General features: G+C 69.6%; 107 protein-coding genes and 1 pseudogene (1 of these 108 only partly in view). 43 read left to right on the forward strand and 65 right to left on the reverse strand.

The features are described from left to right. Positions 1-137 precede the first annotated feature (137 nt). Positions 138-932 (reverse strand): HTH domain-containing protein, encoded by a 795-nt coding sequence (locus tag NXI30_13795; GenBank protein MCR9095288.1) that lies wholly within the window; start codon positions 930-932, stop codon positions 138-140. A gap of 147 nt (positions 933-1,079) precedes the next feature. On the opposite strand from NXI30_13795, the gene NXI30_13800 reads away from it, so the two are divergent. Continuing rightward, the gene (locus NXI30_13800) at positions 1,080-1,454 is read left to right on the forward strand and encodes a nuclear transport factor 2 family protein (protein MCR9095289.1); all 375 of its coding nucleotides are present in this window, start codon (positions 1,080-1,082) and stop codon (positions 1,452-1,454) included. A 235-nt stretch (positions 1,455-1,689) separates the two neighbouring features. Here NXI30_13800 and NXI30_13805 read toward each other — a convergent pair whose 3' ends face one another. Next, positions 1,690-2,844: an OmpA family protein gene (locus NXI30_13805; GenBank protein MCR9095290.1), complete on the reverse strand. Its 1,155-nt coding sequence runs from the start codon at positions 2,842-2,844 to the stop codon at positions 1,690-1,692. Between the two features lie 548 nt (positions 2,845-3,392). Between NXI30_13805 and NXI30_13810 the strand changes: the two genes are divergently transcribed. From NXI30_13810 to NXI30_13820, 3 genes are all read left to right on the forward strand, one after another. Continuing rightward, a complete protein-coding gene (locus NXI30_13810) occupies positions 3,393-4,157 on the forward strand; it encodes a hypothetical protein (protein MCR9095291.1) in 765 nt (254 codons plus the stop codon). A 172-nt stretch (positions 4,158-4,329) separates the two neighbouring features. Further along, positions 4,330-5,451, forward strand: a complete 1,122-nt coding sequence (ald, locus tag NXI30_13815; GenBank protein MCR9095292.1) for an alanine dehydrogenase — start codon at positions 4,330-4,332, stop codon at positions 5,449-5,451. 73 nt (positions 5,452-5,524) lie between these two features. Continuing rightward, on the forward strand, positions 5,525-6,163 hold the full coding sequence (locus NXI30_13820; protein ID MCR9095293.1) for a hypothetical protein: 639 nt from the start codon (positions 5,525-5,527) through the stop codon (positions 6,161-6,163). 10 nt (positions 6,164-6,173) lie between these two features. On the opposite strand, the gene NXI30_13825 is transcribed toward NXI30_13820, so the two are convergent. Then, positions 6,174-7,004 (reverse strand): alpha/beta hydrolase, encoded by an 831-nt coding sequence (locus tag NXI30_13825; protein ID MCR9095294.1) that lies wholly within the window; start codon positions 7,002-7,004, stop codon positions 6,174-6,176. Positions 7,005-7,038: 34 nt separating this feature from the next. After that, the gene (locus NXI30_13830; protein MCR9095295.1) at positions 7,039-7,923 is read right to left on the reverse strand and encodes a 3-keto-5-aminohexanoate cleavage protein; all 885 of its coding nucleotides are present in this window, start codon (positions 7,921-7,923) and stop codon (positions 7,039-7,041) included. A 291-nt stretch (positions 7,924-8,214) separates the two neighbouring features. Between NXI30_13830 and NXI30_13835 the strand changes: the two genes are divergently transcribed. From NXI30_13835 to NXI30_13850, 4 genes are all read left to right on the forward strand, one after another. Next, on the forward strand, positions 8,215-9,432 hold the full coding sequence (locus NXI30_13835) for an amidohydrolase (protein MCR9095296.1): 1,218 nt from the start codon (positions 8,215-8,217) through the stop codon (positions 9,430-9,432). A gap of 126 nt (positions 9,433-9,558) precedes the next feature. Beyond that, a complete protein-coding gene (locus NXI30_13840) occupies positions 9,559-12,042 on the forward strand; it encodes a CoA transferase (protein ID MCR9095297.1) in 2,484 nt (827 codons plus the stop codon). Positions 12,043-12,064: 22 nt separating this feature from the next. After that, positions 12,065-12,460 carry a VOC family protein gene (locus tag NXI30_13845; GenBank protein ID MCR9095298.1) on the forward strand — a complete coding sequence of 132 codons (396 nt, stop codon included), beginning with the start codon at positions 12,065-12,067 and terminating at the stop codon, positions 12,458-12,460. Between the two features lie 33 nt (positions 12,461-12,493). Then, on the forward strand, positions 12,494-13,750 hold the full coding sequence (locus NXI30_13850) for a beta-lactamase family protein (GenBank protein MCR9095299.1): 1,257 nt from the start codon (positions 12,494-12,496) through the stop codon (positions 13,748-13,750). Positions 13,751-13,767: 17 nt separating this feature from the next. Here NXI30_13850 and NXI30_13855 read toward each other — a convergent pair whose 3' ends face one another. The 5 genes from NXI30_13855 to NXI30_13875 all read right to left on the reverse strand — a co-directional run bounded on the left by NXI30_13855 (position 13,768) and on the right by NXI30_13875 (position 18,445). Further along, positions 13,768-15,123, reverse strand: coding sequence for a hypothetical protein (locus NXI30_13855; protein ID MCR9095300.1), 1,356 nt, complete (start codon positions 15,121-15,123; stop codon positions 13,768-13,770). A 129-nt stretch (positions 15,124-15,252) separates the two neighbouring features. Continuing rightward, positions 15,253-16,023: an AAA family ATPase gene (locus tag NXI30_13860; GenBank protein MCR9095301.1), complete on the reverse strand. Its 771-nt coding sequence runs from the start codon at positions 16,021-16,023 to the stop codon at positions 15,253-15,255. A gap of 148 nt (positions 16,024-16,171) precedes the next feature. Further along, positions 16,172-16,936, reverse strand: a complete 765-nt coding sequence (locus NXI30_13865) for a hypothetical protein (protein MCR9095302.1) — start codon at positions 16,934-16,936, stop codon at positions 16,172-16,174. Between the two features lie 268 nt (positions 16,937-17,204). After that, positions 17,205-17,618, reverse strand: a complete 414-nt coding sequence (locus NXI30_13870) for an ester cyclase (GenBank protein MCR9095303.1) — start codon at positions 17,616-17,618, stop codon at positions 17,205-17,207. A gap of 17 nt (positions 17,619-17,635) precedes the next feature. Beyond that, the gene (locus tag NXI30_13875; GenBank protein ID MCR9095304.1) at positions 17,636-18,445 is read right to left on the reverse strand and encodes an enoyl-CoA hydratase-related protein; all 810 of its coding nucleotides are present in this window, start codon (positions 18,443-18,445) and stop codon (positions 17,636-17,638) included. Positions 18,446-18,548: 103 nt separating this feature from the next. Here NXI30_13875 and NXI30_13880 point away from each other — a divergent pair, with 103 nt between their 5' ends. Beyond that, the gene (locus tag NXI30_13880; protein MCR9095305.1) at positions 18,549-19,238 is read left to right on the forward strand and encodes a VIT family protein; all 690 of its coding nucleotides are present in this window, start codon (positions 18,549-18,551) and stop codon (positions 19,236-19,238) included. Between the two features lie 104 nt (positions 19,239-19,342). Here the strand turns inward: NXI30_13880 and NXI30_13885 are convergent, their stop codons facing one another. The 14 genes from NXI30_13885 to NXI30_13950 all read right to left on the reverse strand — a co-directional run bounded on the left by NXI30_13885 (position 19,343) and on the right by NXI30_13950 (position 31,072). After that, complete coding sequence (locus NXI30_13885; GenBank protein ID MCR9095306.1) at positions 19,343-21,052, reverse strand: Na(+)/H(+) antiporter subunit D; 1,710 nt, start codon at positions 21,050-21,052, stop codon at positions 19,343-19,345. Continuing rightward, the gene (locus NXI30_13890) at positions 21,045-21,371 is read right to left on the reverse strand and encodes a hypothetical protein (GenBank protein ID MCR9095307.1); all 327 of its coding nucleotides are present in this window, start codon (positions 21,369-21,371) and stop codon (positions 21,045-21,047) included. The genes NXI30_13885 and NXI30_13890 overlap by 8 nt, the downstream gene beginning before the upstream one ends. A 10-nt stretch (positions 21,372-21,381) precedes the next feature. Further along, positions 21,382-22,839: a monovalent cation/H+ antiporter subunit D family protein gene (locus NXI30_13895; protein ID MCR9095308.1), complete on the reverse strand. Its 1,458-nt coding sequence runs from the start codon at positions 22,837-22,839 to the stop codon at positions 21,382-21,384. 22 nt (positions 22,840-22,861) lie between these two features. Further along, positions 22,862-24,304: a monovalent cation/H+ antiporter subunit D family protein gene (locus NXI30_13900; protein MCR9095309.1), complete on the reverse strand. Its 1,443-nt coding sequence runs from the start codon at positions 24,302-24,304 to the stop codon at positions 22,862-22,864. 86 nt (positions 24,305-24,390) lie between these two features. Continuing rightward, positions 24,391-24,774 (reverse strand): cation:proton antiporter subunit C, encoded by a 384-nt coding sequence (locus NXI30_13905; GenBank protein ID MCR9095310.1) that lies wholly within the window; start codon positions 24,772-24,774, stop codon positions 24,391-24,393. 59 nt (positions 24,775-24,833) lie between these two features. Next, complete coding sequence (locus NXI30_13910; GenBank protein ID MCR9095311.1) at positions 24,834-25,256, reverse strand: Na(+)/H(+) antiporter subunit B; 423 nt, start codon at positions 25,254-25,256, stop codon at positions 24,834-24,836. A gap of 47 nt (positions 25,257-25,303) precedes the next feature. Then, positions 25,304-25,888, reverse strand: a complete 585-nt coding sequence (locus tag NXI30_13915; protein MCR9095312.1) for a DUF4040 domain-containing protein — start codon at positions 25,886-25,888, stop codon at positions 25,304-25,306. After that, positions 25,888-26,262 carry a monovalent cation/H(+) antiporter subunit G gene (gene mnhG / locus NXI30_13920; GenBank protein ID MCR9095313.1) on the reverse strand — a complete coding sequence of 125 codons (375 nt, stop codon included), beginning with the start codon at positions 26,260-26,262 and terminating at the stop codon, positions 25,888-25,890. Before mnhG ends, NXI30_13915 begins: the two co-directional genes overlap by 1 nt. Next, on the reverse strand, positions 26,262-26,519 hold the full coding sequence (locus NXI30_13925) for a monovalent cation/H+ antiporter complex subunit F (protein MCR9095314.1): 258 nt from the start codon (positions 26,517-26,519) through the stop codon (positions 26,262-26,264). Before NXI30_13925 ends, mnhG begins: the two co-directional genes overlap by 1 nt. A gap of 17 nt (positions 26,520-26,536) precedes the next feature. Beyond that, a complete protein-coding gene (locus NXI30_13930) occupies positions 26,537-27,043 on the reverse strand; it encodes a Na+/H+ antiporter subunit E (GenBank protein MCR9095315.1) in 507 nt (168 codons plus the stop codon). 361 nt (positions 27,044-27,404) lie between these two features. Continuing rightward, the gene (locus tag NXI30_13935) at positions 27,405-28,328 is read right to left on the reverse strand and encodes an LLM class F420-dependent oxidoreductase (protein MCR9095316.1); all 924 of its coding nucleotides are present in this window, start codon (positions 28,326-28,328) and stop codon (positions 27,405-27,407) included. Positions 28,329-28,433: 105 nt separating this feature from the next. Beyond that, positions 28,434-29,240 (reverse strand): TIGR03084 family metal-binding protein, encoded by an 807-nt coding sequence (locus tag NXI30_13940; GenBank protein ID MCR9095317.1) that lies wholly within the window; start codon positions 29,238-29,240, stop codon positions 28,434-28,436. Positions 29,241-29,254: 14 nt separating this feature from the next. Next, positions 29,255-30,268 carry an LLM class F420-dependent oxidoreductase gene (locus NXI30_13945; GenBank protein MCR9095318.1) on the reverse strand — a complete coding sequence of 338 codons (1,014 nt, stop codon included), beginning with the start codon at positions 30,266-30,268 and terminating at the stop codon, positions 29,255-29,257. A 3-nt stretch (positions 30,269-30,271) separates the two neighbouring features. Further along, entirely contained in the window at positions 30,272-31,072 is an 801-nt protein-coding gene (locus NXI30_13950) for an enoyl-CoA hydratase-related protein (protein MCR9095319.1), read from the reverse strand. A 153-nt stretch (positions 31,073-31,225) separates the two neighbouring features. On the opposite strand from NXI30_13950, the gene NXI30_13955 reads away from it, so the two are divergent. Next, positions 31,226-32,986: a DUF1446 domain-containing protein gene (locus NXI30_13955; protein ID MCR9095320.1), complete on the forward strand. Its 1,761-nt coding sequence runs from the start codon at positions 31,226-31,228 to the stop codon at positions 32,984-32,986. 123 nt (positions 32,987-33,109) lie between these two features. On the opposite strand, the gene NXI30_13960 is transcribed toward NXI30_13955, so the two are convergent. The 4 genes from NXI30_13960 to NXI30_13975 form a co-directional block, all read right to left on the reverse strand. Then, positions 33,110-33,694, reverse strand: a complete 585-nt coding sequence (locus tag NXI30_13960; GenBank protein ID MCR9095321.1) for a hypothetical protein — start codon at positions 33,692-33,694, stop codon at positions 33,110-33,112. A gap of 227 nt (positions 33,695-33,921) precedes the next feature. Then, positions 33,922-35,217, reverse strand: a complete 1,296-nt coding sequence (locus NXI30_13965) for a FecR family protein (GenBank protein ID MCR9095322.1) — start codon at positions 35,215-35,217, stop codon at positions 33,922-33,924. Positions 35,218-35,271: 54 nt separating this feature from the next. Next, positions 35,272-36,780 (reverse strand): tetratricopeptide repeat protein, encoded by a 1,509-nt coding sequence (locus NXI30_13970; GenBank protein ID MCR9095323.1) that lies wholly within the window; start codon positions 36,778-36,780, stop codon positions 35,272-35,274. Further along, complete coding sequence (locus NXI30_13975) at positions 36,777-39,008, reverse strand: CHASE2 domain-containing protein (GenBank protein MCR9095324.1); 2,232 nt, start codon at positions 39,006-39,008, stop codon at positions 36,777-36,779. Before NXI30_13975 ends, NXI30_13970 begins: the two co-directional genes overlap by 4 nt. Before the next feature lie 291 nt (positions 39,009-39,299). Here NXI30_13975 and NXI30_13980 point away from each other — a divergent pair, with 291 nt between their 5' ends. Further along, on the forward strand, positions 39,300-41,342 hold the full coding sequence (locus tag NXI30_13980) for a PTS sugar transporter subunit IIA (protein MCR9095325.1): 2,043 nt from the start codon (positions 39,300-39,302) through the stop codon (positions 41,340-41,342). 25 nt (positions 41,343-41,367) lie between these two features. On the opposite strand, the gene NXI30_13985 is transcribed toward NXI30_13980, so the two are convergent. Continuing rightward, positions 41,368-42,762: a UTP--glucose-1-phosphate uridylyltransferase gene (locus NXI30_13985; GenBank protein ID MCR9095326.1), complete on the reverse strand. Its 1,395-nt coding sequence runs from the start codon at positions 42,760-42,762 to the stop codon at positions 41,368-41,370. Positions 42,763-42,960: 198 nt separating this feature from the next. On the opposite strand from NXI30_13985, the gene NXI30_13990 reads away from it, so the two are divergent. Further along, entirely contained in the window at positions 42,961-44,223 is a 1,263-nt protein-coding gene (locus NXI30_13990; GenBank protein ID MCR9095327.1) for a sulfotransferase, read from the forward strand. An 80-nt stretch (positions 44,224-44,303) separates the two neighbouring features. Here NXI30_13990 and NXI30_13995 read toward each other — a convergent pair whose 3' ends face one another. Further along, positions 44,304-44,828, reverse strand: a complete 525-nt coding sequence (locus NXI30_13995) for a nuclear transport factor 2 family protein (GenBank protein ID MCR9095328.1) — start codon at positions 44,826-44,828, stop codon at positions 44,304-44,306. A 94-nt stretch (positions 44,829-44,922) separates the two neighbouring features. Between NXI30_13995 and NXI30_14000 the strand changes: the two genes are divergently transcribed. Further along, positions 44,923-47,001: a DUF3604 domain-containing protein gene (locus tag NXI30_14000; protein ID MCR9095329.1), complete on the forward strand. Its 2,079-nt coding sequence runs from the start codon at positions 44,923-44,925 to the stop codon at positions 46,999-47,001. Positions 47,002-47,031: 30 nt separating this feature from the next. Here the strand turns inward: NXI30_14000 and NXI30_14005 are convergent, their stop codons facing one another. Next, complete coding sequence (locus NXI30_14005; protein ID MCR9095330.1) at positions 47,032-48,312, reverse strand: MFS transporter; 1,281 nt, start codon at positions 48,310-48,312, stop codon at positions 47,032-47,034. 113 nt (positions 48,313-48,425) lie between these two features. Here NXI30_14005 and NXI30_14010 point away from each other — a divergent pair, with 113 nt between their 5' ends. Then, the gene (locus NXI30_14010) at positions 48,426-48,629 is read left to right on the forward strand and encodes a hypothetical protein (GenBank protein MCR9095331.1); all 204 of its coding nucleotides are present in this window, start codon (positions 48,426-48,428) and stop codon (positions 48,627-48,629) included. A 471-nt stretch (positions 48,630-49,100) separates the two neighbouring features. Here NXI30_14010 and NXI30_14015 read toward each other — a convergent pair whose 3' ends face one another. From NXI30_14015 to NXI30_14045, 7 genes and pseudogenes are all read right to left on the reverse strand, one after another. Beyond that, complete coding sequence (locus NXI30_14015; GenBank protein ID MCR9095332.1) at positions 49,101-49,481, reverse strand: DUF3127 domain-containing protein; 381 nt, start codon at positions 49,479-49,481, stop codon at positions 49,101-49,103. Positions 49,482-49,563: 82 nt separating this feature from the next. Then, positions 49,564-50,430 (reverse strand): hypothetical protein, encoded by an 867-nt coding sequence (locus NXI30_14020; GenBank protein ID MCR9095333.1) that lies wholly within the window; start codon positions 50,428-50,430, stop codon positions 49,564-49,566. A 296-nt stretch (positions 50,431-50,726) separates the two neighbouring features. Next, complete coding sequence (locus NXI30_14025) at positions 50,727-51,686, reverse strand: alpha/beta fold hydrolase (protein ID MCR9095334.1); 960 nt, start codon at positions 51,684-51,686, stop codon at positions 50,727-50,729. Positions 51,687-51,713: 27 nt separating this feature from the next. Then, complete coding sequence (locus tag NXI30_14030) at positions 51,714-53,135, reverse strand: wax ester/triacylglycerol synthase family O-acyltransferase (GenBank protein MCR9095335.1); 1,422 nt, start codon at positions 53,133-53,135, stop codon at positions 51,714-51,716. A 172-nt stretch (positions 53,136-53,307) separates the two neighbouring features. Continuing rightward, on the reverse strand, positions 53,308-53,922 hold the full coding sequence (locus NXI30_14035; GenBank protein ID MCR9095336.1) for an L-threonylcarbamoyladenylate synthase: 615 nt from the start codon (positions 53,920-53,922) through the stop codon (positions 53,308-53,310). 12 nt (positions 53,923-53,934) lie between these two features. Continuing rightward, positions 53,935-54,264 (reverse strand): annotated as a pseudogene (locus NXI30_14040) (redoxin domain-containing protein). Positions 54,265-54,279: 15 nt separating this feature from the next. Further along, positions 54,280-54,495: a hypothetical protein gene (locus tag NXI30_14045; protein MCR9095337.1), complete on the reverse strand. Its 216-nt coding sequence runs from the start codon at positions 54,493-54,495 to the stop codon at positions 54,280-54,282. A gap of 184 nt (positions 54,496-54,679) precedes the next feature. Here NXI30_14045 and NXI30_14050 point away from each other — a divergent pair, with 184 nt between their 5' ends. From NXI30_14050 to NXI30_14060, 3 genes are all read left to right on the forward strand, one after another. After that, positions 54,680-55,855 carry an acyl-CoA dehydrogenase gene (locus NXI30_14050; protein MCR9095338.1) on the forward strand — a complete coding sequence of 392 codons (1,176 nt, stop codon included), beginning with the start codon at positions 54,680-54,682 and terminating at the stop codon, positions 55,853-55,855. 234 nt (positions 55,856-56,089) lie between these two features. Next, positions 56,090-56,590 (forward strand): DUF3015 domain-containing protein, encoded by a 501-nt coding sequence (locus NXI30_14055; GenBank protein ID MCR9095339.1) that lies wholly within the window; start codon positions 56,090-56,092, stop codon positions 56,588-56,590. Between the two features lie 24 nt (positions 56,591-56,614). Further along, positions 56,615-58,555: a DUF4105 domain-containing protein gene (locus tag NXI30_14060; protein MCR9095340.1), complete on the forward strand. Its 1,941-nt coding sequence runs from the start codon at positions 56,615-56,617 to the stop codon at positions 58,553-58,555. 113 nt (positions 58,556-58,668) lie between these two features. Here the strand turns inward: NXI30_14060 and NXI30_14065 are convergent, their stop codons facing one another. Beyond that, a complete protein-coding gene (locus NXI30_14065) occupies positions 58,669-59,580 on the reverse strand; it encodes a 1,4-dihydroxy-2-naphthoyl-CoA synthase (GenBank protein MCR9095341.1) in 912 nt (303 codons plus the stop codon). Between the two features lie 158 nt (positions 59,581-59,738). Between NXI30_14065 and NXI30_14070 the strand changes: the two genes are divergently transcribed. The 4 genes from NXI30_14070 (at position 59,739) to NXI30_14085 (ending at position 64,533) form a co-directional block, all read left to right on the forward strand. Continuing rightward, positions 59,739-60,407: a nitroreductase family protein gene (locus NXI30_14070; GenBank protein MCR9095342.1), complete on the forward strand. Its 669-nt coding sequence runs from the start codon at positions 59,739-59,741 to the stop codon at positions 60,405-60,407. Then, complete coding sequence (locus NXI30_14075; protein MCR9095343.1) at positions 60,400-62,076, forward strand: sulfatase; 1,677 nt, start codon at positions 60,400-60,402, stop codon at positions 62,074-62,076. The genes NXI30_14070 and NXI30_14075 overlap by 8 nt, the downstream gene beginning before the upstream one ends. A gap of 199 nt (positions 62,077-62,275) precedes the next feature. Continuing rightward, on the forward strand, positions 62,276-63,454 hold the full coding sequence (locus NXI30_14080) for a steroid 3-ketoacyl-CoA thiolase (protein ID MCR9095344.1): 1,179 nt from the start codon (positions 62,276-62,278) through the stop codon (positions 63,452-63,454). 110 nt (positions 63,455-63,564) lie between these two features. After that, positions 63,565-64,533, forward strand: a complete 969-nt coding sequence (locus NXI30_14085) for an isopenicillin N synthase family oxygenase (protein MCR9095345.1) — start codon at positions 63,565-63,567, stop codon at positions 64,531-64,533. 73 nt (positions 64,534-64,606) lie between these two features. On the opposite strand, the gene NXI30_14090 is transcribed toward NXI30_14085, so the two are convergent. After that, positions 64,607-65,338 (reverse strand): SDR family NAD(P)-dependent oxidoreductase, encoded by a 732-nt coding sequence (locus tag NXI30_14090; protein MCR9095346.1) that lies wholly within the window; start codon positions 65,336-65,338, stop codon positions 64,607-64,609. A 34-nt stretch (positions 65,339-65,372) separates the two neighbouring features. After that, entirely contained in the window at positions 65,373-66,116 is a 744-nt protein-coding gene (locus NXI30_14095) for a VOC family protein (GenBank protein MCR9095347.1), read from the reverse strand. A gap of 79 nt (positions 66,117-66,195) precedes the next feature. On the opposite strand from NXI30_14095, the gene NXI30_14100 reads away from it, so the two are divergent. Both NXI30_14100 and NXI30_14105 read left to right on the forward strand, forming a co-directional pair. Further along, positions 66,196-66,990 (forward strand): enoyl-CoA hydratase, encoded by a 795-nt coding sequence (locus NXI30_14100; protein MCR9095348.1) that lies wholly within the window; start codon positions 66,196-66,198, stop codon positions 66,988-66,990. A 10-nt stretch (positions 66,991-67,000) separates the two neighbouring features. After that, the gene (locus NXI30_14105; protein ID MCR9095349.1) at positions 67,001-67,264 is read left to right on the forward strand and encodes a hypothetical protein; all 264 of its coding nucleotides are present in this window, start codon (positions 67,001-67,003) and stop codon (positions 67,262-67,264) included. A gap of 36 nt (positions 67,265-67,300) precedes the next feature. Here NXI30_14105 and NXI30_14110 read toward each other — a convergent pair whose 3' ends face one another. Further along, positions 67,301-68,422, reverse strand: coding sequence for a PEP-CTERM sorting domain-containing protein (locus tag NXI30_14110; protein ID MCR9095350.1), 1,122 nt, complete (start codon positions 68,420-68,422; stop codon positions 67,301-67,303). A 337-nt stretch (positions 68,423-68,759) separates the two neighbouring features. Further along, positions 68,760-69,215 (reverse strand): 2,4'-dihydroxyacetophenone dioxygenase family protein, encoded by a 456-nt coding sequence (locus tag NXI30_14115; GenBank protein MCR9095351.1) that lies wholly within the window; start codon positions 69,213-69,215, stop codon positions 68,760-68,762. Positions 69,216-69,328: 113 nt separating this feature from the next. On the opposite strand from NXI30_14115, the gene NXI30_14120 reads away from it, so the two are divergent. The 3 genes from NXI30_14120 to NXI30_14130 all read left to right on the forward strand — a co-directional run bounded on the left by NXI30_14120 (position 69,329) and on the right by NXI30_14130 (position 72,420). Further along, a complete protein-coding gene (locus tag NXI30_14120; protein ID MCR9095352.1) occupies positions 69,329-70,531 on the forward strand; it encodes a M20 family metallopeptidase in 1,203 nt (400 codons plus the stop codon). 167 nt (positions 70,532-70,698) lie between these two features. Continuing rightward, complete coding sequence (locus NXI30_14125; GenBank protein MCR9095353.1) at positions 70,699-71,526, forward strand: DUF5718 family protein; 828 nt, start codon at positions 70,699-70,701, stop codon at positions 71,524-71,526. A 75-nt stretch (positions 71,527-71,601) separates the two neighbouring features. Next, a complete protein-coding gene (locus NXI30_14130; protein ID MCR9095354.1) occupies positions 71,602-72,420 on the forward strand; it encodes a ZIP family metal transporter in 819 nt (272 codons plus the stop codon). Here NXI30_14130 and NXI30_14135 read toward each other — a convergent pair whose 3' ends face one another. Next, on the reverse strand, positions 72,421-73,041 hold the full coding sequence (locus NXI30_14135) for a class I SAM-dependent methyltransferase (protein MCR9095355.1): 621 nt from the start codon (positions 73,039-73,041) through the stop codon (positions 72,421-72,423). A 134-nt stretch (positions 73,042-73,175) separates the two neighbouring features. Between NXI30_14135 and NXI30_14140 the strand changes: the two genes are divergently transcribed. From NXI30_14140 to NXI30_14150, 3 genes are all read left to right on the forward strand, one after another. Next, complete coding sequence (locus tag NXI30_14140; protein MCR9095356.1) at positions 73,176-73,913, forward strand: methyltransferase domain-containing protein; 738 nt, start codon at positions 73,176-73,178, stop codon at positions 73,911-73,913. Positions 73,914-73,957: 44 nt separating this feature from the next. Further along, complete coding sequence (locus tag NXI30_14145; protein ID MCR9095357.1) at positions 73,958-74,758, forward strand: enoyl-CoA hydratase-related protein; 801 nt, start codon at positions 73,958-73,960, stop codon at positions 74,756-74,758. A gap of 232 nt (positions 74,759-74,990) precedes the next feature. After that, entirely contained in the window at positions 74,991-77,501 is a 2,511-nt protein-coding gene (locus NXI30_14150) for a TcfC E-set like domain-containing protein (protein MCR9095358.1), read from the forward strand. Here NXI30_14150 and NXI30_14155 read toward each other — a convergent pair. Together NXI30_14155 and NXI30_14160 are read right to left on the reverse strand one after the other, a co-directional pair. Beyond that, entirely contained in the window at positions 77,488-78,162 is a 675-nt protein-coding gene (locus NXI30_14155; protein ID MCR9095359.1) for a hypothetical protein, read from the reverse strand. The genes NXI30_14150 and NXI30_14155 overlap by 14 nt on opposite strands. Before the next feature lie 186 nt (positions 78,163-78,348). Then, positions 78,349-78,888, reverse strand: coding sequence for a hypothetical protein (locus NXI30_14160; protein ID MCR9095360.1), 540 nt, complete (start codon positions 78,886-78,888; stop codon positions 78,349-78,351). Between the two features lie 358 nt (positions 78,889-79,246). On the opposite strand from NXI30_14160, the gene NXI30_14165 reads away from it, so the two are divergent. The 4 genes from NXI30_14165 to NXI30_14180 all read left to right on the forward strand — a co-directional run bounded on the left by NXI30_14165 (position 79,247) and on the right by NXI30_14180 (position 82,465). Next, positions 79,247-80,092: a substrate-binding domain-containing protein gene (locus NXI30_14165; protein MCR9095361.1), complete on the forward strand. Its 846-nt coding sequence runs from the start codon at positions 79,247-79,249 to the stop codon at positions 80,090-80,092. A gap of 9 nt (positions 80,093-80,101) precedes the next feature. After that, positions 80,102-80,764, forward strand: a complete 663-nt coding sequence (locus NXI30_14170; protein MCR9095362.1) for an ABC transporter permease — start codon at positions 80,102-80,104, stop codon at positions 80,762-80,764. Next, positions 80,761-81,813 carry an ABC transporter ATP-binding protein gene (locus NXI30_14175; GenBank protein ID MCR9095363.1) on the forward strand — a complete coding sequence of 351 codons (1,053 nt, stop codon included), beginning with the start codon at positions 80,761-80,763 and terminating at the stop codon, positions 81,811-81,813. The genes NXI30_14170 and NXI30_14175 overlap by 4 nt, the downstream gene beginning before the upstream one ends. A gap of 274 nt (positions 81,814-82,087) precedes the next feature. Then, positions 82,088-82,465: a hypothetical protein gene (locus NXI30_14180; protein MCR9095364.1), complete on the forward strand. Its 378-nt coding sequence runs from the start codon at positions 82,088-82,090 to the stop codon at positions 82,463-82,465. A 44-nt stretch (positions 82,466-82,509) separates the two neighbouring features. Here the strand turns inward: NXI30_14180 and NXI30_14185 are convergent, their stop codons facing one another. From NXI30_14185 to NXI30_14195, 3 genes are all read right to left on the reverse strand, one after another. Beyond that, positions 82,510-83,559 carry a ParB/RepB/Spo0J family partition protein gene (locus NXI30_14185; GenBank protein ID MCR9095365.1) on the reverse strand — a complete coding sequence of 350 codons (1,050 nt, stop codon included), beginning with the start codon at positions 83,557-83,559 and terminating at the stop codon, positions 82,510-82,512. 55 nt (positions 83,560-83,614) lie between these two features. Further along, a complete protein-coding gene (locus NXI30_14190; GenBank protein ID MCR9095366.1) occupies positions 83,615-84,676 on the reverse strand; it encodes a transporter in 1,062 nt (353 codons plus the stop codon). A gap of 141 nt (positions 84,677-84,817) precedes the next feature. Further along, positions 84,818-85,399, reverse strand: coding sequence for a hypothetical protein (locus tag NXI30_14195; GenBank protein ID MCR9095367.1), 582 nt, complete (start codon positions 85,397-85,399; stop codon positions 84,818-84,820). A 155-nt stretch (positions 85,400-85,554) separates the two neighbouring features. Between NXI30_14195 and fghA the strand changes: the two genes are divergently transcribed. After that, complete coding sequence (gene fghA, locus NXI30_14200) at positions 85,555-86,400, forward strand: S-formylglutathione hydrolase (GenBank protein ID MCR9095368.1); 846 nt, start codon at positions 85,555-85,557, stop codon at positions 86,398-86,400. 24 nt (positions 86,401-86,424) lie between these two features. On the opposite strand, the gene NXI30_14205 is transcribed toward fghA, so the two are convergent. Beyond that, on the reverse strand, positions 86,425-87,381 hold the full coding sequence (locus tag NXI30_14205; GenBank protein ID MCR9095369.1) for an HDOD domain-containing protein: 957 nt from the start codon (positions 87,379-87,381) through the stop codon (positions 86,425-86,427). A 219-nt stretch (positions 87,382-87,600) separates the two neighbouring features. Here NXI30_14205 and NXI30_14210 point away from each other — a divergent pair, with 219 nt between their 5' ends. Further along, the gene (locus NXI30_14210; protein ID MCR9095370.1) at positions 87,601-89,304 is read left to right on the forward strand and encodes a S8 family serine peptidase; all 1,704 of its coding nucleotides are present in this window, start codon (positions 87,601-87,603) and stop codon (positions 89,302-89,304) included. Here the strand turns inward: NXI30_14210 and NXI30_14215 are convergent. Continuing rightward, positions 89,301-90,740: an aldehyde dehydrogenase family protein gene (locus NXI30_14215; protein MCR9095371.1), complete on the reverse strand. Its 1,440-nt coding sequence runs from the start codon at positions 90,738-90,740 to the stop codon at positions 89,301-89,303. The genes NXI30_14210 and NXI30_14215 overlap by 4 nt on opposite strands. A gap of 154 nt (positions 90,741-90,894) precedes the next feature. Here NXI30_14215 and NXI30_14220 point away from each other — a divergent pair, with 154 nt between their 5' ends. The 3 genes from NXI30_14220 to NXI30_14230 all read left to right on the forward strand — a co-directional run bounded on the left by NXI30_14220 (position 90,895) and on the right by NXI30_14230 (position 93,148). After that, positions 90,895-91,470: a hypothetical protein gene (locus tag NXI30_14220; protein MCR9095372.1), complete on the forward strand. Its 576-nt coding sequence runs from the start codon at positions 90,895-90,897 to the stop codon at positions 91,468-91,470. A gap of 38 nt (positions 91,471-91,508) precedes the next feature. Then, the gene (locus NXI30_14225; GenBank protein ID MCR9095373.1) at positions 91,509-91,775 is read left to right on the forward strand and encodes a hypothetical protein; all 267 of its coding nucleotides are present in this window, start codon (positions 91,509-91,511) and stop codon (positions 91,773-91,775) included. A 110-nt stretch (positions 91,776-91,885) separates the two neighbouring features. Beyond that, positions 91,886-93,148, forward strand: coding sequence for a trypsin-like peptidase domain-containing protein (locus NXI30_14230; protein MCR9095374.1), 1,263 nt, complete (start codon positions 91,886-91,888; stop codon positions 93,146-93,148). Here the strand turns inward: NXI30_14230 and NXI30_14235 are convergent. From NXI30_14235 to NXI30_14245, 3 genes are read right to left on the reverse strand one after another with little or no spacing between them, the layout of a single operon-like run. Next, complete coding sequence (locus NXI30_14235) at positions 93,124-93,945, reverse strand: NYN domain-containing protein (GenBank protein MCR9095375.1); 822 nt, start codon at positions 93,943-93,945, stop codon at positions 93,124-93,126. The genes NXI30_14230 and NXI30_14235 overlap by 25 nt on opposite strands. 51 nt (positions 93,946-93,996) lie before the next feature. Further along, positions 93,997-94,314: a hypothetical protein gene (locus NXI30_14240; protein MCR9095376.1), complete on the reverse strand. Its 318-nt coding sequence runs from the start codon at positions 94,312-94,314 to the stop codon at positions 93,997-93,999. A 22-nt stretch (positions 94,315-94,336) separates the two neighbouring features. Then, positions 94,337-95,128: an SDR family oxidoreductase gene (locus tag NXI30_14245; GenBank protein ID MCR9095377.1), complete on the reverse strand. Its 792-nt coding sequence runs from the start codon at positions 95,126-95,128 to the stop codon at positions 94,337-94,339. Between the two features lie 165 nt (positions 95,129-95,293). Here NXI30_14245 and NXI30_14250 point away from each other — a divergent pair, with 165 nt between their 5' ends. Together NXI30_14250 and NXI30_14255 are read left to right on the forward strand one after the other, a co-directional pair. Further along, complete coding sequence (locus NXI30_14250; protein MCR9095378.1) at positions 95,294-96,487, forward strand: aldo/keto reductase; 1,194 nt, start codon at positions 95,294-95,296, stop codon at positions 96,485-96,487. A 68-nt stretch (positions 96,488-96,555) separates the two neighbouring features. Then, positions 96,556-97,122: an ECF-type sigma factor gene (locus tag NXI30_14255; GenBank protein MCR9095379.1), complete on the forward strand. Its 567-nt coding sequence runs from the start codon at positions 96,556-96,558 to the stop codon at positions 97,120-97,122. A 79-nt stretch (positions 97,123-97,201) separates the two neighbouring features. Here the strand turns inward: NXI30_14255 and NXI30_14260 are convergent, their stop codons facing one another. Beyond that, entirely contained in the window at positions 97,202-97,882 is a 681-nt protein-coding gene (locus tag NXI30_14260) for an RNA polymerase sigma factor (GenBank protein MCR9095380.1), read from the reverse strand. 262 nt (positions 97,883-98,144) lie between these two features. On the opposite strand from NXI30_14260, the gene NXI30_14265 reads away from it, so the two are divergent. Both NXI30_14265 and egtD read left to right on the forward strand, forming a co-directional pair. Beyond that, on the forward strand, positions 98,145-98,684 hold the full coding sequence (locus NXI30_14265) for an SHOCT domain-containing protein (GenBank protein MCR9095381.1): 540 nt from the start codon (positions 98,145-98,147) through the stop codon (positions 98,682-98,684). 70 nt (positions 98,685-98,754) lie between these two features. Then, the gene (gene egtD, locus NXI30_14270; protein MCR9095382.1) at positions 98,755-99,759 is read left to right on the forward strand and encodes an L-histidine N(alpha)-methyltransferase; all 1,005 of its coding nucleotides are present in this window, start codon (positions 98,755-98,757) and stop codon (positions 99,757-99,759) included. A 495-nt stretch (positions 99,760-100,254) separates the two neighbouring features. On the opposite strand, the gene polA is transcribed toward egtD, so the two are convergent. From polA to NXI30_14310, 8 genes are all read right to left on the reverse strand, one after another. Continuing rightward, positions 100,255-102,954 carry a DNA polymerase I gene (gene polA, locus NXI30_14275; GenBank protein MCR9095383.1) on the reverse strand — a complete coding sequence of 900 codons (2,700 nt, stop codon included), beginning with the start codon at positions 102,952-102,954 and terminating at the stop codon, positions 100,255-100,257. Between the two features lie 45 nt (positions 102,955-102,999). Continuing rightward, positions 103,000-103,680, reverse strand: a complete 681-nt coding sequence (locus NXI30_14280; protein ID MCR9095384.1) for a TetR/AcrR family transcriptional regulator — start codon at positions 103,678-103,680, stop codon at positions 103,000-103,002. Positions 103,681-103,801: 121 nt separating this feature from the next. After that, positions 103,802-104,377, reverse strand: a complete 576-nt coding sequence (locus NXI30_14285) for a gamma carbonic anhydrase family protein (GenBank protein ID MCR9095385.1) — start codon at positions 104,375-104,377, stop codon at positions 103,802-103,804. Further along, positions 104,374-105,330 (reverse strand): cysteine synthase A, encoded by a 957-nt coding sequence (gene cysK, locus NXI30_14290; protein ID MCR9095386.1) that lies wholly within the window; start codon positions 105,328-105,330, stop codon positions 104,374-104,376. Before cysK ends, NXI30_14285 begins: the two co-directional genes overlap by 4 nt. Positions 105,331-105,426: 96 nt before the next feature. Further along, entirely contained in the window at positions 105,427-106,461 is a 1,035-nt protein-coding gene (locus NXI30_14295) for a tRNA pseudouridine(13) synthase TruD (protein ID MCR9095387.1), read from the reverse strand. After that, the gene (locus NXI30_14300; GenBank protein ID MCR9095388.1) at positions 106,458-107,288 is read right to left on the reverse strand and encodes a ribonuclease HII; all 831 of its coding nucleotides are present in this window, start codon (positions 107,286-107,288) and stop codon (positions 106,458-106,460) included. The genes NXI30_14295 and NXI30_14300 overlap by 4 nt, the downstream gene beginning before the upstream one ends. Before the next feature lie 97 nt (positions 107,289-107,385). After that, positions 107,386-108,420, reverse strand: coding sequence for a UDP-3-O-(3-hydroxymyristoyl)glucosamine N-acyltransferase (gene lpxD, locus NXI30_14305; GenBank protein MCR9095389.1), 1,035 nt, complete (start codon positions 108,418-108,420; stop codon positions 107,386-107,388). 9 nt (positions 108,421-108,429) lie between these two features. Then, positions 108,430-109,251: a universal stress protein gene (locus NXI30_14310; GenBank protein ID MCR9095390.1), complete on the reverse strand. Its 822-nt coding sequence runs from the start codon at positions 109,249-109,251 to the stop codon at positions 108,430-108,432. Between the two features lie 270 nt (positions 109,252-109,521). Between NXI30_14310 and NXI30_14315 the strand changes: the two genes are divergently transcribed. Beyond that, the gene (locus NXI30_14315) at positions 109,522-110,538 is read left to right on the forward strand and encodes an LLM class flavin-dependent oxidoreductase (protein MCR9095391.1); all 1,017 of its coding nucleotides are present in this window, start codon (positions 109,522-109,524) and stop codon (positions 110,536-110,538) included. A gap of 44 nt (positions 110,539-110,582) precedes the next feature. On the opposite strand, the gene NXI30_14320 is transcribed toward NXI30_14315, so the two are convergent. The 3 genes from NXI30_14320 to cobA form a co-directional block, all read right to left on the reverse strand. Further along, entirely contained in the window at positions 110,583-110,732 is a 150-nt protein-coding gene (locus NXI30_14320) for a DUF4177 domain-containing protein (GenBank protein MCR9095392.1), read from the reverse strand. Positions 110,733-110,815: 83 nt separating this feature from the next. After that, complete coding sequence (gene hemB / locus NXI30_14325) at positions 110,816-111,784, reverse strand: porphobilinogen synthase (GenBank protein ID MCR9095393.1); 969 nt, start codon at positions 111,782-111,784, stop codon at positions 110,816-110,818. A gap of 71 nt (positions 111,785-111,855) precedes the next feature. Next, positions 111,856-112,854, reverse strand: partial view of a uroporphyrinogen-III C-methyltransferase gene (gene cobA / locus NXI30_14330; protein ID MCR9095394.1) — the 3' portion only. The gene runs 558 nt beyond the window's last position; 999 of the gene's 1,557 nt are visible here — the last part of the coding sequence; its start codon lies beyond the right edge, outside the window; its stop codon occupies positions 111,856-111,858.

The raw sequence follows: 112,854 nt of genomic DNA on the forward strand, positions 1-112,854 counted from the left end.
GAAGCCGCGTCTTCGGCGTCAGCTTCGCGTTAGGATGGAGTTGCACCTGAGATCTCCCTTCGGTGGAGGTGGTTGGTCTGCAACCCCATTTCCTCCGAAGGAATCTCAGGTGTCAACAAGCCCTTTGGGCCCCAGAACTAGATCCAGGCGTCGCCCGAGGCGACGGCGAAATAGGGCTCGTCCTCGAGCATCTCGTCCACGATCTCGATCGAGGGTGTGAAGCGGCGCGAGATCACGCGCGGATTCGCGATCCGGTCCATGCGGAACTGGCGCCGGACTTCCTCGGCACCCGCTTCGGGATCGGCGTCCACCCGGTCGATGTCCACGGCGAGGATGTACCAGAACGGGGCGCGCACGAAGATGCCGTGGGGCTCGACCCGGCGCTGGGTGACGGCACCGAGGCGGTCGGTGTAGCGGAAGCGCATGCAGACGCTCTCGCGAAAGCAGCGTTCGAAGGTGTCGAGCAGGGTCGGTGACATTTCGCCGAAGGACTCGCGCATCGCCTCGGAGGCCCGAGTCCCGATGACGATCCGACGACAGAGCTGTCGAAGCTGCACCCGCCGCTCCGGCGGGAGCGACGCGAGGACCTTGTTCATCGCGCTCTGGTTGCCGCGACTGAAGGGCAGACCGGAGACGCGCCGGGCGATCTCGACGGAGAGCCAGAGACCGACGGCCTGCTGCGCGTCGAGCTGAAGCGGCGGCAGCGGTGCGAAGCGAGCGAAACGGATCCCACCGCCGCGTCCCCGGTCCCCCTCGATGTCGAGCCCCCGCGCGCGAAGCAGCGCCACGTCGCGCCGCACCGTCCGCACGCTCACGGCGAGCTCCTCCGCGAGCTCGCCCATCGAAACGCCTTCGCGCGCACGAATCGCGGCGACCAGCGCTTCCAGCCGGTCGCCGCGCTTGAGCTCGTCACCGCGACTCCGCTTCGGCATCGCCCGAGGATGCCACACAAATAGGTCAATTTCTGACCTATTCGAGTCTAGAGTGCTCCGTGTTCGAAGCCCGGCCGAGATCGGACCGGGCGAGACGCCGAGACCCGAAGAAACAACGATCGCAGGAACCCAGGAAAGGATCCCACCATGAACACCGTCGAAATCGGAAAGCAACTCGTCGCCTTCTGCCAGGACCGCAAGGGACTCGACGCTGTCGACGCCCTCTACGACGACAAGATCGTCTCGATCGAGGCCCAGGGTTCGGAAGAGCTCCCGGCCCGGATGGAGGGGATCGAGGCCGTCCGGGGCAAGAACGCCTGGTGGTACGACAACCACGAGATCCACGCCGAGAGCGCGACCGGCCCCTACTGCGGCCAGCGCGAAGATCAGTTCGCGGTCCGCTTCACGATGGACGTGACCTTCAAGCCGACCGGCGAACGCCAGAGTCTCGACGAGATCGCGCTCTACACCGTCGCCGACGGCAAGATCGTCGAAGAGCAGTTTCTTTACTTCGCCGGCTGACGCTTTGCGCCGGCTGACGCCGGACGGCGCTGCGCGCCTCTCGACGGGTCCCTTGTGGGGACCCGTCTTGCGCTGAGGGCTCGGGCGCAGGCGCCGCTTCGCGGCGTCGCTGGGGCTGAATCCGTCGCCGTCACTCGTGGGCGCGCTGGGGCGGTGAACGGAGAAGGGCCCGGGGCCCCGCCGTCATGGGCGGGGGTCCCGGGCCCTTCGTGTGTCGGCCGGCTCGTGGAGCGGATCAGTCGAGGATCGTGAGCTCCACGCGGCGGTTCTCGCGCTTGTTGGCCTTCGTGTCGTTCGGGACGATCGGGTTCGACTCACCGAAGCCCTTCACTTCGAGGCGGTCGGCGTCGATGCCCGCCGAGACGAGGCGCGCCTTGACCGCGCTGGCGCGGCGCTCGGACAGATCCTGGTTGTAGGCCGCCGCCCCGTCGGAGTCGGTGTGGCCATCGACGCGGATGCGGACGCCCGGGTTCGCCTTCAAGACCGCGATGTCGGCCGCGAGGGTCTCGTCGAAGTCGATCTCGATCGCCGCGCCGTTGACGGCGAAGCGGAGGTCGTTCAACTGCCAGCAGCCGCGGTCGTCGACGGGCGCCTCGCGCAGGGTGCCGGGGCACTCGTCGCGCGGGTCGATCACGCCGTCGCGGTCCGTGTCCGGCGGCGCCGCCGCGACGTTCACGACCGGCGCCGGGGCCGGCTCGTTGCCGAGATACACGGCGCGGGAGAACTGCTGGAGCGCCGCGGAAGAACCGAGCGCCGTCGTCGTCGTGAAGCTGCCGCAGCTCGTGACGTCCGCGATCGAGCGAAGGGCCGTGGCCCCGGCCGGATCGTTGCCAGCCTGCACCGTGTGGAAGCAGACCTCGCCCGCACGGCTCTCGGCGAGCGCCTTCGCCGACGCGATCGCGCGGCCCGCGTCGTCGCGGCCGGCGTAGTCCGTGGCAAGACCGTCCGAGATGATGACGACCGCGGCGCGGCCGTCGCCGGCGCCGATCGCGTCGGTCACCTCATTGTCGAGGACCGAGTAGAGCGGCGTCGAGCCCTGGAGGAACGTCGCGCCCTTGGCGGCCGCGGCGAGGGTCGAGCGATCGAAGCTGCCGCCACCGGCGGTCTCACGCTGGCCGCCGCCGAAGCTCAGCTGGCTGGCCTCGTAGCTCCCGCCGGGCATCGCGGCGACGAGGGACTCGAGGGTCGCCTTCGAGCCGGGGAAGCCGGTTTCCTTCGAGCCGGAGGCGTCGAGGATCGTGACGGCCTGGGTGACGGCGACCGTGCCCGAGGGCGGCGTGACCGCGACGGGCTCCTGGTACGGGAGGGGCTTTGCGCAAGCGCCGAGCATCGCGGCGACGGCGAGGCCACCGGCCACGCCAAAGGACTGGGAGGCGAGAGACTTCTTCATGTGCGGATTCTCCTGTCGATCGATTCCACTCCCGGCCACGGGTTCGTGGACGGGAGACGTTGATCCCCGCGATTCGATTGGAACGAGCAGGGAAGGAAGACACTCGACCTCCACCCGTCGCCCCCGAAGTGCGGCAACACTAGCTATCCGAGTCGCCGTCGCGCCGTAGTTGTGGCCGCCAGCTCCTCTATTTTGCATCCGACCCGCCGGTCACTCGTTCCGATCCGCGCAACCACGATTCCTGTGATGGACGTGCTCGCACCGGAAGCGACCGGACCCGGTCTTCGGAGAATTGAATGCGAAGGGGCACCGAACCGCCACACCGAACGCACGTCTCCATCGCGAAAAATCCGTACGCCGAGCTGCGAAATCCTGACCGCGCCGGTGGAAGCACACCGGCAACCGACGGGCAGCCCCGGCGCAATGTGGCCGAGACGCCGCCGAGCCCCGCCTCCCACCGGTCACCGTCGCCGGGGCCCCGGCACTCACTCGACGGAAGCGCGTTCCGACCAGGGGGGCGCCCGTGCACCCGTGGGAACCCGGAGACCATGAAGCACCCCGCACTGATCAAGCGAGTTCGGACCCACTACGAAGGCCGCGCATTTTCGCCCCGGCTGGTCGATGCGCTGTGTGACGAGATCGCGCGGCGAACGAGCCACGAAGGCGTCGAGATCGCCAAGGGCTGGAAGATCCCCGTCGAGCAGGTGACCCGCGCCTTCGAGCCGATCGAACAGACGCCCCGCCCGGCCATCCTCCACCCGGCCCCGGCCGCGATCCTCGGCCTCTCCTTCGGCTACCGCCTCGATTCGCCCTTCGCGCGCCGCCCGGAGGATCGCCAACCGGGGCCGAACAACGCCGCCCTCGCCGACGCCCTCGTTCGCTGCCACCGGCTCTTCCCCGAGGCCTGGATCGGCGTCCAGCACGAAGTCGGTCTCGCGCTCTCCGAGCGGGACGACGCGCCCTCCCCGGCGCTCGTGACGCCGCCGCGGGACTGGAACACGGGCCAGGTGATCCGGCATTTCGTCGACCAGCTGCCTCGCTACGCGTTCGCCGGAAAGCGCTGCGTGATCGTCGTGAGCCACCTCCACCACTACGGTCGCTGCGAGTTCCTGCTCGCCCGCGAGGGCCTCGAGGCGTTTCCGGCACCGAAGGAAGTCGCGGCCTACGCGGACTACGACCCGGGTGAGGCCCAGCCTCGCTTCCGGTCGCCGTGGGACTATCTCGTGAACGACTTCCTCGCGCTCTGCAAGGCGTCCTCCGCCCCGCGGACGCAGGTCTTCGACCCGACCCGGGGGCTCGGCTCGTCCCGCTGACGGATGATCCGAGCGCGCCGACGATCCCGGAGGTCACCCGGGGAACTGCCGGCGGGTTGCCTCCGTCATTCCGGTGAGCATGCTCGAAGGCGTAGAGCCGGCGCGCCCGCACACCCTCGAGTACAGCCGATGCGGCGACGCGTCGATGGTCCGGGGGACGGAGGCGTTCGCGATGCGGATCGGGGTTCCCAGGGAGATCAAGAACGAGGAGCGGCGGGTCGGCCTGACGCCGGCGAGCGTTCGCGAGCTCGCGGGTGACGGTCATGCGATCTTCGTGGAGACCGGCGCGGGTGTCGGCATCGACGCATCGGACGAAGACTACGCGCGCGCGGGCGCCGAGATCGTTCCGACGCCCGGCGACGTCTTCGAGGCGGCCGAGCTGATCGTGAAGGTGAAGGAGCCGCAGGCGGAAGAGCGAGCGCGGCTCCGGCCGGACCACACGCTCTTCACCTATCTCCACCTCGCCCCCGATGCGGACCAGACCAAGGATCTCGTCACGAGCGGCGCCACCTGCATCGCGTACGAGACCGTGACCGACGACCGCGGCGGACTGCCGCTGCTGACCCCCATGTCCCAGGTCGCCGGGCGCATGTCCATCCAGGCCGGCGCGGCGAGCCTGGAAGCGAGTCGAGGCGGGGCGGGGCTGCTCCTCGGTGGCGTGCCCGGCGTGGCACCGGCGAAGGTGGTCGTCCTCGGCGGCGGCGTGGTCGGTGCGAACGCCCTGCAGATGGCGCTCGGACTCGGCGCCGACGTCACCGTCCTCGATCGTGACACGCGTGTCCTCGAGGCCCTCGCCGCCCGCTTCGGCGCGGCGCTCCGGACCGTCTACTCGACCGGCGAGGCGATCGAGCGCCACGTCCTCGACGCCGATCTGGTCGTCGGGGCCGTGCTCGTCCGCGGCGCGGCCGCGCCCCACCTCGTCACCCGTGAACACGTCACGGCCATGCGACGGGGATCGGTCCTCGTCGACGTCGCGATCGACCAGGGCGGCTGCTTCGAGACCTCACGACCGACCACCCACGCCGAGCCCACCTTCCTGGTCGACGACGTCGTCCACTACTGCGTCGCGAACATGCCGGGCGCCGTCCCGAAGACGTCGACCTACGCCTTGAACCACGCGACGCTGCCCTTCGTCCGGCGGCTCGCCGACCGCGGCGCTCGGACCGCGCTCAAGACCGATCTCGGTCTGATGAACGGCCTCAACGTGTGCGCGGGCCACGTCACCGAGCCGCAGGTCGCGCAGGCCCTCGGCTACGACTACGTCGAGCCGATCCTGGCGCTCGAGTCGCGCTAGCCACGGCGACGGACGCGCGTCGGCCCCGATCGCGACCTACCCTCCTCGACCGAACCCGGCCGAGGAGAGCCCTGTGACCCCTTCGCGCATCATCCTGCTCCTGAGCGCCCTGCTCTACCTCGCCTTCCTCCTCTGGTACGGCGGCTCCGGCACGCCGCTCACGCCCGAGGAGACCGAGGCGGTGCTCGCGCGGATCGAGGCCAATCAGTCGGCGCATTCCGCCCATGACGGCGATCTCCTCGAATCGTTCCGCGTGCTCGCGAGCCAGGACGATGGCGACGAGTTCTACATGCTGAACCTGATGCGGTACCGCCAGAAGGCGCTCTATCCGCCGGGCGCCCCCTACGACGACGATGCGCAGGCGGCGGCGGATCGGTACGGCCGCGCCGTCCTTCCGGCCCTGCTCGCACGCGGCTCCCATCCGATCCTGATGGCGCACTACGCCGGTCCCTTCATCCCTCCGGATGCGTCGAAGGGGACCTGGGACCAGGTCGGCATCGTCCGCTACCGCAGCCGTCGGGACATGCTCGACATGGCGCTCGATCTCTCCGCTTCAGGGGGCGGCGAGCACAAGTGGGCCTCGATCGAGGAGACGATCGTGATGCCCGTCGCGCCGATCTTCGACTTCGTCTTCGTCCGCGGATTCATGGCGGTCGTCTTCGGCGTGGTGGGCGGGGGCCTCGCGTTCGGGCTGCGACGGCGCCCGGCCTGAGCGCACGGCGTCAGTCCGTCGTCAGGAACGCGATGATCCGCGGGAACGCGCTCCGGTCCTCGAGCAGGAAGCCGTGCCCGCCCTCGAACCAGGCGAGCTCCGAATCGGGGATGCGCGCGGCGAGGTTCTCCATGTTCTCCGGTCGCGCGATCCCGTCGTAGCGCCCGCCGCAGAGCAGCGTCCGGGCGCGGATCCCGTCGAGGCGATCCCAGGTGTCGTGAGCGAACCGCGCTTCGAGCTGGCGCGCGGCGCCCCGTGCCTTCCGCTCGGGGTCCTCGTCGTCGTCGGGAATCTGCGTGCGCTTCTTCATGAACTCGAAGACCTTCGCGAAGCGGGACGGATCGCGACCGCCCTCTCCGCTGGACCAGCGCGTATCGCTGATCGCGAGGACCCGGTTCATGTACTCGTCGGGACCGAGCACGGCGAGCTCGTGGAGCGGATAGGAAGCGCCGCCTTCGCCGCCGCTCGACGTGCAGCAAAGCACGAGCCGATCGATCCGATCCGGGTGCCGAAGCGCGAGCTCCTGGGAGACCATGCCACCGAACGAGACGCCGAGGACGTGCGCACGGTCCCAACCCAGGTGGTCGAGGAGCGCCGCGGCGTCGTCCGCGTAGTCGGCCATCGTGTAGGGCCCGTCGGGCTTCGCCGTCTGCCCGAGCCCGCGCTGATCGTGGGCCGCGATCTCGAACGCCTCCGCGAGCGGACCGTCGATCAGTCGAGGTTGCTGGCGCAGGTCGCCCCCGGTCCCGTTGACGAAGAGCAGCTTCGGCCGGCCTTCACCCGCTCCCGTGTGCTCGTAGTAGAAGTCGAGTCCCCGAAGCGTCGCGCGCAAACCCTGCATCGTTCTCCTCGCGTTCCGGCCGCAGCCGCTCGCTTCAGCGCCCCGCGAGCCGCGCGCGGGTCTCGGCCGGGGTCGCGATCTCGCGGCCGTGGCGCCGCGCGATCTCGACGACCGCCGCGACGACCTCGGCGTTGGTCGCCGGTTCGTCGCCGAGCTCGAGATAGGGATGGTCTCCGAGACCGATGGCGACGTGGCCGCCCTGCGCGATCGCCTGCTCGGCGAGCGGCAGCGCGTTCGCGCCGTAGCAGGCCGCTGCCCAGAGACAGTCGACGCTCGGCGGCACGAAGTCGATCAGCGCCTGGAGCCCCGCCTCTGTCCCCGGATGCCCGGAGATCAGCCCGCCCTCGGTCGTGAAGAGCTCCGCGAAGATCGTGCCGGGCAGGACTCCGGTGGTGCAGAACGCTTCGAGCAGACGCAGCGACCCGACGTTCCAGATCGCCGCCATCGGAAGTGCGCCCGCCGCCCGTGCGCGAGCGGCCAGCGCCTTCAGCGTCCCGATCGGGTTGTAGTAGACGAGGTCGTCGCCCCGGACCTCGTCCATGCCCTCGCGCCACATCCCGAGGGAGAGGCTCGCTAGATCCAGGGGAACGAGGTCGGCCCGGGTCGCGTCGTCCTTCGCCATCGCTTCGATGTGCCCGATCCGTTCGTCGAGGTCCGTGACCGTGTTCGCGCCGAGGGTCGGCATGACGAGCGCATCGCAACGCCCGCGGATCGCCCGCGCGGTCTCGGCATAGAGCGCGGTGTCGTTCGAGGGCGCTCCGGTCTCGGGCTCCCGCGCGTGGTAGTGGACGATCGAGGCTCCGGCGGCGACACAGGCCTCCGCGTCGGAGGCGATCTCCTCCGGCGAGTACGGCACGTTCGGGTTGGGCTCGCGGAACGTGTACTCGTTCAGCCGGGCATCGATGATCAGCTTGTCCAAGGAACCCCCTCCCCCTCGCCCGGGCGCTCCGCCTCGAGACGAGCCCGCGCTGCGGGGGCGAGGATCGCGCGCCCGGGGGCGTCCCGAAAGCGCCTCAGGGCCGTCCCGACGGGTGAATTCGCCACCGACTTGCCTCTTCCCGATGTGTCGCCGCCCCTCGCGAGTCGGCTAGACTCTGAGGGCCTGAACGATCGTTCGGAACCCGCCCCGAGCCGCAAGCGCGTGCGCTGTGGACCCAGGCGCGGCGGGCGTCCCCGACGCGATCCCAGCCCACCACAGGAGTTCCCGACCATGGCCTTCTCCACGGACAATCCCGTCGCCCAGGACCTCGGCTACCTCCCCTTCGACTGCGACAACCACTACTACGAGGCCCTCGACGCCTTCACCCGCCACGTGCCGAAGGAATGGCACGCGCGCTGCGTCCAGTGGGCGGAGATCGAGGGACGCAAGCACCACGTCGTGGGCGGCAAGCTCGCGCACGCGGTGAAGAACCCGACCTGGGATCCGATCGCCATGCCCGGCGCGATCTCCGACTTCCTGCGCGGCAACCCGGACGGCACGTCCATGATGAAGGCGCTCCGCGAGCGCGAGCCGCTGCCGGACTACTACATGAACCCCGACGCCCGCCTCGACAAGATGGACGAGCAGGGCATCGAGGCGATGTGGCTCTTCCCGACGCTCGGCGTCCTCTACGAGGAGCTGATCAAGGAAGACACGGAGGCGGTCAAGGTCCTCTTTCACGGCTTCAACCGCTGGCTCCACGAGGACTGGGGCGTCGCCTACCAGAACCGGATCTTCGGTGCCCCCTACATCACGCTGACCGACGTCGACTTCGCCGTCAGCGAGCTCGAATGGGCGCTCAAGGAAGGCGCGCGCGTCGTCTGCATGCGCCCGGCCGCCGTGCACACCCGCGAGGGCACGTTCTCGCCGAGCCACCCGCGCCACGATCCCTTCTGGGCGCGCGTCTCCGAATCCGGCATCACCGTCGTGATCCACGCCGCGGACTCCGGCTACACGACCCACGGCTACGTGCAGGACGGGTTCACCGCAGACGCCGTGGGCGCCGCGATCTCACCCAACATCAAGCACTTCAACATCGAGCGCGCGGCATACGACTTCCTGATCACCTGCGCCTTCGAGAAGCTCTTCGAGCGCCATCCCGGCGTCCGGATCGCTTCGATCGAGAACGGCGCCGAGTTCCTCCCGGATCTCTACCGGAAGCTCAACCAGTCGGCGAACCGTCTCTCGATCGCCAACTACTATGGGGAGCACCCGGCGGAGAGCTTCCGCCAGCACGTCTGGATCAACCCCTTCTGGGAGGATGACGTGAACGAGGTCGCCCACCACATGGGCGCGAATCGCGTGATCTTCGGCTCCGACTGGCCGCACATCGAGGGCATGCCGACGCCCCTCGACTACGTCAAGGAGCTCGAGCAGTTCGACGACACCCAGACGCTCCAGATCCTCCGCGACAACACGCGGGAGCTCAACGAACTCCGCCCCGCGTAGGGCCTCGTCCCCGATCGAAGAACGCCCGCGCCGCCCGGTTGACCCGGAGCAGCGCGGGCGTTTCCATTTGTGGACCCCGTCCGCCGCCGGGCGGCCCCGACCGACCTCGACCCGAAGGAACCTCCCATGCCCTGTCGCGCCCTCGAAGGAATCCGTGTCCTCGACCTGACCACGCCCCTCGGCGAAGCCACCGGCCGCATCCTCGCGGACCTCGGCGCCGAGGTGATCAAGGTCGAGCCGCCGGGGGGCTGCGAAGCGCGCTTCGCCCCGCCCTTCGCGACGCCGCCGAGCGCCAACGCCCCGCGCCCGGAGCGCGGGAGCGGAGATCCGGAGCAGTCGCTCTTCTGGCGAGCCTGGGGGCTCGGCAAACGGAGCGTCGTCCTCGACCTCGACGACGCGGCCGACCGGAAGAAATTCCTCGCCCTCGCGCAGACGGCGGACATGCTGCTCGAGTCCTCGACGCCGGGAGACATGGCCGCGAAGGGGCTCGGCTACACCGACCTCGAAGCGCTGAATCCCGGGCTCATCTACGTCTCGGTCTCGCCCTTCGGTCAGGACGGCCCCTATGCGACGCAGCCGGCGACGGATCTCACGCTCTCGGCGGCGGGCGGTCTGCTGAACTCGACCGGCGACGGCGATCGCGTCCCGCTGCCGATCGGCTTCCCCGAGACGGCGCACCTCGGCGCGACCCAGGCCGCGGCGGACGCGCTGATGGCGCTCTACTCGCGCAACCGCTCCGGCGAGGGACAGCATCTCGATTCGTCGGTGCAGACGGCGGTGCTCTGGAGCCTGATGAACCAGACGAGCTTCAGCGCCGTCGACCAGGAGATGCCGAACTTCGGTGAGGACCGCGCCGGGCGGACCGGGACGATGGCCGTCTTCGAAGGGCTCGACCTGCCCGTCATGGAGCCGTGCAAGGACGGCTTCGTCGTGATCGTCCTCGTCCTCGGGGCCCAGGGCGCCTTCGGCTTCGACGCCTGCATGAAGTGGATCGGCGAACAGGGCGGCCTCGACGACGACCTCCTGGAAGTCCAGTGGATGACCTGGATCCAGGACCTCCAGGAGGGGAAGCTCGAGCTCGCGACGGCGCTTCGCGGCGTCGAGCAGTTCAAGGCCTTCCTCAAGACGATGACGAAGGCGGAGATCCAGGAGCAGGCGGTCAAGGGCAAGTGGCTGATCGCGCCGGTGAACACGGCGCCGGATCTCCTCGCGGATCCACAGCTCCTCGACCGCGACTTCTGGATCGAGCTCGACGGCGACAAGGTCCCCGGCCCTTTCGCGCGTCTCGGCCAGACCCCGATCGAGTACGACCGTCCCGCGCCCACCCTCGGTCAGGACCAGGCCCTCGTCGACGACGTCGGCCGGAAGCCCCTCGGACCGACCGTCGCGAATCCGGCGCCGCGCACGCAGGCCTTCGAAGGGCTCAAGGTCGCGGACTTCTCGTGGATCGCGGCCGGACCGCTGATCGGAAAGGACCTCGCCAACCTCGGCGCGACGGTCCTTCGCGTCGAGACGGAGTCCCGCGTCGACACCCTGCGGTTCATCCCGCCGTGGCTCGGCGACCCGGGCACGACGACCGGCCACATGGCCGCGAACTTCAACCAGAGCAAGAAGGGCATCGCGATCGACTTCACGAAGCCCGAAGGCCTCGCCGTCGCCCACCGGATGGTCGAGTGGGCCGACGTGGTCGTCGAGAACTTCACGCCGGGTACCGCCGAGCGGATCGGCCTCGGCTACGACCAGCTCCGCGAGATCAAGCCCGACATCGTGATGCTCTACAGCTGCATGCGCGGCCAGACGGGCCCCGAGCGCAAGCACACGGGCTTCGGGATCCACGGGGCCGCCCTCGGCGGTTTCACCGGGATCACCGGCTGGCCCGACCGGAAGCCGGTCTCGCCCTGGGGCGCGTACACCGACTTCATCTCGCCCCGCTATGCCCTCTCGGCCCTCGTCGCCGCCCTGCACCATCGCGACCGGACCGGCGAGGGCCAGCTGATCGACGTGTCGCAGATCGAGGCCTCCATCCACCACCTGGCGCCGACGATCCTCGACTCGCAGCGGACCGGCCGCGTCGTCGCCCAGCCCGGTCTGGACTCCGAGTGGGGCTGCCCGCACGGCGTCTACCGGACGAGCGAGACCGAGCGGTTCGTGGCGATCGAGACGCGGACGGCGGCCCAATGGCGCGCGCTCTGCGGCCTGATCCCGGAGCTCGCCGACCTCGGCGGGGACGAGCTCGACGGGATCGACGCCCGGCTGGCCCGCCGCGACGAGATCGACGGGATCCTCGAACGCTGGGCCGCCTCCGAGAAATGCTTCGAGGTCGCGGACCGGCTGCGCGAGGCGGGCGTGCCGGCCTACGTGCCGCTCCGGGCCCGGGACTACCGGCACGATCCGCAGCTCGCTGCGCGCGACTTCTGGATCGATCTCGACCACGCGGGCTTCGGCCGCCAGAGCTTCGACGGCCCGGTGACGAAGTTTTCGAAGACGCCGTCGGCGCCCACCCACGCGGGCCCGCTGATCGGCGAGCACACGTTCGAGGTGATGAAGGAGATCCTCGGCTACGACGACGAAGAGATCTCCGCGATCGCGGCGGCGGGCGCCCTCAGCTGAGACGGGCCTGGAGGCGCTCCGGATGTCGAATCCGTCGGTCTATCCCTTGATCTGGTCGAACGACGTCGCAGCGATCCTCGACTGGGCGGCGACGGCCCTCGGCCTCGAAGAGATCTGGCGCGACCCGTCGGACGGCGCCCCCGTCGAGCACGGCGAGCTCGAATGGCACGGGGGGCGCATCAGCGTCAACGTCCGGCCACCGCCCTGGGCCGAAGCGGGCCCGAGCGGAATCGCGCTCCATTTGACGACGCGGGCGCAGGTGGACCAGGTCCACGCGCGGGCCGTCGACGCTGGCGCGCAGATCATTCAGGGTCCGGAAGAGAGCTTCGTCGCCTACGGCTTCACGGCTCTCGACCCGGATGGAAACCAGTGGTGGATCCATTCGGAGACCGGAAACCTCGACGCGCTTCGGAACTAGACGACCCGTCGCCCCGTCAGGAGGCCAGATCTCATGCGCGCATGCATCGCAGGCAGCTTTCTCGCGCTCTTCCTCGTCGGCTGCGGCAGCGACACCCCGCTGCCGGACCTGCCCCCCGCCCGGGCCGACCTCCCGGAGGCGGAGCCGCTCTCCTGGTTCGAAGACGCGGCGATCGAGGCGGCGATCCGCGGGCGCGTCGCGATGGGCGCGCGCTCGGGCTTCGTGGTCCTGGTCGCGCGCGACGGACGGGTCGTCCACGCGACGACGACGGGCGACCAGGACGTCGAGGCGGGGATCCCGATGTCCCTCGACACGCGCTTCCAGATCGCGTCGATGACGAAGCCGGTGATCGGGACGGCGGCGATGATCCTCGTGGACGAGGGGCGTCTCGGACTCGACGAGCCCGTCTCGAGCTACCTGCCCTCCTTCACGGATCTCCGGGTCGCGATCACCGACGAAGCCGGCACCGTGACGGGGACGAAGCCGATGGCTTCGCCGCTCCTCGTCCGACACGTGCTCGCCTTCGCGTCGGGTATGGGGCCCGGCTTCGCCCCGGGCCCGCTGCGCGACCGCTGGCTCGCCGAGGGGACCTATGCCGGGTCGGGGCCGCTCTCGACGCGGATCGAGCGGATCCCGCCGCTCCCCTTCTTCGAGGAGCCGGGGACGCGCTGGCGCTACGGCGCAGCGTACGACGTGCTTGCGCGCCTGATCGAGGTGGCGAGCGGCGAGCCCGTCGACCGCTTCCTCGAGCGCCGGATCTTCGCGCCCCTCGGCATGACCCGGACGACCTACCTGAAGGACGTGCCGGCCGACGCGCCGCTGGCGGTCATGTACCAGCTCGGCGAGGACGGCCTCGTCCGGGCGGTCCAGGAGAACCGCCCGGACGATTGGACGCCCGGTGGAACCGGGCTCGTATCGACCGCCGCCGACTACATGCGCTTCGCGCTGATGCTCTGGAACGAGGGCGAGTACGACGGCGTGCGGATCCTGGAGACGGCGACCGCCCGGCGCATGCGCGAGCCGGAGATCGGCGGCGTGCTCGCCGGCGAGATGGGGATCGAAGGGCTCTCCTTCGGCCTCGGCGTCTCGGTCATGACGGACGCCGAGGCCTCGCTCCTGCCCGGGCACGACGGCGACTTCTGGTGGAGCGGCGCCTACGGCACCCACCTCTGGATCAGTCCGGCCACCGGCACGGTCCTCGTCGTCATGCAGCAACAGCAGCGCGACCCCACCGGCGGCGACGATCCGATCGTGCCCTTCCTCCTCCAGGCGATCGTCGTCGGCGGCTGACGCGACCCGCCGCAGGCTCACCGCGACGCCGCGCCGAGGGCCTCGAGCGCCGCGTCCGCGTCCTCGACCCGCGTGATCCGACCGCGTCGCGCGACGGCCATGCAGCGATCGCGGAGGTGGGGGCAGCTGTTGTCTCCCACGTCCGTCACGCCGCCATCCGACACCCAGTAGCGCGGCTCCGGCTGGCGCGAGAGCCACTGGAGCGCCGGGAGATCGACGATGTTGCCGGAACCGACCGGGGCGAGGTCGGTCTCCTCGACCCGCCAACCGCGCTCGGCCACGATCCGCAGCTCGCCTTCCTCGCCCGAGCCCGAGTAGGTCGCGACCGTCGCTGCGCCCCCGGCCGCGTGCACGATCGCCTCGACCTGGTCGACGTCGAGCGACATGCTCCCGCTCACGTCGACCAGGAGGGTCCCGCCGGCGGCCCGCCCGCGGCGTGCGAAGATCGCCCGGTCGATCAACAGCCGGTCCGGCCGACGGATCTGCGCGCCCTCCGTGGCCGACCGGAGCGCGCCGAAGCGGGGCGGACCGAGCTTCCGCAGGCGCACGCGCAGCGGCGGCCGCGCGATCGTCATGACACCGGGCTCGACGCCGCCGTCTTCCGCGTCTTCGCCGAGCCCGAGGCGTCGCCCGATCATCCGCCGCGCCCGCTCCCCGAGCCCGAGGGCCCCGCCGACCTCGACGCCCTCGGCGACGTAGCAGCAGGTCATGCCCTTGACCTTCAGGTCGTCTTCGAGGAGCCCGTAGCGCCGAAGCGCCGCGGCGAGCTCCTCGGCCACGGCCTCCGCGGTCTCGAAGGGCGCAACCGGCCCGCCAGCGGCCGCGCAGTCCGCGTGGAGGCGCGCCTCGACGCGCTCGAGCCACTCGAGCGCGAGCGCTCGCGCGCGAGGCGTGAGCGCCTCGATCTCGCCGCGCGTCACCGGCTCGGCGCTCGTCCCGATCGAAGCGATCGCCCGGAGCAGGACCGCCGCCACCCGCCCGTTCTTGCCGTCGCGGGCGCTCAGGTGGGCGATGTGCGCGAGGGACGCTCGATCGGGCTCGACCCGGAGGCCGACCCGCGCGAGCCCCTGGTTGATGCGCGCGTCCTCGACCGCCTGGAGCAGGATGAGCGGATAGTCGACCTCCGGGAAGCGGTCCGGCGACCAGGCGACGTGGGCGAGCTCGTGCATCGAGACCGGCTCGCCCCCCTCTTCGAGGGGGACGAAGAGCATGCGATCGACCTTGATCGTCGCCCCGTTGCTCGGGAGCCAGTCATGGCGACGGCTGTCGAGCACCTTCCAGCGACCGGCGGGGCGACCGGGTTCGACGAGCTCGGGATAGGGAGCGTGGGCGGAGTCGGGGGTTTCGAAGGAACGGCGTTCGGGAACACGCATGGAAAGACCTCCTGGAACCGGGCGCCGCAGGGACGACCCGGCCCGGACCGGGCGCGGAAGGGGGAGAAGGCATCGGCGCAGGGGGCGCGCCCGGCCCCCTGCGCGACGCTCGGCGGCGGCGCCGGTCGACTACGCGGCCGCCAGACGCAGCGCCTTGTAGACCTGCTCACCGCGCTCGCGACCGAACACGACCTGACAGGCCTGCTCGGCGCCGAGCTCCGACTCGAAGTCCTGGACCGCCAGCCAGCCACGGATGCTGATCGCGCGTTCGGGCTCGAGGTCGTAGGTCCGGAGCGCGGCTTCCCGCAGCTCGGGCCGGAGGCGCGCGAGCGCGTCGGGGTGGGGCCCCTCGACCTTGAGCACGCTGCGGAAGCGATCCTGGAGGGCCTCCGGGAGCTGATCGAGCGAGCAGTTGTCGGTCCCGACGACCTGGAAGCCCGGCGCGGGGACGACCGACTCCCCGCTCGGGAGCGTGAGCCGGGCCGTCTCGGGCGACTCGAGGACCGGGTGCAGGAACGCGAGCACGTCCGACGAGGCGTAGGAGACTTCGTTCAGGACGACGCGGCCGCCCTCGCGCATGGCCGTGACCACCGGGCCGTCGCGCCACTCGAATCCCGACCCCTTCGGCATCCACCCTCCGCGGATTTCCGCGCTGGGCGTTTCAGGGGTCAAGGTGATCGCCGCGACGGAGCGACCGGCCAGCCCCTCGCGGGTCGCCACGAACGACTTGCCGACGCCGGGCGGCCCCCAGAGATAGAGCGTCCGCGCGTGCGCGCTCGCGAGGACGCGATCGACGAGGGACCAGGGCGTGGTTTCGGGGGACAGGTCGAGCTTCTGCTGCTTCGCTCGGGACGTTTCGTGGCTCTTGTCTCGGGACTTCTCTCGCATCTTCCTGGGCATCCGGATCTCCATGACTCCGCCGGGTGCGTTCGCCCGGACGGAGCGGTTCAAGTGGGAATCCGAATCGTGCGGGAATCCTCGTGAACTCCGATCGCGGCCCAGGATTTTCGGCGCGCCCCCCGCGACGATCGCGATCGACGCCCCGCCCCTACTGCGGAAGCTCGCCCGCCGTCTGGAAGAGCGGCGTCGCCCGCCAGTCGAGGGTCCACTCGAAGGTCGTCGGGTGCGCCGGCAGCGGCGCCGGATCGAGCTCGACGGCGGTGAGCCCGCGATGGTGGAGGAGATGCGGGTAGCGGTGACGAACCAGATGGCACCAGGCGAGGGTCGCGGTCGCGTTCATGCCCCAGGCGCAGACGAGGCCCGGACCGTTCGGCCAGAGCTCGTCGAGTCGCAGCAGCGCCGCGAGGGTCCGCTGACCGAACGGGCTCCGGATCCGCGCGCCGTCCGCCCCGGGCTCCTTGAGGTGCTGGTAGCGGCAACCCTGCTGGAAGAACGTGATCTCGGCGCGGTTCCGCATCTCGTCGGGCAGGAAGGCGGCCGCAGCGTCGGACCACACGAGGTGGGCGCGGGAGAGCTTGCGGACGTAGCGCCCCCAGAAGTGGAAGATCCGGCGCTCCAGATCGGTGTTCCCCGGCTCCACGCACTTGTTGTCGCCGCTCATCCCGTCGGAGAGCGGAGGCCGGGTGGTGCAGACGATCACATCGTGGTCGCGGACGAAGGGGAGCGGGACGTGCCGCAGGTCGGCTTCCGGCAGCAGCTGGTAGCTCGTGCGCGGGGTCGCCGGGAAGTTCAGAATCGACGTGCCGAAACCGAAATTCTCCTGCTCGGCCAGGGCACAGGCGATCTCGTAGTTGGCATCACGGTCGCGGGTGGCGTGGAAGTGAACGCCGCGCGTGGAGTCGCGGCGGGGCATTGCGTAGAACAGCGGGTGGACGAGACGCATCGGGACGGCGGGACCTCTCCTCGGAAAGGGACGACTTCGCGCGAACGCGTCGTCGTCGGATGGAGCCGAGGAGAAAAAGCACAGCTTTCGAGATGCACAAGTCCCGGCGCGCGAGACCGCATTGCAGCGGACTCTCGCGGCACGAATCCGCCGCGCACGAACCGAGGTGTGCAACGCGACTTCCCGAAGGACACGCACCCGAGCGGCGCACGTCGACGCGACGCGCGCGCGCCGACCGTCAATCCCGAGCGGGCATGGCGCCGAGTTGCGTCATCAGCCCCATCGTGTCGGAGTAGCGGAAGGTCTCCTTCACCTTGCCGTCGACCACGCGCAGGAGCGTGCAGTTCTCGACGTGGAAACGGTTCCCACTCGCCGGCATCCCGAAGAGGTCGCCGTCGTTCGTCCCGGTCAGGGTGTAGCGGAGTGTCACGAGTCCGTCGGTCTCGCCGATCTCGAGGATCTCCAGGTGGACGTCGCTCGCCGCCTTCCACCAGGACTCGAGGGCCGCGACCTCGACGTCGGCCCCGCGGTTCTGCTCCTTGCCGTGGACGTAGGACAGGTAGTCGTCGTGCAGGATCGCGCGGTAGCCCGCCGCGTCCCGGGCGTTGTCACACTCGACCACCCGCTTCACCACCTCGATCGGACTCGTCATCGCTCGTCTCCCTCCGCTCAGCGCCCGGTCCAGACCGGATCGCGCTTCTCCATGAACGCCCGCGGCCCCTCCCGGGCGTCTTCCGACGACGTCACCCGCGCCGAGACCTGGTTCTCGATGGCGAAGGCCTCCTCGAGGGGGAGCCCGCTCGTCCGGAGCGCGGCCTCCTTCACCGCTGCGACGGCGAGGGGCGCGTTCCGCTTCAGTCGATCCGCGAACTCGAGGGCCCTGGGCATGAGCGCCTCGGGCTCGACCACGTCGTTCACGAAGCCCATCGCCAGAGCGTCCTCCGCGGAGACCGGGTCCCCGGTCATCAGGATCTCCATCGCCTTCGCCCAGGGCACCTGGCGCGGCAGACGCACCATCGACCCGGCCCCGGGGACCAGCCCCCGCTGCGGCTCGGAGAGGCCGAACGAGGCGTTCGTGGAGGCAATCCGGATGTCGGTCGCCTGCAGGAGCTCCGATCCACCGGCCAGGGCGAAACCGTTGATCGCGGCGACGATCGGCTTGTAGAGCTCGAAGGGCCGCAGGAGGGCCGTCGACATGTACTCCGCGACGTTGCCCATCAGACGTTCGCCCCACTCGTCCTCGGGCTGCTTGGCGCCGGTGAAGAGCGGCAGCAGGCTCCCGAGGTCGCCACCGGCGCAGAAGGCCTTGTCGCCGGCGCCCGTCAGGATGGCGACGCGCAGGTCGTCGTCGTCGCGGTAGTCGATCCAGGCTTCCGCGAGCCGGATGATCGACTCGGGGCTGAACGCGTTGCGACGCTCGGGGCGGTTGAGCGTGATCGTCGCGATCCCGTCGTTCTTCTCGTAGATCACATCGGGCATCGAAAGCGGGGCTCCTCGCGAAGTTCGGTCCGACCCATGAGACCCGATCGAGCGCGGCGGCGCTAGGGGCGGGCTATCCTGGCCGTCGCGCGACGGGGGGCGCATGCACACCGACGAAATCCATCGAAGCCGTCACCTCGGCTGGCTCCGGGCCGCCGTGCTCGGCGCGAACGACGGCATCGTCTCGACCGCGAGCCTCGTGCTCGGGGTCGCCGCCGCCGAAGCGAGCCGCGGCGGGGTCCTCACGGCGGGGGTCGCGGGGCTGGTGGCCGGCGCGATGTCGATGGCCGCCGGCGAGTACGTCTCGGTCCACTCCCAGAAGGACGCCGAGGAGGCCGACCTCCGCCGGGAGCGCCAGGAACTCGAAGACGATCCCGAGTTCGAGCTCGAGGAGCTGACCCAGATCTACGTCGCGCGTGGAGTCGACCTGGCGACCGCGGAGCGGGTCGCCGAACAGCTGATGGCCCACGACGCGCTCGATGCCCACGCCCGGGAGGAGCTCGGGATCCTCGAGCACGCCACGGCGCGCCCGGTCCAGGCTGCGCTCGCTTCGGGAACGACCTTCGCCGTGGGCGCCGCGGTCCCGCTGCTCGCCCTCGCCGTGCTGCCGATCGAGCGTGCGGTACCCGGGGTCGGCGGCCTCTCCCTCGTCGCCCTCGCCGGGCTCGGCGCCCTCGGCGCGAACGCCGGCGGCGCGCCCATGGCCCGGGGCGCCGCGCGGGTCACGCTCTGGGGCGCCGCGGCGATGTTTCTGACCACCGTCGTCGGCCAACTCTTCGGCGCCGCGCTCTAGACCGCACCCCCACCGAGCACCCGAAAGCGGCGGACTCCCCGCCGAGCGCCCGCAGGCGGCGGTTGAGACGGCGAACTCCCCGCCGAGCGCCCGCAGGCGGAGGACTAGTACGACAGGAACAGGTACGCGAGCAGCAGCGCCGCCGCCCACATCGCGGTCGCGCCGGTCGGCCAGGGCTCACCGAAGCGGGACCAGGGCGAGAGGGACGCGGAGGCCAGGTCGAGCACGCGGAGCCGGACGGCGTCCGCGATCAGCAGGAAGGTCTCCTGGGCGTCCTTCCAGACGCTGACGAGGCCACGCCAGACGGCCGGGAACGCACGCCGCCAGACCCAATCGACGTCGAGGACGGTCGAGCGGAGCTCCGGCGGGTACCAGCCCATCTTCCAGAGGAAGACGAAGCCCAGGGCCGCGAAGATCAGCAGCTGGAGCACGGTGAAGACGTGGGTCCACGTGTAGGGCGCGTAGTCGACCGGGTACGGCAGGATCGCGTAGAGCGGGGCCGGGTAGACGCCGACGCCGATGCAGAGGAACGCGGCGATGGCCATCGCGGCGAGCATGTTCTTCGGCGCTTCCTCGACGCGCTTGCCGGAGTCGTGGGCGAAGAAGGAGAAGAACGGGATCTTGATGCCCGAGTGGTCGAGGACGCCGGCGCTCGCGAAGAGGAGGACCAACGAGGCGAGGAGCAGGTGCTCGGCATTCGCCGCCGAGAGCACCATCGACTTCGACACGAAGCCCGAGGTGAGCGGGAAGCCGGAGATCGAGATGGAGCCGATGATGCAGAACGCCGCGGTCCAGGGCATCGACTTGTAGAGCCCACCGAGCTCCGACGCCTTGATCGTCCCGACCCGGAAGAGGACGGCGCCCATCGCCATGAAGAGCAGCGCCTTGTAGATCACGTGGGCGAAGACGTGGGCGACGGTGCCGTTCAGGGCGAGCTCGGTGCCGATCCCGATGCCGACGACCATGAAGCCGAGCTGGTTGTTCAGGCTGTACGAAAGGACGCGACGCAGATCGTTCTCGATCACGGCGAAGAAGATCGGGAACGCCGTCATGGCGGCGCCGATCGGGATCAGGATCTCGGTCCCGGCGTAGCCGCGCGCCAGGGCGTAGATCGCGAGCTTCGTCGTGAAGCCGGAGAGGAAGACCGTGCCGGTCACCGTCGCTTCGGGATAGGCGTCCTTCATCCAGCCGTGGAGCAGCGGGAAGCAGGCCTTGATCCCGAAGGCGAGGAAGACCAGCAGGCCGCCGCGAGAGCCGAGGCCGATGTGCTCGAAGGTGAGCGAGCCGGACTCCGCGTAGAGATCGATCGCGCCGGCCAGGAGCAGCAGGCCGGACAGGACCTGGATCACGAGGTACCGCTGCCCCGCGCGCAGGGCGCGCTCGTTGCGGCTCGCCCAGATCAGGAAGACCGACGAGACGGCGGTCAGCTCCCACCAGACGAAGAGCGTGAGCAGGTCACCTGCGAAGACGGCAGCGATCGCCGCGCCGGCGTAGATCAGCGAGGCGCCGGCCTGGAGCGGATCGCGCTGGTGGGCCGCGTAGAGGACGCCGATGAACGCGGCGATGTGGAAGACGATTCCGAAGACCCGGGAGAGCGGATCGATCCGCGTGATCTCGAGGGTGTAGTCGAAGACCTGGAGCGTCTGCGAGAACTCCGCAGGCATCTGGAAGAGCTGCCAGAGCCCGATCACAGGCAGGACCAGCATCGCCGGCTGGGACAGGCGCTGGGGCAGGAGGGCGACGGGGATCGCCGCGAGGACGAGCAGGAGGCCGGGCGGCGAGCCCTGCAGGATGGCACCGAGGAGATCAGTCATGAGACGTCTCCTCGCGCACAGCTGCGGCCTCGACCGTGGCGTCCTCGTAGTAGTCCTCGTCGCGCATCACCAGCTTGCGCAGGAGCTTCGCCGAGTTCACGAGCCCGACGTACGCCGCGAACCCGAAGACCGCGTCGAACGCGAACCACTCCTGGAAGCCGAAGTGGCCGTGCTTGTGATAGAAGAGATCCGCCAGGACGACCCCGATCGCGGCCGCGATCAGGATCTTGATCAGCAGGTTCACGTTCTCCGGCTGATCGAGCCAGTACGAGCGTTCGCCCTCGGGAGCGGAGCCGTGCGCGTGATTCTCGTCGGACATCTCCCCTCCCCTATTCCAGCCCGAACGCCGGGGCGAGCAGGTCGTAGACCGCATCGGTGTAGAAGAACGCGACGAAGCAGAGGAGCGCCGTCGTGCAGATCGGGAGCAGCATGAGCAGCGGCGCGTCGGCGACGCCGCCCTCCTCACCTTCGGGCAGCGGCCGGAAGAAGGCGCGCACGACGATGGGCATCAGATAGCCGATCGAGAGCAGCGAGCTCACCATGAAGACCATGCCGAGCCAGAACTGGTCGGCCTCGAAGGCGCCGGTCACGAGGAACCACTTGCTCCAGGCGCCGCCGAAGGGCGGCAGCCCGATGATCGAAAAGCTGGCCACGCAGAAGGCGCCGAAGGTGAAGGGCATCTTGCGGCCGAGGCCGTCGAGCTGACTGACCTTGTCCTTGTGGGCCACGACGTAGACGGCGCCGGCGACGAAGAAGAGCGTGATCTTGCCGATGGCGTGCATCAGGATGTGGAGACCCGCGCCCATGGCCGCCGTTCCCGTCGCGAGCATGGCCCCGAGCACGATGTAGGAGAGCTGGCTGATCGTGGAGTAGGCGAGTCGCGGCTTGAACCCGTCGAGGGAGAGCGCCCGGACCGACGCGGCGAGGATCGTGATCGCCGCGATCCAGGCGACGAGATCCGAAAGCCCGCCGGTCGACAGCATGTCGAATCCGAACACGTAGACCGCGATCTTGAGCACGGAGAAGACACCGGCCTTCACGACGGCGACGGCGTGGAGGAGCGCCGAGACGGGCGTGGGTGCGACCATCGCGGCCGGCAGCCAGCGATGGAAGGGCATGAGCGCCGCCTTCCCGATCCCGTAGGAGAAGAGCAGCAGAAGGAGCGTGGCCTGCGTGCCTTCGATCCTGCCTTCGAGGATGCCACCGGGGCGGAAGCCGAGATCGTCCGCGAGGGTCGACGTCCAGAGGATCGCGAGGAGCAGGAAGAGGACCGAGGTCGAGACCAGGATCCCCAGGTAGAGCCGCCCCGCCTTGACCGCCGCCTCCGTCCCGGCGTGGGTCACGAGCGGGAAGGTCGAGAAGGTCAGGATCTCGTAGAAGAGGAAGAGCGTGACGAGGTCGCCGGCGAAGGCGATGCCCAGGGCGGCGGAGATCGCGAGGGCGAAGCAGGTGAAGAACCGCGTCTGGTTCTTCTCGTGGTGGCCTCGCATGTACCCGAAGCCGTAGAGCGAGGTCAGGATCCACAGCCCCGACGCCACGAGGCCGAAGAGCAGCCCCAGCGGCTCGACCTCGAAGCCGAGGCCCAGGCCCGGCATCCAGTCCGGCAGGCCGATGCTCGGGCGCGCCCCGTCCAGCACGGGTTCGACGAGCCGGAGCACCTGGGAGAAGGTCGCGATCCCGATCAGGACCGTCCACGCGTCCCGGGCGTTGTCCGAGACGAAGCGCCCGAGGATCTGCACACCCGCCGCGCCGAGGAGCGGCAGACAGAGGGCAGCGACGATCGCCATGTTCGCAGTCTCGGCGTTCACGCTAGACGCCCCCACCGAGCCCGAGGAAGAGCTGTCTGGCCGCGGCTTCGGCGACGTCGACCGAGAAGTCCGAGAAGAGCCCGAACCAGATCGTCATGCCCGCCAGGATCCAGGTCGGGATCAGCAGGCGGAGCGGCGCCTCGCGTCGCTCGACCTCGCCATCGGGCTCCGCGAAGTAGGCGACCTCGACGAGCCGCCAGATGTAGACGACCGCGAGCACCGAGCTGGCCATGATCAGGAAGGCCAGGAAGAGCTGGTCCTGCTCGAGCGCCGCCGAGACCAGCGCCCACTTGCTCACGAAGCCCGCCGTCCCCGGCACGCCGACCAATGCGAGCCCCGATGCGACGAGCGCCGCCATCGTGAGGGGCATCCGCTGCCCCAGACCACGCATCATCGCGATCTTCGTCGCGCCCATCCGCCAGGTCACACAGGCGGCGACGAGAAAGAGCGCGCCCTTCATGAGCGCGTGGTTGAACAGGTGGATGAGGCCGGCCGCGACGCCCGCTTCCGTGGCGAGGGAGAGGCCGAGGGTCATGTACCCGATCTGCGCGATCGACGAGTAGGCCAGCAGCCGCTTGAAGTCGGTCTGGTAGATCGCGGCGATCGACCCGACGAACATCGCGAGGACCGAAAGCGGCATGAGCAACGTGTCGATCCCGATCCGATCGAAGACCAGGGCAGCACCGAAGAGGCCCAACGAGAACCGGATCAAGAGGTAGTAGGCGACCTTGGTCGCCGTCGCCGCCAGGAACGCGGAGACGATCGGCGGCGCCTCGCTGTAGGCGTTGGGCAGCCACTGATGGAGCGGGAAGACGGCGAGCTTCGTGCTGATCCCGACGACGACGAAGGCGACGGCGACCAGGACCGTCCGGGTCTCGCTCACCGCCTGGAGGCGCACGGCCATGTCGACCATGTTGAGCGTCCCCGTCATCTGGTACATCAGCCCGATGCCGATCAGGAGGAAGGTCGCGCCGATCGTCCCCATCACGAGGTACGAGAAGGCCGCCATCAGCGCGCGGCGCTCCCGGCCGAGGGCGATCAGGATGTAGGAGGAGAGCGACGAGATCTCCATGAAGACGAAGACGTTGAAGACGTCGCCGGTGATCGTCACGCCGAGCAGGCCGGTCAGGCAGAGCAACGCGGCCGAGTAGAAGAGGTACTCGCGACCGACCGGGATCGCGCGGCGCGCCTGGCCGGGGCCCGCCGCGAAGACGACCGCCGCGACGAGGGAGACCACGACCAGCACGAACGCGTTCGTGATGTCGATCCGGTACTCGATCCCGAAGGGCCGGGGCCAGCCACCGAACTCGTAGACGAGAATCTGTCCGTCCATCGTCTGCTCGAGGAGGCCGAAGGAGATCCCCAGGCAGGCGAAGCTGATCGCGACCGTGAAGGCCGAGGCCAGGGCCTCCTTCCGCAGCAGGAAGCAGAGCGGCGCCCCCATCAGGGGCAAGAGCACCTGGAGCGCCGGGAGATGATCCGCGAACGAGAGCGCCTCGGTCGCGACGTGGTGGGTAGCGGCGCCGTCGGTCACGCGACGCCTCCCTCTGAGGCGGCCTTGCCCGCTTCTTCCCGGGCTTCCGTCGCGAGGTCCTTCGCGTCCTCGGCGCGGTCGAGGGCCACGATCTCGTCCTCCTCGACGGTCTCGTAGGCCTCCTTGATCCGCACGACGAGAGCGAGACCCAGGGCGGTGCTCGCCACGCCGACGACGATCGCCGTCAGCATGAGCACGTGCGGCACCGGGTTGGAGTAGACGATCTCGGAACGTCCATCGATCAGGATCGGCGCGGTTCCGCCGGCCACCTTCCCCATCGAAACGTAGAGCAGGATCACGCTCGCCTGGAAGATGTTGATTCCCATGATCTTCTTGACGAGGTTGCCGCGGGAGATCGCGATGTAGAGACCGATCATCATCAACGTGATGCAGCCGAGGTAGTTCCAGTGGGTCAGGAAGTGGTTCCAGAGATCGACGATCACTGTCGCGACCTCCCGGCGAACGCGTAGAAGATCGCGACCATCACGAAGGTCACCGTGATCCCCACGCCGAGCTCGACGAGCAGGATCCCCAGGTGCTGGCCGTGGGCCATGTCGTGGGTGTCGAGCATCCCGTAGTGGAGGAACTCGCCGCCCATCAGCATGGACACGACGCCGACGCCCGCATAGAGGAGTGCGCCGAGGGCGATCCCGACCTCGACCACGATCGGCGGCACCTTCTCGCGCAGCGAATCGAGACCGAAGATCAACGCGTGGAGGATCAGCCCCGCGGCGAAGATCACGCCCGCCTGGAAGCCGCCCCCCGGCCCGTAGTCACCGTGGAACTGGACGTAGAGGGCGAAGAGCAGGATGAAGGGAACGAGCGCCTTGCCGACGATCCGCAGGATGATCGTCTCGCGCACGCGCATCTTGATCGGCGTGCGCTCGCCCAAGTCGTCGAGGCGATCGCTCATGCGCCCTCCCCGTCGCCGTCTCGACGATCCGGGTCTCCGCTCCGCGTCACGAATCCGCCGAGGAGGAGGATCGCGCCCACGGCCGCCGTGAGGACCACGGTCGTCTCTCCGTACGTGTCGTAGCCGCGATAGCTGGCCAGGACCGACGTCACGACGTTCGGAATCCCGATCTCGGCACTCGAATCGACCAGGTAGTGCGGCGCGACGTGCCGATGGATCGGTGCATTCGGATCGCCGTAGGCCGGCATGTCGAGGGTGCCGTAGGCGAGCAGGAGCCCGGTGGCGGTCACGACGGCGAGTCCGATCACGCGGTGGTGGAGCGGGCGCGTCTCATTCGAGGTCGTGAGCCCGAGGGCGCCCAGGAAGAGGACGGTCGAGATCCCGGCGCCGACCGCCGCCTCGGTGAAGGCGACGTCGACCGCGTCCATCATGGTCTGCATGCCCGCCGCGAGGAGCGAGAAGATGCCGAAGAGCATCGCCGCCGCGAAGAGGCTGCGCAGCCGCGCGATCACGACCGCGAGGACGATCATCAGGAGGAAGAGGCTCGCCTCGATGGCCGCGCCCATGGCCTGCTCGCCCATCAGGTGCCCTCCCCGCGCCGCGCGGCCTCGAGCGCCTCGTTCCGGATCGCTTCCGCGGCCCCGGTCGCTTCCTGGACGTCCGGCGCCTCGAGTCCCTTCGAGTAGGCCGCCTTCACGAGGGCGTGGGCGGCGGTCGGGCTCGTCAGGAAGAGAAAGAGGAAGATGATCACGAGCTTGACCGTGACGAGGTCGATCCCGTTGTGGATCGCGAGCCCCAGCAGGATCAGCGTCGCGCCCATCGTGTCCGTGAGGCTCGCCGCATGGGTCCGCGTGTAGAAGTCGGGCATCCGCAGCAGGCCGATGCCCCCGATCACGGAGAAGAGGCCCCCGCCCACGAGGCAGGCCCAGACGAGGATGTCGCGCAGACCGTCCATTACTTGAGCTGCTCGTCGCTCGCGAGATTCGCGAACTTGCTGAAGCGGAGGAGCGCGATCATCCCGGTGAAGTTCATGAGCGCGTAGAGGATCGCGAGATCGAGCCACTCGGGGCGACCGGTGAGGAAGCCCCCGACGGCGATCAGGAGCACGGTCTTCGTGCCGACCATGTTCGCGGCGAGCACGCGATCGAAGACCGTCGGGCCGAGGAACGCCCGGATCACCGCGAGGAGCATCGTCGCCAGCACGGCGACCATGGCGACGACGAATACGTTCACGCGTCGCTCCCGGCCGCCGTCTCGCGCGCGGTCGCGCCTTCGAGAGCCGCGACGCGGCGGTCCATCTCGCCGCTCAGGAGCCCCTCCGCGGAGTCGCTCGTCAGCGCGTGGACGAGGAGCTTTCCGTCGCGCACGTCGAGGGTCACCGTCCCCGGCGTCAGAGTGATCGAGTTCGCGTAGATCACCTGCGCGACGTCGGATGCCTGGCTGGCCTCGACCTGCAGGATGCGCGGACGGATCGGCAGCGAGGGCGACAGGATCACGCGCGCCACCGACAGGTTCGACAGCACGATCTCCTTGGCGAGCCACGGCAGGTAGAACACGTGACCCGGGCCGAGTTGGGTCGGCACCGCTTCGTCGTCGACGATCCCGAGATGCATCACGATCGCGACGACCGCCGCGCACGACAGTGCGCCGTAGATCATCAGGGTGGCGGTGTAGTGTCCCGAGAGCAGGAGCCAGGTGCCGTAGAGGGCGGCGAAGAGCACGATCGCTCGCTTCATCGGATCCTCTCTCCCGGCGGCGCACCCGTCGCCGCTCCCATCCCCGATCCCCAGCGTCGGATTTGGGACGCGTCGACGATATCACTCGATCGCGCGCTTGAAACTCCCATTCGGCTGCGCGACACGAGACCTGAACTCGCCAAGCACTTGATCTCGCTCTCGTTTTCACTCGCCGAGCGGAATTCATGCGAACGCCCGAGAGCTTCCGGATTCGACCCCGTCCGCCTTCCGGCGTTCGCACCAGGGTGCACGCCGCGATGTCCCGAGGTCGGCGCCGGGGTCGCGTTCGCGCGGGGCTTTCCCTTCGGACGGCGGAGCACGCCCGACCCGGGCCCTCGTGCGCGCGCGTCGCTGCCCGCGCCTAGCTCTGCGACGCGAAGACCTCGCCGAAGCGCGCCACGTGGTCGAGGTACTCGGCGCGATCGCCGGGCGGGAAGCCGAGGGTGACCCAGGTGACGCCGGCGTCCTCGAGCGCCCCGAACTGCTCGCGGATCGCGTCGTCGTCGGGCAGCTTGCGCGTGTTCATGTGCAGCCCGAAGGGGACGAAGTTGACGTCGATCGGCTCGGTTCGACCCTGCTTCGCCGCGTACTCGTTCATCTTCCCGATCGCCTGGGCGAGATCGTCGACGTTCTCGATGGCGCTCGTCCGGGTCCGCTGGGTGCCCGCCGCGGGCAGCGGCATCGGGCTCCACCCCTGCGCGAAGTCGACCACGCGTCGCCGGGCGCGCGGGCTGTTCCCGCCGATCCAGATCGGCGGATGCGGCTGCTGGACCGGCGGCGGCTGCATCGTATTGCCCGTGGCCTCGAAGCCCGCGCCCTTCATCGCCACCGAGTCCCCCGTCCAGGCCGCCTTCATGGCGACGATCGCGTCGTCGGTCACGTCGTTGCGGTTCGCGAAGTCGGCGCCGAGGGCCGCGAACTCGCCTTCGAGGTAGCCCGCGCCGACGCCCATGATCACCCGGCCGCCCGAGGCGGCATCCAGGCTCGCGATCGCCTTCGCGGTCAAGAAAGGGTTGCGATACGAGAGAACGAGCAGATTCGTGTGGAGCCGCAGGGTCGAGGTCGCCCCCGCCGCGATCGCGAGCGAAACGAAGGGGTCGAGAGCGTGGTGCCCGCCCGAGCCGAGCCATTCGTCGCTCGGAAAGGGATGTTCCGTGACGAAGGCCGCATCGAAGCCCGCGCGCTCGATCGCCTGCGCGATCTCCGCGATGGCATCGGCCGTCCCGAACTGGTCGACGGCGTCGACACGGTCGGTGGGGAGCTGGATCGAGAACTTGAGGGCCATGTCTGAGTCTCCGGGGGCCGTCCCGCCGGGCTGGCCAGGAGGCGAGCCCCCAGGATTGCAGACTCGCGGCCCGCGCGCGCAAGAATTCGGCTTCGCCCGCGATCGCTAGCCGGAGACCCGGTGGCCCGGCGGCGGCGGATCGACGGGCGGACCGGCGAAGCACTGCGCGATCTCCATCCACGCGTTCGCCACGTCGCCCTGCACGTCGAGGGCGGTGTCCTTCACGTTCCGGACCTGGGTCACGGTGAGACAGAAGTCGAGGGCGGTTCCTTCGATCGTCTCCCCGGGGCTCGCCTCGGCGGGGTCTCCATACTCCCAGAGCGCACCGGAAGGCGCGGTCAGCCGCAGGAGCGGCGGCGAACCCGGCGGATCCAGCTTCCGATTGACGAACGTCCAACCGAAGGTGCGGTAGCCGATCGCGACGATGTTCCGGATCCGATCCGTGTGGGTCCGTTCGGCGCCGACGAGGTCGTAGATCGCCTGGGCGTGGGCCCAGGTCTCCATGAAGCGCGCGGTCGTGAACATCGAGGCGCCCATGTCGGGGCCGAACCAGGGGAGCCTCGCCTTCGGGTCGAGCTCCCCGAGCTCGTCGGCGAGGGCGAAAGCGGTCTCCCGCCACTTCGCGAGCAGCGCGTCGGCGGAGAGATGCCCGAGGGCTTCGCGCTGGAGCTCCTTCATCGACTTGCCCGAGCCCATCATGCCGTTCAGCTCCTTGCGCTTCGGAGCGAAGCCCTCCTCGCCGTGTGTGCAATGGAGCGACACGTCGTCGAAGAAGTGGAGATGAGCCACGACGTCCCAGGGTGTCCAGTCCATGAAGCGCGTCTCGCGCTCCCAGTCGGCGGCCTCGATCGTCGAATAGAAGGCATGGAGGTCCGCGACCTCGTCCCGAAAGTCCTGCGCGATGGGCAACATGGTCTGCGTCCCCGTTAGGCCGAGCGCAGCTCTTCGAGGTATCCGGCGCGCTCCTCTTCGGCCACGAAGTCGAAGCTGCAGAGCACGCGATCCACGAGTCCGCCCCAGCGGGCCTTGATTGCCCCGGCCACCTGGGACGGCTCCGCGACGACGGCGAAGGCCTCGAGGATCTCGTCGGTGATCTCCTCGCCCATCGCGTCCCATTCGCCCCGCTTGGACAGGCGATTGAGATCGCCCTGGAGATCCCCCCACCCATGGGCATCGAGGACGGGCTTGTAGGCCGGCGTCGATCCGTAGAAGGCGATCTGCTTGGCGGTCGCGGTTCGCGCCTCCTGCCACTTCTGCTCGTCCTGGCCGGTCACCACGAAGGACGGCAGGCAGAGCTCGAGATCCGAGCGGGCGCGACCGCTCTTCGCGAGCCCCGCTTCGAGCGACGGAAGCGTCACCTCCCGAACGTACTTCTCGGTCGTGAACGCGTGGACGAGCATGCCGTCCGCGACCTCGCCGCAGACCCGGGTCATGAGCGGACCGACTGCGGCGACCACGACCTTCGGCGGTCCGTAGGCGTTGTTGGTCGGCGTGAACATCGGCGTCATCAGCGTGTGCCTGTAGAACTCGCCGCGGAAGTCGAGCTTCTCCCCCTCGTACCAGCAGTCCCAGATCGCGCGCATCGCGAGCACGAGCTCGCGCATCCGCGCCGCCGGCTTCGACCATTCCATCGAGAAGCGCTTCGTGATGTGCGGCTTGATCTGGGACCCGAGTCCCAGGATGAAGCGCCCCTTGGAGAACGCCTGCAGGTCGTTGCCGATGTTCGCCAGGGTCATCGGGTTGCGCGCGAATGCGACCGCGATCGAGGTCATCAGCTGAATGCGCTCGGTGTGCTCCGCGGCCAGGGCGAGCGGCAGAAAGGGGTCGTTCGCGATCTCCGCGGTCACCATCCCGTCGTAGCCCTGCTCTTCGAGTCGCCGGGCCGCGGCGGGCACGTTCGCGAGGTCCGCGATCCCCATCAGTCCCGAATCGATCTTCATCGTCTACTCCTGTTCGTCCTGGATCCAGTCCGGATCCCGCTTCTCGAGGAAGGCCTGCATGCCCTCCCGCGCTTCTTCGCTCGCGAAACACTCGGCGGAGAGATCGGCGGCCCACGCCATCGCCTCTTCCGGTCGTTTGAGCGGCGCCTCGTAGACCAGCCGCTTCGCAATCCCGAGCGCCTTGGGCCCACCCTTCCGGAAGTCCGCCAGGACCTCCTCGACCGCCCCGTCGAGCTCGCCTCCCGAAACCGCCCGGGAGATCAGTCCGTACTCCGCGGCCTTCGCCCCGGAGAACCGGTTGCCGCGCAGGAAGGCCTCCATCGCCTCGCCGCGCCGCATCTTGGGCAGACACACCACCGAGATGATCGCGGGCGTGACCCCGAGCCGGACCTCCGAGAAGCCGAACTTCACGTCTTCCCGCGCGATCGCGACGTCGCAGGCCGCCGCCAGTCCGTTGCCCCCGCCGAGGGCATGCCCATCGATCCGACCGACGATCGGCGTCGGCGATGCGAGCATGTCTTCGAGCAGGGCCGGGAACTGATCGATTCTCGTCGACCCGCCCGCTTCGTTGCGCGCGGACTGCTCCTTCAGGTTGGCCCCGGCGCACCAGGTCGTGCCCTCGTTGGTCAGCACGAAGGCGCGGATCCGGTCGTCGGCGTTCGCGCGCGCCAGGGCGTCGCGCACGCGACCGACCAGGTCCGACCCGAGCGCGTTCCGGTTCGGTTGGTCCGCGAGGGTCACGGTCATGACCTCGCGTTCGATTTCGACCCGAACGATGTCTTCGGAACCCGCTTCGCTCGGCACTTCGCTCCCTCCGTCCCCCGCGTGCGCGGCACTCCCTCGGTCGAGCAGGAGGGAACGGGCGAAGGGGGAATCGGTCGATCCGGTAGTATCAGAGCCGCCCCACGCCCGCCAACTCGCACACGAGAAGCGGAGTCTCACGAGGAATCCCCATCCATGGCCGACCCCATCCGCATCGCGAACTGCTCCGGTTATTTCGGGGACCGCCCGAGCGGTGCGCGCGAGATGGTCGAGGGCGGACCGATCGACGTCCTGACCGGCGACTGGCTCGCCGAGCTCACGATGCTGATCCTGTCGAAGATCCAGGCGAAGCGTCCCGGCGAGGGCTACGCGCGGACGTTCGTGCAGTCGATGGAAGAGGTGATGGGCACCTGCCTGGACCGCGGGATCCGCGTCGTCTCGAACGCCGGCGGCCTCGACCCGGAGGGCTGCGCCGAAGCCGTCCACGAGATCGCCACACGCCTCGGTCTCTCTCCGAAGATCGCTTTCGTCCGCGGGGACGACCTGATGCCGCAAATCGACGAGCTGATTTCCGCCGACCAGCTCCATCACTTCGAGACCGGCGAGCCCATCGAGGATCCCGCTCGCTTCATGACCGCGAACGCCTATCTGGGCTGCTGGGGAATCGTCGACGCCCTCTCCCGCGACGCCGACATCGTGATCACCGGTCGCGCGACCGACGCCGCGATCGTCTGTGGTCCCGCGGCGTGGCATCACGGCTGGAGGCGAACCGACTTCGACGCGCTCGCCGGCGCCGTGGTCGCCGGCCACCTGATCGAGTGCAGTAGCCAGGTCACCGGCGGCAACTACTCCTTCTTCCAGGAGGTGCCGAACATCCAGCACCTCGGCTTCCCTTTCGCCGAGATCGCGGAGGACGGGAGCGCCGTCATCGGCAAGCACGACGACGGAACCGGCGGCCTCGTCTCGATCGGGACCGTCACCTCCCAGGCCCTCTACGAGATCAGCGGCAGCCACTACTACGGCCCCGACGTCACGAGCCGCTTCGACACGATCCGGCTCGAGGAGATCGGCGAGAACCGGGTGCGCGTCTCCGGCGTGAAGGGCGAAGCGCCGCCGGACACGCTCAAGGTCTGCATGAACCGCAACGGCGGCTACCGCAACGACATGCGCGTCGCCCTCCCCGGTCTCGACACGGAGGCCAAGGCCGAGGTGGTCGAGTCCGCGTTCTGGCGCGCCTGCCCCTTCGAGCCCTCCGACTACGAGCAGGTCACCACGCGGCTGCTCCGAACGGACAAGGAGGATCCCGCGTCGAACGAAGAAGCCGTCGCCGTCTGGCACATCGCGGTCAAGGACCCCGACGAGCGGAAGGTCGGCCGTGCGTTCTCGAACGCCGTCGCCGAGCTCGCGCTCTCGTCGACGCCCGGCTGGTTCACCCTCGGCGGCGGCCCCGGGCCGGCGCGCGCGTTCGGCGTCTACGAGCCGGCGAACGTGCCGGCGAATGCGGTCCCCCAGGAAGTCACGATCCTGGGCGGCGAGACGCGGCGGATCGACTCGGTGATTCCCCACGTCGAGACGAACGTCGCGCCGCTCCCCGGACCCGACCAGCCCGCGCCCGGCGGGCCGACCCGTACTCTTCCGATCGGCCGGCTGGTGGGCGCACGATCCGGCGACAAGGGCGGCAACGCGAATCTAGGCGTCTTCGTCCGCGACGACGCGGCCTGGGCGTGGCTCGACGCCTTGCTCACGACCGACCGACTGCGCGAGCTCCTGCCGGAGACGGCGGATTTCGAGATCGATCGCCACCGCTTCCCGAACCTGCGCGCCCTGAACTTCGTCGTACACGGCCTCCTCGAGGAGGGCGTGGCGGCCGCGACGCGTCAGGACGGCCAGGCGAAGAGCCTCGGCGAGTGGCTGCGCGCCCGGGTCGTGGAGATCCCGGAGGCGCTGCTCGACTAGCGGACGCGCCAGGGGGAAGCGGACGTCGCGGTCCGCCAGGCAACCGACCCTTCGCAGCGCCGAAACGCGTTCGGACGACCACGGAGCGCGCGATGACCCGCGTCAGCGGAACGGGCAGCGTCCCTAGCGCCGCTTCGGGGCACGGGGTCGCGCCGAGCCGCCGCGGGTCAGCTCGAGGGCTTTCTCGGCGACGGCCCGCGTGGCTTCCTCGATCGTGGCGAAGCCCGTCTGATCGAGCTCCCGCTTGGCCCGCTGGAAGTCCGGGGGGCGGAAGCCGGTATTCACGCGCGGTCGCAGGGAGAAGACATGGCCGAGCGTCACGGTCGCCGCCGAGACCGACCCGCCGGCGGGCGGCGGCGCGGTCTCTTCCTTGGGAGGCTCGGGCGTCACCTGCTTCGTGGCGGACCTCTGCGTCTCGCGAGAGGATGCCTCCGCCTTCGCGGCCGGCCGCCTGGTCGCCGCCTTCTTCTTGCCAGCGCCGGCCTTCTTCTTCGGCGACGCCTTCTGCTTTTTCGGCGACGTCTTCTGCTTGGCGGCCGCCTTCTTCGCAGCGCCCTTCTTCTTGGCCGCCGCCTTCTTCTTCGCAGCGCCCTTCTTGGCGGCCGCCTTCTTCTTCGCAGCGCCCTTCTTCTTCGCAGCCTTTCGGCCGGTCGCCGCCTTCTTCCCGACGCCGGACTTCGCCGGCTTTGCCTTCTTTCGAGCTGCCATGATCAGAGGGTATCGACACGACGTGACCACGGAACGTGTCCGGGGACACACACTCGCCCCCGGACTCGCTCCTGCAGGCGCCTGACGAGGCCGGGAACGAGCCGAGGCGAGGGAGAGACCGGACGAGAGCGGGGCTGTGGACCGACGCCCACGGCACGCCGCGCGGAGCACGGCCGAGCGCGTTCGAGGCGCGCGGCCGTGCTCTTCGCCCGGATCGTCTCCGACGGCTAGTTGCCGTCCAGCTGGTTCACGATGGCACTGGCCGCGCCGCCGTCGTAGCCGCGGTCGATCAGGGCCTGCTCCATCGCATCCCGGAATTCGCCGGGCGTCCAGGGCGTCGTTCCCCCTGTCGCATCGAAGAAGTCGCCCCAGACCGTGTCGCGGGCCTGGAGGACGTCGAGCAGGACCTGCCCCTGCAGCGCCTGGACGGCCTCGGGCGTCATCGCCGTGTCACCGTTCACGAGCGGCAGCCCCCCTAGCAGTGGATCGCCGGTGGACGGGTCGGTGGCCCTCATCATCGCTTCCATGATCGCCTCGTTCTGCAGGCGCTGCTGGACGGCGTCCCGCTGCTTGTCGCGCATCGCGTCCTGCATCGTGTCGCCGGGCAACATCTCGCGCATCATCTTCCGCTTGCGCTCGTCGCCTCGATCACCCGCTTCGGGGAGCATCGGCGCCGCCGGCACGGGCTTCATCGAGCCGTCACCCGCTGCTCCCGCGTCGAGTCCCTTCGCGCGCGCACCGTTCGCCCGTTCCTGCTGGAGACGGCGCAGCCGCTCCGCGACCTCGGGCTTGCGCTCGGCCGCGCGTCGGATCACGTCCTCGTTCGTCGCCCGATGCATCAGTCCGCGGGCGCGGTCGACGTCGGACCTGGCGGCGGGCGCCGCGGGTCGCTCGTCCACCTCGCGACGGAAGTCCTGCCAGCTGACCCACGGGTCGCCGCCGGGCGCGACGTCGAGCTCGATCATGCGACCGATCCCGCCGGTCGCCAGGAAGCCTTCGCGTACGAGGGTCTCGATCGCCGCGTCCGCACCGACCTCGCGCACGCCGACGACCCCGTGGTAGACCGCGACCTGACCGATCCCATCCGAGGCGTCCACGCCGAAGCGGGTGCCCTTTACGCTGACCACGACGGTGGGCGTGTGGACCTCGAAGCGGCGTCCGCCGCGACGCAGGACGTCGAAGAGCGAATTGCCGCGCTCGAGGTCCACGCGGTCGGCCGCGCTCGTCGGCGGCGGCAGCCGCAGCATGGAGTTCTCGTGCACGCGAAGCGTACCGGCATCCATCACGATCTCGACCCGGCCGTCCGCTCCCGTTCGGATGCGTTCGTTCGGCGCGAGCGTGTCGCCTTCCGAGAGGGCGCGCCACATGGGCGGCTCCCCCGAGCCGATCTCGACCGCGCCCGAGACCTGGCGCGCAACCGCGTCGGCCATCGCCGTGCCGCCCGAAAGGACAAGGGCGAGCAGGACCAGGACGATCGTCCCGGTTCGGCTCGCGTGCTTCGTCACGTTGCTTCGTTTCTGCATCGGTCTTCCTCCGATGATGAGAGCCCCCCGGCCCTCGAGATGAATGGAATCTGTCTAGTCCGTCGACACGCGGATGACCGCGCCGGCGAGTTGCTTGTCGTAGTCGAAGACGTCGACGTTCGAGACGCGGCGCGTGCCGCGCCAGTAGAGCTCGAGGGCGACGTGCGGAACGATCTCGCGCCTCACCGCGATCCGACCGCTCACGATGTCGTCGCGTCGCTTGCGGTCTCCGCCGGTGCCGAGGAAGTACGTGAAGTTGTCGTTGTGATACCGGTCGTGCGTGTAGGCCGCCTCGAGCCGCAGCTGGAGTTCGCACGGCAGGCGGAACGTGCCGAACGCGCGCGCGCGCCAGCTGTCGAAATCGAAGTCCCCGTCGAAACCGTCCGGCGTGCCGAAGGTCTTCGCCTGGGTCAGGCTGCGGGACCAGGAGCCCGAGAAGGAGAGCCAGGACTGCTCGATCCTGAGCGGCAGGAAGTACTCGACGCCCAGGCTGTAGGTCATCGCGTCGCGTTCCCACGGCGTGAAGGGGGCGTCATCGTGGTACTCGGCCACGTCGACATGAGCGAAGGTCCGAAGGGCCCCCCAGGCCGGTCCGAACGATCGGATCAGGCTCGGTCGGATCGAGCCGATCGTCGCCTCGTTGTCGAGATCCTGGAGCGTGCTCGCCGCGATGGCGTCGAGTCGCACCAGATACTTCTCGTCGAGGCTCCAGGCGCCGCTCGCGAAGAAGGTATTCCCGACCACGTCGAAGTCGGTCAGGTCGTGGTGGCGCGTCTGGTCGAAGCGATAGCCGAGCGTGAGCGCACCCCGCTCCGAGGCCCACGGTCGCCCGGAGGCGCCCACGCCCCAGACGCCGCGGAAGTCGTCGCTGCCGCTTGCGCCCGTCTGGCTCTCGGTGCTCTCGAGGGTGACGTTGTCGTCGTACTCGACGCCGGCGTAGCCATCGAGCCGGAAGCGATCTTCGAGCGAGAGCGCTTCGCGCTCGCGCAGCAGCAGGCGCGCACGCACCGCAGTGTCCCCCGTCGGGTCCTGCTCGAGGATCTCGCGCAGGAGCGCCACCGCCTCGTCTTCCCGACCGAGGTCGAAGAGTCCGAGCGCCTGCCCGAGCAACGCCTCGGAGAGCAGCGCCGGCTCGAGCTCCGCCGCGGCCCGGAACGCCCGATTCGCTTCGGGCACGAGTTGCTGGGCCCGATAGGCGACGGCGCGATAGAAGTGGGCGAGCGCGCTGTGCGGCCGCTCGTCGATCTCCTCGTCGAGGAGCGCGAGCGCCTGACCGTTGGCCCCGATGTCGAGGAGGCTGCGCGCGATCTCGACGCGTGCGCCGGGGCGACGGTCCGGCCAGCGATCGAGGTAGTCCCGGGTCGCGGCGACCGCGGCGGTCGAGTCGCCGGCGTTCGCGAGCTTGCGCGCGAGCGCCCAGTGCAGGTCCGGATCGGATGGATGGGCCTCGATCGCCCGACGCAGGCGGTCGACGACGGACGTCGACGGAGTCTCGGCGTGGGCGAATCCGATCGGCCCCCCGAATGCGAGCAGGACGATGAGAAGGAGGACGCGACGACTCATTGGTGCGGCACCCCGTGGCCACTCGTCCGGGCGATCAGCTCGAGCATCTCGTCGCCCTGCTCGTGCAGGACCTCGAAGAAGAGATCGACCAGCTCCGGATCGAACTGCCGGCCGCGGCCCTTCACGAGGAGATCTCGGACCTCCGTCTGGCTGAAGGCCGGCTTGTAGGGGCGGGCCGTGGAGAGCGCGTCCCAGACGTCGACGATCGTGACGATGCGCGCCGCGAGCGGGATCTCTTCCCCTTCGAGGCCGTCGGGGTAGCCGCCGCCGTCCCATCGCTCGTGGTGGTGCATCACGCAGTGGAGCGTGGTCTCCTCGAGACCGACGACCGGCGCGACGATGCCGGCCCCGATCTCGGGATGGCGCTCCATCTCGCGGCGCTCCTCGCCGTCGAGTCGTCCGGGTTTGTTGAGCACCGCATCGCGGATGCCGATCTTGCCGACGTCGTGGAGCAGCGCGCCGAGCTCCATGGCTCGGATCTCGTCCTCCGGCATTCCGAGGCGCGCGCCCATCAGCGACGAGAACGCGGCGAGCCGGCGGCAATGCTGGTCCGTGTAGCCGTCGCGCGCCTCGACGGCGCTCGCGACCGCGGCGATCGACGACTCGAAGGTCTCGCGCAGGCGCTCGATGAGCCGCAGGTTCTGGGCGGTGAGTGCGAGCTGGGCGCTCACCGTCGCGATCGTGCGCGAATGGATCGCGTCGACGGCCTGGCCCGCGCGGCCGAACACGACGAGCACGCCGACGGACTCCGGACCCGCAACGAGCGGCGCGTAGACCACGCGGGCGCTCGGGAGGGTCGGCTCGGGCGTCTCGATCGTGCGCTGCTCCTCGAGCGCACACGCCGCTTCCGCCTCGTCGAAGCGGAGCACCTCGTCGCTCCCGCCGTGGGGGCGCCACTCGAGATGCTCCCTCGTGAGCGAACCGTCCGGAAGGGCGCGGATCAGCACGATGCCGCGGGCGCCCACGACGTCGCCGAGCAGCTCGAGGGCGAGCTCGAGGCCGGTCTGCGGCCCGTCGTCAGTGGAGCCCTTGCGGGTCGCTTCGCCGATCCGCTCGAGGGCCACGAGCGACGACTCGTGCGCCTGGGCCCGCAGATGGAAGTGGCGCTGGAGACGCTCGATGCCGAGCGCATAGCGCGCGGCCAGGAAGGCGAGGGGAACGATCACGGGCATCGCCCAGCCCGCGAACCAGAGCGCCGCCCAGCCCGAGAGCGCGACCGCGCCGGCGAGACCGAGGAAGAGCGCCAGGCGCGTGACCGTACGCTCGCCCGAGCGCCCTCGGGTCAGCACGGCGAGCACGCAGAGCAGCGCGGCGGCGAGGAGACGCGGAGCGGACCGCTGGATCGCTTCGTCCATCGCCTCGGCGGCGGCCGTGCGGTAGGCGATCGCCTGGATCATCACGCCGGGCAGCGCCGGCGAGGGCGGCGTGGGCCACAGGTCCTGGAACTCGGCCGCCGTGGCGCCGATGAACACTGCGCGTCCCTCGACCTCCTTCGGGTCGAAGCTTCCCTCGATCAGATCGATGTACGAGATCGTCTGGATCTCGGGCCAGTGGCGTCGATAGTCGACGCGGGTCGCGTCGTGGGCGTCGAGCGCATGCTCGATTCGTGCGCGCAGCGTCTCGGGTGCCGCGACGGCGAGCGCAGCGCGCGCGAGCGACGGAATCCGCTCGCCGGAGATCGCGCTCGCGCGCGGTGCGTGGCGGACGACGCCGTCGGGGTCGATCGGAACGAGCACGCTGCCGAGCGACGCCGCGGCACGCTCGAGCGACGGGATCGGACGGTTGACGATCTCGAGCTCGGCGCCGCTCTCGAGCCGCTGGATCTGCGAGAAGGTCGCGAGCACGCCGCGCCCGCTCGCCCGCAGGCTCTCCGCCAGACGCGCGTCGTCCTCGGGCGTGGAGGCGGACGAGAAGTCGATGTCGAAGGCGATGGCCCGCGCGCCCGCCGCGGTGAGCGCGTCAACCGCGCGCGCGTGGGTGCTCCGCCGCCAGGGCCACGGCTCGCTGGCGCGCAGACTGCGCGGGTCGATGGTGACGACCGCGACGTCCGGCAGTGCGAGCGTCGGCTTCGGCCCCGCCGTCGGCGCGAGCCGCACGAATGCGTCATGGACGCGTCGATCGACGGACTGGCCGACGTCGAGCGACAGCGCGCCGACCGCGATCGTCAGGACGCACGCCACCGGGATGACACTGAGCCATCGCGGGTCTTTCCATGCACTCGCCTTCATGCGAAACCTTGAATCGGCTTGCAAATTCAGGCACTTGAGTCGATCTGCGGAGGTGAACGCAGCGCGGATGCACCTCCGCCGAATGCGACGCGCGGCACGGCAGGGTCGACGCATGCCGCGCGCAGATCGGCGGCAGCTGCGATCGTTCGACGGGCCCCGCCTCCAGCTCGACGGTCCCCCTCGGACCCGGCGTACGATGGGGATTTCGGGTCGGGGGCGCGTCGGAGGCCTCACTCGACGAGCGACCCCGGCGTCGGTCGTGCCGCAAGCGCTAGTCTCGTTGGAGCGATCATGCCCACGCGCCTAAGACACCTTCTCGACGCAGCGCCCATCGCGCTCGACGTCGCCGCCGACTCAGTCGACGAGGCGGTCGAGGCGCTCGTCGACGTACTGATCGAATCCGGTGCGCTGTCGGCCGAGCGCCGAGAGCGGGTCCTGCGCGAGATCCTCGATCGCGAGCAGGAGCAGTCGACGGCACTCGGCCAGGGCGTCGCCGTGCCCCATGGCTTCCTCGACGAGCTCGACGCTCCGCTCGTCGCGCTGGCGCGCCTGCGCGATCCGCTCGACGCCGCCGCGCCGGACGGCGAGCCCGTCGAGCTCGTCTACCTCATCACCGGCGGGCGGGCGGACGCGGGGCTCCACCTCGAGCTCCTGATGTCGATCGCCCGCCTGCAGTCCGATCCCCAGTTCCGTCGGGACGTCGATGCGGCGACGATGCCCGGTCAGATCCTCGACGCCGTCGATGCGTTCCTGGCGCGAAGCGAAGCGCCGGTCGTCGCGCCGGGTCGTCCGGACGGCCTCGACGTCCGGGGGTTCGCACGGGGTGTGCTGGAAGACATCCGGCGTCGCCTCCCGCTCTACGCGAGCGACTTCGCGGACGGTCTCCATCCGAAGTCCGTCGCCGCGATCCTCTTTCTCTTCTTCGCGTGCGTCGCGCCCGCCGTCGCGTTCGGCGGATTGATGGCCGCGTTGACGGGTGGCGAGATCGGCGCGATGGAGATGATCGTCGCGACGGCCATCGGCGGAACGCTCTACGCCCTCTTCTCGGGCCAGCCACTCACGATCCTCGGCGGAACGGGGCCGATGCTCGTCTTCACCGGCATGCTCTACGAGTTGTGCGGACTGCTCGAGCTGCCCTTCCTGCCCGCCTACGCCTGGGTCGGGCTCTGGACGGCCGCGTTCACCATCCTCTGCGCGGTGACCGGGGCGAGCTCGCTGATCCGATACTGCACGCGATTCACGGACGAAGTCTTCGCGCTCCTCATCAGCCTGATCTTCATCAACGAGGCCGTGGCGAACCTCGCCGACACCTTCTCCGATCCGAGGATCGATGACTACCGCGCCCTGCTCTCCCTCGTGCTGGCGGTCGCGACCTTCTGGATCGCCATCACGCTCCGCAACTCACGGCGCAGTCGCTACCTGCGTTGGTGGATGCGGCAGTTCATGGCCGACTTCGGTTCCGTCATCGCGATCGCGACGGCCACCGGCGTCGCGATCTGGCTCGGGGTCCAGGGACTCCCGACGCTCGCCGTCCCGGATCACTTCGCGACGACCTCCGGTCGTCCCTGGCTCGTCGACCTCTGGGGCCTGCCGGCATGGGCGATCTTCGGTGCGTCGATCCCTGCGCTCCTCTGCACCGTGCTCGTCTTCCTCGACCACAACATCACGAATCGGCTCGTCAACCAGACCGACCACAGCCTTCAGAAGAGCCCCGCGTACCACCTCGACCTCCTCGTCGTCGGCGTGCTCACGGCGGGGCTGTCGCTCTTCGCCCTGCCCTGGCTCGTCGCGGCGACGATTCGTTCGCTGAACCACGTTCGCGCCCTCGCGAGCGTCGAAGAGATCGTGCGCCGCGACGGCAGCACCGAAGAGCGCATCGTCGCCGTCCGCGAACAACGTGTGACGGCGCTTGCGATCCATCTGCTGATCGGTTTCTCGGTCTTCGCCCTTCCGTGGCTCCAGACCCGCGGCATCGAGATCCCGATGGCCGTGCTCTACGGGCTCTTCTTCTTCATGGGCGTCACGTCGCTCGCGGGCAACCAGTTCTTCGAGCGCCTTCGGCTCTGGGTCATGGATCCGAGCCACTACCCGCGCACGCACTACGTGCGCCAGGTCCCTCTCCGCCAGATCCATCTCTTCACCGCGATCCAGCTCGCGGGTCTGGTCGTCCTGTGGGCGGTCAAGGTGAGCCCGCTCGCGCTGATCTTCCCGCTCTTCATCGTGATGCTCGTCCCTCTGCGCATCGTCCTCGATCGATTCTTCGAGGAGCGGCACCTCGAGTCCCTCGACAGCGACGTCGAGGAGGAGGAACCGAGCGGCGAGGCAGCGGGCTGACGCCCCGGGGCGCGGAGCCCCGAGCCTACCCGTCGAGCTGCGTACCGTGGGCGACCTCGACGGTCGCCCCCGACTCCGATTCGAGCCGGACGTCGCCTCGAACGACGACGTCGCGACCGAAGCGGTGGTCCCCTTCGACCGAGAAGTGCCGGGCCTTCGCCAGCGAGGGCGCGCCGTGCGGGAAGCGCGCGTCGAGATCGCCGACGTTCTTGTAGAAGCGAGCGTCGAGCTCGATCACGCGGCGCCGCGTCGCTTCGGGATCGACCGCGACGAGGCGGGCATCCTCTCGCAGCTCGTAGGCATCCGATCGGACCGCCAGCAGATCCGCCGTCGTCTTGACCGGCGCGAAGCGTTCGCGCGAGACGCAGATCGCCTCCGCCCCGTCGAAGCACTCGATCGCCGCGCCCATCGCGGTTTCGAGCTGCAGACACGGCGGCGTGTCCGGATCGCTCGCGACGATCGTCTTGGCGTTCGTCATGACCGGGAGCGGCAGGCCGTCGGGGGACGCTTCGAGCGCGCCGGCGATCGCGTCGAGATCGAGCCAGAGATTGTTCGTGTTGAAGTAGCGGTGGCGCGCGATGTCCTGGAAGGAAGCCTTGTCTTCGGGAGCGCACTGCGCCGACTCGCGCAGGACGAGCCGGCCGCCGCGGCGTGCGAGGTGGCCGCCCTTGCGGTCGGCGGCCGTCCGCTCGGCGACCTCCATCGCGAAGGGGAGCCCTTCGCGAGCGAACCAGCCCAGGATCGACAGATCGAGCACGCCGCCCAGGTTGTCCGCGTTGGAGACGAAGGCGTAGCGGATGCCCTCCTCGCGAAGGCGAGCGAGGACACCCGAGGAGGAGATCGCCGCGTAGAGATCCCCGTGGCCGGGCGGGCACCAGGCGAGCTCCGGGTCGTCGGGCCAGTCGACGGGGGCAAAGCTCTCGGGGTCGATTCGAGGCACCCGGTGCTGCAGGAAGTCGAGGGGAAGCTCGCCGGCGAGCCCGTCGTAGCGGGCGAGCCGAGCGAGGGAGGGCTCGCGCGTTCGGAAGCTGTTCATCAGGAGGAGCGGAAGTCGCGCGCCCTCGCGCGCCCGCAGATGCAGGATCTGTCGGGCGATCAGGTCGAGGAAGGTCGCGTCTTCGCGGACCGGAAGCAGGCTCTTCGGTCCCGCGAGGCCCATGCCCGTCCCGAGGCCGCCGTTCAGCTTGATGACGACGGCGCGATCGAGCGCCTCGCGCCCCGCGTCCTCGCAGTCGCGGAGATCGTCCGCCCGAGGCAGCTGATCGACCGGATCGAGGGTGGCCTCCGGGAGGGTCGTCGTGCCGCCGTCGCGCACGAAGTGCAACGCACGCAGGAAGCCTCGAATCGCGATCTCGGGCATCGCCTCCGCCTGCATGCGCTCGCGGTGGATGCGATCGAGGGAATCGTCCGGGGCCGTCACGTGGTTGTCCTCCTGATCGGGGATCGGGTCCCCGCCGCCTCCGTGTGAGTGACCGGTTCGTCGATCCGGTGCCCTGGGATCGGATCCCGATCGCCCTTTTGCGGCTCGGATGCGCGTCCGGCGCCGAAGAGGCTAGCCTCGTTCTGCCCCTGCCGGAGTGCGCCCCTCGCGGCGCACCCGCGTCGCATCGAGGACACCGTGGCTGGCGAGAAGATCCGCATCGAAGACCTGGCGAACCCGGTTCTCACGCCGCCCCAGAAGGCTGCCCTCGACTATGCGGAGACGCAGACGATCGACCTGTCGATTCCCGCGGTCGTGAACGCGGCGGAAGAGGCGACGGGCCTCTCCTGCTGGGGTCCCGACGACTGGAAGGAGCGGCTCGGCGTCTGGTTCGACGAGATGAACGCCGACGACAACCGGACGGCGCTCGGCCGAATGATCCTCTTCGGCGACTGCGTGCGGTACGCGACGACGAGACTCCGGATCAACGACCTGCTCGATCGCCACCCCGAGATCCACGACGTGAAGATCGAGCGGCCGATCATCGTGGTCGGTCTGCCCCGCTCCGGGACGACCCACCTCGTCAACCTGATCGCTGCGGACCAGCGGCTGCGCTCGATGCCGCTGTGGGAAGGCCAGGAGCCGGTCCCGGATTCGAACGAGAAGCCCGGCGAGGATGGGATCGACCCACGCTGGCACCGCTGCAATGCGATCTGGGAGCGCATGCAGGCGACGTCGCCGCTGATCTCGGCGATGCACCCGATGGAGCCCGACCACATCCACGAAGAGCTCGAGTTCATGCTGCCGGACTTCACGAGCTACAACCTCGAGTGGATCGCGCGGGCCCCGAAGTGGCGCGACTACTACCTGGCCCACGACCAGACGCCCCACTATCAGGGCGCGCTCCTCACCGGGCTCAAGATCCTCCAGTGGATGAAGCCGCGGGAGCGCTGGATCCTGAAGTGTCCCCAGCATCTCGAGCAGATCGGCCCGCTGATGGCGACCTTCCCGGACGCCACGATCGTCGTGACCCACCGGGACCCGATCTCGGTGATCCAGTCGGCCGCGACGATGAACGCGTACGCCTCCCGGCAGAACTACCATCACACCGATCCCCAGTGGTACCTCGACTACTGGCACGACCGGATCGTTCGCCTCCTCCGCGCCTCCGTCCGCGACCGCGACCAGCTCCCCTCGGATCGGACCTACGACGTTCTCTTTCACGACTTCATGGCCGACGACGTCGGGACGGTCGAGAAGATCTACGAGGTCGCCGGGCTCGAGATGACCGCCGACGCGCGGGGACAGATCCAGGCGTACATGGATGCCCACCCCCGCGGCAAGGACGGGCAGGTCGTGTACGACGTGCGCAAGGACTTCGGCGCGGACCCCGCCGAGCTGCGGAAGGCCTTCGACTTCTACTTCGAGGCGTTTCCCGGCGTGAAGGTCCAGGTCAAGTAGGCACGCCGCCGGGCGCTCTGCCGCGGGAGGCGCTCAGGCGCGTCGCGACTCTTCACTCGCCAGGCGCGTCGCCTCACCCGTTAGGCGCGGCGCCATTTCGCGATGTAGCCGAAGCTCGGATCCTTCTCGTCGCGACGGCTCTCTTCGGGGACCTCGGCCCGCGTGAGCGGGTTCGAGCTCGACATGTCGAGCACGTGGACCCGGTGTGCGATCGCCCAGCGCCCGTCCCGCTTCTCCCAGCGGTCGAGGTAGCGCCCCCGTCCCACCAGCTCGAGCTGCTCGCCCTTCCCGTCGGGCAGCGTCCAGAGCACGACGGTCACGTAGGACTCGCTCGTCGCGCTCGCGCCGTCGGCGCCGACCTCGACCAACACGTTCGTGATCTGATGGGAGTGGCGCTCCATGGACGCGTGCGCCTCCCAGACCCACTCGATGAATCCATGGCCCGTCCCCTCGAATATGCCGAGATAGTCGGCGGTCCCGTCCGCGTGCCAGACGTCCTCGGCCATCTCGCGATCCATGCGATCGAGGCCGCGGCAATAGCGCGAGAGCGCGTCCCGGATCGCTTGTTTGGCGATCAGCGTTTCGAGGGTTTCGGAATCGGACATCACGGGCCTCCTGCGTTCACGGCCAATCTAGTCCAGCCGCGCTGCTGGGCTAGCCTCGATCGTGCGCCCCGTTCCGGGGCATCGGAGGGATCCCATGCGTCCCAAGCGTCCGTCCCGACAGGCCCTGCTCCTCTTCCTCGCTCTGCAGGTGGTCACGCTCGCGGCGTGCCCGTCCGACCCGCCGACCGACGAAGCGGCCACGGCGGCGGAGGAGACCGCCGCGGAGCGAGGCCTCGCCCCTTCCGGTCGACCCTACAGCGAGGACCGCGCCCCCTGCACGGATCGCGACCCGCTTCGACAGGCGCTCTGGGGCGAGCTCCACGTCCATTCGACGCTCTCGATGGATGCCTGGCTGTGGGACGTGCGGAGTACCCCCGATGACGTATTCCGCTTTGCCAAGGGCGAGGAGATCCTGCTCGCCCCTCTCGATGAAGACGGTGTCCCGACGCGACCCGCGAAGCTCGAACGACCGATCGACTTCGCCTCGCTCACGGACCACGCGAGCTTCCAGGGCGAGGTCGCGCTCTGCACGCGCGCCGGCTCCCCTCAGTACGACACCCACGCGTGTCGCTTCTTCCGCGGCGAGGTCCCGATCGAGCCGAATCCGGCGGGCGACTTCGCGACGCGCATGGCGGGCATCTCGGCGGCGCTCCAGACCGACGGATCGGCCCCCGCGCGCCGCGGCGACCTCTGCGGCGAGGAGGGCGCCGACTGCATCGACGTCATGCAGTCGGTCTGGGAAGAGCAGCAGGCCGCAGCCGAGCGGCACTACGACCGTTCCGAGAATTGCCGCTTCACGTCCCTTCATGGCTACGAGTACACGGCGACGCCGGACCTCGCGAAGATCCACCACAACGTGATCTTCCGGAACGCCGTGGTCCCCGAGAAGCCGATCGCCTGGATCGACGAGCCGGACGTCTACGGCCTCTGGGAGAAGCTCCGGGACCAGTGTTCCGACGCGGGGACGGGCTGCGACGTCGTGACCCTGCCCCACAACTCGAACCTCTCCAACGGCAACATGTTCGCCACCGGCGGGCGGGATCTCCCCCTCGAAGCCCAGCGCGACCGCGCCCGCCTCCGCGCGGACATCGAACGCCTCGTCGAGATCAACCAGATCAAGGGCGACAGCGAGTGCCGGAACGGGTTCGCGGGCGTCCTCGGCGGACGCGACGAGTTCTGCGAGTTCGAAGAGTGGCGCGGCCCCGAGGTCCCCGAGTGCGGTCCGGACGAAGTCAGCGCCGGCGCCCTCGTCGGACAGGGCTGCGTCTCGCGTCGCGACTACGTCCGCTACGCGCTCGTCGAAGGCTTCCGCGAGCAGGCGCGAATCGGCGTGAACCCCTTCAAGATCGGGATCGTCGCCGCGACCGACGCCCACAACGGCAACCCCGGCGACGTCGAGGAGTACTCCTACCAGGGCTGGGCCGGGATCTCGGACGGATCCCGGGAAGCCCGGATCGCCAAGAGCGGGAGCCCGATGCAGGCGACCAACTCCCTGCTCGCGAATCCCGGCGGACTCGCCGGCGTCTGGGCGGAAGAGAACTCCCGGGACGCGATCTTCGACGCCATGAAGCGACGCGAGACCTTCGGGACGAGCGGCCCCCGGATCACCGCGCGCTTCTTCGGCGGCTGGCAGTACCCGGCGGATCTGTGCGGTGATCGCGACCTCGTCTCGAAGGGCTACTCGGGGGGCGTGCCGATGGGCGGCGATCTTCCCGCGGCACCGAGCGCCGATGCGGCGCCCGTCTTCGTCGTCTCCGCGATGCGCGACGTCGGGATCCCCGAGCACCCCGGCGGCCTGCTCCAACGCGCGCAGGTCGTGAAGGGCTGGATGGACGCGGACGGCACCTTCCATCAGAAGGTGATCGACGTCGCCGGCGGTGAGAACGACGCGACCGTCGACGAGGCGACCTGCCAGCCCCGCGGCGATGGACACAACAGCCTCTGCTCGGTCTGGACCGACCCGGACTTCGACGCGGAACAGAATGCGGTCTACTACGTGCGCGTGCTGGAGAATCCGAGCTGTCGCTGGTCCGCGCGGCAGTGTCTCGAAGAAGCCACCGACCCGACCTCGAGTGGCCGCAGCACCGGCTGCGACGACCCGTCGACGCCGAAGACGATCCAGGAACGACTCTGGACTTCGCCGATCTGGTACGACGCGACGGCGGAGGGCTGAGCCTGGAAGCCGCGAGCGCCGGGGAGAGCGCTAACGCGCCTCTTCCGGCGGCGGTACGTTCAGGAAGGCGAGGAGCGCCCCGCCCACGAGGACGAGGACCATCTGCACCGTGCAGACGAGCGGGTACGAGCCCGTCGCCGCGAGCAGCCCCTGGGAGCCGAAGCTCGCGAGCACGATCAGGCTGACGCCCACGATCCCGCCGAGGCCGCTCGCCGTCCCGAAGTCGATCCGCCCGAAGAGTCGGCCGATCAACACGCCGTGGAGCGGCGCCATCCCGCCGATGCCGAGGCCGTAGATCGCTCCGATCACCATCAGCGTGTCGTAGTCCGGCTCCTGGCGGAGCATCCACCACACGATCGCGTTCACCACGACCATGAGCGCGATCCCGGGCTTGAGCGGCGTCACGTCCGCCAGGCCTCCGATCACGAGTTTGCCCGCGAGCGAGAACGGAATCATCCAGAGAAAGAAGTCCGCCGCCTCGTCGCGCGTCAGGCCCAGCGCTTCACCGAAGGGCACGAGGAGCGCGATGATCACGACGGGGGAGGTCAGGACGAGGCCGAATCCGATCGCCTGGATCCAGAGAGCCGGGATCTTCGCGAGCTCGGCGGCGCTCCGCGCGCGCGGCCCCGCTTCTTCGGCGCCCTCCGACTCCTCCGGCACCACCTCCCCGTCGGGCCGCAGTCCCATCTCTTCAGGACGCGAGACGATGAACCCGCCGAAGAGCGGAAGCGAGATCGCGGCGGTGAACGCACCGAAGGTCGCGAGCGCGGTCCGCCAGCCGTAGTCGGCGACGATCTCCTCGAAGAGATTCGGGCCGACGCCGCTCGCGAGCGTCGCTCCAGCGACGGCGATTCCCAGCACGAGGCCGCGACGTCGCACGAACCAGTTCGCGACGAGCGCCATCACCGGCAGCGTCCCGTAGAGCGCGTACCCGGGCGCGCAGAGAAGGACGAAGGCCAGGGCGACCTGCCAGAAGCTCGAGGCGTACGCGATCGCCACGAGGCCGACGCCGGAGAGCAGGCCCCCCGTCACCATCACGCGGCGAACGTGCCCCGCGTCGATCGCGCGACCGATGAAGGGACCGAGGATCCCCATCACGAGGATCGCCATGCCCGGGGCGATGCCGACCAGGGTCGGCGCCACGCCGAACTCCGTGGAGATCGGCGTGACGAGGTTGCCGATGATCGAAAGCCCGGCGGCGGTGAAGACGAACTGGGCGGCGAACGCGATCATGGCGATCACCCAGCCGTAGAACAGTCTCGAGGGAAGGATCGCGGCGAGCCCCCGGACCTGTTGTGCTTCGCTCGACATCGCCCCTCCGCGCCCGCCGGGGCGTCGAGCGAGTCTAGGCCAACGGTCGCGCGGGTGGGCTACGCTTTTCGCCGCGATCGATCCCACCCGAGAAGGGATCCGGAGGACGCCCGATGAGTGCAGAAGAGATCCAGAAGCCGAGCCCGGCGGCGAACGCCTGGGAAGGCGGCGCGCTGAACATGACGGAAGAGCTGCCCGATCTCTTCGAGCGCTTCTTCGCCTTCTTCCGGCCCGCGCACACCGAGGGCATCGCTCCCGCGAGAGTGAAGGAGCTCGCACGGCTCAAGATCGCCGCCATGAACGAGTGCGACACCTGACTCTTCGCACGGTATGCGCAGGCTGCGCATCAGGGACTCGACGAAGAGACCATCGCCCAGATCCATCTCCCGGAAGCGGAGCGAAGACTCAAGCCACGTGACGCCCTCGCCGTCCGCTTCGCCGAGAAGCTCGCCACCGACTTCCGAAGCGTCGACGAAGCCTTCATCCGCGAGCTCCGCGAACACTTCAGCAACGCCGAGATCGCCGAGCTCGGCCTGATGATCGGCCAGTACATGGCCCTCGGCCGCATGCTCGTCATCAGCGGCGGCCACCACGCCGCCTGCGAGATCTACACGCCGCCCGGCTGATCCATCGGCGCTGCGCGCCTCTCGACGCACCGCATCGCGGCGGCGCGTCTCGCGCTGAAGGCTCGAAGCGCGCGCAGCGGGGCCCAGGCCCACTTCCGGAGCCTTCAGCGCAAGAAAGGACTCATGAAGGGGTCTTTCGAGAGCCGCAGAGCGGCGCCAAGGTCAAAAGGGAATGTCGTCGTCGTCCGTCGGCGGCGGCGGGTCGTCGGCGAACATGCCGGCATCGCCAGCATCGTCGGCACCGACGGGTGCAGCGTCACCGACGCGATCGATGGACCAGGTCTCGAGACTGGTGAAGTAGCGGACGTCGCCCTTGGGGCTGGTCCACTCGCGGCCCCGGAGGCTGAACTCGACCTTCACCTCTTCGCCGTTCGAGAAGCCGTCGAGCATCTCGCAGCGATCACCGGTGAACTGGAACATGACGTACTGGGGATAACGCGACTCGCCCTCCAGCTCGAGCACGAACTCGCGCTTCCGGAAGCGCTGCGTGACCTGCTCGGCATCGAACGCCGCGTGGATCTTGCCCTGGACCTGCATGTTCATCGGATCGACCGCCTTTCGTGGACGCGCACGTTAGCGCGTCGCGAAGGCAGGCGGGACCGAGGCGGGGCCCGTCGGAGCGGTGCTATCCGCGCTGCTTGCGGCCGTAGGAAGCGAGGCCCATCAGGCCGAGGGCTGCGAGCAGTCCGGGGCCAGGCTCCGGGACCAGACTCGTCGTCGGATCCTCGAGCGCCGAGTTGCTGCCGAACTGGACGAGGAAGTCGCGGCTCGAGCCGACGCCGATCGTGCGGGTCCACTGGAAGGCGCCGGTGAAGTCCGCACCACCCCCGGCGGCAAAGGGCAGGCCCGTGTCGTCGAGGTCGTCGACGTTGCCGTCGGTGAGGTCGCGCAGCAGCGAGCGCCAGGTCGTGACCTGGTAGTGGTCCGCGCCGTAGCCGATCAAGGGCGCGGTCGCGGTCGCATCCGCGAGGCTCATCTCGATGGCGCTCGGGTTGGCAACCAGGATCGCCTGGTCGTCCCCGAACGAGCCGCCGAGGTCGAGGTCGGTGTAGTGGAAGATGTCGATCGTGAGATCGGAGAGACCGGTGTTCATGATCTCGAGGTTCTGGAAGACGACGCCCTGACCGGCGCCCGTCTCCCGCACCTCGAACTGGAGCTGGGCGTCGAAGAGCCCGGTCCCGCTCGGGTCGAACCAGTCGAGCTGGCCCACGCGTCCCGAGAAGAGGGAATAGTCCTCGAGGTCGGGCGTCCCGAACGCGAACTCCCGTCCGTCGCCCTGCAGCCGGAAGAACCACCAGGATTCGAAGAGCTGGTCGCCGGCTGCCGCACCGGTGAAGTCGGTGTTCACCGTGTTGCCGTTCGACGTGTTGAAGTTCTGCGTGTAGCCGAACGTGACGCCCCCGTCCGTCACCGTGCCGATCGCGAGCGCGGGCAACGGGCAGGCGACCAACAGGGCCAGGGCGAGTGCTTTCAAGCCGGGGATCGTGTTCATGGGGGGCTCCGGACGTCCGGGCGCAGGACGTGATGAACCGTCCTCGGCGCCTGGAGCCTTTGCCTGAAGCGCGACCCCGGGTCTTCCCCCTACGTTGCGCGGAAGTTGCGTACGCGCGGACACGCCACGCCGCTCGGCGTTCACCGCGTTGCGCGGGTCCTGCCGACCGGGGCGGTCCGATCTTCCGCCTCTTACCTTCCGACTCTGACCTTGACCTTACGCCTCTGACCTTGACCTTCCGCCTCCGTTCTTCCGTGGAAGACGGACCTGTCCGTCGGAGACGTACGCTGACGCGATCAGCCGGCCCGGCAGCGCCCCTCCAGCCAGTCGACCAGCCGTGTGGCCAGCTCGATCCGGAGCCCTGAGAAGGCGTGATCACCGAGGGGCATCACGTGCGCCGTGACGTCTTCCGCCCCGGCCGCCTCCAGTGCTTCGACGAGGGGCGTGTGATGGACCGTGACGGTCGTCACCTGATCACGCCCTCCCGCGAGCAGCAGGATCGACTTGCCGGCGAGTCGCGTGGCATGCCCCGTCGTCTCGAAGCGCTCGGCATTCGCCGCGACTTCGGCGACGAGCTCGGTCCCGCTCGGCCCGACGATCGGTCCCGACCAGGAATCGAGACTCGCTGCCATCTGCTCGGCGCCGCCCGACGCGTCGGACGCGGCGCGCGCGAAGCCACCCAGGTTGGCTCCGGCGAGCGACGCCACGCAGTCGACGCGATCGTTCTCCGCGCCGGCGACGAGGGCCGCGAAGCCCCCCATGCTGTGCCCGACCAGCGCGATCCGGTTCGGATCGAGCCGATGCGTCGAAGCGAAGTCCGGCTGGGCGATCGCTTCCACCACCGCGTGGACGTCCTCGATCACGTTCACGAAGGAGAACTCGCCGCCGCTGCCCCAGGCGCCGCGGTAGTGGAAGAACACGACGGTCCAGCCGGCGCGCCGCGCCGCCTGGGCCAGATCGAGGTTGCGTTCGAAGCCCGGGAAGCCGTGGAGCAGGACGAGGGCGGGATGCGGCCCGGGACCCTGGGCCTCGTAGACGACCGCGTTCAGCGCAGCGCCTTCGACCTCGAAAGCGGTCTCGACCATTCTCGGCGGCGCGTCGAGGTCGAAGATCAGCGGATCCTGCGTCGCCGGTGACCACGGAACCCGCGCGATCGCCACGACCGTGGGCGATTCCGGCGCCGGGGTGACGCACGCGACGGACGCGAGGAGAAGCAGGGAGGCGGGAACGATGGAACGCGAGGTGGGGCTCTTCATGGTCCCAGGATAGGGACTTCGCCTGCGCTACTCGACCGAGGCCTCGCGCAGCTCGCGGAACGACTCCTCGAGGCACTGGGCGTAGAAGCTCGGGTCCGGCATCTGCTCGCGACAGGCGGTCACCGAAACGGTGATCATGCCGTTGTAGGAGAGGACGGCATGGAAGAGGCCGATGCCTTCCATCGGGAGGCCGAGTCCGAACGAGCCGACCATCTTGGCGCCGGTGAAGTAGAGCGGAATCTGCGGCCCCGGCACGTTGGTCACGACGCAGTGCGCGACCGGCGTGAGCCGACTCATGAGACCCGTTCGCGCCACGAGACGACCGGCGATCCCCGCGAGCGCGCCCGGCATCGTCTGGGTCACGTCGGTCATCGTCCGCGCACCCACGGCCTCGGTCATCTGCTTCGAACTCTGCGTCGAACGGAAGACCTTCTCGAGACGACGCACCGGCTCGACCTCGTCGGTGTGGATCGCGACGAACATGCCGGACACCTGGTTGCCCGCCGTGCCCGCCTGGTCGGCGGTCCGCGTCGAGATCGGCGCGAAGGCCGACAGGGTCTCGAGGGGCAGCTCCATGTGGTGCTCGAGATACTTCCGGAGCGCACCGCCCACCGTCGCCAGGATGACGTCGTTGACGGTGCAGCCCTCGACGCGCTTGCGGATCTGCTTCACGTCGGAGAGGTCGAAGCTCGCCGCCTCGAACACGCGATGGGGCGAGACCTTCCCGTTGAATCGCGTGCGCGGGACCTCCGCCGGCGCATCCTCGTCGTCTTCGCGCGCCGCGGCCGCTTCGAAGTAGCCGCGGATCGCCGGGGGCGCCGCCTCGCTGAGGATCTGCGCGAAGCGGAAGGGCTGGCGAATGTTGTTGACCGTCGCGCGGATCCCGAGCTCGAGCACCGAAGGCTCGGACTCGGCGACCCAGGGCATGGTCGGCGGCTCGGGCTTCCCATCGACCTCGAGGTCGTGGATCGCGGCGGTCATCTCGACGCCCGAGACACCGTCGATCGCGGCGTGGTGGATCTTCGTGAGCACGGCGAAACAGCCGGGCGGCAGGCCCTCGACCTCGTCGAGGCCTTCGATCACGTACATCTCCCAGAGCGGCTTGCCGAGGTCGAGGGGGCGCGCGTGCAGACGGGCCACCTGGATGCAGAGCTGACGCCAGTCGCCGGGCTTGGGAAGCGCGATGTGCCGGACGTGGAACTCGAGATCGAAGTCCGGGTCCTCGATCCAGTACGGGTGATCGAAGCCGAGAGGCGCGCGCACGATCTTCTGCCGGAAGCAGCGGGCGAGATGGAGACGCGACTCGAGATTCGCGAGGATGCTCTTGAACGTGACGAGCCCACCCGGCGCCGTCGCCTGGTCGTAGATGGCCAGGCCGCCGATGTGGGTCGGCGCGTTGCGCGTCTCCATGTTGATGAAGGTCGCGTCGAGTGCGCTGAGCTGTTCCATGGTCGGGGGGCCTCGGGTGCGGGACGTACCAGAGGAAGATCCCACAATTGGCCTTCGCGGGTCAACCAATCCGGGGGCGGGCCCCGGACGCCCCTACAGCGCAGCGTGTCATTCCCCGTCCGCGTCGGCGCGCCGCGTCATCGCCTAGCAGCTGAGCGTCCGCAGCGCCTGCTCAGCCCGGAAGCGGGCCCTTGCCCTCCCGCGTGACCTCGAGCTCACCGCCCGCCGCCCGCAGCATCGTCGACGGCTCGGGCCACATGGGTCCGCCGTCGATCAGCACGTCCACGCGCCCTCGGAAGATCCGCTCGAGCTCGTCCGGATCCTCGAGGGCCGGCTCGTCGTCGCCGGAGGTGAGCGAGCCCGTCACGATCGGCTCTCCCAGGTCGTCGACCAACATCCGACACAGCGCCGAGTCGGGCATGCGCAGTCCGATCTCGCCGAAGCGGTTGCGCATGTCGCGGGGCACGTCGGTGCTCGCCTCGAGCACGATCGTGTAGGCGCCCGGGAGGATGCGGCGGACGGTGCGGAACACACCCGTCTCCATGATCGCGTAGTGGCCGAAGTCCGAGAGCTCGTTCACGAGCATCGAGAGCGGCTTCTTCGACCGTTCGTCGTGCCCCTTGAGAGTCCGGATCGTGCCGATCGCCTTGCGGCTCGAGAGCGCACAGCCGAACGCGTATCCCGTATCGGAGGGATACAGCACGACGCGGTCGCGACCGAGCGCATCGATCGCGGGTTTCAGCTTGCGCGGGGCCGGGCGCTCGGGATCGACACGGAGGCGTTCCATTCCCGCCTCGGCTCAGGGCGCGACCGAGGAGGACAGCTTCGGGAAGCCGAGGGCTTCGAGCGTCTCGACGATGTCCTGCCCGGCGGTCGCCGGATTCACGTTCTTGTCGATCTTGCGGAGGACGCCGTCGCCGTCGATGTAGAAGGTCCAGCGCCTGGCATAGAGCCCGCCGAACCCGATCACACCGAAGCGCTGCGCGGTCTCGCCGTCGGGATCCGACAGCACCAGCGTCTTCGTCTTCATCGCCTCCGCGAACTCCGCGTTCTTCTCTGCCGTGTCGAGAGAGACATAGAGCACCTCGACGTCGAACTCTGCGAGTCGTTCGGCACTGTCACGCAGCGCCGCGAGTTCGGTCGTTCAACCCGGGGTGAACGCCTTGGGGAACCAGGCCACCACGACGCCCTTCTTGCGTGCGGTCTCGCCGACGTAGTCGGTGGAGGCGAAGGATCGACCTTCGCCCTCGAAGCGGAATTCCGGCGCCGGCTCCCCGACCTTCGGTGCGCCGAAGGCGGATTGGGTCGCCAGGACGAGGAGGAGGGCCAACGACCCGCCGAGGAGTGTTCGAAAACGCATGGTCAGTACCTTCGCCTCTCCCGCGCGGGGCGGCAACACCGCGGTCGTGCTAACGAAATGGCGCCCCTCGCGTCCGGGTCCCCGTGGGCTCGAAGCCCCCGCCCGCGCGATCGCGCGCGTCGCCGGCGCTCTGCTCGATCTCTCCGGCGCCCTCTCTCCCCTCTCCACACAGGAGTCCCTCCCCATGGCCAAGCCTGCCTTCGACTGGACCGACCCGCTGCTGCTCGAGGACGAGCTGACCGACGAGGAGCGCCTGATCCGCGACACCGCCCGCGAGTACGCGCAGGACAAGCTCATGCCTCGCGTGCTGACGGCGAATCGCGAGGAGCGCTTCGACCGGGAGATCATGAACGAGATGGGGGCGCTGGGCCTGCTCGGCTCGACGCTGCCCGCGAAGTACGGCGGCTCCGAGGTCTCGCACGTGGCGTACGGTCTCATCGCCCGCGAGGTCGAACGCGTCGACTCCGGCTACCGCTCGGCCATGAGCGTGCAGTCGTCCCTCGTGATGCACCCGATCTTCACCTACGGAACCGAGGAGCAGAAGACGAAGTGGCTGCCCGGGCTCGCGACCGGCGAGCTCGTCGGCTGCTTCGGTCTGACGGAGCCCGACCACGGCTCCGACCCGGGCAGCATGCGCACGCGCGCCGACAAGACCGACGGCGGCTATCTGCTGACGGGCAGCAAGACCTGGATCACGAACAGCCCGATCGCCCACGTCGGCGTCGTCTGGGCCAAGCTCGACGGCGAAATCCGTGGCTTCCTCGTCGAAGACGGCATGGAGGGTCTCACCTTTCCCAAGATCGAGGGGAAGATGTCGCTCCGCCCGTCGGTCACCGGCGAGATCGTGATGGACAACGTCTTCGTGCCGGAAGAGAACCTCTTCCCCGAGATCAAGGGCCTGGGCGGACCCTTCGGTTGCCTCAACAAGGCGCGTTACGGCATCGCGTGGGGCTCGATGGGGGCCGCCGAGTTCTGCTGGCACGCCGCCCGGAAATACACCCTCGACCGCGAGCAGTTCGGCCGCCCCCTCGCGGCCAACCAGCTCATCCAGCTGAAGCTGGCGGACATGCAAACGGAGATCACGCTCGGTCTGCACGGCTGCCTGCGAGCCGGACGCCTCCTGGACGAGGGGCGCCTCGCCCCGGAGAACATCTCGCTTCTCAAGCGAAACAACTGTGGGAAGGCACTGAAAATCGCCCGCAAGGCGCGCGACATGCACGGCGGAAACGGCATCTCGGACGAGTTCCACGTCATCCGTCACCTCGTGAACCTCGAGACGGTGAATACCTACGAGGGTACCCACGACATCCACGCGCTGATCCTCGGGCGCGCGCAGACCGGGATCCCGGCGTTTTCGTAGGTCGCGCTGCGCGCGCCCGCTCGGCGCGGGGCGCGTCTTGCGGTGAAGGCTCCAGGGATGTTTCGCGGCGATGCTTGTGCCCGGCTTCGGGCTGCGTTGTACTTGGTCCCGATCCGGAACGGATCCGTGTCGCTGGGGGGCGACGCTTCCCCGACACGTTCATCTGGCCGCCGTTGTTTGCGGCCCGGACGGACGACGTGGTGCACCACGTCTCCGATCCAAGAGGGGAAGACCATGACCAAGTTCACGAAAGCGATCCTGCTCGCCGCGGCGCTGATCTTTGCGCCGCTGTCCGCCGCCCAGGCCGATAACGACATCGGCTGCGGCCTCGGAACCGAAATCTTCAAGGGACAGACGGGTCCGGTCCAGAAGATCGTCGCGTCGACGACCAACGGCATGTTCGGGTTCCAGTCGATCTCGATCACCTTCGGTCTCCTGAACTGCGGCTCCTGGAACGACACGATCACGGCGAACGCCCAGACCCGTCACTTCGCGGCGGCGAACATCGACGCGCTCGCTCGCGACGCGGCGATGGGTCGAGGCGAGAGCCTCGACACGCTCGCGGCGCTCCTCGAGGTCGAGGACACGGTCGCGTTCGGCGAGTTCGCGCAGACGAACTACGACGCGCTCTTCCCGACCGCAACGGTCACCTCCGAAGAGCTGCTCGTCTCGCTCGATCGCCTGATGGCAGCCGACGAGCGCTTTGCGGCGGCCGCGCCCTCGGCGCAGCTCTAGCCTGCTCGGGCCCGGGGATCCTCCATGGGGCTCCCCGGGCCCGTGATGCGCCGCCTCCATCCCGCGGCGCTCCTTCTCGCGCTCGCCGTGGCGTTCGGAGCCATCTCTCCTGCGAGCGTCCTCGCTTCGACCGGCGACCGCATCGCAGCATCGGCCCGCGACCCGCACTGGCTCGCGCTGCTCCACCAGGCGCGCCACCGTCCGAGCCGCGCGGCCCGTAAGAGCCTGACCGAGAGCGGCTTCTACCTCCATCCGGAGGGCGCGCGCGACCCCGCGAGCGAGCTCGCGGCGACCCTCGCTGCGATGACGTCGTCGGACGCGAAGGCCGCACAGACGGCCCGCTGCCGCCTGCCCGCGCGCCATGCGTTCCTCGCCGAGCAGGGTCTCGTCGACGCCGAACGCGGAGCCTGCCCCCGGTTCGACGAGTGGCGCACCGCGATCGGGACGGTCCGCGCGACGATCGTCTTTCCCGAGGCCTTCCTCGGGAATCCGTCTTCGATGTTCGGCCACACCCTGCTGCGCTTCGACCCCGTCGACGCGGAGGGCGGAGCGCGGACGCCGCTGCTCGGCTGGACCCTCGACTACATGGCCCACCCGGGCGAAGACCGAGGCCCGCTCTTTCTCGTCCGCGGACTCGTGGGTGGGTATCTCGGCCGCTTCGGAATCGCGCCCTACTACGCGAAGACGCGCTTCTACGGGGACTGGCAGGACCGGGACATTTGGGAGTACCCGCTCGCCCTCGAGACGGAGGAGGTCGACCGCATCCTCCTCCACGTCTGGGAGCTCGAGACGGTCGCCCTCCCCTACGTCTTCTTCACGCGCAACTGCTCCGAGTACCTGCTCGACGTACTCGAGATCGCGTGGCCGGGCCTCGACCGGGCGGGAGGCTTTCCACCGGCGGTCACGCCGATCGATACGCTGCGCGCCATGGAGGCCCGCGCCCCCGGCTCCGTCGGGACCCCGTATCTCCGAGCTTCCCCGGCGACGAAGCTGCAGGCCGCCCTCGCGAACCTCGCGCCCGAAGACGGCGCCCTCGTCGAAGCGCTGGCGACCGGATCGGTCCCGCCCGACGATCCTCGCGTCACTGCTCGGCCGGAATCCCTCCGTGGACGCATCCTCGCCATCGCCTACGACCTCGCCTACCACCGAACGACCGCGCGAAACCAACCGTCGATGGCGGAACGCGAACGCCTGGCCGATCTGCTTCGAGCCCGTAGCCGACTCGGGGCGAGGCCCAACGAGCAGGAGCGGATCGAGACCCGGGACCGCGTCGACCCGCTCGGGGGCCACGGAACCGCGCGAACCGAGATCGCCGCAGGCGTCGACGAGGGGGAAGCCTTCGTCGAGTGGCGTCTCCAACCTGCCTATCACGAGGCCATCGACGCCCCGGACGGCTTCGCGGAAGGCGGCGAGATCCGCTTCCTCGATACGCGCCTCCGCTACTACCCCGAACACGAGCGGGTCCGCCTCCAGGAGTTCACCGTCGTCGACGTCTCGACCGCGAGCCCGTGGCGCGCGCCCTTCCGGCCCCTCGCCTGGCACGCCGGCCTCGGACTGCAGACGCGACGCCTCTCCGACGACGACGGCAGCGGACTCGAACCCGAGAGCCTCTTCCGATTCCAGGGCGGCGTCGGCGCGGCCGCCGCCCCGCTCGAGCGACTCCACCTCTACGCCTTCGGCGAGGTCGTCGTCGAGGCCGGCCGCGGCCTCGAGGGCAACGGTGCCGCCGGACCGGTCGCCCGTCTCGGCGGGTCGTGGACCTCGCGCGGAGGCGGGACGACCCTCCGCGCCGAAGCGATCGCAGGGGGACTCTTCGGCAGGGATGCGAGCGAGTGGCTCCGCATCGAGGTCGAGCAGCGCGTCACGCTCACCGACGAGTGGTCGGTCACCTGGGGCGGCCACTTCGACCGCGCCTACGGCGTCGGCGCCTACGAAGGGCGAGCGTCCTTCATCCGCTACTTCTGAGCGCGCAGCTCACGAAGCACCAGGCCTCTGCCCGTTCGCGCAGCCCGCGAAGCGAAACGCCCCGTGCCCGCGCTACGTGCCGGCCCTGTCCGCGCGGCCAGAGGCCGCGCAAGCTAGAAGTGCCACGGGAACTTCGAGAAGTCCCGATCCCGCTTCTCGAGGAAGGCGTCCCGCCCCTCTTCCGCCTCATCGGTCATGTAGGCGAGACGCGTCGCCTCACCGGCGAAGACCTGCTGCCCGACCAGGCCGTCGTCGACGAGATTCATCGCGAACTTCGCCATCCGCTGGGCCGTCGGGCTCTTCGTGTTGATCTCGGCCGCCCACTCGAGGGCCACGTTCTCGAGCTCCGCGTGGGGCACGACGGCGTTGACCATGCCCATGTGGTGCGCCTGTTCCGCGGAGTAGCTCTTGCCGAGGAAGAAGATCTCCCGCGCGAACTTCTGACCGATCTGCTTGGCCAGGTAGGCCGAGCCGTAGCCACCGTCGAAGCTCGCCACGTCCGTATCCGTCTGCTTGAAGACCGCGTGCTCCTCGGAGGCGAGGGTCAGGTCGCAGGTCACGTGGAGACTGTGTCCGCCGCCGACCGCGAAACCCGGAACGACCGCGATCACGACCTTCGGCATGAAGCGAATCAGGCGCTGCACCTCGAGGATGTGCAGCCGGCCCGCGCGACCCGCGTCGATCGTGTCGGCGGTCTCGCCTTCGGCGTACTTGTAGCCGTCCCGGCCGCGGATCCGCTGGTCGCCGCCGCTGCAGAACGCCCAGCCACCGTCCTTCGGCGAAGGGCCGTTGCCCGTCAGCAGGATCACGCCGACGTCGGTCGTCATCCGCGCGTGATCGAGGGCGCGGTAGAGCTCGTCGACCGTCTTCGGACGGAAGGCGTTGCGGATTTCGGGACGGTGGAAGGCGATCCGGACCGTGCCCTGACCTTTCGCCCGGTGGTAGGTGATGTCCTCGAAGTCGAAGCCGGGGACCTCGTCCCAGCGCGCGGGATCGAAGATCTCCGAGATCGTTTCGTTCGACATGGGCCTTCTCCTCGTCCGCCATCGGCTCGGCGGGCGGCGGAGCATAGCGGCGTGGAGCCGGACCGGCGGGCGGAGGGGATCGCGGCCGAGAGGCCGGCCGGGCGTTGCTATCGTGGCCGCCGGATCCGGGAGGCAGACGGCAGACCATGGCGCCCACGATGAAAGACGAGCTGGACATCGAATCGATCGGCGAGGACGTGCCGCTCCTGGAAGGGCTGCGCACGGCCCGGGCGATCCGGCGCCTGCGCCCGGATCCGATTCCTCGCGGGCTGATCCGCAAGGTCTGCGAGGCGGGGACTTTCGCACCCTCCGGCGGCAACCGGCAGCCCTGGATCTTCGTCCCCGTCGACGACCGCGAGAAGATCCAGTGGGTCGCGGATCAGTACCGTCCGGTCTTCCAGAGCTACATCGCCCCGGCGATCGAGCGCGCGGAGCAGGAGAACTTCCCCGATCGCCTGAAGCGCAACATGAGGGCGGCGCTGCATCTCGCCGAACATCTCCACGAAGCCCCGGTCCTGCTCTTCGTCGCGGGCTTCATGCGCCGCGGCGAGCCCCAGCTCCAGGCGCTCTTCCCCTGCGCGCAGAACGTGTTGCTGGCCTGTCGCGCCGTCGGACTCGGCGCCTCGTTCACGACCCTCCACCGCGCCTTCGGCGAGGAATGCGATCGCGTGCTCGGCCTGCCGGAGAGCATTCCGAGCGCGGTGATGATTCCGATCGGCTGGCCCGCCGGGAAACACGGAAGACCGCCGCGCAAGTCCGTCGACGAGAAGCTCTTCTGGAACGAGTTCGATGCGTCGACCCTCGAGAAGGAACGCCCGATTGAGTAGGGCCGCGCGGATCGCGGGCTTCACCCTTCCTCTTCTCCTCGTGGTCGCCGGCGTGGCCGTCGCGAACGAGCCCGAGCGCCCCAACATCCTGCTGCTGATGGCGGAGGACCTGTCGCCCCGGATCGGCGCCTTCGGCGACGCGGTCGCGCGCACTCCGAACCTCGACCGGCTCGCCGCCGAGGGCACGCGGTTCACGAACGTCTTTACGACGGCCGGGGTCTGCGCGCCGAGTCGGGCCGCGCTGATCCTCGGCCGACATCAGATCTCGACGGGCACCCAGCACATGCGCAGCTCCGGCGGGGGCTACCTCGCCGTGCCGCCGCCCGACGCCAAGGCCTTCCCGGAGCGGATGCGCGCCGCCGGCTACTTCACCTACCAGCTCCACAAGCTCGACTACCAGTTCAGCGGGACCTTCTCCGGAAGCGGACCGGACTCGATCTGGGACGCCGAGGACGACGAAGCGCAGTGGACCCCCCGACGGGAAGGCCAGCCCTTCTTCGGCATGGTCAACTACATGGTCACCCACGAGAGCGGCGTGATGGCACCGCTCGGCACCTGGCCCCACAGCTTCACGCACCTGGTCATGCAGGGCATGCAGTGGTTCACGCGCCGCGGCTTCACCGACGCGGTGGTCCCCACCGATCCCGCCCGCGTCGTGCTCCCGCCCTACTACCCCGACCTGCCGGAAGTCCGCGCGGACCTGGCGCGCCACTACGACAACGTGCAGATCATGGACGCACAGGTCGGCGCGCTGCTGGACCGGCTCGAGCGCGAGGGGCTCGCCGACGACACGATCGTCGTCTGGACGACGGACCACGGCGACGGCCTGCCCCGGGCGAAGCGTGATCTCTACGATTCCGGGCTCCGGGTCCCGATGATCATCCGCTGGCCGGAGCGGTTCCGCCCGGACGACCGGCCCGCCGGGCAAGTCGACGCGCAGCTCGTCAGCTTCGTCGACCTCACGGTCGCGCTCCTCGCGATGGCCGGCATCGAGCCCCCGCCCGGGCTGCACGGGCGCGACTTCCTCGACCCGGAGATCCCCGAACGGGAGTACGTCTACGCCGCGCGCGACCGGATCGACGAGCAGTCCGACCGCCAGCGCGCCGCCCGCAGCCGACGATTCAAGTACATCTGGAGCGGACACCCCGATCTGCCGGAGGGTTTCCCGCTCGACTACCGCGAGAACCAGGACATCGTGCGCGCGATGCGCCGCGCCTTCGAGGAAGGGCGGCTCGACGCGAAGCAGCGGCGCTGGTTCGAGGCCCCCGGAGAGGAACGGCTCTTCGATCTGGCGCGTGATCCGCACGAGGTCGAGGACGTCTCGGACGATCCCGCCTACGCCCGAGACCTCGCGCGCATGCGCGAGGCGCTCGCTGCGTTCCGGGCGCGCGTACCGGATCTCTCGGAGGATCCCGAGGCGGAGCTCGCCGAGCGGTTCTGGCCCGGTGGCGAACAACCGACGACCGGGGTGCCGGAGATCCGACTCGTGGACGATCGGGTGCAGGTGTCCTGCGCGACGCCGGGGGCATCGATCGAGGTCGCCTGGGACGACGGTCCGTGGCAGCTGTACAGCGCGCCCCTCGAGCCGCGGCCCGGCGTGCCGCTCTCTGCGCGTGCCGTGCGCTACGGCTACGCGGGAAGCGAAGAAGTCGAACGCGTGCTCCCCTGAACACACGGGCGCGCGTGACCGGAACGCCGAGAACCCCGAGTTCTTCCGCGTAGTTGGCCGCCCTCCCGTCGGTCCCTTACCGTCTTCGCGCGCTGCGGCTCGTGCCGCGGCGAACCGACCCTGCGCCGCACCCGGCCGACCGGCCCAGCCGCGCCCTTCCCCACCGGACCGCCCCGCGGTCCCATCCAGGAGTCCTCCCATGCGTGAAGTCGTGATCGTCCAGGCTGCCCGTACCCCCCTCGGCAAGCGGAAGGGCCAGATGGCCGCTGCGCACTCGATCGACATGCTCGGTGCCGTCCAACAGGCCGTGATCGATCGCGCCGGGATCGACGCCAAGGAAGTCGGCCAGGTCGTCGGTGGCTGCGTCGGTCAGGTCGGCATGCAGACGATGAACGTCGCGCGCAATGCCTGGCTCGCGAAGGGCCTGCCGATCGAGACGCCCGCGACGACCGTCGATACCCAGTGCGGCTCCTCCCAGCAGGCGACGAACCTCGCCTACGCCCTCGTCGCGTCGGGCGTCGTGGACGTCGCGATGGGCTGCGGGGTCGAGGCGATGACGCAGATCCCGATGGGCTCGACGATCCCGAAGGAGCCCTCGGTCGGCGCGCCGGTCAACAAGAACTACTGGGCGCACCACGAGTTCACGAGCCAGTTCGAGGGCGCGGAGCGGATCGCCAAGAAGTACGGCATCACGCGCGAAGACACCGACGCCTTCGGCAAGCGCTCCCAGGACCTCGCCAAGGCGGCCTGGGAGGCCGGCGCCTTCGATTCGCAGATCGTGCCCTTCGAGGCCCCGATCGGCTTCGACGAGAACGGCAAGCCTACCGAGGAAACCGAGCTCGTGACCCGCGACGGCGGTCTCCGCGACACGACCCTCGAGGGCCTCGCCCAGCTCAAGACCAACACGCCCGACGGCGTGCACACCGCGGGCTCGTCGTCGCAGATCACCGACGGCGCCGGCGCGGTCCTGCTCATGACCCGGGAACGCGCCCAGGAGCTCGGCGCGACGCCCATGGCGACGATCGTCGACACCTGCCTGGTCGGCTGTGATCCGGTGCTCATGCTCGAAGGTCCGATCCCGGCGACCCAGAAGCTCCTCGCCGACACGGGTCTCTCGATGAGCGACATCGGCGTATGCGAGATCAACGAGGCCTTCGCGTCCGTCGTCCTCGCCTGGGCCAAGGAGCTCCAGCCCGACATGGACACGGTGAACCCGAACGGCGGCGCGATCGCCCTCGGCCACCCGCTCGGCGGCACCGGCTCGATCCTCCTGACCAAGGCCGTGCACGAGCTCGAGCGCTCCGGCAAGGAGCATGCCCTCGTCTCGATGTGCTGCGGCGGCGGCATCGGCACCGGCACGATCATCCGCCGGGGCTGATCCACACGCGGCGCCCCGGCGCCGTCTCGTCCCAGGGAACGGGGGAACGGTCGTGTACCGTTCCCCCGTTTTCTCTTCGCGCTCGTGTCGTCGGAGGCGCAGGAGGGCTCGTGGAGATTCTCGACGTCGACCTGATCGGCTTCGAACGCGGCGACGGCGCGCGGCGACGGGCCGTCGTCGACGGCGTTCGCCGAAGCCTCGAGACCGGCTTCGTCTACCTGCGCCACGACCTCGACGAAGAGGAGCTCACGGCGGCCTACGCGAAGCTCGCGACCTTCTTCGCGCTGCCCGACGAAGCCAAGGCGAGCAGCACCGCCCCGGGCTCCCGCGGCCAACGCGGCTACACCGGACGCCTCGTCGAGATCGCCCACGGCCGGCGGACCGCCGATTGGAAGGAGCACCTCAACTGGGGCGAGACCGCGCCTCCCGACTCGAGCCTCGGCGCACGCTTCCCCGATCAGTATCTCGAGCCGATCTTCCCGGAAGCCGACGTGCCCGGGATCAGCGCGCTCCTCATGTCCTTCCATCGCCGCGTCGCCGAGCTCCAGCGCCGATTCCTGCGGATCGTGGCCGAGGGGCTCGGCGCACCCGCGGCCTTCTTCGACGCCATGACCGAGCACGGCGTCCATCTGACCCGCGCCATCCACTACCCCGCGATGGCCGAAGCCCCCGCCGCGGACGCCGCGCCCGGCGAGCCCCACGTCTGGGCCGCCGAACACGGGGACATCAACCTCGTGACGGCGCTCCCGCGCGCGACGGCGAAGGGGCTCCAGGTGAAGACCGACGGGGGCTGGATCGACGTCGAGCCGCCGCCCGGTCACGCCGTGTTGAACAGCGGCATGATGCTCGAGCGCATCTCGAACGGCGTCCTTCCCACCGGCCTCCACCGCGTCGTCGCAGAGCCCGACCAGAGAGGCGACCGCCTCGCGGTCGTCCAGTTCTGCCACCCGACCCCGGACACGATCCTCGCCCCGATGCCGAGCTGCGTCTCCGCGGACCGGCCCGCGCGAGCCGAACCGATCACCGCCGCCGACTGGCTCGCCCAGGTCCTGGCGGACATCGGCCTGAACGACGCCTAGCTGAGCGCGGCGAGCGCCCGCAGCCGGCGGACCCGCCGAAGCACCAACCCGGCGAGCGCCCGCAGCCGGCGGATCAGAAGTCCTCGCGATCCGGCCGCAGGTCGATCTCGAGGGACCAGGCGCTCGGGGGCTGCGAGTGGAGCATCCAGTAGGCCTCGGCGATGTCGTCGGGCTGCATCATGCCGCCCGCCCCGAGGTGGTCCTTGATCCCCGGGAAGCGGGTGTTCACGATCTCGCCGTCGATGATCCCGTCGATCACCACGTGGCCCACGTGGATCCCCTGCTTGCCGAAGTCCCGGGCGAAGCCCTGCACGACCATCCGCAGCGCGGCCTTGCCGCTGGCGAACGCCACGAAGGGAGGCTTGCCGCGCATCGACGCGGTCGCGCCCGTGTAGAGGAGCGAGCCGCCCCCGTTCGGGACCATCCGGCGCGCGGCCTCCTGACCCACGAGGAAGCCACCGAAGCAGCAGACCCGCCACAGATCCTCGAAGAATCGGGGCTCGATCTCGAGGGTCGGAACCGGCAGGTTGTTGCCCGCGTTGTAGACGACGACGCGCGGAACACCGCCCAGACGCTCGGCCTCGTCGAAGTAGTGCTTCACGCCTTCCACGACCGTGGTGTCGCCGACGACGGCACTCGCTTCGTGTCCGAGGGCGCGAATGGATTCCGCGACCCCCTCGAGGTTCTCGCGAGTCCGCCCGCAGACGAGGACGTGGAAGCCCTCGCGAGCGAAGCGCCTCGCCACCGCGGCGCCGACCCCGTTCTCTGCCCCGACGCCGATCACCAGCGCGATCTCGTTCGCCATGCTCCCCTCCTTCACGGCTCCGACCGAGCCTCGCTCAGACCAGACGGAAATCGACCCCCGCGAGCGGGATCGTCTCGCCGGCGCGCGCGCGATCCGTCGCGTGCAGGTCGATCCGCACGAGCCCTTCGAGCTCTCCGTCGCCCGCCGCCTGGAACTCGACCGAGCCCTGATCGAGATCGATGCGCCGGATCGCGCCCTCGGCGACCACCTCGCGATCGAGGACCTCGCCCCAGCGCGCCGCGAGCTTCCCGGGATCCGGGCTGCGCAGCGCGATTCCGACGAGTCCATCCACGACGTCCTGGCGGACGAACTCGCGCCAGTCGGGCCCCGCACCGGCCCAGGAGGTCGTCGGCTGCGGATTGTCGAAGGAGATCATCATCCCGCCCGTGTCGCTCGGATGGAGATGGATCCCCTCCCACGAATCGCCCTCGGCGGGCTCCTCGGTCTTCAGCTCGAACGCCACGCGGAGGCCGAGTCCTTCGATCCGCTTCCGCCAGGGCGCGAGGTCGTGGGTCTGGAGGATCACCATGTAGCCGCCGTCGCCGCCCTGACGGTCGAGGTGGCGACCGCCGGGGGTGTTCGCGCGGGTGGGCGCCAGGATCTCGATGAAGGTCGTGCCCATCGGGAGCACGACGTTCTCGAGGCCCCAGAGATCGACGCCGGGGTCACGGAACGCGACCTCCAGCCCCAGCGCGTCGTGAAATGCCTTCTCGGTCGCCGGCATGTCCCGCACGATGAGCGTGATCTGCAGCAGCTCGAGTCTTCCGGTCGCGCCCATGCCGTCCCCTTCCGCGCAGCCACCGCACGCGAGCTAACGTCGGCCTCGATTGATAGCCCACCCATCACAGGTAGCGCCGATGAGCCAGCCCATTGGATCGACCGTCCTCTACGAAGTCGAAGACGCGATCGCCACGATCACGATGAATCGCCCGGAAGCGCGCAACGCGCTCTCGATGGCGCTCCAGCGCGACCTTTCGGCCGCGCTCGCTCGAGCCGATGCGGACGATGCGGTTCGGGTCGTCATCCTGACCGGCGCGGGCAAGGCCTTCACCGCCGGCGTCGACCTGAAGGAGTTCGGGCAGATCGGGGGCCAGACCGAGGGCGACGCCGACGGCGAGCGCCCGGACATCTGGCAGGCGATCGAGGCCTGTACCAAGCCGATCATCGGCGCCGTGAACGGCCCGGCGATCACCGGCGGCTTCGAGGTCGCCCTCGCCTGCGACGTGCTGGTCGCCGGACGGAGCGCGCGCTTCGCCGACACCCACGGTCGCGTCGGCGTCCTGCCCGGAGCCGGCCTCTCCCAGCGACTCTCCCGGGCGATCGGAATCTACCGCGCCAAGTATCTCTCGCTGACGGGCAACTTCCTCGATGGCCAGACCGCCTTCGACTGGGGCCTCGTGAGTCACGTGGTCGACGACGACACGCTCATGGAGACCGCCGGGCAGATCGCCCGCGACATGCTCGGGCTACAACCGCACATGCTTCCGGCCATGAAGAAGGTGATCGACGACGGCTTCGCGATGACCTTCGGCGACGCGATGCCGATGGAGTCCGAGCGGTCCCGGGCGCAGATCCGCGAGGCGGACGCCTGGCGCGGGGCGGGCGAGGCCTTCTCGGGCGTCCGCGACCGCGGCCGCGAGCAGAACGGCTAGAGCGCGCATCGTGGGCTGGCTCCGCGCGATCGTCCTCGGACTCCTCGGCCGCTTCGGCACGTCGCTGCGCTTCCCCGTGCTCTTCTTCCTGACCGCCGGCCTCTTCTCGCTGAACGTGGTCCTGCCGGACCCGGTCCCCTTCCTCGACGAGCTGATCCTCGCCCTCATGACGGCAATGCTCGCCTCCTGGAAGCGGCCACCGGCCCCTCCGCAGGACCCGACCGAGCCGATCGACGTGACCTCGCGCGTGGAACGGATCGACCCGCCCGAGTGAGGCGCAGGGTTCGATCGGGATCCGGCGAGGACCGCCTCAGCGCCGCGGGGCGCCCGAGAGTCCCAGCAGGCCGAGCGCCATCAACAGCGCCGTCGACGGTTCGGGAATCACGGCGATCCAGGCCTGGCTCGAACCGTCGGGCGCGCGCCCGTTGCCGACGATCGTGCGGCCGTCGTCGCTGATGGCGGTCGCCTCCTCGAGGTGCCAGCCCTCGAGATCGACGAGGGCTCCGAGGACGTCCTGAAGGCGTCGCTGCCCGTTCACCGGATCCCAGATCGTGGCCGCCGACCCGATGTCCGGGAAGCTCCCGCCGTAGCGAACGAAGCCGACCACGACGTTGCCGTCGGCGGAAACGTCCAGCGCCTGGCCCTCCGTATCTTCGCTCGAAGTCAAGCCGAGATCCTGGATGCCGGTCGCCGCGGTCCAGCGAAAGGGCTGCGTGCCACTGAAGCCGACCGCAACGACGCCGTCCGCGGACACGCCGAGTGCTCGACCGAAGGGCGCGTCTCCGATCGCGCCCAGGTCGATCGGATTCGCCGTGCCCGCCCAGAGAGCCGGAGCGCCGGCCGTTTCGCCGACGATGATCCCGCCGTTCGCCGAGACCGCGTTCGCGGCGCCGAAGCCACTCGCGCTGCCCCCGAATCCGGGGAGTCCCTGCATCCCCGTCGCATCCGTCCAGCGGAAACCGGGCACGCCGCCCGTGATCCCGACGACGACCGATCCGTCGGCAGAGACGTCGTAGGCGCTGGTCACACCGCCGCCGAGCGCGCCGAGATCCTGGAAGCCGCTTCCCTCTTCCCAGCGCAACCCGCCGCTTCCCTCGCTTCCGCCACTCCCACGGCCGACCACGACCGTTCCGTCGTTCGAGACACCGAATGCGATCGCAGGCCCGAGCCCCTCGAGGCCCGTCTCCGCCGTCCAGCGCATCATCCGGAGTGTGCCCGCGCCGAGCCCGACCTGGGCCCGCCCGACGACGACGCTTCCGTCGCCGGAGATCCCGTCGGCGCTGATCGCCTGGAAGCCCGATTCAGGAAAGAGACCGAGACTCTCGAAAGACGCGGCGGACACCGTCGTCGCGGTCATCATGAACAGGCCGAGCAGCGGAGCGGCGATCCGTTGCCGGACTCGACCCCGTACCGGTCGCTCGTGGTCGTCCATGATCGATTCTCCTCGTGATCGATCGACAGTGTCGATCCGTCGATGCGCGTGCGAGGGCCTGGTCCGCGCGACGCTGTCGATCGTTCCCCGATGGGGAGCGTGGGTGCCTCGAGGCGAACGCGAGTCACCGATCAGGGAGTGGTCGCGATCGACGCACCGTGGCGAAGTTTTCCTGCACGAACTCGCGAGGGGACGCAGGCGCTTCCCCATTCGATCGATTCGCCCGACCGCGGTCGACTGGCAGACCGGGATCGAGGGGATCCGACAGGAGCCGCGGCGAGCGCGCGGAGGGCGTGTTCGACTCCCGGTGGGGAAAACATGGCACGAGAAGTGCCTGTTATTCGACCAGGACGTTCGGCTCGCCGTAGCCCGCCTGCTTGCAGGCCTCCAAGTAGAACGCCAGGGTGGTCGACGCATCGACGACGCTCACCACGTTGCCGTCGTCGTCGAGGTTCACGTTCGCCCCGTACATCTGGAACCAGACGCGGGTCTCGTCCTCGATGCCCTGCAGGGTGTGGATCGAGCCGGCGGGCTCGTAGAGGAAGGATCCCGCCCGGTTCACGTAGTCGTACTCCTTGTACTTCCACGCGCCGGCGGTCGTGTAGCCGAAGACCGGACCGGTGTGCCGATGGCGGATGACCTCGTAGCCGGCCTGGAAGACGTTCTCGATGATCCAGAGGTTCTCGCCGAGCTTCACCTGCAGCACCTTGAGCTTGGCGCCTTCGCCGATGTCGACGAAGGGAAGATCATCGGCACCGATGTGGATCGAGTCGGGAACGAGCGGGGCGGCCATGGCGGGCTCCTTCGCGGGTGGCGCGTGTGGGTCGGTCGTGCGGGCGCGAATGGTATGATGGGTGCGCCCGGGTGCGTTCAGCGTACCACTCCCCCGGGCACCGCGAGGTCCCCATGTCCGCCGCCCCGATCCTGCCCGCCTGCGCCCGGGGCTTCCTCGAAGAAGCGAAGGCGATCCAGCCCCGTCTGGTCGACCTCCGTCGCCGGATCCACCGGGAGCCCGAGATCGGCGTCGACAATCCGCGGACGCGGCAGAAGGTCCAGGACGAGCTCGCGGATCTCGACCTCGACGTCCGGCTACACGAAGAGACGAGCGGCCTGGTCGCGGTCCTTCGCGGCGGGAAGCCCGGCCGCCGTATCCTGCTCCGCGGCGACACCGACGCCCTGCCCATGCCCGAGCAGACCGGGCTCGACTTCGCGAGCGAGATCGACGGCGCGATGCACGCCTGCGGACACGATGCCCATACCGCGATGCTCACCGGAGCCGCTCGCCTCCTGGCTGCAAGGCGGGAGGACCTCGCCGGCGAGGTCGTCTTCATGTTCCAGCCCGGCGAAGAGGGCTTCGGCGGTGCCGAGGTGATGCTGCGCGAAGGCATGCCGGACTTCGACGCCTGCTTCGCGCTCCACGTCGCGCCCCAGATCCCGACCGGGCGCGTGGGCTCGCGGGCCGGCGCGATCATGGCGAGCTTCGACGACTTCGAGATCGAGGTCCGCGGCCGCGGCGGCCACGCGTCGATGCCGAGCGACTGCATCGACCCGATCCCGATCGCGGCCGAGATCGTGCTCGCGCTCCAGAGCTTCGTCACGCGCCGGATCCCGGCGGCGGATCCGGGCGTACTGACCGTCTCGCAGATCCACGGCGGCACGACGAGCAACGTCATCCCCGACGTCGTGCGGCTGAACGGCACCCTGCGCGCACTCTCCGACCGGACGCGCGCGAGGCTGCTCGAGGCGCTTCCGCGGATCTGTGAGGGCATCGCGTCGACCCACCAGGCAACGGCGGTGGTCGACATCCAGGGTGGCTATCCGGTCGTGATGAACGACGCCGCTTTCGACGCGTTCGCGCGGGAGACCGCGGCGGAGCTCCTCGGCGAGCGGGCGCCGATCCTCCTCCCCGCGCCGATCATGGGAGCCGAGGACTTCGCCTACGTGCTCGATCGCGCACCGGGCGTGATGATGCTCCTCGGCGTGCGTCCGCCCGACGAGAAGGATCCCCAGCCCTGCCATTCGAGCCGCATGATGCTCGACGAGGATGCGATGGCCCTCGGCAGCGCACTCCACGCGACGATCGCGACCCGCTACCTCGCGGCGGGATGAGCGTCGCCCGAGCCCCCCGGCCTCCACGAAACCCCTGCTAGACTCCCGCCGCCCGAGCGCCCGGCGAGCCCTGCTCGTCCGGCCGGGCCGGCTTCGTCGTGCACGCGGAGCCCGCCTCCTCCGACGTCCTGTCGGCGAGGCCTTCAATACGATTCGGGAGACGACGCGTGGATTGGGAACGAGTGATCGGGCTCGGCGTGGCCGGCAACTTCACGGGCCACCTCGAGCAGGCCGGCGAGGCCGACGACTTCAAGGACCTCGTCATCGAGGACGCGAACGCGCCGAAGGGCGTCTTCCCCTTCTACGTCCCCGGCGACGGCGACCACTTCCTCCACACGTTCCCGGTCTCGAGCGACACGATCCGACTCGGCTCCGAAGACGAGAACCACCAGATCGAACCCGAGGTGTCGCTCCTCTGCGAGCTCACCTACGACGGCGACCGCGTGGTCGCGGTCACGCCGCGCCGGGCCATGGCCCACAACGACTGTTCGATCCGCCGCGAAGGCGCGAAGAAGATCAGCGAGAAGAAGAACTGGGGCGCGGACACCAAGGGGACCAGCGCCCAGTCGATCGAGATCGACCGCTTCGAGGCGGGCGGGATCCTCGACCACTGCCGGATCGCTTCCTTCCTGCTCCGCGATGGCGCACTCACGGACTACGGCGTCGACTCGCCCGCGTCGAACTACAGCTACATGTACGGCCGCCTGCTCGACTGGCTGGTCGAGAAGCTCAACGGCCAGGTCGACGAAGGCCCCCTCGAGAACATCTCCGAGTGGCTCCGTATCGCCGGTCGCCCCGCGGAGGCGCTGATCTCGATCGGTGCGACGCGGTACACCGACTTCGGTGAGACCACTTTCCTCGCCCGTGGCGACCAGTCGATCGTCATCGTCTACGACGGGCGTGCCTTCGACGCCGAGCGGATCCGGGCGATCGCGCGCGGGGACGTCGAAGCCCCGGCCGAAGGGCTCGCGGTCCTTCGTCAGAACGTGATCTAGGCGTCGACCCGGGCAAGGGGCGCGCCCACGCCCCCGTCCCCTCAACCGACTTCTCCCGGCCTCAAGCGAGAACCCGTGATCGGAATCAAGCTCGCACTCCTGATCGCGATCCTCGTCGCCGGTGCCGCCGGCGCGGCGATGCCGCTCCGACGCCGGAACGCGGCGGGAAGCGATCGTCTGCTGGGATGGGGCAACGCCTTCGCCGCCGGCGTGTTCCTCGCTGCGGGTCTCGTCCACATGTTGCCGGATGCGGACCGGACCTGGACCGCCCTCGGACACGACTACCCGACCGCCTTCGCCCTCGCCGGCCTCGCCTTCGTCTTCATGCTCCTCGTCGAACACGTCCTGCTCCCGGAGCAGGCCCACGAAGAGATGCACGCGCCGAGCGGCGAACGCTTCGCGCACATCGCCGAGCGCCACCACCACGCGGGGGCGCACAGCGGCGACGCCATCGCGGCCTATGCCGTCCTGGTCGCCCTCTCGATCCACTCGCTCCTGGCCGGCCTCGCGCTCGGCGCGGAGGCGGAGCTCTCCCGAGCCCTCGTGATCTGGCTCGCGATCATCGCGCACAAGACGGCCGCCGGGTTCGCGCTCGGCGTATCGCTCGCGCGAAGCGAGCTCCCGACGCGCCAGAGCTGGACCCTCGTCGCACTCTTCGCCGCGGCGACCCCGGCCGGCGGCCTGATCGGCGCGATCCTCGGCGAGGTCGTGGAAGGTCGCCTCGGGGCGGGCCTCGAGGCCACGTTCCTGTCGATCGCGGGCGGAACCTTCGTCTACGTCGCGACCTTCGACATCCTGCGCGACGAGTTTCCCGCCCCGGGCGGCCGCTTCGCGAAATGGTGCGTCTTGACCGCCGGCGTCGCCGCGATGAGCGCCCTCGCGCTCTGGACCTGACTAGCGCCCCTTCGCAGAGCCCCAGTACTGGAACGCGGCGATCGGCGGCGTCCCCGGGAGCGCCATCGTCTCGAGGGCCTCGATCTCGAAGCCTGCTTCCTCGATCAGCCTCGGCACTACGCGGTTGATGTGGCACCCGCCTGCGAGCCGCTTCCAGAGCGGATTCCATCGGTCCTGCCACTTGCGGAGACGCGGATCCGGCGAGGCGCCGTGCTCCGCGAAGAGGAGCCGTCCGCCGGGCTTCAAGACCCGCTTCATCTGCGCGAGCGCCGTCCCGAAATCCGGGATCGTGCAGAGCGTGAACGTCAACAGCACCGTATCCGCGCTGTCGTCCTCGAGCGGGATCTCCTCCCCCGGCAGTCCCAGCCACTCGACCGGAGAGGGAACCTGTTCCAGACGGGGCGCGGCCTTCTGGCGCATTCCCTCGGATGGCTCGAGCCCCCAGACCATCTCGACCTTGTCCGGATCGTAGAAGGGCAGATTGATCGCCGACCCCATCCCGACCTCGAGGATTCGTCCGCGGGCTTCCGGCACGACTTTCTCGCGCTGCTTCAGGATCGGCGGGGTGGAGCATGCGGCGTCGATCAGACGGGGCAGGATGCGGTTCTCGTAGAAGCCCATGGACGATCTCCTCGGCGGGACGGCGCGCTCCGGATGGAAGCAGACTCGCGCGGGCGGCGCCCCGACCCCGGGTCGATGCGCGGGTCCAAGGCCCTGTGCGAGAGTCCGGACGACGAACCATGGAGCGAGAGCGGATGCGAAACCGGGAACGAGCGGGACGGACGACTCGAGGTGGGGCACGCCTGGGCGCGCTGGTGGCGATGGTCGCGCTCCTGGCGGGCTGCGCAGGGACCGGAGCGCCCCGCCCCGAGAACATGCCCGTCGACATCAACGATGTCTTCCTCGACGAAACGATGGACGTCGGCCAGTTCGTCGAACGCTTCGAGGGCGAGTCCCGGGCGGTCTACGCCCAGCGCTTCGCGATCGTCGAAGCCCTCGACCTCGCGCCGGGAGACGTCGTCGCCGACATCGGCGCGGGCACGGGCTTCTTCAGCTTCCTCTTTGCGGACGCCGTCGGCCGGACCGGCCGCGTCCAGGCGGTCGAGATCTCGCCCCGCTTTCTCGAGCACCTGCGCGCCGAGTCCGCGCGACGTGGACTCGAGAACTTCGACGTCGTCGAGGGCACGACGAACTCCGTCGAGCTCCCGACCGGCGAGACGCGGGTCGCCTTCATCTGCGACGTCTACCACCACTTCGAGGCGCCGATGGACTCCCTCGCGAGCCTCTACGAAGCGATCGAGCCCGGCGGCGAGCTCGTCCTGATCGAGTTCCACCGGATCGAGGGCGTTACCCCCGAGTTCCTCCTGAAGCACGTTCGTGCCGGGCGCGAGGTCTTCCAGGCGGAGATCGAGTCGGCGGGCTTCGTGTTCAAGGACGAGATCGAGCTCGAAGGACTCGACGACAACTACGTCCTGCGCTTCACGCGTCCCTGAGCCTGCGCTTCATGCGTCCCGGAGCCTGAGACGAGGAGAGCCTCATGTCCCTGCCCTACCCGTGCGATCCCGAGGACCACGTCCTGACCGAGCTCGTCGACCACGTCCTGGTCGTGACGATCAATCGCCCGGATCGGATGAACTCGATCGGTGGAACGGTCCTGACGGATCTCTCGCGCGTCTTCCTCGAAGCCGAACACGACAACGACGTGCGGGTCATCCTGCTGACCGGCGCGGGCCGCGCCTTCTGCTCCGGCCTCGACCTGAAAGACGTTTCGAGCGGAAAGACGAACACCGGTGCGATGGGGCCGACGCGGATCAACGAGACGCCGCCCATGGTCATGCGACGGATGGACACGCCGATCCTCTGCGCCCTGAACGGCGCCGCCGCGGGCTACGGCATGGACATGGCCCTCGGCTGCGACCTGATCATCGCCTCCGACAAGGCACGCTTCGTACCGCCGATCCGTCGTGGCGCCGTCCCGGAGAGCGGCGGCACCTGGCTCCTTCCCCGCCTCGTCGGCTGGCACAAGGCGAGCGAGATCGTGATGCTCGGCCGGATTCTCGAGGCACCCGACATCGAGCGGCTCGGACTCGCGAACCGCGTTGTGCCCCACGACGAGCTGATGGATCAGGCGATGGGCTGGGCCCAGGAAATGGCGCACAACGCGCCCCTCGCCGTCCAGGCGGCCAAGCGCACCATGCGTCAGGGGCTCGACTCGACCTTCGAGGCGAACTCCCAGGCGGTCATGGCGGAGATCCTCCAGCTCTTCCGGACCGACGACTTCAAGGAGGCGATCATGGCCTTCATGCAGAAGCGCGACGCCAAGTTCGAAGGTCGTTAGGCGAGCTCAGGCGCTCCGCGTCCCACTCGTACGCGACGGATTCCGTTCGCCACGGAACGGGCTCCGCTTTCCTTTCCCGATTCGTGCGCAGCACCCGACACGTCCTCAATCCCACCCCCGAAGCTTCCGATTTTCCCTTTGAAATCGGGGATTCACGCCCACCTCTGCGCGCGTTCTGCGACGCGGCTTCGGCGGGGTGTGCGCGGCTCCCTCTGAACGAAGGGCCAGTCGGATGCGGGCTCGCACAGGGAGGCGAGCGCTGCTCGCTCTCGCGTGCGCGCTCACCTGGACAGGAATCGGATGGGGACAGGAGACGACGCGACCCGCGTCGCCGTCCGACCCGCCCGTCTTCATCGTCGAAGAAGGCGCGCCGCCGGGCTTCGAGAACCTCGACGTCCCGCAGCGCACGCTGATCGACGTCTCCTACGGAGGGCGCGATCTCCCCGTCGCGAGTGCCACCTACACCGACACCACGATCCGCTTCGACGACCCGGAGGCGATCGTGCGCGAGATCGACAACCTGCTCTATCCGACGCGGGTCCTGGAGGCGCTTCGAGGACGACTCCATGCGAACGTCGATCGCGCCTGTGTCGAGCCCGGCGTCCCCGCCGGCTGCGGCCTCCTTCAGCCCGAAGAGGCGGGTGTGATCTTCGACGCGAGCCGATTCCACGTCGAGATCTTCGTGAACCGAAGTCTGCTTCGGCTCTCGCGAATCAGTGAAGACGATCGGCTGCCCCCGCCGTCGGAGGAATGGACGGGCCTCGCGACGCTCGGCGGTTCCCTCTCTGGCACGGCGGAGAGCGACACCAACTACAGCTTCCGCGCCTCGACGCTTCTCGCGAAGGGCGCGACCCATCTCGACTTCCAGAGCGACGTCCAGACCGGCGGCAACTACGTCGTCGACCGCCTCACCCTCCACCACGATCGCAAGGATTGGCAGTATTCCGCCGGGCTCTTCCGCTCGACGCCGTTTCGCATCCTCGGCGAGACGGAGATCGTCGGCTTCCGGGCGCGTACGTCGCTCAAGACCCGAACGCGCCTCTACCTGGACCGGGCCTACGGCAGTCGTCTCCGGGTCTTCCTCCAGCGCCGCTCCCTCGTACAGGTCTTCCGGGACGGGCGACTGCTCGTCGGCGGGATCTACGACGTCGGCAACCAGGAGATCGACACCTCCGAGCTGCCCAACGGTGCCTACGAGGTCGAGATCCGGATCAAGGACCCGATCTCCGGCGAGCAAAGGGAAAGCCAGTTCTTCGCGAAGACGACCGACCTCCCGCCCCTCGGACAGATCCACTTCAACGTGGAGGGGGGCTTCCTTCGGGATCGTCGTGACCCGAGCGTTCCCCTCGACGTCTCGGGCGCCCCGCTCCTGCGTTTCAGCTCCGCGATGCGAACGAGCAAGCAGTTCGGGCTCGATTTCGACATGGCCCTCGTCGACGAGGAGACGCTCTTCACAGCGGGCGCGCTCTGGCTCGGTCGGAACACCGTCCTGCAAGCCGGCCCCCTCGTCACCAGTCGCGGTGCGGTCGGCAGCAGTTTCTTCGGCGCCTACGAGCGCGGTCCCTTCTTCGCGAACGCCAACCTCCGCGGCGTGTGGGGCGACAGCGGCTCCCGCTTCCTTCGCATCCCCTCGACGGACTTCATCTACTCGACGGCCTACACCTGGAAGAACGTGCGCTTCGCGCTCCGCGGCGACGTCCGCGAGCGCGCCTTCGATCGCGAGCCGCGCTTCTCGATCACCCCCTCCGTCTCGGTTCCGCTCTTCCGGCGTTCGAGGCTCCGCGGGGACCTCCGCTTCGAGTACACCCACGGCGACCAGGGCAACGTGTTCTTCGCGAGGATCGACCTCCTCGAGTGGGTGAAGGATTTCCAGTTCAGCCAATCGGCCACCGGGCGTTTCGAGGACACCCGCGGCCGACCTCGGGGCATCGCCGAGGCGGACCTACGCGCGCGCTGGCGCAGCCCCGCGTCGATGCCGGCGGACGTGCAGGCCGACGTCCGCCTGGCTCGCAGGCGCGATCGAACGGCCTCGGGGATCACCACCGACGTCCGCAGCCATCGCGGCTCGGTGAACGCGTTCGTCGAATACAACGTCTACGACCGCAACGAGCAGCCGGAGACGTTCTACGGAACGCAGTTCAGCATCGGCGTCGTGGGCGATCGCGACGGCGTGGAAGCGCTCGGAGACTCGACCGGGTCGAGTGCGGTCCTCGTCGAGATCGGCGGGGACTACGAGAACGGGCTCTTCGAGGTCTGGGTGAACGAGGCCCGGGTCACCAACGCGCGCGTCGGCCAGCCCGCTCTGGTCCCGCTCCCGCCCTACGCCGAGTACCGGGTCCGCATCGCCTCGACGGGCGGCCAGTCGCTCACCTACGACTCGAAGCCCCGCAGCGTGGTGCTCTATCCGGGAACGAGCGCACGTCTCCATTGGGAGATCCGACGGGTCTTCGTCCTGATCGCGGCGGTCGTCTGGCCCGACGGCGCGCCGGTCGCCCACGGCGTCGTCTACGGGGGCGTCGAGATCGCGACGACCGACGAGAACGGCTTCCTCCAGGCCGATGTCTCCGGCGCCGGACGCCTTCGAATCGAAGTTCCGGAACGCGAGGATGCGTGCTGGATCGACATCCCCGCCAACGAGGCGAAGGAAGACTTCGTCGTACTCGACGAGCTCACGTGTCTCGACTCGGACACGCTCGCCGCGACACGACCGTCGGTCGCGACCGCGCCGGTCAGTGCACGCTGACGCGGTTCTCGCTCCTGTAGGACTCGTACACCCGGACGGGTCCGTCGCTCGGCAGATCGACGTCCCAGATCTCGCGGGCGTAGAGGCGGTTGCCGGGGAGCTCCTGGCAGGTCTCGTCCACGCCCGCAGCGACCGGCCCCGGCGCGCAGGCTTCGAGCTTGCGCAGGAGGACGCTCGACCGACCGTTGTTCTCGAAGTGGAGCTTGCGGCCGTCACGGCTCACGACGAGCTCGGGGCGCGCATTCGGCGGCCGGATCAGGACGAGCACCTCGTACCCGACGAGCACCTTGAACGCGAGTTGCTCGGTCGTCTTCGTCGTATTCTCCTTCGGAACGAACGCGACGCGGTAGACGAGGTCCTCGTCGGTCGGAACCTGGCGCGCGACCAGGCGCACCCGCTTGCGTTCGTCGGGGCCGACGGCGAGGCGCTTCGGGGAGGCGAGGAGCCCGGCCTTGCGCGGATCGTCCAGGACCTCGCGCTTCGTCTCGTCGCCGGCGGGGTCGATCACGCGCTGGGCCTCGACCTCGACGAACAGCGTGTCCGACCCGTTGTTCCAGACCTCGACGTCGTGGCGCATCTGACCGGGCGCCTGCAGGTCGACGATGATGTCCGACAGGACCATGTCCGCCGCCGCGGGCGCCGCGACGAGGAAGAGAGACAAGGTCAGCGCGAGCGCTCGCCCTCGCCCTCGCCCTCGCCCTCGGAAAAGTTCGTCGATCGATCGAGTCATGCCACTTCCCCCCAGTCGTGGTCTCGGCCCGTTCTCCCGGAGACGGGCCCCGAAACTAGCGCACGCCCCGGGACTCGAGGTCCCGAGGCGCGCGCGTCATCCAAGCGAGCGATCGGCTCACTGCGGCGTGATGAGCACCGTCAGCGTGTCGCCGTACGAACCCTCGGGCGCACCGTTCATCTGGCCGTTGGTGATGTTCACCTGGACCGTGGCCGGCGTCGCACCACCGCAGTTCGTCGAGACCGCATCGCCGGTCAGGCCCGCGAGCGGCGTGCCGTTCGCCGCCGCCGTGAGGCCACCGACACCATCGTTCCACTGCACCGAGTAGTCGATGAAGTTCGTGCCGTCCGTCAGACGGAACGTCGTGCCCGCTCCGTTCGCGCTGGTCGCGGTCATCTGGTAGGAGCCCGTGCTCGTGTAGACACAAGCGGGGGACGAGCCGACCGGCGGTGCATCGCCGGCGGTCCAGGGCGCGAGGACGATGTCCTGCAGGCCGGTGATCTGGGCGGTGTCGCCCTTGATGATCGAGATGTCGGTCGTACCGGTCGAGGTGAGGCCGAGCGTACCATCGGTCGCCGCCTGAGCCGTCGTGCTGAGCAGAAGGGCACCAAGGCCGACGAGACCGATCAACCACTGCCGAGAGAAAGTGCGTGCCATGACGTCTTCGTTCTCCATTGCTTTTCAGTTCGTTGTTCGTTCCAGTCGAAGGCCCGGCGTCCCGGGCACTCAAGACTTCGTCTCGGGACAGAGGGATCTAAAGGCTTTTCCCCACGAGCCCCGGCCGCGCTCGTTCGGTGATCGGCAGCACGTCGCGGGAGTCGTCGGACTCGCTTCGTCTTTTTCAAGATCGATCGATTTCGGCCTTCTCGACCGGGCTCTGTCGTGGTTCCGGATCTTTCCGCCGCGAACGGAATCGACGCTTCGAGGACCTCGAATGGCAGCCCGGTTCGGCTGATCTAAGCTCGGGCGCCGCCCGCTCCGGGCGTTCGCTCCCCACCTTCGAAGGCGCCTCCTCGTGATCTCCCGACGCTCTCTCCTCTCCCTTCTCCTGGTCGCCGCGGCGGCGCTCGCGCCCGCTGCGAGCTTCGCGAGCGAGCGATCGTTGATCCTCGCCACGACGACGAGCGTCCGGGACTCCGGCTTGCTCGATGCTCTCCTCCCCGCGTTCACCGAACGGACCGGGATCGAGGTCCGCGTGATCGCGGTCGGCACCGGCGCCGCGCTCCGCATGGGTCGCGAGGGGAACGCCGACCTGCTGCTCACACACGCTCCGGCGGCGGAGCAGGTCCTCGTCGACGACGGCGTGGTCACCCGTCGCACGCCCTTCATGGAGAACTTCTTCGTGATCGCCGGCCCCGCCGACGATCCGGCCGGGATCGCGGCGGCGACCTCACCGGAAGACGCCGTCGCGAAGATCGCAGCGGCAGGCGCGGGCTGGGTCAGCCGGTCCGACGACTCGGGAACGCACAAGCGGGAGAAGGCCCTCTTCCGGGCCGCCGGTCTCGACCCGGAGGCCAACCGCGAGGGCCTCGTCCGGACCGGAAGCGGCATGGGCCTCTCGCTCCAGGTCGCGGGACAACGGAGGACCTACATCCTGAGCGACATCGGGACCTTCCTCGCCTTCCAGTCCCGTGTCGACCTGGTGGCGCTCTCGAAGCCGGGCCCGTCGCTCCGGAACACCTACTCGGTGCTCCAGCTGGACGGCGCGCGCTTCGAACGCCCGCTCCACACCGACGAAGCGGAGGCGCTCGAGGCCTACCTGCTCGACCCGCAGGTCCAGCAGTCGATCGGCAACTTCGGCACCCTGAAATACGGACGCGCCCTCTTCACTCCGCTCCACGCTCCCGCGGACGGAAGCTAGGCGAATCGCGTGGGCGCCGAGTGGCAGGCAGGACCCGTCGCGGAGATCACCCTCCGTACGCTCTGTGTCTGCGGCGCAGCACTCGTCCTGGCGCTCTCGGTCGGCGTCCCCATCGGCATCGTCCTCGGTACGCGGCGCTTCGTCTCGCGCGCGCTCGTGATCTCCTCCGTCAATGCGGGCATGGGCGCACCGCCGGTCGTCGTCGGCCTGATCGGCGCCATTCTGCTCGCGCGGAGCGGCCCCTTCGGCGACTGGAACCTCCTCTACACGCCATGGGCGATGATCGTGACCTCGACCGCGATCGCCCTTCCCCTCGTGATCGGATTGACCCTCGCCGCGGTCGGCTCCCTCGACGAAGAGTGGGACCTGCAGGTCCGCACCCTCGGCCTCTCGCGTCTCTGGCGGATCTGGCTCCTCGTGCGCGAGATCCGGATGGGCCTGCTCGCCGCGGTGATCGCGGCGCTCGGCGGCATCCTCTCCGAGGTCGGTGCGGTCAACATGGTCGGCGGCAACATCGAGGGCGAGACCCGCGTCCTCACGACCGCGATCATGATGCACACCAGCATGGGCGAGTTCGAGATCGCCCTCGACCTGGCAGCCGTCCTCGTCGGCCTCATGCTCGCGATCGCGCTCGTGTTGACCTGGCTGCAGCTCTCGGGGCGTGCGCGATGAGCGTCGCTCTCTCCGCACGATCGCTCGTCTGCGTGCGCGGACGCGGCCAGGGTCGCTTCGAGCTCCGCGTCGACGCCCTCGACCTGAACGCGGGCGAGGTTCTCGTCCTCCTGGGACCCAACGGCGCGGGCAAGAGCACGCTCTTGCGCGCCCTCGCCGGCCTCGACCGAAGCGTGCGCCCCGGCTCGGTCGCCGGCAGCGACGGCCCCGTCACCCTCGTCTTCCAGCGACCGACGGCGCTCTCGGGCACCGTCGCCGGAAACGTGCGCGCCACGCTCCTCGGCAAGGGTGTCCCCGAGCCGGCGCGCAGCGAGCGCATCCGTCGCGCGCTCCTCCGCTTCGACATCGAGCCCCTCGCCGACCACGATGCGCGCACCCTGTCCGGCGGCGAGCTCCGTCGCCTGGCCCTCGCCCGTGCCTTCGTGCTCGAGCCCGCGGTCCTGCTCCTCGACGAACCCTTCGACGATCTCGATGCCGAAGGGCAGCGCCTGCTCTCCCTCGATCTCCAGCAGGCCATCGCCGAGACGGGCGTGGCCGTCGCGATGGTCACCCACGATCTGCGGCGCGCGCTGCTCCTGGCCGATCGCATCGCCGTCCTCGCAGAGGGACGCCTGGCCCAACACGGCGAGCGCGACGACGTGCTCCTCCATCCGGACACGCAGGAGATCGCGCAGATCGTCGGGATGATCAACATCGCCGAGGGGCGCGTCGTGCGGCACGAGGACGCGGTCGCATGGGTCGAGATCGAGCCGGGATTCGAGATCCCGACCACGTCACCGCTCGCGCCGGGGGACGCCGCGTGGGTGGGCATCCGGCCGGAGCACCTGAAGCTCGACGTCGGGCGGGGCGACGGCCAGCCGATCGGCAAGGCCGAGGTCGAGAGCCTCGTGTCGGACGGACTCGCGAGCGTCGCGACGCTTCGCGTACGCGACCGGCGCTTCACGACCCATCTCCTTTCCGGTCGCGGGCTCGCCCGGCGACTCCGCGCGGGCGATCGCGTTTCGCTCGCAGTGCACCCCGACCAGGTCCACGCCCGCCCCCTCCCCTGAATACCCGCCGGTACGCGCTCGCCCGGTCGATTCCCGGGTCGACCTGCCGCACCTCCGCTCGGAGCGGAGCGCACGTCGCGTCGGCGTGACGAAGTGCCGCGTGGTTGCGTCTCCCGATGCACGGCGCCGGCAACTCGCACGCAGGCGCCCCCACCCCGGGCCTTTTCGCTCATGGGGTTCGAACGCGTTCCCGATCTCTCGGATGCACGGCCACGCGAACCGTCCAGCGACGGCAGCTCCGGGTCGTCGCGACGTGTCCTGCACGAGGGAAGCCATGGCGATCGCACCGATGAACGACACCCCCGAATCTCCCGAACAGCGGCTCCAGCGTCGTCGTATCCGCCGCTGGAAGCGCCGTGCGCGCATCGCCGGTCCCTTCCTGGGCCTGCCGCTGCTCGTCGGAACCCTCGCGCTCTCGGTCGACCTGATCACCTACTCGCCGGCGCCCGCTCGCGAGAAGCTCACGGATCGCCCGCTGCCGACGATCGAGCAGCAGAAGCCGTCCGTCCGCGTCCCGAGCTCCGCCACGGTCATGTCGGACGCCGCGCCGGTGGTCACGCCCCAGGTGCCGGCCGGCAAGCTCGACCTCGACCTCGGACTCGAGACCGACGCCGCCGCTGCGGCACCGGCGCCGCCCTACGCAATCCGCTGAGTCGCAGAGCGCGCCGCCGCTTCACCGGGTCGCGCCGCTCCGATTCAGTCTTCCGAAGAGGCGACCGCGGCCACCAGCGCCAGGTCGCCCTGTTTGACGCTGCCGACGTCGAACTTCTTCGCAGCCGCGGCCATGCGCGTGAGCGCCGCCGCGATCGGCATCGCCGGCTTCGTCTCGCCCTTCTTGGCCCGATGAAAGCGGACCGGGTTGATGCGCGCGACGACGTAGGTCCGCAGATAGGGGCTCTTGAAGCCGCGCTCCTGCAGACCCGAGATGATCCGCCCGACCTCCCCGTTGATCTCCTCGAGCCGCGACGCGTACCCCTCGCGCTCGGCGAGGCTCTTCCCGAGCGTCTTCGTGGAGAAACGGTCGACCTTCTTCAGGAAGGGATTGAAGGCCGCGCCGGCGAAGCGCCCGTGACGTTCGTAGACGATGCCCAGGGTGAGGAGCTCCGCCGCTTCGAATTCGTTGGCGAAGTCGGTTTCCTTCGCCCGAGGGCGCGCCTCCGCGAGCGCCCGCGCCATACGGATCACCTCGAGGCTGCGGTCCTTCAGGTTGTGCGCCTTCTCCGTGTTGAGCGCGAGAATCTTGAACGAGAGCTCCTCGTCGGGTGAGATCAACGCCGTGATCTGCTTCAGACCGAGCACCTTCGCCGCGGCGAGTCGATGGCGGCCGTTCGGCGTCCAGAATCCGCCCTGCGCGCCGCGCACGACGATCAGCGGATCGAGGAAGGAGCCGCTCTCCTCGATCTTCGTCGCCAACCGTTTCACGTGGGTCGGCGAGAGATCGCGCTGGAAGGGCGTCGGCTCCACCGCCTTGAGCGGGAGGCTCGCCAGCAGGATCGGGCGCCCGGAGAAGGGCTCGCGATAGGCGCTGACCGGATGGCCGCCGGCGTCGCGCACCTCGTTCGCGAGGGCCGCGACCTCCGGCGCGTCGAGGGCGAGGGCGACCTCGCCCGCTTCGAGTCCGCGTTTCGCCTTGCTCGGCGCGAGGCTCTTCGCGGCGGACTTCTTGCGCGCCCCCTTCTTGCGGGCAGCCTTCTTCTTCGCGGCTTTCTTCGCCGCCTTCTTCGCAGACTTCTTGACCGGCGCCATGGCGCGAGTCTAGCCCGCGGCGGATCGGGGGTCGCCCCGATCCGCCGCGGGGATCTCAGTGAATGGCGTACTGGACGCCGACCGTGGCCACGAAATCGGTCTCGAGACCCGGCCCGTCGAGATACTGGTAGGCGGGCACGCCCGCCTCGACGGCGAACCGGAGGCCCGAGAGTGGTCCTTCCGGCACGATCAGGTTCACTCCGGCCAGGAAGTCGAGGCGCTGGAACGCGCGTCGCCCCGGATCCTTGGTCGGGATCGTCGGCATCGGCCCGACCGCCTGAGCGCTGCCTCGGAAGTTGAGCGAGTGCTGCCACTCGGCGCGCAGGCTCGTCGAGATCCAGCGATTCCAGTCGTAGGCCCCCCACGCCGTCAGGGCATACTCGTTGCCCTGTCGATACTCGCCGTGGTTCTCGTTCAAGCGGATCTCGCCCCGCCCCTGCGCACCCCACGCGATCTGCCCGTCGCGCCCCGTATAGGTCAGGCCGGGCAGGAAGTCGTAGGTGCCCGAGCCGATCTGCATCGGGAAGGGAAGACGCACGCGCGCCCCCATCATCGCCGGCGTCCGATCCTCTTCGGTGATCGAGCCCGACGGGAACGAGAACATCACGTTCGCAATCAGCTTGTGGCCCGCCGCGTGGGCGCCACCGTTCGCGTGCGCGCCCCCGCTCGACCAGAGGTCGATCAGGCCCCCGGCGCGGACGTCACCGACGCCCTCGGTCCGCGTCGTGAAGCGCACGCCCGTGCCGGTACGATGCTCCATCTCCATCTCGATGTACGGGACCATCACCATCAGGGTCAGACGGTCGACCGGCGCGTACATCGCGCCGAACATGTGCATGTCCATGTCCATGCTCGTCGGCGTGACCATGAAGTCATCGAGGACCTTGTCGCCGGAGATGCGCTCGTCCTCGTCGCGCAGTCCGTCCATGCCCATGCGCATGTAGCGATAGGAGAACATGAACTCTCCCTTCGCGTGGGTGTGGTCGCCCATCACGCCGATCGGCGCGTGACCCGACGGGCTGCTGCCCGCCGAGGCCGGTGACGCCGCGATCGCCGCCAGGCAGACGAGCGCGGATGCGGAGCGGCGCAGGCCGCTCCATCGAATCTTCGAATCCATCTTGATTTCCTGGTCCGCGCGCACACGCACGCGGACGCAAACGCAGTCGACGACTCGGGTCGACGACTGCGGCGTTCGTGGAATCGCGCCCGGTGCCCCCAGCGTGGAGGGCGGGCGCGACGACTCGGACGAACGGCGGCGCTAGATGGGGATCGGGTCGTCGACGACGAAGGGCGCCGGGAGGCGCAGGTCGATCGGCGAGCGGCCGTCGATCACGACTTCGGCCGGCAGCGCGGCCACGTGGACCGCGGGAATCGTCACCCCGAGTCGCGCGAGCGTGCCCCCGACGAGGCCACGGGTCTCGCTGCAGCCGCATGGACAGGTAGGAACCAGGACCGCTTCCGGATGACAGGGCGGGGCCACGGGCCTGGCGGTCGGTACGGGATCCATCCCGGCATGCTCCGCGTGGTCGCCATGACCCGACATCGCGTGGACATCGTGGTCGCCATGACCCGACATCCCGTGGACATCGTGATCGCCGTGACCCGACATCGCGTGGGCATCGTGATCGCCGTGACCCGACTTCGGTCGAGCATGATGGTCGCCATGAACGGACATGGCGTGCGGGCCGTGCGGCGAGCCGTCCACCCCGGCCGCGAGGCGCGCGGCCTCGAGCAGCCCGGCGTCGACCGGCCGTTCGCAGTCGACGAAGGCCGCGGCGACGTAGCTCGTCAGAACGAGAACGGAGACCAGCACGGTCGTGTGGGGGGCGTGGCGACGCACGGCGCGACGATACCGACTCGCCCGCTCGCGAGCGACCGGACGGCACGACACGAATGGCTGCACCGCCCGCGATGCGCCGAAGCGCGTATGGACGCCCGCCGGGCCGAGGGCTACACCCGGGCGCGAGCTCGCGACCGAGCCAGGAGGACCCCGCGATGGCCACACCCACGACGACGTCCGAGACCCGCTGCTTCGGTGGCGTTCAGAAGACGATCCAGCACGCCTCCGAGGCGACCGGGACGGACATGAACGTCTCGATCTTCCTGCCGCCGCAGGCGGCCGATGGTCCGGTTCCGGTTCTCTACTACCTCTCCGGGCTGACCTGTACGGAGGAGAACGTGACCGTGAAGGCGGGCGCCCAGCGCGACGCGGCGAAGGCAGGTCTCGCCCTCGTGATGCCCGACACGAGCCCGCGCGGACTCGACCTGCCGGGCGAGCACGACGACTGGGATTTCGGGAGCGGCGCGGGCTTCTACGTGAACGCGACGGAAGCGCCGTGGAAGGATCACTACCGGATGTACGATTACGTGACGGAGGAGCTCCCTGCCCTCGTCGCGGCCTCCCAACCGATCGACACGTCGCGCGCCGCGATCACCGGCCATTCGATGGGCGGCCACGGCGCCCTCGTGATCGGGCTGCGCAACCCGGATCGCTACGCGTCGATCTCAGCCTTCGCTCCGATCGTGTCGCCGACGCGCTGTCCCTGGGGCCACAAGGCGCTCGGAAACTATCTCGGGTCCGACCGCGCGAGCTGGGAGGCCTACGACGCGTCGATCCTCGTGGCGAAGCCGCACGCCCACGAGATCCTGATCGACCAGGGACTCGCCGACGGATTCCTCGAGGAGCAGCTCAAGCCGGAGCTCTTCGAGGCGGCCTGCAGAGCGTCGGGGCAAGCGCTCACTCTGCGCCGCCACGAAGGCTACGACCACAGCTACTTCTTCATCGCCACGTTCATGCCCGATCACGTGGCACACGCGGCGGCCGCGCTCGGCCTGCGTTAGGCACGACGACCGGAGCGCGGAGGATCAGGTGAGCTTCGACAGGGCCTCGAGGTTGGCCTCGGCTTCCTCGGCGATGTCGAGGAGGCGAGCCGCGTCGAGACCGAGCTGCTCGCCCTTGGCGAGGAGCGCCTCGTCGAGGTCTTCAGCGCTCTCGGTGAGTCCCTCGGCGATCCCTCGCGCGAGCACGTGCCCGAGCTCCATCGCCCGAGCGAGGCAGAGCGCTTCCCCCTCGATGCCTTCCGGCTCGTGATGACGGAGAACGGCCTCGCAGAAGGCGACCGGGAAGCCCCAGGAAGCGAGCACCATGGCGCCGAGCGCCGCGTGGGTCGCGCCGAGGATCGCATCGACGTTCGACTCGGAGGGCGAGGCCCCGTCGTCCTGCCAGGCCGGCAACTCCGCGACGAAGGCGAGCACGACCAGCTGCCCGAGATCGTGGAGGAGGCCCGCGAGGAACCCCGTCGTCTCCCACGGCGGGATCTCCTGCGTGATCTCCTGCGTCGCGCTCGCGGTCAACAGCGAGTGACGCCAGAGATCCTGGGCCTTCTCGCCCAGTCCCGGCGAACGGAGCAACGTCGAACGAAGCGCCACCACCACGACCAGCGTCCGTGCCTCGCGGACGCCCATGCGCATGAGCGCCTCGCGTACGTTCGGCACCTCGGTCGCGCCGCGGAAGTACGAGCTGTTGGCCACGCCCATGATCCGGGTCGCGAGGACGGGGTCGCCATTGACGGCCTCCGCGAGCTCGTCGAGATCGACGTCGGCCTGCTCGATCAGCCGCACCACGCGATGGGTCGTCGGCGAGAGCGAGGGAAGCCTCAGCCGCTTTCGCTTGATCGCGCGCACGAGCGGCGTGACCCAGCGCTCCTGATCCGGATCCCGCTCCACCAGCGCATGCGCACCGGCGATCGCCGCGTCCGCGAACTGCTCCGCGCCGTGGGTCCCGAGCCCTTCGTCTCCTATTTCGAGCGGATCGACCGACATTCCACCTCCAGAAGACTCTTGCGGCGCGGAGCGACGTCGACTTGATCGGGCGAAAGCCCCGCCCAGGCGTTCTCGATCGGCATACGGCGAATCCCCGATCCGGAAACGAGCAAACGCCCGGCAACCCGCGGTGTGCGCTGGGACACGTGCATCAAGCGAAGCCTCGCCGATGCCGATTCGAGGCACGCAGAGAGGGTCTTACCGCCTCCGGGGATCGCGATGCGCAAGGGCTTCCACAAACCGGCAATCGCGCTGGCCATCGGCTCGCTGATCGGCCTCGGCGTCGCGCTCGGCCTTCCGTTGGCTCTCGAGGCGGGGGCCTCCGGCCCGATGGCGGTTCCGGCGCCGCTTGCGACCGCACCGCCCCCTGACGTGCTGGCGGCGGCCGAGACACCGCCGAATCCGCCGGTCGAGCGCGCAGATCCCACCCCCCGCCCGGAGGCCGGAGCCTCCGCTCGACCGCGCTCCGCCGGCGGGGCCACGGAGGACGCCTCCCCGACGAGCGACGACACCCCGCCTCTGCGCACGCGGCTCGAGCGCGCGATCGCGCGCGCTGCGTCCGAGCGCGCCTTCACGATCCATCCGGCGATCGTCGAGACCGTGCTCGAGCGCGGGGACGTCCGCATCCTCTTCCCGATCGACGTCGACGATCACGCCGCGACGCGGACCGCCCTCGCGCCGACGACCCGCGGCGATCTCCGCTTCTTCCCCCTGCTCGGACAGGGGGCCGCCCGGGTCGACGGCGAACAGCTCGTGCTGCTGATCGAGTCGGGTCTGCTGCCCGCGATCGACCTCGACGCGATCCACCGCCCCAGCCTCGCGACGACGATCCCGCTGATCCGCGCGGACGCGGCCCACCTCGCAGGCGACGACGGAGCCGGCCGCGTGGTCGCCGTGCTCGACACCGGTGTCGACACCGCCCACGAGATGTTCGCCGGGCGCATCGTCGAAGAAGCCTGCTTCGCATTGCTCGGCACCTGCCCCGACGACTCTTCGTCGATGACCGGCCCCGGCGCCGCCGTCCCCTGCACCGGCCCCGGTTGTGGCCACGGAACGAGCGTCGCCGGGATCGCCGTCGGTCGAAGCGCCGACGACAGCCTGGTCGGTGTGGCCCCCGGCGCGCAGCTGATCGCGATCCAGGTCTTCAGCGAGCTCCCCGCCGGCGACATCGGCGCCTACACCTCGGACATCGTCGCGGGCCTCCAGCACGTGCTGGGGCTCTCGATCACCCTCGACGTCGATGCGGTGAACCTCTCCCTCGGCGGCACGACCTACGGCTCCGTGGACGCCTGCGAGGCCGGATCCGCGTCGGCCACCTCGGCCGTCGGGCGACTGCGGGACGCCGGGATCGTCACGGTCGCCGCAGGAGGCAACGACGGCCTGGTCGACGCGCTCACCAGCCCGGCCTGCATCGGCCAGGTGATCGGCGTCGGCGCGACGACCCTCGCCGACGACGTTCCCGGCTTCTCCAACTCCATCGACCTGCTGACGATGCTGGCTCCGGGCTCATCGATCGAGTCCGCCGCGAACGGCGGGGGGACGAGCAGGGTCGGCGGCACGTCGATGGCCGCCCCGCACGTGGCCGGAGCCATCGCCGTCCTGCGACAGCGGCATCCAGCGGCGACCCCGGCCGAGATCGAGAACGCGCTCGTGCTCTCGGGGACGCCCGTCTACGACCCGCGTGGCGACGTCACGCTGCCGCGCCTGGACGTGCAGGGCGCGAGCGACCTGCTGGCCGCGGCCGCCGCGGCGGTCGGCTCCGGCAGCAGCGGTGGCGCGAGCGGTCCCTCGTCCGCCAGCGACGGTGGAGGCGGAGGCGGCGCCTGTGGACTCGTCGGGCTCGAGCCGTTCCTCGTGGTCGGTGCGATCCGTCTGCTGCGCCGACGGCGCGACCCGGCCGCTGCGCTCCGGGGTCGCGGCTAGGCCTGCGGCGTCCGGATCACCATCATCCGGACTTCCGTCATGTCTTCGATCGCGAACTTCACGCCCTCTCGACCGAGGCCGCTCTCCTTCACGCCGCCGTAGGGCATGTGGTCGACGCGCCAGGACGGCACGTCCCCGATCACGACCCCGCCGACGTCGAGCACGTCCCAGGCCTTCTGCGCCTTGTAGAGGTCGCGAGTGAAGATGCCCGCCTGGAGGCCGAAGACCGAGTCGTTCACCTGGGCGAGCGCGGTGTCGAAATCCGAGAAGGGCGACAGGATCGCGACCGGACCGAAGGCTTCCTGGCAGACGACGTCCTCGTTGGCCGGCACGCCCTCGAGGAGCGTCGCCTCGAGCATCGCGCCTTCCCGTCCGCCCCCGCAAAGGAGCGTCGCCCCCGCGGCCACGGCGCTCTCGACCCAACCGTGCAGGCGCGTCGCCTCCTTCTCGGAGATCATCGGCCCGATGAAGGTCGCCTCCTCCTTCGGATCGCCCATCGGCAGCGCCTTCGTCTTCTCGACGAGCTGGTCGCGCAGGCGCTCATAGAGCGACTCGTGCACGAGGATGCGCTGGACGCCGATGCAGCTCTGGCCGCTCTGATAGAAGGCGCCGAAGACGATGCGCTCGATCGCGTCGTCGACGTCGGCATCCTCGTCGACGATCACCGCGGCGTTGCCACCGAGCTCGAGCACGACGGGCTTCTTGCCGGCACGCGCCTTCAGATCCCAACCGACCCCTGGCGATCCGGTGAACGAGAGGAGCTTCAGTCGGTCGTCCTCGGTGAAGCGTGCCGCGCCGTCCCGCGAGCAGGGGAGGATCGAGAACGCGCCCTCCGGAAGGTCGGTCTCGGCGAGCACCTCCCCGATCACGAGGGCCCCGATCGGCGTCAGGCTCGCCGGCTTCAAAACGAAGGGACAACCGACGGCCAGGGCCGGCGCGACCTTGTGGGCCGCCAGGTTGAGCGGGAAGTTGAAGGGCGAGATGAACGAGCAGGGACCGATCGGAACGCGTTTCCAGGCGCCGCTGTAGCCCCGAGCGCGGGGGCTGATGTCGAGGGGCATGACCTCGCCGCCGATCCGGACGGACTCCTCCGACGCGATCCGGAACGTATCGATCAGCCGACCGACCTCGCCGCGAGCGTCCTTGATCGGCTTGCCGGCCTCGATGCAGAGCGCCACGGCGAGTTCCTCGAAACGCTCCTGGAAGCGCCGGACGCAGTGGTCGAGAACGGCCTGCCGCTCGTAGGCCGCCATCGCCGCCATCGGCTCCGCCGCCGCGACCGCCGCCGCGATCCCGCGGTCGATCGCCGCATCGTCGGCCAGCGCGACCCGCGTCGCGACCTCGCCGCTGTACTTGTCGAGGACCTCGAGGTCCTGGTTCGGGGCCTCGGGCCGGTTCGCCAGGAAGTACGGATAGGACGGGGCCAGCGCGGTCATCGGATCGGACCTCCGGCGCCGGACGGGCCGGCGGAACGAGGAAAAAGCGGAGCCGTTGCGGGGATCTGCGCGAGGCTAGCAGCGGTGATTCGCATCACGCTCGAAAACGCAGCGAGGACTGTAGTTTCCGGTTCCGCTTGCCGATGAAGCGCACATGGACGACTCGTTCACGCTCCCCGGATGGGCCCGGCAGGCCCTGATCGGCGCCGGCGCCTTCGTGCTCGGCGGGCTGATCGCGTTCGGCTACTCGTGGCGACCGCTCCACGGGGCGCTGACCTGGAAGGTCGCCGCGCTCGAGGAGAAGCTCGACGCGCGCAACCTCGAGAACCTGAAGCTCGCCGACGAGCTCGCCCGCCTGCGCAGCCAGGAGGAGGAGCGCGTCGACCCCGAGGCCTTCGAGGAGGCTCGGACCTCCCTCGCGAAGACCGAGGCCGCCCTGGCCCAGGCCGAGAAGGACCTCGCCCGGGCCGAGCGCAAGCGCAAGGACGCGAACGCCAGCTCCAGGACGTGGCGGAAGCGCTACGAAACCCTGCGGGACGAGACGAACCGAGCGCCGATTCCGGCCGCACCGGCCCCTGCGCCTGCCGCTTCCGGGGCGCCCGCGGCGCCCGCCGCATCGGAAGCGCCCATTGCGCCGGCCGCCGCAGATTCCGCCGCGACGGCATCGCCCGCCGCTCCGCAACCCGCCATCCTTGGCGACGGGAACGGCCCGGGCGAAGCCACGCCCTAGCGAGACGCATCCAGGGGCCGCGGATCGGGAGCTGCTTCATGTCCGTCCACGCCGAGTTCGGCCGCGCCCTCGAGAACCTGCGCGCGGCGGTCGAGATGCTGCCCCCGGACCAGGCGAGCGCCCACCTCGAGGCCCTCGCCCAGGCGCGCGCCTCGGCCCAGCCCGACCTGTCGAGCGCGGCCCGGGTCGCCCTGCAGGCCCTGGAGGACCTCGACGGCGTCCACGGGTCCGGAGACCGCCTGTCCGAGCTGGCGGCACATCTCGACGCCCACTGCCGCGCGATCCTCGGTCTACCGCGCGACTGACCCGCATCCCGCTGGCAGGACGGGGCGCCAAGCCCCTTTCCGCGCGAAAGGCGCAGGCCCGCAATGTTACAATCCGGCCCCTGATTCCGACCGCTCGAGCCGCTTCCCCCATGCCGTCCCCCCTGCCCTCCGCCGCGCCGCGCTGCCTGCCCCGTCGCCTCCGCGACGGGCGGCGTGCGCTCGGGGGGGTCCTGGGCGTGGTCGGGGGCGCGGTCCTGGGCGTCGTGCTGATCGCGGCTCAGGCGGGTGCGGTCCTGATCGCGACGGGAGACGGGACGGGCAACACCACGCCGCCCTCCGGCGATCCGGGATTCGGGAACGTCGGCGTGACGGATACTTCGCTCTCGGCCGTCTACGTGCGCAACGGCTGGGTCCTCACGGCGAACCACGTCGGCGAGCGGCCCGTGACCTTCGCGGGCGTCACCTACGCTCCGATCGCGGGGTCGAGCGTCCGATTCCGGAACCCGGACGAGACCCTCGCCGATCTGCGGGCCTTCAAGCTCCAGTCGCGCCCGCCGCTCCCGGATCTCGCGATCGCAGATCAGGCGCCCACGGTCAACCAGCTCGTGACGATGATCGGCCACGGTCGCGATCGTGGCGCGGCAACGACGTTCATGGACATCGACGGTTGGGTATGGCTCGGCTCGCGTTCGGTCCGGTGGGGCACCAACCGCATCAGCGACGTCGACCTGGTCAATCTGAACACCCGGTCCTACGCGACGAGCTTCGACGATCTCAACCGTCCCCCGTCCGGCCAGCACGAAGCGGACATCGTGAACGGCGACTCCGGCGGCGCCGCCTTCGTCGGCTCGGGCTCGAGTGCCGAGCTCGCCGGGATCCTCTTCGCTCGCGCCGCGTTCCTCGACCAGCCGTCGGGCACGTCCATCTACGGCAACCTCGGCCTGATCGCCGATCTCTTCGCCTACCGGAGCGACATCGTCGCCGTCATCGATCAGCCCGACTGCGACGACGGCCTCGACGACGACGGCGACGGCCTGGTCGACTACCCGGCGGATCCCGGCTGCTCGAGTCCGACCGACGACAGCGAGCGCGAGCCGACCCTCGCCTGCGACAACGAGCTCGACGACGACGGCGACGGGACGATCGACCTTCTCGATCCCGGCTGCGCGTCCCCGGGCGATCCCGACGAACGCGGCCCACTCTACGAGTGCGACAACGGAGCGGACGACGACCTGAACGGCTCCGCCGACTTCCCGGACGACCCGGGCTGCCTCCACCCGGAGAACCTCTACGAGCTGCCGGAGCCGGGGTTCGGCCTGCCCCTCGCCTTCGGCGCGCTCTCCCTGGCCGCCCTCTCCCCTGCCGCGAGAAGGCGACGCGCCGAGCGCTACTGGAGCAGATCCACGCGATAGTTGCCGCGTCGCTCGTCGTACTCGAGCTTCACGGCGCCCTCGCGCTCCGCGTCCTGGAGCAGCTCGGCGAAGTTGCGATAGCCGGCGCTCGTCTCGTCGAAGTCCGGGTGCACGCGCTTGAGCGCCTGCTTGATCATCGAGCCCCAGACGGCGTCGTGGTCCTTCGACAGGTTCTCGAGCACGTCGAGCATGTGATCGATCGCGTCCGCCCCGTCGTCGTTGATGGGATTGTCCGACTTCGACTTCGAAGCGGCCTTCGTCTTCGACGCCTTCTTCTTGGCGGGCTTCGCCTTCTGCTTCTCCGCGCGCTTGCCCGCCTTCGCGTCCGCAGCCTTCGCGAGATCGTCGTAGTAGAGGAACTCGTCACAGCTCCCCATCAGCAGGCCGGACGTCGAGTTCTTGACGCCGCAGCCGATGACGCGCTTGTGATTCTCCTTGAGCTTCGAGACCAGCGGCGAGAAGTCGCTGTCGCCGGTCAGGAGCGCGAAGACCTCGATGTGCTCCTTCGAGTAACAGAGGTCGAGCGCGTCCACGACCATCCGGATGTCCGCGCTGTTCTTGCCGCTCATCTTGGAGCGCGGGATGTCGATCAGCTCGATGCCGCGCGCGTGGAAGTCGCGGACGTCGCTTCGGTACTGGCTCCAGTCGCAGTAGGCGCGCTTGTAGACGATGCGGCCCTTCTCGAGCAGACGCTTCAGGATCAGGTCGATGTCGAGATTCCGCCACTTCGAGTCGCGGGCACCGAGGGCGAGGTTCTCGTAGTCGACGAAGACGGCGATCAACGGTTCTTCGGACATGGGTCTCTTTCGTAGCGCGCGAGGCGGAGGCGCCTCGGCCGCGCGGTTCTCTCAGGGGCCGGTCGGCTCGCCCAGGACGAGGCGCCAGACGGCCACTTCGCCCTGCTCGTCGAGCTCGCCCTCGAGGACGTGGGGAGAGTCGGCCATCGGAGCCAGGAATGCTCGCCGCGGACGACTTCGGGCGGAGAATTCCCACCCGCCCGCTTCTCGCGGCCATCCCTCGAGCACCACGATCCCGTCGTCGTCGAAATACGAGACGAGGATCTGCTCGCCGTCGATCCAGACCTCGGCGTCGTCGCACTCGAAGGCTTCGGTCTCGCCGAAGGACGCGACCAAGACCGCGCAGGCGGGGTGATGGACGCGACTCACGAGGCCGGTTCCGCCGAAGCGTTCAGCGGCACCCGCTGATCCCGCCGTCGACCGGGATCACGGTCCCGCTCACGTACTGGCCCGCGCGGGACGCGAGGAAGATCGCGATGCCGGCCATGTCTTCGGGATTCCCGATCCGACCGAGCGGCACCATCTTGTTGATCGCGTCGCCGGCGTTCTCGAGGGTCGCCTTCATCATGCGGCTCTGGAAGGGACCGGGCGCGACCGCATTGACCGTGATCTTCTTCGACGAGAGCTTCTTCGCGAGGACCCTCGACAGGTGATGGACCGCGGCCTTGCTCGCCGAGTAGGAGAAGGTCTCGAGCGCGGGGACGGTCAGGCCGTCGATCGAACCGATGTTGATCACGCGAGACGGATCATCGTGGGTCGCCGCCGCTTCGAGGGCATTCGTGAGCCGACGGGTCAACGAGAAGACGCCCTTCACGTTCACGTTCAGCACCCGGTCCCAGGCGGATTCGGGGAAGGTTTCGAAGGGCTCGCCCCAGTTGGCGCCCGCGTTGTTCACGAGGATGTCGAGCTTCCCGTTCTCCCGGGCTTCGATCTCGTCGCCGAGGGCGTTGCAGCCTTCTTCGGTCGAGAGATCCGCGACGATCGCGGTCACGTCGCCACCGTCGCCGAGCTCGGCGATCCGCGCCTGGAGCTCCGCCTCCTTGCGGGAGGCGATGTAGACCTTCACGCCGGCGCGGGCGTAGCCCTCGGCGATCATCCAACCGATCCCGCTGCCCCCGCCGGTCACGAGCGCCACCTTGCCTTCGATCGAGAACAGGTCGGAAACATTCACATTCACGGTCACGGGCAATCTCCTTCACAGCGGCCGCCGGTCGGTCGGCGAGTATAGGTAGGACCGGCCGAGGTGCCGGTGGACGGCAGTCGGCGAGGGGCCCGCCCTCGTCGGTCGGAGCGTTCCGCCGCGGCGGGGCTTCACGCCGAGGGGCGCGCACGGTAGCCTCCGGGCGCGATGTCCGACGCTGCAGCCGAATCCGGGGGGCTCCTGCCCGGCCGAGCCACCCTCGCCGGCACCCGGCGCTACGTCGACCGGATCACGGCCCGACGCCGCGAAGCGGGCCGGCCGACGGCGGAGGATCACTTCGCGCGACCCGACGAGCTCTGGCTCTCCTCGCTCTCCCTCGGCACGCTCCGCGGGGATCCCGGCGGAATCGACGACCTGCTCTATCGCAGCGTCGTCGGGGATCTCCTCGAAGGCGGCGTCAACGTCTTCAACACGGCGCTCTCCGACCGGATGCAGACCAGCGAGCGGGCGATCGGCCATGCCCTCCGCCGCGCGATCGCCGAAGGCGTCGCAGCGCGGGACGAGGTCGTCGTGGTCACCAAGGGCGGCGCGCTCACCCCGGAGCCCGAACGCGCCGGCAGCTACACGTCCGCCCAACGCGACCTCTACAGCACCTACATCGACAGCGGCATCGTCTCGCCCGACGACGTCTACCGAGGCCACTCGATCGACCCGGGCTTCCTCCTCGACCAGATCGAACGCAGTCGGCGCAACCTCGGGCTCGAGATCCTCGACTACTACCTGATCCAGGAGCCCGAGGTCCATCTCAAGGATCGCGGCGTCGATGGCTTCGGGGACGCGCTCAAGGCGGCCTTCGAAGCCCTCGAAGAGGCGGTCTCGCGCGGCTGGATCGGCGCGTACGGCCTGTGTACGTGGGAGGGCTTCCTCGTCCCCGACACCGACCGGAACCACCTCGGAATCGTCGAGGTGTTCGAGGCGGCCCTCGACGTCGGCCAGTCCGACCACCACCTGCGCGCGATCCAGCTCCCCTACGGCCTCGCCATGGGCGAAGGCGTCGCCCTCGACAGCCAGCTCGGCCCCGATGGCCACAGCCGCGCGATCCTCGACAGCCTGCGCGAAACCGGGACCGCCGTCTTCGCGAGCGCGCCGCTCTACGGCGGCCGACTGATCGGACGCGTGCCCGAGTTCGTGATGCGCGCGCTACCCGAAACGCCGGGGCAGGCGCTGTCGGCGCTGCAGTTCGCCCGGAGCACCGCCAACGTCACCTCGGTGGTCGTCGGCATGCGCGAAGCGGCCCACGTGGAAGAGAATCTGCAGCTGGTCGGCATCCCGCGTGCGGATCCGCGCATCCCCGCGGAGCTCTTCGCCGTGGCCGCCCGCGGTCGCGACGCGTTGGCGTAGTCCGGCCAGCGGCGGGCCGAGACGTCGGCCGAACGGCCACGTGCGCCGCGATCCCCTAGAATCGGGCCATGGCGAAAGAAGGCACCGGCGAGGTCACCGGCCTCCTGCGCGTCGCGGGCGAAGACGCGAACATGGCCGACCGACTCTGGGAGCTCGTCTACCCGGAGCTCCGGCGACGTGCCGCGAATCTCGTCCGGAACGAGCGAAGCGACCACACGCTCTCCGCGACCGCCGTCGTGAACGAAGCGTTCGTGCGCCTATCGACGCGCATGGCGCACGAGTGGGAGGACCGCTCCCACTTCTACAACACGGCGTCGGGGATCATGCGCCACGTCCTGATCGACCACGCCCGGAGCCACCGCGCGGACAAGCGCGGCGGCGGCGCGGCGAAGCAGGAGCTCGACGAGTCGGTCTTTCCATCGGTTCAGGCGGACGACGAGGGCTTCCAGATCGCCGAGCGCGCCCTCGAGCGGCTCGCCGAGGAGCACGAACGCGCGGCCCTCGTCGTCACGCTCAAGGTCTTCGGCGGCCTGACGATCCCGGAGATCGCCGCCGAAGTGAAGGTCGCCGAGCGCACCGTCAAGAACGACTGGGCGCTCGCTAGAGACCTTCTCGGAGAGTTTCTGTCGCAGTAGTCGGCGCTGCGCGCCTCTCGACGGCGCCCTTGGCGGCGCCGTCTTGCGCTGAGGGCTCGGGCTCGCGATCCGAAACGGCTCAGGCGATCGCCTGGATGCCGTGCTCTTCGAGGCGGGCCTCCATCGCGCGGCGGGTGCGGAACAGGCTGATCTTGACCGCCTGGTTCGACTTGCCGAGCTCCTCGGCGATCGCCTTCGTGGGGCGACCGTCGCCGTAGTAGAGGTCGAAGATCTCGCGCTGGGCGTCGGACACGTCCTCGTCGAGGGCGTCCGCGCAGACCTCGAGCATCCGCGCCGCTTCGACCCGGCGATCCGAAGGCGCTTCGGGCGCGACCGGGGGCTGCGCCTCGAGCTGCTCCATCGGCACGCCGATCGGCGTCTTCTTGCGGAACCGGCGGCAGAGCTGGTGATGAGCGATGCCGAACATCCAGGTCAGGAGCGCGGAACGCCCCTCCCAGGAGCCCAGGCACTTGTGGACCTCGAGGAAGACGTCCTGCACGACGTCCTCGGCTTCCGTCGCGTCGCCCAGGCGCTTGACCGCGAAGCGGTAGAGTCGCTGGTGATAGAGCGCGTAGAGACGATCGAAGGCGTCGGCGGAGCCTGCGAGGATCTCGCGCACGAGCTCCTGATCCTGACGGCGGCGCTCGGCGACGGCGGGATCGACCGGACGGCCCGTGGCGAAGGACAGGACCGGCGCGGCGGCGCCCTCCGGTCGCGAAACGTTCGAGGCAGGGGCGGGGCTCAGGGTCGAAACGGTCATCGGTCACTCCTTCCGGTTTCCGGCGCGGGCGGCTCGCGCACCGCGCTCTTGTCCTGGAAGGCGGAACCGATTCGGCGATCGGGCAACGCGCAGGCCACTTTTCCGGGTTTTCCCGTCAGGAACGATTCACGGTATTGCCCGCGGGGCATTCCGGATGAAAACCCGCAGATCGGCCCTCAAGGGAATCCCCTCGTCGGGACGATGATCCCCGGTGGCAGCCGTCTCGAAGAAGACGCGCGTTCCAATCCTCGAGGGATTTCCAATGTCCGACCCCAGAATGACCGGCCTCTCGCTGATGGGCCTCTCGATCGCCGCTTTTCTCGGATCGACGTCCGAGATGCTCCCGTCCGCCACGTTCTTTCCGGCGCTGGCAGTGTTCGTGCTCGGTGCGATCAAGTTCATGCGCGCCAACAGCGCCGAGATGGCCAAGGCCGAGAAGCGCGTCGAGCGGAAGATGAATCCCACCCTGCGCAAGAACCGACAGGCCCAGGCCCACGCGGAGCGGCTGGCCGCGCGGCAGGGCCACGCGCTGAGCTCCCTCAACGCCATCGACGACGTCGATGCGGAGTCGGCCGCGCGTCTGGCCTCGGGCCAGAGCCCCACGCAGACACCGGGCGGCGACGCGATCGAGATCGGCGAAGACGAAGCCGACCTCGTCGTGACCACCGACGTCTCGTTCCCCGTCGAGGTGCAGGCCGGCGATGCGCTGGCGGATCAGCTGAAGAAGCTGAGCCAGTTGATGGCGCAGGGCGTGCTGACGGAAGAGGAATACGCGGTCGCGAAGGCGAAGCTGCTCGACTGAGCGCCGCGATCGGCGGGATCTGAAACGCTCCGTTTCCGGACACGGCGGCCAGTCATGCTAGGGTCCGGCGATGCGACCGAGCGCGGCCCCCGACCGAAGCCTCGACATCGATTGGATCGAGGTGCCTCCAGGGAACGACCAGCTCGACTTCGGGAGCGCCGTCCGCGACGGCCTGAGCGGCCCCGCGAAGTCCCTGCCGAGCCAGTTCTTCTACGACGCAGAGGGCTCGCGCCTCTTCGAGGAGATCTGCGATCTCCCCGAGTACTACCTCACACGGGCGGAGGCGGAGATCCTCGAGCGCGCCGCGCCCTCGATCGCGGCGCGGCATCCCCGGATCGAGACGATCGTCGAGCTGGGCAGTGGAAGCGCGATCAAAACCGAGTTCCTGCTGCGGGCCTTCCTCGAGACCCGCGACGACCTCTGCTACGCGCCGATCGACGTCTCCCGCGCCGCGCTCGAAGAGAGCATCGAGCGACTCGAGCGTGACCACGAGGACCTCGAGATCCGCCCGGCCCTCGCCGAGTACGAAGCAGGGCTGGCCGAGCTGCGCGCGCTCGACCTCGGCCCGACCCTGACGCTCTGGCTCGGTTCCTCGATCGGCAATCTGACCAAGACCGACGCGGCGGCGTTCGTCACGCGGGTCGCGAGGGACATGCAGCCCGACGATCGACTTCTCGTCGGGATCGACCTGCGCAAGGATCGCGCGACCCTCGAGGCCGCCTACGACGACGCCGCAGGCATCACCGCGCGCTTCGACCTGAATCTCCTGGCCCGCATCAATCGCGAGCTCGGGGCCGACTTCGACCTCGACGCGTTCCGGCACGTCGTCCACTACGACGAGGATTCCGGCGCCGTGAAGAGCTTCCTCGAGAGCCGGACCGACCAGCAGGTCGAGATCCCCGGCGCCGACCTGGCGGTTCCGTTCCAGGCGGGTGAACGGATCCACACCGAGGACTCGCACAAGTACGGCCCCGACGAGATCCGGGCCCTCGCGGAGACGGCGGGCCTGCGCGTCGAGGAGCAGATCCGCGACGCGGCGGGTCGCTTCACGGTCAGCATCTTCGCCTGCGCCTGACCGCGGCCGGCTCCACCGAGCCTGCCCAACCCTGGCCGACGCCGACCCTCGGAGCCCCTGCGCCTGCTCCGGGCGCGACGGCGACCCCAGAACGAAAAAACCCGGAACACCCACAAGGAGTGTCCCGGGCATCCCTGGGAAGGGGAATTCGGCTTTTGTATTAAGGAAGTGGGCGCTCCCCGCGCGACGTGTCACGGAATTTCACGCGCCCGTGCATTTTTTCGGGTTCTCGTACCGTTTCGCGCCGAAGACGACACGCGAGCGCAGATCAAACGCAGTTTCGGCGTATCCCTGAGGCAACCCGACCCCCTTCCGACGCCCCGTCAGATCGGCAGCCCAGGGGCCGAAGAGCACCCCCGACATGCGCGCCAGCGGAAGCTCCCTCGCCAAGCGCCCGAAGGCCCCGGACCAACACAAGCCCAGAACCCGCCAAGCGCCCGAAGGCCCCGGAACAGCAGAAGCCCGGAACCCGCCGAGCGCCCGCAGGCGACGATCTCAGTGGGCGTCCCGCCAATTCGGCCCGAAGCCGACATCCACCGTGAGCGGCACCGAGAGCTCGGCGACCTGCTCCATCCGGTCCGTGACCAGCGCCGTCAGCGCCTCCCGCTCGTCCTCGGTCGTCTCGAATACGAGCTCGTCGTGGACCTGCATGATCATCGTGGCCGAGAGCGCCGACGCATCGAGGGCCTGGTCGACGTCGACCATCGCCTTCTTGATGAGGTCCGCCGCGGTGCCCTGGATGACCGTGTTGGTCGCCATCCGCTCCGCCGCCTGGCGCAACACCCGGTTCCGCGAGGAGAGGTCCGGGAGATATCGGCGCCGTCCCATCCACGTGCGGACGAAGCCGTCCTTCTTCGCCTGCTCCTTGGTCTCGTCGAGGAAGCGACGGACCCCCGCATAGCGCTCGAAGTAGGCGTCGATCGTTTCCTGTGCCTCGCCGGCAGCGATGCCGAGCTGCTGTGACAGGCCGAAGGCGGAGGATCCGTAGATGATCCCGAAGTTCACGGCCTTGGCGCGGGCACGCTGGTCGTCGTCGACGTCCTCGAGAGCGATGCCCGCGACTTCGGCCGCCGTGCGGCGATGGATATCGTCGCCGTTCCTGAAGGCATCGATCAGCGAGTCGTCTCCGGAATAGTGGGCCACGATCCGCAGCTCGACCTGGGAGTAGTCCGCGGCCAGCAGCACCCGCCCCTCCGCCGGCACGAAGGCCTCGCGGATGCGCGCGCCCTCGCTCCCGCGGATCGGGATGTTCTGCACGTTCGGGTTCGAGGCCGACAGCCGACCGGTCGCCGCGCCGAGCTGGTGGAAGCTCGGATGGATCCGACCCGTCGTCTCGTCGACCAGCGGCGGCAGCGCGTCGATGTAGGTGCTCTTCAGCTTGGCGAGCTTGCGCCAGGCGAGGATCCGTCCGGGCAGCTCGTGGTGCTCCTGAAGCTGCTCGAGCACGCTCTCCGCGGTCGAGTACCCGGTCTTCGTCTTCTTCAGGATCGGAAGCCCGAGCTTCTCGAAGAGGATCACCGAGAGTTGCTTCGGACTCGAGATCAGGAACTCCTCTCCCGCCAGCGCGTGGATCTCCTTCTCGATCCGAGCGAGCTCGCCCTCGTACTCCGTCGACAGATGGGCGAGGTGGTCCTCGTCGATCCGGACCCCCGCGCGCTCCATCTTCGAGAGCACCGCCGTCAGCGGGATCTCGACCTCGGTGAAGAGCGAGGTGAGCTCGTCCGCCTCGAGGCGTTCGCGAAGCACGTCGCCGAGGGCGAGGATCGCGGCGGCCTGCTCGCCCGCCCAGGCCCCGACGGCCTCGACACCGAGATCCTCCACCGACTTCGCCTTGGCGCCGCGCCCGGCGAGCTCCTCCCAGGACGCCACGGTCCGGCCCAGGTGCTCGATCGCGAGCGGCGTCAGCTGGTGGGCGCCGGTCGAGACGAGCATGTGGCCCGCGACTTCGACGTCGACCTCCGGGAGCGGCAGCGACACGCCGAGCCCGGCGAAGAGGCTCTGGACCCCCTTCGTGTCGAAGGCCAGCCAGTGCGCAGCCCCGTCGACCACGAGCCGGCGGAGCGCTTCCGCGGCGCCTTCGAGGGGAACGCCGTCGCGGTCGAGGAGTCCGTCACCGGCGATCGCGAGGTAGCTCGCCCGACCGTCCTCCCCGCAGAGCGCGAGCCCCTGCAGTCGGCGCGAGACCGCCGTGCCCTCCGACGTGACGGGGTGGACCGCGATCCGCTCGGCCCCGGCCAGTCCTTCGATCGCGGCTTCGAGCCCCGCTTCGTCGCGCACCAGGGTCGTCTCGACCTCCGCCGCGTCCCCGGCCGTCGCCGCGCCGTCACTCTCTCCGTCGCCTTCCAGGGTATCGAGCAGCCGGGTGAACCCGAGCTTCGTGTAGAGCGTGCGAAGTCGATCCTGATCGGGGGTCTGGACCTCGAGCCCCGTCCAGGCGGCCTCGAGCGACACGTCGTCGCGAAGCGTCGAGAGCTCCCGCGAGAGCCGCGCATCCTCGGCGTGCTCGAGCAGCCCTTCCCGGGCGCGCTTCGCCTTGACCTCCTCGGCGCGCTCGAGGAGCGCATCGAGATCGCCGAACTCGAGGATCAGCTTGGCCGCCCCCTTCTCGCCGATCCCCTTCACGCCGGGGATGTTGTCCGACGGATCGCCGACGAGGGCGCGGACGTCCAGCAGCTTCGCCGGCGGAACGCCGAAGCGCTCCTCGACGGCCTCGGCGTCGATTCGCCGGTTCTTCGCGGTGTCGAGCAGCTCGACACCGGGACGGACGAGCTGCATCAGGTCCTTGTCCGTCGACACGATGCACACCGAGGCGCCCTTCGGCGCGGACGCCACGAGGCTCGCGATCACGTCGTCGGCCTCGAAGTCCGGAACCTCGAGCTGCTTGACGCCGAAGGCCTCGCAGAGATCGGCGACCAGCGGCATCTGCGCGCCGAGGTCTTCGGGCTGCTTGTCCCGCCCGGCCTTGTACTCCGCATAGAGCTTCTTCCGGAAGGAGCCGCCCTTCGGATCGGCCGCGAAGGCCACGTGGGTCGGCTGCTCCTCGCGCAGGACCTTCGCGAGCATCGTCACGAAGCCGTAGGCCGCGTTCGTCGGCGTCCCGTCCGGGGCGCGCAGGTTGGGGATCGCGAAGAACGCGCGATAGATGGCGTTCGCGCCATCGATCACGACCAGTCGGGGGGCGTCTTTGTTCGTCACGCCGCGAGGGTACAGCACTCGCACGGGCCGCGGCGGAAGCGCCGCCTACGCCATCTTGACCAGGGTGCTCTTCTTCTCCTCCGCCGGCGGCGAGAGGGCCACCGCGGAGGGGTCGACGAGGATGCCTCGCATGATCACGTCGACCGCGTGCATGAAGAGCGGCTCGAGCGGGCGGCGACGGATCTTGCGGCGCGCGCGCGTGTTGTCCGACTCGATCAGGCTGTCCGCGACGCTCCAGAGCATCGTCGCGACCTCCCAGGTGTCGCACTCGACGAACTCGCCCCGCTCGACGCCGTAGACGAGCGCACCGTGGATCACGTTGAGATTCCGCTCCCAGAACTCCTCGATCTTCTCGAGGACGTCCTTCGGCAGCTCACCGATCACGCTCTCGTTGTCGACGGCCCAGAAGATCTGGAAGTAGTCCGGATGGTCCATCCAGTGATCGAAGTAGAAGCGCGCGATCGACTGGACCCGTTCGAGACCGGAATCGCCGCGCTCGCCCGCCTCGACCATCAGCTCGAGGAAGATCTCGTAGTTGTTCGTGAGCACGGCGACGTAGAGGTCGGCCTTGCTCTCGAAGTAGCGGTAGAGCGTGCCCTTCGCGACGCCCGCCTTCTCGGCCATCTCGTCGAGATTCGCGCTCATGAAACCGTCGCGGAAGAACACGTCGCGCGCGGCTTCGAGGATCCGCTTCCGGCTCTCCGCCTTCTTCTGATCTCGGGACATGGCCGGATTGTCTCGTTCGAGGGCGAAAATTCAAGCACGAAGCGTTGAATTCGACGCTCATCGGCAGATCCCCGGCAGGGAGTGCGCAAAGCGGGCGCCCCCGGCCCTGCGCGTGCGGCGCTCAGAGCGCGTCTGTGGGATTCCCGCCACTCGCGGCGTGGATCGCCGCCGTCTTCACGTACGTGAGCGTCCGTTCGCGCTGGAGGCGGATCTCGTCTTCCGTGAGCGGTCGGACCTCCTTCGCGGGCACGCCCGCCCAGAGTGTCGCGGCCGGCACGACCTGCCCCGGCCGGACGACGGCCCCCGCGGCGACGAGGGCGTCTTCGCCGACGACCGCCCCGTCGAGCACGATCGCGCCGATCCCGATCAGCGCGCCCTCCCCCACGTGGCAACCGTGGACCACCGCCCGATGGCCCACGGTGATCTCGTCCCCGAGGATCGTCGGGAAGCGATCGGTCGTCACGTGGACGGTCGACTGGTCCTGGAGATTCGTCCGCGCACCGACCCGGATGTGGTGGACGTCGCCGCGCAGGACCGAACCGTAGAAGACGCTCGACTCCGGCCCGATCTCGACGTCGCCCACCACCGACACGCCGGGCGCGATCCAGGCCGAAGGGTCGATCTTCGGAAAGAGGTCGCCGTAGGGACGAAGGATCGCCCCCGGATACCGAACGCTCGCCTCGTCCGCCTCGCTCAATCGATCGTGTCGCTGCCGTCGTAGCGGATCGCGTCGAAGAGGACGGTCTGGATGTAGCGTTCGCCGAAGTCGCAGATGATCGTGACGATCGTCTTGCCGGCGTTCTCGGGTCGCGAGCCGAACTCGATCGCCGCCTTCACGTTCGCGCCGGCGGAGATGCCGCAGAGCAGCCCCTCCTCCTTCGCCAACCGCTGGGCCATCGCCACAGCCTCGTCGTTCGACACCTGGATGACCCCGTCGAGGGCATCGGTCTCGAGCACGTCGGGCACGAATCCAGCCCCGATTCCCTGGATCTTGTGCGGCCCGGGCTGGCCGCCGGAGAGGATCGGGCTGTCCTCGGGCTCCACGGCGATCGCCTGGAACGAGGGCTTCTTCGGCTTGATGTAGCGCGCCACGCCGGTGATCGTCCCGCCGGTCCCGACGCCGGCCACGATCGCGTCGACGGCTCCGTCGGTGTCGTCCCAGATCTCGGGACCCGTCGTGGCGAAGTGGATGTCCGGATTGGCCGGGTTACGGAACTGCTGGGGCATGAACGAGTCCGGGATCCGGTCCGCGATCTCGTTGGCCTTCTCGATCGCGGCCTTCATGCCCTTGGCGCCCTCGGTCAGGACGATCTTCGCGCCGAACGCGCGCATCGTGGCGCGGCGCTCGGGGCTCATCGTGTCGGGCATGACGATCACGACCGGGTACCCCTTGCTCGCCGCGACGAGGGAGAGCGCGATCCCGGTGTTCCCGGAGGTCGGCTCGACGATCGTCGACTTGCCCGGGACCAGGTCCCCGGACCTCTCCGCGGCCTCGATCATCGCGAGACCGATCCGGTCCTTCACGCTGTTGCCCGGGTTCGCCGACTCGAGCTTGCCGAGGATCGTGGCCTGGCAGTCCCCGACGACACGGTTCAGTTTGACCAGCGGAGTCCCGCCGATCAGATCGGACACGGAGGATGCGATGTTCATGGTCTGGTTCTTCCTTCGATGATGGAGACACGGCCGGACGGCCACGAGATCGGGCCGGTTCAGGATACCGCCACGCCGGCTTCGCCGTCAGGGAAGTCATTCGACCCGGGAGGCGTCGGCAACCGGTCCGACGAGCGTCTCGATCAGGACCGTCACGTAGGCTCCGGGAGGCAGGCGACACACCAGGCGAAGCGCCCGCCCACCCTCCTGGGGCTCGATCGCGAGCCCCTCGGGCCGGACCCGGAGCGGTCGCCGCGTTCCCTGCGCCCGGACACCGCGCGGGGGCTTCAGGTCACGCCCGCTCGCGAAGCCGAAGCGCGAGAGCACCTCGGCCTCGAGGGTGGCCGCGTCGTCCCGGGGCTCGCGCATCTTCGTTCCGATGATCGGGCCCGTGGCGCTGATCTCGAAGGCGCGCGCCCGGGCCGCGTCCGTCTCGGGATCGTCCACCCAGAAGAGCCCGCCACTCTCCTCGACCCGCGCCAGGTCGCCTAACATCACCTCGTCGAAGGCGTCCGCGCGCGATTCGAGCACGGCGTTGAAGATCTCGGACTGGAGCGCGGAGACCAGGAAGCGCGCCTTTCGCTTGTCGCGCGGCGCGCGCCCGCCGGCGAGCATCTCCCTCGCTCGCTCGGCGTTGTCCCCGTCGCGGCCGAAGCGCTGCTCGCCGAAGCGATTCGGGATCCCTCTCGCGAGCGCCTCGGCGACGCGCGCCTCGATGGGCGCGAGATCGATCTCGTGGTCCCCGCGCAGCACGATCTCGAAGGCATTCCCGCGCAGGTGCCCCGTCCGCAGCTTGTTTCCGTGGCGCAGGGCCTCGAGGACCTCCGCCCCTTCGAGCGGGAAGTCCCGCGCGGCGTCGGGATCGACGCCTTCGAGGGAGAACCACTGCCGCGTGACGGCGTGGCGGTCCTTGCGCCCGGCGTAGCCGACGTCGCGAGCAGGCACGCCGCTCACGCGCGCGAGATCGCGCGCGACCTGCTCCGTCGTGCGGTCGCGTTTCTCCACGAGGAGGAACGTGTGCTGGCCCTCGCCGGTCGCGGAGTAGAGGGGCTCCTCGACGACCCGGAAATCCTCCGGCGAGGAGCGGATGCGCAGCGGCGGAGGCGACCCCGCCGACGAGGAGTCGCTCACGACGGCGCCAGGCGCTTTCGCCGCGCCGCCTCTTCGACCGGCGCGAAGGAGTGGCGGTGGATCGGACAGGGACCGAAGCGTTCGAGGGCGGCCATGTGCTCTGCGGTGCCGTAGCCCATGTGGCGTTCGAACCCGTAGGCGGGATAGCGCACGCCGAGCACCGCCATCTGCGCGTCGCGGCGCACCTTCGCGACGATCGACGCGGCGGCGATGCTCGCGTCCTTCGAGTCCCCCTTCACGATCGGCGTCTGAGGCACGTCGGCCCCCGGTACCGTCCGTGCGTCCACGAGCAGGTGGTCGACGGGCACGACCCGACCGAGGCTCGCGACGGACCGGCGCATCGCCTCGAGGGCCGCCTGATAGATGCCGCGCTGGTCGATCTCCTCAGGGCCGACCTCCCCGAAGCCGATGCCCACGGCGATCGCTTCGATCTCCTCCGCGAGCCGCTCGCGCCGCGCCTTCGGGACCTTCTTCGAATCGTCGAGGCCCTCGAGGTGCACGTCCCTCGGCAGCACGACCGCCGCCGCGATCACCGGCCCGGCGAGGGGACCGACGCCGACCTCGTCGACCCCGGCGATCCCGCGCGCTCCGGCGGCGGCGAGCTCGTCGCGCAGCGCGAGCAGACGGGCGAGTCGTTCGCGCTCGCCCGCCCGGGTCGCCAGCGTGCGCCGCGCGCGATCCGCGAGCTGCCGCGCGCCGGCGCGGGAATCCGGTTCGAGCTCTTTCAGCAGGAGCTCGAGGGCCTCATCGGACTCCGCGCTCGCGAACGCGGCGCGGAGCTGCGCGAGGGGGCGCGGCGATTCGGACGGGGGCTCTCTCGTGGGCAACGGCGGCGGGCTCCTCGACGCGCTGGCGGGCATCGTGCGGCGGGGCCTTCGCAGCCCCTGCGGAGTCTCCCGCGGAACGCGGCGGGCCGCTACTCGTCTACTCGCCTTCGTCGAGCTTCCGCTCGAGGCGGCGGACGCGCTTGATCAGCTCGGGCAGTCGCTTGAGGGCGGCGACCGTGCGATGCCAGCCGCGCTCTTCCATCGCCGGCGCACCGAAGAGTCGCGCGCCGGGCGCGACGTCGTGATGGACGCCCGTGTTCGCGGCGAGGAAGGCCCCCTCGCCGATCGTCAGGTGGCCGGTCGTCGCACAGCGCGCCATCAGGATCGCGCGGTTCCCGACGACGGTATTGCCCGAGAGGCCGGTCTGGGCCGCGATCAGGACATCCTCGCCGATGTCGCAGTTGTGGGCGATCTGGACCTGGTTGTCGATCTTCGCGCCCCGGCGGATCCGGGTCTCGTCGAGGGTCGCCCGATCGACGGTCGTGTGCGCCCCGATCTCGACGTCGTCTTCGAGGACGACGCGCCCGCGCTGGGCCATCGCGACCGGCCGCCCGTCGGCGTCGGGCACGTACCCGAACCCGTCGCCCCCGAGCACGACCCCGGGCTGGAGCACCACGCGATCGCCGACCCGCGTGCCCTCGCGCAGGATCGCCCCGGGGTGGATCCAGCCGTCCTCTCCGACGCGCACGTCCTGGACGAGCACGGCTCCGGACGACACGACGGTCCGGGCGCCGACCTGGCAATCCGGGCCGATTCGCGCACCGGGCGCGATCGAAGCCGTGGGATCGACCTGGGCCGTCGGCTCGACGTGGGCGCCCTCGGCGATTCCCTCCGCCGGTCGCCATCGCGGCGCGAAGGCCTCGACCAGGCGCGAGAAGTCCGCCGCCGGCTGGTCCGAGCGGATCGTGGGACGGCCGGCGGTGTCGATGCCCGCCGGCGCGAGCACCGCGCGGGCCGAAGACGCCGCGAGGCCCGCCGCGAGGCCGGCGTCCCGCACGAAGACCAGCTCGTCGGCCTTCGCCTGCAGGAGCGATGCGAATCCGGCGACCTCGGCCCCGCCGTCGCCCTCGAACGAGGCCTCGAGGAACGAGGCCAGCTCGGAAACGGAGCGGGGCCGCGGCGCGCGGGGCACGTGCGGGCGTTACCGCGCGAGCAGCACGGACACCGGCGAAGTCCGCGACACCGAGGCGGCGTTGCTCCCGAGGAAGTAGTCGGTGATCCGGTTGCGGCCGTAGGCGCCCATCACGACCAGGCTCGCGCGGACCTCCTTGGCCGTATCGACGATCTTCACGTCCGGTCGGCCCAGGGTGCTGCTCGTCTCGCGCACCGGGACGTTCAGTCCGCCCACCAATTGTCGGACCTCGTCGAAGCGGGCCACGGCGCGGCCCTTGTCCTTCGAGTCGACGAAGACGTGGACCGCCTCGTTCAGACCGTTCGCCAGGGTCACCGCGAGCTTCGCCGCGATCCGGGAGCCCGGCGAGCCGTCGAAGCCCAGCACGAGCGGGCCGGTCAGCGGCGCGCCGCCGGGCACGAGGATGGTCGGCTTGCCCGTCTTGCGGAGGACCGAATCGACGGTCGAGCCGATCAGCGCCCCGCGATCGCCGGCGCGGGTGCCGCTCCGGCCGATGACCAGCAGGTCGGCGCCCTGGACCTTGTCGACGATCCGATCGTCGGGCGAACCCTGGAGCACTTCGCAGCTCGCCTCGAGGCCTTCGCCGCGCGCGCGCTCACCGAAGCGGCGGGCAACGGCCTCGACGCGGGCGCGGTAGTACGCCGTCAGGTCGGCCTCCGGGAAGGGCGGCAGCGCGAGACCGTCCGCACTCGGCGCGCGCACCAGGCGCTCGTCGAGCACCGAGACGCCGGAAAGTCGGGCGCCGAGCCGCGACGCGAGCCCCATCGCCGTCTGTTCCGCGGCACTCGCATCGTCCGAGCCGTCGGTGGCCACCAGAATCGTCTCGATCATGTCGTCTCGCTCCGGAGAAAGACCGCTCGAATCCGAGGGTCCCTCGTGGGAAGGGTGTACCCGCAGGATCGGCCGATTCGCCCCGAAGGTGAAGTCCTTCGGGGAACGGCTGACGGAGGCGGAGGGTAGAGAATCCCCGAGGGTGCGGCAAATCCGCCGAAATCCGGGCGGATCGGACCCCTTTTCCACGAACGGTGGTTGGAAACGGGCCTGGGGAGCTCGGCCATGGCTCGCTTTCTCGAAATCGCCGCCCGGGATACCGTCCGGCGCGTGCCCACCGAAGTCGCCTCCGTCGCCCGCCTCGACCTGCCGAGCGCTCGCAAGGCCTGGGGCCTCCAGACACCGGGTCTCGCGCTCTCCCTGGGCGGGACCCACGCGCCGGACCAGGCTGCGAGCCACCGGGGCTGGGTGGATCTGGCCGAGGCCCTGGGCCTCCACTCGGTCTGGCTTCCCGAGATGCATTTCCAGCCCGGCGTCTGCCCCGCCCCCCTCGTCGAGCTCGCCGGCTACGCCTCTCGGACCCGGCGACTGCGCTTCGGCACGACTTCGCTCCTGCTCCCGCTGCATCCGCCGGAGAAGATCGCCGCCGAGATCGCGAGCCTCGACCAGCTCTCGGGCGGGCGGCTCCTGATCGGTCTGGGGCGCGGGTTCCAGAAGCCGATGCTCGAAGCCTTCGGCGTCCCGCCGGCCGAGAAGCGCGACCGCTTCGACGAGGCCCTCGACCGGATCCTCGAGCTCTGGCGCGACCACAACGCCCGCGACCGACGAACGCCGCTCCAGACCGCCCAGCGTCCCCATCCGCCGCTCGCGGTCGCCGCCTTCGGACCCAAGGGACTCGCCCAGGCCGCTCGGCGCGCCCTCCCCTACCTGGCCTCGCCGGTCGAGACCTTCGATCAGATCGCCGCCAACCAGGCGCGCCACCGCGAGGGCCTCCCCGACCCGAGCCACGAGGTCCTCAAGCTGGCGCTCCGCACGGTCTTCGTCCACGAGGATCCCGACGTCGTCGACGCCGCCCGCGCTTCCCTCGAGACGGAGATGATCGGGCGGCGCAAGGGCATGCCGAAGGCGGTCGACGAGGCCATGGACGCGCCCCTCGATCACCGAGCGATCGTGGGGACACCCGACGACGTCCGCGAACGCCTGACCGGGATCCAGCGCCAGCTCGACCTCGACCTGCTCGTGGCACGCCCGCAGCTCGCGAAGATCGATCGCAAGGACGCGGAGCGCTCACTGCGCCTGCTCGCCGACGAAGTCTGGCCCGCCGTCCTCGAAGCGACGCCGCGCTAGGACACGGGCCCGGCCCGCCCCGCCGAGCGTCCGCCGGCGGCGGGTCAGCCGCCCTGTTCTTCGCGCGTGAACGTCACGAAGGCCATGCTCGGCCGCTTCGAAGAGTCCCGCATCGCGAACTGCATCCCGTCGAAGGTCCAGCCCTCGGCGGTCCACTCGTTCAGCGTCTTCTCGATCTCTTCGTCGGTGACCATCCCGATCTCGACGACCTTGTAGCGAAGCGACACGCCATCCCCCCGAATTCGTGTTCCAGACGAGCTCTCGCGGCCGGATCCGGCTAGAGCTTCTCCGCGACGTCCGCGGCCGCGTAGGTCAGGATCAGGTCGGCGCCGGCCCGCTTCATGGCGATCAACGCCTCTTCCATCGCCCGGTCCGCATCGATCCATCCGCGCTCACCCGCGGCCTTGATCATCGAGTACTCCCCCGACACGTGATAGGCCGCGAGCGGGACGTCGAACTCCCGCCGCGCGTCCGCCAGGATGTCGAGGTACGCCATCGCCGGCTTGACCATCAGCATGTCGGCGCCTTCCTCGAGGTCGAGGCGCATCTCGCGCATCGCCTCCCGCCGGTTCGGCGGATCCATCTGGTAGGCGCGGCGATCGCCGAAGGCCGGCGTACTCTCCGCGGCGTCGCGGAAGGGGCCGTAGTAGGCGCTCGCGTATTTCGCCGCGTAGGACAGGATCGCGACCTGATCGAATCCCTCGGCATCGAGGGCGGTCCGGATCGCCGCGACGCGTCCGTCCATCATGTCCGAGGGCGCGACGATCGACGCCCCCGCCCGCGCGTGGGAGACGGCCGTCGCCGCCAGCCGCTCGACCGACGGGTCGTTCTCGACGTCCTCGCCGTCGAGCAGCCCGCAATGGCCGTGGTCCGCGTACTCGCAGAGGCAGACGTCGGTGATCACGACGAGATCCGGGACCGCGTCGGCGATCGCGCGGGTCGCCCGCTGGACGATGCCGTCCTCGGCGTCGGCGCCGGAGCCCCGCGCGTCCTTCTCCGCCGGGATCCCGAAGAGGATCACGCCCGGAATCCCGAGGTCCGCGACCCGCTTCGCCTCGAGCACCACCTGATCGACGGAGAAGCGTTCGACGCCGGGCATCGAGACGATCGACTCGCGCACGCCCGTCCCCTCGACGACGAAGAGCGGCAGGATCAGGTCTTCCCGGGCCAGCCGCGTCTCCCGGACCATCCCGCGGAGGGTCTCGTTGCGTCGCAACCGGCGCATGCGCGTGACGGGGTGGGCCACCGTGGGCTCCTCTCACTGGGGTCGTCTGGGGTTCTCGACGGACTCGGACGAGGGATTCATCGGCGGAACCGCTACCCGCCTCGAGTGCTCGCCTCGACGAGGGCATCCGCCATCGCCGCGGCGTCCGGTCGGGCCGCGACTGCGGTCACCGGCAGGCCGACCCGCTCGAGGTGCCGCGCGGTCGTCCGCCCGATCGCGGCGATCATAACCCGGCCCGCGGCCTCCCGGCTCGCGTCGTCGAGCCCGGCCAGGAAATGGTCGACCGTCGAGGGGCTCGAGAACGTGAGCGCATCGAGCTCGCCGCCGGAGAGCTCCGCGCGCAGGGCCTCGTCGTCGACGGCGGGCCGCCGGTTCTCGTAGAAGGCGATCGAATCGACCGCGACCCCGGCGTCGACCAGTCCGTCCGCGATGACCGTCCGCGCGATCCGTGAACGCGGGATCAACACCCGCTCGTCCGGGCCGTCGAAGGCGGGCAGCAGCCGCGCGAGCAGCGCCTCGGCGTCGCTGCGGCCGCTCGCCACGAGATGGACCGGCATCCCCGCATCGAGCACCGCCCGCGCCGTCGTGTCCCCGATGCAGAAGACGCGGGTGCGCGGCGCCAGGCTCGGCGGCGCGACCTCGGGTCCCGGCACGCCGCCGCAGGCGTCGACGAAGAAACGGACCGCGTTCGAGCTCGTGAAGACGAGGGCCGTGTAGCTCTTGAGATTCGTGACTGCCCGCTCGACCGCGCCGCGGTCGTCGTCGCCTTCGACCGCCGAGAGCTCGATCATCGGTCGCACGACCGGAATCGCCCCCCGGGCCCGGAGCGCCGCGCAGAGCTCGGCGGATTGCTCCTGCGCCCGGGTGACGAGCACCCGGCGACCGAAGAGCGGCTGCTTCTCCCACCAGGAGAGCCCGGCGCGCAGCCCCACGACGTCCCCCACGATGATCGCCGACGGGGCGCGCAGGCCCGCCTCGGCGACCGCGTCGCAGATCCCGGCGAGGGTCGAGGTCACGGTGCGCTGCTGCGGGAGGGTCCCGTGCATCACCGCCGCCACCGGCGTGTCCGGCGACTTGCCCCCCGCGACGAG

It is taken from the genome of bacterium, from assembly GCA_024742285.1.
GTDB lineage: Bacteria > Myxococcota_A > UBA9160 > UBA9160 > UBA4427 > UBA4427.

Excerpts from the sequence above, each read along its gene's own strand:
- NXI30_13840 (MCR9095297.1), top strand. The coding sequence starts at position 9,559 with ATGCCCTGTCGCGCCCTCGAAGGAATCCGTGTCCTCGACCTGACCACG.
- fghA (MCR9095368.1), top strand. The coding sequence starts at position 85,555 with ATGGCCACACCCACGACGACGTCCGAGACCCGCTGCTTCGGTGGCGTT.
- NXI30_14190 (MCR9095366.1), bottom strand. The coding sequence starts at position 84,676 with ATGGATTCGAAGATTCGATGGAGCGGCCTGCGCCGCTCCGCATCCGCG.
- mnhG (MCR9095313.1), bottom strand. The coding sequence starts at position 26,262 with ATGGACGGTCTGCGCGACATCCTCGTCTGGGCCTGCCTCGTGGGCGGG.
- NXI30_13960 (MCR9095321.1), bottom strand. The coding sequence starts at position 33,694 with ATGGCAGCTCGAAAGAAGGCAAAGCCGGCGAAGTCCGGCGTCGGGAAG.
- NXI30_13800 (MCR9095289.1), top strand. The coding sequence starts at position 1,080 with ATGAACACCGTCGAAATCGGAAAGCAACTCGTCGCCTTCTGCCAGGAC.
- NXI30_14210 (MCR9095370.1), top strand. The coding sequence starts at position 87,601 with ATGCGCAAGGGCTTCCACAAACCGGCAATCGCGCTGGCCATCGGCTCG.
- NXI30_13975 (MCR9095324.1), bottom strand. The coding sequence starts at position 39,008 with ATGAAGGCGAGTGCATGGAAAGACCCGCGATGGCTCAGTGTCATCCCG.
- NXI30_14000 (MCR9095329.1), top strand. The coding sequence starts at position 44,923 with ATGCGTCCCAAGCGTCCGTCCCGACAGGCCCTGCTCCTCTTCCTCGCT.
- NXI30_13995 (MCR9095328.1), bottom strand. The coding sequence starts at position 44,828 with ATGTCCGATTCCGAAACCCTCGAAACGCTGATCGCCAAACAAGCGATC.
- NXI30_13885 (MCR9095306.1), bottom strand. The coding sequence starts at position 21,052 with ATGACTGATCTCCTCGGTGCCATCCTGCAGGGCTCGCCGCCCGGCCTC.
- cysK (MCR9095386.1), bottom strand. The coding sequence starts at position 105,330 with ATGAACATCGCATCCTCCGTGTCCGATCTGATCGGCGGGACTCCGCTG.
- NXI30_14175 (MCR9095363.1), top strand. The coding sequence starts at position 80,761 with ATGAGCGTCGCTCTCTCCGCACGATCGCTCGTCTGCGTGCGCGGACGC.
- NXI30_13925 (MCR9095314.1), bottom strand. The coding sequence starts at position 26,519 with ATGGTCGCCGTGCTGGCGACGATGCTCCTCGCGGTGATCCGGGCGTTC.
- NXI30_14310 (MCR9095390.1), bottom strand. The coding sequence starts at position 109,251 with ATGATCGAGACGATTCTGGTGGCCACCGACGGCTCGGACGATGCGAGT.
- NXI30_14255 (MCR9095379.1), top strand. The coding sequence starts at position 96,556 with ATGGCGAAAGAAGGCACCGGCGAGGTCACCGGCCTCCTGCGCGTCGCG.
- egtD (MCR9095382.1), top strand. The coding sequence starts at position 98,755 with ATGCGACCGAGCGCGGCCCCCGACCGAAGCCTCGACATCGATTGGATC.
- NXI30_14265 (MCR9095381.1), top strand. The coding sequence starts at position 98,145 with ATGTCCGACCCCAGAATGACCGGCCTCTCGCTGATGGGCCTCTCGATC.
- NXI30_13850 (MCR9095299.1), top strand. The coding sequence starts at position 12,494 with ATGCGCGCATGCATCGCAGGCAGCTTTCTCGCGCTCTTCCTCGTCGGC.
- NXI30_13890 (MCR9095307.1), bottom strand. The coding sequence starts at position 21,371 with ATGTCCGACGAGAATCACGCGCACGGCTCCGCTCCCGAGGGCGAACGC.
- NXI30_13980 (MCR9095325.1), top strand. The coding sequence starts at position 39,300 with ATGCCCACGCGCCTAAGACACCTTCTCGACGCAGCGCCCATCGCGCTC.
- NXI30_13945 (MCR9095318.1), bottom strand. The coding sequence starts at position 30,268 with ATGAAGATCGATTCGGGACTGATGGGGATCGCGGACCTCGCGAACGTG.
- NXI30_14260 (MCR9095380.1), bottom strand. The coding sequence starts at position 97,882 with ATGACCGTTTCGACCCTGAGCCCCGCCCCTGCCTCGAACGTTTCGCGA.
- NXI30_14280 (MCR9095384.1), bottom strand. The coding sequence starts at position 103,680 with ATGTCCCGAGATCAGAAGAAGGCGGAGAGCCGGAAGCGGATCCTCGAA.
- NXI30_13905 (MCR9095310.1), bottom strand. The coding sequence starts at position 24,774 with ATGATGATCGGTCTCTACATCGCGATCTCCCGCGGCAACCTCGTCAAG.
- NXI30_14020 (MCR9095333.1), bottom strand. The coding sequence starts at position 50,430 with ATGAACACGATCCCCGGCTTGAAAGCACTCGCCCTGGCCCTGTTGGTC.
- NXI30_13860 (MCR9095301.1), bottom strand. The coding sequence starts at position 16,023 with ATGCCCAGGAAGATGCGAGAGAAGTCCCGAGACAAGAGCCACGAAACG.
- NXI30_14035 (MCR9095336.1), bottom strand. The coding sequence starts at position 53,922 with ATGGAACGCCTCCGTGTCGATCCCGAGCGCCCGGCCCCGCGCAAGCTG.
- NXI30_14065 (MCR9095341.1), bottom strand. The coding sequence starts at position 59,580 with ATGTCGAACGAAACGATCTCGGAGATCTTCGATCCCGCGCGCTGGGAC.
- NXI30_14050 (MCR9095338.1), top strand. The coding sequence starts at position 54,680 with ATGGCCAAGCCTGCCTTCGACTGGACCGACCCGCTGCTGCTCGAGGAC.
- NXI30_14225 (MCR9095373.1), top strand. The coding sequence starts at position 91,509 with ATGTCCGTCCACGCCGAGTTCGGCCGCGCCCTCGAGAACCTGCGCGCG.
- NXI30_14250 (MCR9095378.1), top strand. The coding sequence starts at position 95,294 with ATGTCCGACGCTGCAGCCGAATCCGGGGGGCTCCTGCCCGGCCGAGCC.
- NXI30_13825 (MCR9095294.1), bottom strand. The coding sequence starts at position 7,004 with ATGCAGGGTTTGCGCGCGACGCTTCGGGGACTCGACTTCTACTACGAG.
- NXI30_14025 (MCR9095334.1), bottom strand. The coding sequence starts at position 51,686 with ATGAAGAGCCCCACCTCGCGTTCCATCGTTCCCGCCTCCCTGCTTCTC.
- NXI30_13845 (MCR9095298.1), top strand. The coding sequence starts at position 12,065 with ATGTCGAATCCGTCGGTCTATCCCTTGATCTGGTCGAACGACGTCGCA.
- NXI30_13795 (MCR9095288.1), bottom strand. The coding sequence starts at position 932 with ATGCCGAAGCGGAGTCGCGGTGACGAGCTCAAGCGCGGCGACCGGCTG.
- NXI30_14015 (MCR9095332.1), bottom strand. The coding sequence starts at position 49,481 with ATGAACATGCAGGTCCAGGGCAAGATCCACGCGGCGTTCGATGCCGAG.
- NXI30_14150 (MCR9095358.1), top strand. The coding sequence starts at position 74,991 with ATGCGGGCTCGCACAGGGAGGCGAGCGCTGCTCGCTCTCGCGTGCGCG.
- NXI30_14205 (MCR9095369.1), bottom strand. The coding sequence starts at position 87,381 with ATGTCGGTCGATCCGCTCGAAATAGGAGACGAAGGGCTCGGGACCCAC.
- NXI30_14060 (MCR9095340.1), top strand. The coding sequence starts at position 56,615 with ATGGGGCTCCCCGGGCCCGTGATGCGCCGCCTCCATCCCGCGGCGCTC.
- NXI30_14215 (MCR9095371.1), bottom strand. The coding sequence starts at position 90,740 with ATGACCGCGCTGGCCCCGTCCTATCCGTACTTCCTGGCGAACCGGCCC.
- NXI30_13970 (MCR9095323.1), bottom strand. The coding sequence starts at position 36,780 with ATGAGTCGTCGCGTCCTCCTTCTCATCGTCCTGCTCGCATTCGGGGGG.
- NXI30_14235 (MCR9095375.1), bottom strand. The coding sequence starts at position 93,945 with ATGTCCGAAGAACCGTTGATCGCCGTCTTCGTCGACTACGAGAACCTC.
- NXI30_14115 (MCR9095351.1), bottom strand. The coding sequence starts at position 69,215 with ATGGCCGCCCCGCTCGTTCCCGACTCGATCCACATCGGTGCCGATGAT.
- NXI30_14220 (MCR9095372.1), top strand. The coding sequence starts at position 90,895 with ATGGACGACTCGTTCACGCTCCCCGGATGGGCCCGGCAGGCCCTGATC.
- NXI30_14160 (MCR9095360.1), bottom strand. The coding sequence starts at position 78,888 with ATGGCACGCACTTTCTCTCGGCAGTGGTTGATCGGTCTCGTCGGCCTT.
- NXI30_13875 (MCR9095304.1), bottom strand. The coding sequence starts at position 18,445 with ATGCCCGATGTGATCTACGAGAAGAACGACGGGATCGCGACGATCACG.
- NXI30_14045 (MCR9095337.1), bottom strand. The coding sequence starts at position 54,495 with ATGCGTTTTCGAACACTCCTCGGCGGGTCGTTGGCCCTCCTCCTCGTC.
- NXI30_13940 (MCR9095317.1), bottom strand. The coding sequence starts at position 29,240 with ATGTTGCCCATCGCGCAGGACTTTCGGGACGAGGTCGCGGACCTCCAT.
- NXI30_13895 (MCR9095308.1), bottom strand. The coding sequence starts at position 22,839 with ATGGCGATCGTCGCTGCCCTCTGTCTGCCGCTCCTCGGCGCGGCGGGT.
- NXI30_13935 (MCR9095316.1), bottom strand. The coding sequence starts at position 28,328 with ATGGCCCTCAAGTTCTCGATCCAGCTCCCCACCGACCGTGTCGACGCC.
- NXI30_14090 (MCR9095346.1), bottom strand. The coding sequence starts at position 65,338 with ATGGCGAACGAGATCGCGCTGGTGATCGGCGTCGGGGCAGAGAACGGG.
- NXI30_13870 (MCR9095303.1), bottom strand. The coding sequence starts at position 17,618 with ATGACGAGTCCGATCGAGGTGGTGAAGCGGGTGGTCGAGTGTGACAAC.
- NXI30_14180 (MCR9095364.1), top strand. The coding sequence starts at position 82,088 with ATGGCGATCGCACCGATGAACGACACCCCCGAATCTCCCGAACAGCGG.
- NXI30_14055 (MCR9095339.1), top strand. The coding sequence starts at position 56,090 with ATGACCAAGTTCACGAAAGCGATCCTGCTCGCCGCGGCGCTGATCTTT.
- NXI30_14140 (MCR9095356.1), top strand. The coding sequence starts at position 73,176 with ATGCGAAACCGGGAACGAGCGGGACGGACGACTCGAGGTGGGGCACGC.
- NXI30_14100 (MCR9095348.1), top strand. The coding sequence starts at position 66,196 with ATGAGCCAGCCCATTGGATCGACCGTCCTCTACGAAGTCGAAGACGCG.
- NXI30_14110 (MCR9095350.1), bottom strand. The coding sequence starts at position 68,422 with ATGGACGACCACGAGCGACCGGTACGGGGTCGAGTCCGGCAACGGATC.
- NXI30_13865 (MCR9095302.1), bottom strand. The coding sequence starts at position 16,936 with ATGCCCCGCCGCGACTCCACGCGCGGCGTTCACTTCCACGCCACCCGC.
- NXI30_14080 (MCR9095344.1), top strand. The coding sequence starts at position 62,276 with ATGCGTGAAGTCGTGATCGTCCAGGCTGCCCGTACCCCCCTCGGCAAG.
- NXI30_14030 (MCR9095335.1), bottom strand. The coding sequence starts at position 53,135 with ATGGAACAGCTCAGCGCACTCGACGCGACCTTCATCAACATGGAGACG.
- NXI30_14095 (MCR9095347.1), bottom strand. The coding sequence starts at position 66,116 with ATGGGCGCGACCGGAAGACTCGAGCTGCTGCAGATCACGCTCATCGTG.
- NXI30_13930 (MCR9095315.1), bottom strand. The coding sequence starts at position 27,043 with ATGAAGCGAGCGATCGTGCTCTTCGCCGCCCTCTACGGCACCTGGCTC.
- NXI30_13955 (MCR9095320.1), top strand. The coding sequence starts at position 31,226 with ATGGCCGACCCCATCCGCATCGCGAACTGCTCCGGTTATTTCGGGGAC.
- NXI30_13855 (MCR9095300.1), bottom strand. The coding sequence starts at position 15,123 with ATGCGTGTTCCCGAACGCCGTTCCTTCGAAACCCCCGACTCCGCCCAC.
- NXI30_14185 (MCR9095365.1), bottom strand. The coding sequence starts at position 83,559 with ATGGCGCCGGTCAAGAAGTCTGCGAAGAAGGCGGCGAAGAAAGCCGCG.
- NXI30_13880 (MCR9095305.1), top strand. The coding sequence starts at position 18,549 with ATGCACACCGACGAAATCCATCGAAGCCGTCACCTCGGCTGGCTCCGG.
- NXI30_14135 (MCR9095355.1), bottom strand. The coding sequence starts at position 73,041 with ATGGGCTTCTACGAGAACCGCATCCTGCCCCGTCTGATCGACGCCGCA.
- NXI30_14010 (MCR9095331.1), top strand. The coding sequence starts at position 48,426 with ATGAGTGCAGAAGAGATCCAGAAGCCGAGCCCGGCGGCGAACGCCTGG.
- NXI30_14120 (MCR9095352.1), top strand. The coding sequence starts at position 69,329 with ATGTCCGCCGCCCCGATCCTGCCCGCCTGCGCCCGGGGCTTCCTCGAA.
- NXI30_14070 (MCR9095342.1), top strand. The coding sequence starts at position 59,739 with ATGAAAGACGAGCTGGACATCGAATCGATCGGCGAGGACGTGCCGCTC.
- NXI30_14145 (MCR9095357.1), top strand. The coding sequence starts at position 73,958 with ATGTCCCTGCCCTACCCGTGCGATCCCGAGGACCACGTCCTGACCGAG.
- NXI30_14005 (MCR9095330.1), bottom strand. The coding sequence starts at position 48,312 with ATGTCGAGCGAAGCACAACAGGTCCGGGGGCTCGCCGCGATCCTTCCC.
- NXI30_13965 (MCR9095322.1), bottom strand. The coding sequence starts at position 35,217 with ATGCAGAAACGAAGCAACGTGACGAAGCACGCGAGCCGAACCGGGACG.
- NXI30_14320 (MCR9095392.1), bottom strand. The coding sequence starts at position 110,732 with ATGGTCACCGACGAAGAGATCGAGAAGACGCTGAACGAGTGGACCGCC.
- NXI30_13915 (MCR9095312.1), bottom strand. The coding sequence starts at position 25,888 with ATGGGCGAGCAGGCCATGGGCGCGGCCATCGAGGCGAGCCTCTTCCTC.
- NXI30_13900 (MCR9095309.1), bottom strand. The coding sequence starts at position 24,304 with ATGGGGGCGCCGCTCTGCTTCCTGCTGCGGAAGGAGGCCCTGGCCTCG.
- NXI30_13835 (MCR9095296.1), top strand. The coding sequence starts at position 8,215 with ATGGCCTTCTCCACGGACAATCCCGTCGCCCAGGACCTCGGCTACCTC.
- NXI30_13810 (MCR9095291.1), top strand. The coding sequence starts at position 3,393 with ATGAAGCACCCCGCACTGATCAAGCGAGTTCGGACCCACTACGAAGGC.
- ald (MCR9095292.1), top strand. The coding sequence starts at position 4,330 with ATGCGGATCGGGGTTCCCAGGGAGATCAAGAACGAGGAGCGGCGGGTC.
- NXI30_14230 (MCR9095374.1), top strand. The coding sequence starts at position 91,886 with ATGCCGTCCCCCCTGCCCTCCGCCGCGCCGCGCTGCCTGCCCCGTCGC.
- NXI30_13805 (MCR9095290.1), bottom strand. The coding sequence starts at position 2,844 with ATGAAGAAGTCTCTCGCCTCCCAGTCCTTTGGCGTGGCCGGTGGCCTC.